Below are 111,290 nucleotides of genomic sequence, written 5' to 3' on the forward strand. Positions count from 1 at the left end.
CCCCTCATGGGACGCCGGGCCCTTCCGCGTCCCCAACTCCCCCTACTTACGGGGCGACCCGAGCTTGAACACGTTCAAAAACAGGTCTAGCATCCTTACTGTCAGAGAGTTTTGAACAGGTTCAACAACGCTCTTCCAGGGGTGGAACGCACCATGAACCTCACCGTCCTCGCCTACGTGATCTACCTGGCGGTCAGCGTCACGCTGACGGTCTGGGTGGCCCGGACCCTCAGCCACCACGGCCGGCTCTTCCTGTCCGACGTCCTGCACGGCGACGAGAAACTGGCCGACGCGGTCAACCACCTGCTGGTGGTGGGCTTCTATCTGGTCAACCTCGGCTTCGTCGCGCTGTATCTGAAGACCGGCGACGACATCGACAACGCCCGCGGGGTCTTCGAGGCGCTGTCGGTCAAGCTCGGCGTCGTCCTGCTGGTGCTCGGCGCGATGCACCTGGGCAACGTCTACGTCCTCAACCGCTTCCGGCGCCGCGGCCTGAGCGACCGGGAGCAGTTCCCGCCCGTCGACCCGGACGACACCACGCCGACCGCGTGGGCGCCCGAGCCCGCCGGTGCCTGAGATGGCCCCCCGCACCCCGGCCGGCCGCCTCCCGCTGCGCGCGCTGACCGTCCTGTACGACCCGGACTGCGCGCTGTGCGCCTTCGTCGCGGGCTGGCTCGCCCGGCAGCGGCAACTCGTCCCGATCTCGCTGGTGCCCACCGGCTCCGCCGAGGCCCGGCGCCGCTTCCCGGCACTGGACCACGCCGCCACGGCCCGGGAGGTCACCGCGGTCGGCGACCGGGGGCAGCTCTACCGGGGCGACAGCGCCTGGATCGTCTGCCTGTGGGCGCTGGCCGGGCAGCGGCGGCTCGCGCACACCCTGACCCGTCCCGCCGGGCGGCGGATGGCCCGGGCCGCGGTGCTCGGTGCCGCGAAGTACCGCGGCGCCGCCGTCCACTCCCGGGCCGCCCGCCCGCCGGCGCGGCCGAAGGCGACGTACGGGATGGCGCCCGGCTGGACGTACGACCGCGTCACCGGCTGGTCCCAGGCGCCGGTACCGACGCCGACGCTGCCGCCTGCGCCCCCGTCTACGCCTGCGCCTGCGCCGACCGCGGCACCGCCGCCGGCACCCGGCGGGCCCTGCGCGGACGGGTGCGGGCCCGGCCCCGGATAGGCTCACCCGGGTGGAGGACACGAACGACCGCACCACCGCGAAAGCCGCCGCCGCGGGCGAGGCGGAGCCGCTGCCCGGCGGCCGGGCCAGGCCGAAGACGGGCAAGAGCGAGCAGACCCGCGCGGCCATCCTCGACACGGCGATGCGGCTGTTCCAGGAGCGCGGCTACGACAAGACCACGATGCGGGCCATCGCCCAGGAGGCCGGGGTCTCGGTCGGCAACGCCTACTACTACTTCGAGTCGAAGGAATTCCTGATCCAGGGGTTCTACGACCTGATGACGCGCGAGCACGCGCGCGACGCGGCATCCCGCATGGAGGGGGAGCGGGATTTCGCCCGGCGCCTGGAGACCGCACTGGCCTCCTGGCTGGACTGCGCGGCGGACTACCACGAGTTCGCCGCGCAGTTCTTCCGGACCGCCGCCGACCCCGACAGCTCGCTCAGCCCGTTCTCCAGCGAGTCGCACCCGGCCCGTGAGACCGCCGTCGCCCTCTTCGGCGACGTCCTGGCCGGGTCCGACCTCGCACCCAAGCTCGACACCGAACTCGCCGGCCTCCTGCCCGAGCTGCTCTGGCTGCACCTCATGGTCGTCGTCCTCTACTGGGTCTTCGACCGCACCGAGCACACCGCCCGCACCCGGGAGTTCGTCCGCCGCTCCACCCCCCTGGTGGCGCGCCTGATCTCCCTGTCCCGCTACCGCGTCTTCCGCCCCCTGGTCCGCGACGCCACCGCCCTCATCCAGGACTTCGTCCTCCCCACCCTCGGCAAGTCCCCTCTCCCCCGCAAACCGCGCTGACCGCGCCGACCGTTCGGCGTTCGGCGTTCGGCTGAGCACCGCGCGTCTCCCCGGCTACGACCGGCTACGGAAACGGTCGCCGCGGGTACTTGAGGTAGCTTGAGTCGTGTGACTTCCCAGGTGACCGCCCGGAGTATCGAAGAGGTGCGGCTGACCGCGTTCAAGAGCTTCCGCGACCAGGTCCTCCCGCTCGCACCGCTGACCACACTCATCGGCCGCAACAGCAGCGGGAAGTCCAATGCGCTCGACGGCCTCGAAGTGCTGTCCCGGCTCGCCCGTGGCGAGGACATCACCGAGGCGCTGGAGAGCCGCCGTGGTCCGGAGGGCGCCGTCCGCGGAGGGCTGACCGGATGCGCTCCGCACGGCTCCGACCATTTCTCGCTCGGATGCACTGTGCGGACGGAACGCGGACCGATCCGCCTCGACGTGACCGTCCAGGTCGAGCCCGAGGTGCAGATCATCGCGGAGCGCCTGTCCGGGCCGACCCCGAAAGGACACCAGCCCGTCCTGGTCAGCGGCGAGGCGAACCCTCAGGTCGGCGACCTGTGGGCGACCTGGCACAACGGCAAGAAGGGCCGCGATCCGAACGTGAGGTTCCGCGGCTCCCGGCTGCTGACCTCGCAACTGCCCCTGCGGGTGACGCCGGTGACGGTGGGCGGGAGGGACAGCGTGTGGTGCGCCGAGACGATGATCTCGACGCTCGAGGGCGTCTTCCACCTCGACCCCGTCCCCCACCTCATGCGCCAGTACGTCCCCTCCCGCGACAGCAACCTGCGCCGTACCGCCGAGAACCTGTCCGCCGCGGTGGGCAACATCGAGCGCACCGACCAGCGCCTCTTCCGGCGCTTGGTGGAACTGCTGCGCGGCCTCGCGGACCACGAGATCGAGACGCTCGCGGTGACCCGGTCCGACCTCGGCGACGTCATGATCGCCCTGAACGAGGGCACGCTCGGCCTCACGCCGGCCCGTGAGATGAGCGACGGGATGCTCCGCTTCCTGGCCATCACCACCTCGCTTCTCACCGGTGGAGGCGGCCTGGACCTGGGGCCTTCGACCACCGAAGAGGACGAACGCTCCCTGATGCTCGTGATCGAGGAACTGGAGAACGGCCTCCACCCGTCCCAGGCGTCGGAGGTACTCGAACTGGTCCGCCAGACCGGGGCGGCGAGCAGAGCTCAGGTGCTGATCACCACACACAGCCCGGCGCTGCTGTCCGCACTCGACGCCGAGGACCACGAGGGTGTCGTCGTCTGCTGGCGTGATCCTGACGAGGGGACCAGCCGCCTGACCCGGCTGACCGAACTGGAGGGTTACCCGGCGGCCATGGCGGCCGGCTCGCTCGGCGAGGTGGTGACGCGAGGGCGCCTCGAGACGCGCCCCCGCCGCGATCGCGACTACACCGAGTTCAACCGGCTGCTGGGAATCGGGTGACGCATGGCACGCCGGGTCGAGTTCGTCGACACCTCCATCCTCTGCAACCTGCTGAAGATCCCTGGAAAGTGCCAGGACCACGCGAAGGTGGTCGAGGAATACCAGGCCAAATGCCATGCGCGTGACTGCGACCTGCTGCTTCCGGTGACTGCGATCATCGAGACCGGCAACCACATAGCCCAACTCTCCGACGGCCGTCAGCGGCGTGCCTGTGCCCAGCTCTTCGCGGCGATGCTGCGCGCGGTCGTCGACGGAGAAGCTCCGTGGGCACTCAACGAGGTGGAGTGGAACGCCGCTCACTTGCAGTCGCTGATCAACGGCGGCCGCACCGGAAGCACCCTGATCGAGCACGCCTGCAACCAGCTCGGCTGCGGCGATCTGAACATCCTGATCGAGCGGGACCGCTACCTGGCCCGCACTTCCGGAGTGACCGCGACGGTCTGGACACTCGACGAGCTGCTTTCCTGCTACGCGTGAGCGCGGCCGGCGGTTTCGCGTCAGCGGGTGGTGGCCGGTTGCTGGGGCTCGTCCGCTGACGGGGTGGGCGGGGTGGGCTGGGGGGCGGCGGGGGTGCGGTGGAGGGTGCGCAGGGAGCGGATGCCGAGGACCCCGATCACGGTGCCCAGGACCGTGGAGGTGATCGCGAGGGCGAGGTGGATCCAGAAGTACGCGGTGGGGTGGGAGTGGTCACCGTGGTGGAAGGCGAGACCGCTGGTGTCCTTCCAGAGGTTCTTCACAAAGGTCGTCCAGACGATCCAGGACCACACCCCGAAGGCGACCAGGAACCAGGAGACGCGGCGGCTGAGCTTCATACGCACCAGTATGGGCGGAGTCCGGACGTCGACGGCGGCCGGGGGGAGGGGGTTGCGGGCGGCGGGCGTGCGAAGGGTCACGTGGCGCTCCCGGCACCCGGGGGCGCGGGCGGACGGCCGGGCCGGGTACGTTCTGCGGGTGGCCACCACAGTCTCCTCAGCCCTGAAAGCGTCCGCGGCGTCCCTGACCGCCCTCCTGCTCGGCGGGAGCGTGCTGGCCGGCACCGCGCAGGCCGCCCCCGCGACGGCGAAGACGCCCAGTCCGCCGTCGGTGATGTCGAAGGTCGGCGGCGACCGGCTGAGCCTGCCGGGCACCCAGGTCAACGCCGCCACCGGCGTGCCCGCGCTCCCCAAGGGCATCACCGCGCGCTCCTGGATCGTCACCGACGCCGAGACCGGCGAGATCCTGGCCGAGCACAACGCCCACTGGAAGCTCGCCCCGGCCAGCACCCTGAAGATGCTGCTCGCCGACATGCTGATACCCAAACTGCCGGCGTCGACCGTGCACAAGGTGGTGCCGTCGGACCTGAAGGGCATGGGCGAGGGCAGCAGCCTGGTCGGGGTCAAGGAGAACCTGACCTACACCGTCAAGGACCTGTGGCTCGGGGTCTTCCTGCGCTCGGGCAACGACGCGGTGCACGTGCTGTCCGCGATGAACGGCGGCGTCCCGGCCACCGTCGCCGACATGAACGCCGAGGCCCGCGAACTCCAGGCCGACGACACCCACGTGGTCTCCCCGGACGGCTACGACATGCCCGGCCAGGCCAGCAGCGCCTACGACCTGACGCTGTTCGCGCGCGCCGGGCTCCAGATCCCCGAGTTCCGCGAGTACTGCTCGACGCTCACCGCGCAGTTCCCCGGCGACTACAAGAAGGTCAAGAACCCCAAGAAGGGCCAGCCGAGCAAGGTCCGGGAGTCCTTCCAGATCCAGAACACCGACCGCCTGCTCAGCGGTGACTACGACCTGAAGCCGTACCAGGGCATCGCCGGGGTGAAGAACGGCGACACCACGAACGCCGGCGCCACCTACACCGGGGTCGCCCAGCGCGACGGCCGCAAGCTGCTGGTCACCGTGATGCACCCGGACCCGAAGTCGGGGCACAACGCGGTCTACCGCGAGGCGGCCTCGCTGCTGGACTGGGGCTTCAAGGCGGCGCCCACGGTCCAGCCGGTCGGCACCCTGGTGCCGCCGCTGAGCCAGGTCGCCGCGAGCAAGGCGAGCGCGCAGCCGTCCTCCGCCACGCCCCGGTCCACCGCGGCAGCGGCCCCGGTGGCCGCCTCCTCGTCCTCGCGCGGGCTGTGGACCGCGGCCGGGATCACCGCCGCGACGCTGGTGCTGCTCGCCGCGGTGATCATCGTCGTACGCCGCCGCCGTCCGCTTCCGTCCGCGGTGGCCGCCAGCGGTGCGAGCCCGACCCCGGTGTCGGCGCCGGCTCAGCGCCGGGCTCCCGATCAGGAACAGGGCCAGGAGCAGCGTCAGGAGCAGAGCCAGGAGCAGGGCCCGCGTCAGGGCCAGGCGCGGGCGAAGCGCCCTCGCGGTCTCCGGAAGCACTGACCCCGGACGGGCCCGCCCCGCCCGGCGGCCTCACCTCGCCGTACTGCGTCGCGGTCCACGCGGCGCAGTACAGCAGCAGCTTCGCCATGAAGTTGAACCACAGCAGCAGCGCGATGGGCGTGCCGAACGCACCGTAGACGTTCCGGCCCGCGACGCCCCGCAGGTAGCCGCTGAGCGCGATCTTGAGCACCTCGAAGCCGACCGCCCCGATCAGCGCCGCCACCGCGACGGCGCGGCGGGGCGGGTCGACGCCGGGCAGCAGCGTCAGCACGTACAGCAGGATCAGGAAGTCCGCGACGACCGCCAGGACGTAGCCGACGACGGCGAGCAGCACCCGGCCCGGGCCGTGGTGGTCCAGGCCGATCCGGTCGGCGGTCCAGTTGACGGCGGCGGTGGCGAACCCGGAGGCGGCGAGCGAGACCAGTACCGCGCCGCCCAGGCCCAGCAGGACGCCGCCGTCGGAGAGTTTGGCCGTGACCGGGTTGCGTTCCTCGTCGTCCTTGAGCCACACCGCCCGCAGGCAGCCGCGCAGCGAGCCGACCCAGCTGATGCCGGTGAAGAGCAGGGCGGCGGAGGCCGCGATGCCGATGGTGCCGGCGTTGGCGACCAGGCTGTTGATGTCGAGCTTGTCGGCGATCCCAGGGATCTGCTCGGTGATCCGGTGCTCCAGCTTGTCGAGCCGCCGCTGCGACAGGGTCGCGGCGCCGACCGCGGCGACCACCGCGAGCAGCGGGAAGAGCGCGAGGAAGCTGGTGAAGGTCATCGCGGCCGCCAGCCGCGTCCAGTGCACCGTCTGGAGGTGCGCGAACGCCCGCCACGCGTGGGTGCGCATCGCCCGCGCGATCCGCGGGCCGATCCACGGCAGCCGGGTCAGCCAGTCCATGTCGGGCGGTTACCCTCCCCCGCCGCCCGCACGCCCGCACGGTCCGCCGCTCCCCCGTCCGGGTGAGGCGCGGAGCCGAACACCAGCGTCCGCGTCCCCCAGAACCGCACCGCGGTCGCCAGCGCCATCCCGACCCCGGCCCCGGCGACAACGTCGGCCCGCGCGGAGGTGCAGCCGAGGACGTAGTGGGAGAAGCCGAGGCACGCCAGCTGCACCAGCGCCCCCGCGAGGTTCACCGCGAAGAAGGCGCCGAACCTGCGGGCCCGGCCGCCCCGGGCCCGGCCGCGGTAGGCGCCCAGCGCGTTGCCGGCGTACGCCACCGAGCAGCCGGCCAGGAACGACAGCGCCTTGGCGGTCAGCGGCCCCGCCCCGCCCGGCCCGCGCAGCCACACGAACAGCCCGAGGTCCACCGCGTACGCGGCGCCGCCGGCCAGCGCGAAGCCCAGCAGCTCCGGGCCGACGCCGCCTCGTACGCCGCCCCGTACCCCGACCCGTGCACCGCCCCGTACGCCGGCCCCCGCCGGGTCCCGCCTCACGAATTGACCACCGCGAGCACGTACAGCGCGCTCCACGCCACCGCGATCACCAGCAGCGGGCGGTCGCGCAGCACCACGTCCTCGGGTTCACCGGCCGCGCCGGCGTCCGCGAAGACCGCGTAGCGCAGCACCGACAGGGTGAAGGGCACCATCGACAACTGCCGCCACGGCAGCAGCCCGTGCTCGCCGCCGCTGCTCTCCAGCGCCCACAGGCAGTACGCGAGCACCGCCACGCCCGCCGCCAGCTGCCACACGAACCTCAGGTAGCCGATGGTGTACTCGCCCAGCAGCGCACGGGTGGCGGTCAGGTCGCCGTCGCGCTCAGAGACCAGGACCAGTTCGGAGTACCGCTTGGCGGCGACCATGAACAGCGCGCCGAAACCGGAGGTGATCAGGAACCAGCGCGACAGCGCGATGTCCAGCGCGAGCCCGCCGGCCATGGCGCGCATCAGGAAGCCGGTGGTGACGATCACCAGGTCGACCACGAGCATGTGCTTCAGCCGCAGGCAGTAGGCGAGTTGCATGGCCACGTAGGCGGCCAGCAGCGCCGCGGTGTGGCCGTTGCAGGCCGGCACGGCGAGGGCGGGGGCGAGGACCGCCAGCAGCGCGCCGGCGGTGTAGGCGGCCGGGACCGGGACCTGGCCGCTGGCGACCGGGCGGCGGCACTTCACCGGGTGCGCCCGGTCCGCCTCCGCGTCGCGGGCGTCGTTGATCAGGTAGACCGCGGCCGAGCAGGCGACGAAGAGCGCCAGCGCGGCCGCCAGCCGTATCGCCTCGTCCAGGCCGAGCGGCCGGGCGGCGGCGAAGGGCGCGGCGAGCACCAGCCCGTTCTTCATCCACTGCCGGGGGCGGGCGGCCCGCAGCAGGCCGGTGGCGAGCGTCCAGCCGGTGCCGGGCGCGGCGAGCACCGGCGGCGCGGGCTGCTCGATGACGACGGCGGGTTCACTCATCGCACACCCCTGTGGGTCCAGTCCCGCCCCAGGCGGGCGGTGGTCGCGCCGAGCAGCGCGCCGAAGACGACGTCGGTCGGGTAGTGGACGCCCGCGACCAGCCGGGACACGCAGACCGCGGCGGCGAGCGGGCGCAGCGGCGCGGCGGGGACGAGCGTGCCGAAGGCGAGCGCGGCCGCGGCGGAGGAGGCGGCGTGCGAGCTGGGGAAGCTGTGCCGGCCGGCGGTGCGCACCAGCGGCGCGGCGCCGGGCGGCAGTTGGGGGCGGGGGCGGCGCACCACGCGCTTGACGGCCATGCTCGCCGCGTGCGCGGCGGCGACCAGGGCGGTGGCGCGCAGCCACGCGCCGCGGCGGGCCGGGTCGGCGGCGGCGCCGGTCAGCCCGGCGGCGAGCCAGACCGCGCCGTGCTCGCCGGCCAGGGACAGGCCGCGGGCCGCGGCGGCGGCGCCGGGCCGGCGGCCGCAGCCGCGCAGCACGGCCAACAGGTCGTGGTCCGGGCGGAACACGTGATCCGGGCGGAGCACCGGCCGCACCTCCTCGTTTCCTCCGTCGGGTTTCCCGCCCCCACGCCGTCCGTGCCGCACCCTCCTCGTCGCGTCCCCTCCGGTCGGAGCGCGGCCGGAGCGCGGCCGGACCGCAGGCACGCCCCGTACGGCCCCACACGGCGCGCGAGTCATACGATTCGGCCATCGGACTGTGAATCCCTACCGTGCGGCCACCGCCCTTATCCCTACCGATCGCCCGTTACGGTGAGAAAAGCCGCATTTCCCACCGAACCTCACCCAAGAGGGCACTCCTTCGGGTTGCCCGGCGGTACGTTCACCGGCATGCCCGTACCGCTCGCGCCGGCCACCACCTCCGTCACCGGCTGGGGACGCACCGCCCCGACCGCCGCCCGGCTGCTGCGCCCGGGTACGTACGAGGAGGCCGTCGAGGCGGTACGGGCCTGCGACGACCGCGGCGCCATCGCCCGGGGCCTGGGCCGGGCGTACGGCGACGCGGCCCAGAACGCCGGCGGCGCCGTCCTGGACATGACCGCGCTGGACCGCATCCACGAGATCGACGCCGTGGGCGGCGTGGTCACCTGCGACGCGGGCGTCTCGCTGCACCGGCTGATGGAGGTGCTGCTGCCGCTCGGCTGGTTCGTGCCGGTCACCCCCGGGACCCGGTACGTCACCGTCGGCGGCGCGATCGGCGCCGACATCCACGGCAAGAACCACCACGTCTCCGGCTCCTTCAGCCGCCACGTACGGGCCTTCGAGCTGCTGACCGGCGACGGCGAGACCCGGCTGGTGACCCCCGAGGCCGAGCCCGAGCTGTTCTGGGCGACCGCCGGCGGCATGGGCCTGACCGGGGTGGTGCTGGCCGCCACCCTCCAACTGCTGCCGGTCGAGACGTCGTTGATGACCGTGGACACCGAGCGGGCCACCGACCTGGACGACCTGATGGCCCGGCTGACCGCCACCGACCACCGCTACCGCTACTCGGTGGCCTGGATCGACCTGCTCGCCCGCGGCGCCCGGACCGGCCGGGCGGTCCTCACCCGCGGCGACCACGCACCGCTGGCGGCGCTGCCGGAAAGGGCCCGCCGCGACCCGCTCGCCTTCCGCCCGCGCCGGCTGCCGGCCGCCCCGCGCCCCGCCCCCGACGGGCTGCTTGGCCGCACCAGCGTCGGGCTCTTCAACGAGCTGTGGTACCGCAAGGCGCCCCGCGAGCGCCGCGGCCAGTTGCAGAAGCTCGCCTCGTTCTTCCACCCGCTGGACGGCCTGCCCGACTGGAACCTCGTCTACGGCCGGTCCGGCTTCGTCCAGTACCAGTTCGTGGTCGGGCACGGCCAGGAGGAGACGCTGCGCTCGGTGGTGAGGCGGCTGAGCACCCGCGGCTGCCCGTCGTTCCTCGCGGTGCTCAAGCGGTTCGGGGCCGGCGATCCGGGCTGGCTCTCCTTCCCGATGGCCGGGTGGACGCTCGCGCTGGACCTCCCCGCCCGGCTGCCGGGCCTCGGCACCCTGCTGGACGAGCTGGACGAGGAGGTCGCGGCCGCCGGCGGCCGGGTCTACCTCGCCAAGGACTCCCGGCTGCGCCCGGAGACGCTCACCCGGATGTACCCGCGGCTGGACGACTTCCGTTCCCTGCGCGCCCGCTACGACCCGCGCGGCGCCATCACCTCGGACCTGGCGCGGCGGCTCGCGCTGTGACGTTGGGAGTGCGCTCATGAAGGACGCGTTCGGGGCTCCCCAGTCCCTGCTGGTGCTCGGCGGCGGCTCGGAGATCGGGCTGGCCACCGCGCGGCGGCTGATCGCCCGCAGGACCCGCCGGGTGCACCTGGCCGGGCGGCCCTCCCCCGTGCTGGACGCCGCCGCGGCCGAGCTGTCGGCGCTCGGCGCCGACGTGCACGTCACCGCCTTCGACGCGCTCGACCCGGGCAGCCACGAGGAGGTCCTCGGGAAGGTCTTCGCCGAGGGCGACATCGACATGGTGCTGGTCGCCTTCGGCGTGCTCGGCGACCAGGCGCGCGACGAGCAGGAGCCGCTGTCCGCGGTGCGGGTCGCCTCGACCAACTACACCGGGGCGGTCTCGGCGTCGCTGGTCTGCGGCGCCGCGCTCCAGCGGCAGGGGCACGGCTCGCTCGTGGTGCTCTCCTCCGTGGCCGGCGAGCGGGCCCGGCGGGAGAACTTCATCTACGGCAGCAGCAAGGCCGGGCTCGACGCGTTCACGCAAGGGCTCGGGGACGCGCTCCACCCCTGCGGGGTGCATGTGATGGCCGTACGGCCCGGATTCGTCCGGGGACGGATGACCGCGCACCTGCCCGCGGCGCCGTTCGCGACCACCCCCGAGGCCGTGGCCGAGGCCATCGAGGCGGGCCTGCGCCGCCGCTCCGAAATCATCTGGGTGCCGGGCCGCCTCCGCCCGGTCATGTCCGCCCTGCGCCACCTCCCCCGCCCCCTCTTCCGCCTCATCACCACCCCCCGCTGACCCGCTGTGCCGGGAGGTGGCGGGGCTGCTCTGGTGAGGGGGGCGGGGTCTGGTCAGGTAAGGGCCTCGCGGAGGCGGGACAGGGACCAGGTGAGGTCGTCCTCGGTGATGGTCAGCGGGGGAGCGAGGCGGATGGTGGAGCCGTGGGTGTCCTTGGCCAGGACGCCGCGCTCGAGGAGCCGCTCGGTGAGGGCGCGGCCGGTGCCGAGGGAGGGGTCCACGTCGAGCCCGGCCCACAGCCCGCGGCCGCGTACCGCGGTGAGCAGGCCGTCGGACCGCAGGGCCGCCAGCTCGCGGTGGAGCAGGTCGCCGAGTTCCGCGGCCCGCTGCTGGTACTCCCCGGTGCGGAGCATCGCCACGACCTCGATGCCGACCGCACACGCCAGCGGGTTGCCGCCGAAGGTGGAACCGTGCTCGCCCGGGTGGAAGACGCCGAGCACGTCGCGGGAGGCGACCACCGCGGAGACCGGTACGACCCCGCCGCCCAGCGCCTTCCCGAGGACGTACATGTCCGGCACCACGTCCTCGTGCTCGCACGCGAAGGTGCGGCCGGTACGGCCCAGCCCGGACTGGATCTCGTCCGCGACGAAGAGCACCCCGCGCTCGGCGGTGAGCTGCCGCACCCCGGCGAGGTAGCCCGGCGGGGGCACCAGCACCCCCGCCTCGCCCTGGATCGGCTCGATCAGCACCGCCACGGTGTCGTCGTCGACCGCGGCCCGCATCGCGTCGAGGTCGCCGTACGGGACGACCGTGAACCCCGGGGTGTACGGGCCGAAGTCCGCGCGGGCCTCGGGGTCGGTGGAGAAGCTGACGATGGTGGTGGTGCGGCCGTGGAAGTTCCCCTCGGCGACGACGATCTTCGCCCGGCCGTCCGGCACGCCCTTGACCTGGTACCCCCACTTGCGGGCGGTCTTGACCGCGGTCTCCACCGCCTCCGCCCCGGTGTTCATCGGCAGCACCATGTCCTTGCCGCACAGCTCGGCCAGCCCGCGGCAGAACTCGGCGAAGCGGTCGTGGTGGAAGGCCCTGGAGGTGAGCGTCACCCGGTCCAGCTGGGCCTTGGCGGCGGCGATCAGCCGCGGGTTGCCGTGGCCGAAGTTGAGCGCCGAGTACCCGGCGAGCATGTCGACGTACCGGCGGCCCTCGACGTCGGTCACCCACGCGCCCTCCGCGGCGGAGATGACGACGGGCAGCGGGTGGTAGTTGTGGGCGCTGCACTCCTCGACGACCGCGATCTCGCGGTCGGTCGCCGCGTGGTCGGCGGTGCCGGTCTGCTCGCCTGCGGCCGGTTCGCTGCCCGGGGCCGGGCGGGCGGGGGCGTCGTTCGTCACGTGCGTACTCCGTTCGTCGTGCGTCAGGAGCCAGGGCCAGCCTGGGAGCGGGCGGGGGTGGTGCCCTGCTTCCATGGTCGCGCACGGCGGTCCCGGTGGAAACTCCCCCGACCGCGCCCCCGGGCCGGCCCGCGCGGCGCGCCCCGGCGGGCGGCGCTCAGGGGTGTGGGAGCAGGTCCGCGGCCTGAGAGAATGGGGGTATGGCCAACCTGCGACCTCGTGCCCTGTCCGGCATCCAGCCCACTGCCAGCTCCTTCCACCTCGGCAACTACCTGGGTGCGATCCGGCAGTACGTCTCGATGCAGGAGACCCACGACGCCTTCTACATGGTCGTGGACCTGCACGCGATCACCGTGCCGCAGGACCCGGCGACGCTGCGCGCCAACACCCGGCTGGCCGCCGCGCAGCTGCTGGCCGCGGGCCTGGACCCGGACCGCTGCACGCTCTTCGTGCAGAGCCACGTGCCCGAGCACGCGCAGCTCGGCTGGCTGATGAACTGCATCACCGGCTTCGGCGAGGCGTCCCGGATGACGCAGTTCAAGGACAAGTCCGCCCGGCAGGGCGCCGACAGCACCACCGTCGGCCTCTTCACGTACCCGATCCTCCAGGTCGCCGACATCCTGCTCTACCAGGCCGACGCGGTGCCGGTCGGCGAGGACCAGCGGCAGCACATCGAGCTGACCCGCGACCTGGCCGAGCGGTTCAACGGGCGGTACGGCGAGACCTTCAACCTGCCCGCGGCGCACATCGTGCGCGAGGTGGCGAAGATCTACGACCTCCAGGACCCGGCGGCGAAGATGAGCAAGTCCGCGGCCTCGGCCAAGGGTCTGGTCAACCTGCTCGACGAGCCGAAGGCGTCGGCGAAGAAGTTCCGCAGCGCGGTCACCGACACCGACACGGTCATCCGGTACGACGAAACGGAGAAGCCGGGCATCAGCAACCTGCTCAGGATTCACTCCGCCCTCACTGGCACCGGAATCGCCGAACTGGAGGAGCAATACGCGGGCAAGGGCTACGGTGCGCTCAAGACCGACCTCGCGGAGATCTTCGTGGCGTGGGTCACACCGTTCCGTGAGCGCACGCAGGAGTACCTGGGGGACCCCGAGACGTTGGACTCCGTTCTGGCCAAGGGAGCCGAGAAGGCCCGGACCGTCGCCGCCGAGACGCTGGCGCTGGCGTACGACCGGATCGGCTTCCTCCCGGCGAAGCACTGACGCCGCGGCCGTCCCGCGGCTGTGACAGTAGTCGGATCGGGCTGTGACGTACGTCGCGGTCCGGTTCGTCCGCGTGCGCGCGACACTGAGCAGGACGACCGAGCAGGGCACAAGCAGCACACAGCAGGAGCACGCGGGCGGCCGGCCGCGGGGCCCTGCGGCGGAGCGGCGACCCGGGGAGAGGTGAACGCAGTGGGTACCACCACCATCGGCGTGTCCATCGCGGTCCCGGAGCCGTACGGACGGCTGTTGCAGGACCTGCGGGCCGGGTTCGGCGACCCCGCGGCCCACGCGATCCCCACGCATGTGACGCTCCTGCCGCCCACCGAGCTCGCCCGCGAGGAGCTGCCCCGCTTCGGCCGGCACCTCGCCCGGGTCGCCGCGGACGGGCGGCCGTTCACCATGCGGCTCGACGGCACCGCGACCTTCCGGCCCGTCTCGCCCGTGGTGTACCTGCGCATCGCCGAGGGCGGTACGGACTGCGGCGCCCTCCAGGAGCAGGTCCGCTCCGGCCCCGTCGCCCGCGAGCTCCAGTTCCCGTACCACCCGCACGTCACCGTGGCCCACGGCATCTCCGACGACGCCATGGACCGCGCCCAGGCCGCCCTCGCGGACTTCACCGCCGACTGGACCGCCTCCGGCTTCGCCCTCTACGAACAGGGCCGCGACGACGTCTGGCGCCAACTGCGCGTCTACCCCTTCGGCACCGAGCCCCTCCCCCCGCTCCCCCACCAGCACACCTCCGCGGCCACCCAACCCTCCCGCATCCCCCGCCCCGTCGCCTGAGGCCCGCACGTATCCAGGGGCGCGGGGAACGGCGCGACCAGCCCCCACCGGCAGGTGGTCCCGGAGCCGACAGAACCGGGCAACCCGGGGGGTCAGGGGCGCCCCCGATAACATCGGCAGATGCTGACCGGACTGCTGGCGGCGCTCGGCGCCGCGTTGTGTTTCGGCGCGGCCACCACCCTCCAGGCGAAGGCCGCGCGGTCAGCGCGGGGCGGCGGCGCGGCGGGCCTCCTCGTGGCGGCGCTCCGCCAGGCCCCGTACCTCGCGGGCCTGGCCCTGGACGGCGCCGGCTTCGTGCTGGAAGTCGTCGCGCTGCGCGCGCTGCCGGTCTACACGGTGGGCGCGGCGCTGGCCGCGAGCCTGGCGGTCACCGCGGTACTCGCCGCCCCGCTGCTGGGCGCGCGGCTCGCCCGCGGGGAGTGGGCCGGGGTGGCCACCGTGTGCGGCGGGCTCGCCCTGCTGGCGCTGGCCTCGGGCGGGGAGGGCCCCGGCCACGGCGGGGGCGCGCTGCGCTGGGGCACTCTGGCGGCGGCGCTGGCCGTACTGGCGCTGGGCACGGTGCCCGCGGCACGGCTGCCGCGGCGGGCGCGGGCCGCGCTGCTCGGCCTGGGCGCGGGCCTGGGCTTCGGAGTCGTCGAGGTCGCGGTCAGGCTGCTGGACCCGGTCACGCCGAAGGCGCTGGCGGCGAACCCGGCGTCGTACGCCCTGCTGGTCGGCGGCGGGGCCGCATTCCTGCTGCTGACCTCGGCGCTGCACCAGGGCTCGGTCACCGCGGCCACCGCGGGGATGGTGCTGGGCGAGACGGTCGGCCCCGCGCTGGTCGGGGTGCTGGCACTGCACGACCGCACCCGGGACGGCTGGGCGCCCGCGGCCGCGGCCGGTTTCGTACTGGCGGTGGCCGGCGCGCTGGCGCTGGCCCGCTACGGGGAGGGCGGCCCGCCGGCGGAGGCCGCCGGCAGCACCCGCCCGGAAGGGGTCACGCTCGGGTCCGGGGGCTGAGCCGGCAGGTGACGCCGATCCGGTTCCAGGCGTTCATCGTCACGCACAGGGCGATCAGCCGGGGCAGTTCGGTGCCGTCGAAGAGCGCGGCGGCGCTGTCGTAGGCGGCGTCGGCGACGCCGTGCGGGCCGAGCGCGGTGACGGCCTCGGCCAGTTCGAGGGCGGCGCGTTCGCGGGCGGTGAAGAACGGGGTCTCCCGCCACACCGTCAGCCCGGTGAGCTTCTGCTCGGTGATGCCGAGCGCGCGGGCGGCGGCGCTGTGCTCGTCCACGCAGTACGCGCAGCCGTTGAGCTGCGAGACGCGTACCCGCACCAGTTCGCGGACGACCGGGTCGAGCCCGGCGGTCGCGGCCTTGTCCAGGCTGATCATGGCCCGGTAGAAGTCGGGCGCGGCGGCGTTCAGGTCGATCCGGCGCGGCGGGGCGGGCACGGTGGCGTCACCGGCGGGGGCCGGGTGGCCGGTCGGGGTGCCGGTCGGGTTGTCGGTCGGGGCAGAGGCGGTCGGCTCGGAAGTGCTCATGCCTTCAACGTAGCCGCGAAGTGGCCCCGTCCCGTGGTCCACTTGACCTGTGAACGCAAGGGCCACTTCGGGCGAGCCGGGCCGGGCCGGCGGCTACGACCTGCTGATCGACCTCGCCGCCCAGCGGCAGCGGGGCGCGGGCGCCCGGGCGGGCCTGGAGGCGGCGCTGCGGGAGGCGGTGCGGGACGGGCGGCTCGGCGCGGGCACCCGGCTGCCGTCGAGCCGGGCCCTCGCCCGGGACCTGGGCCTGGCCCGGAACACGGTCGCGGAGGCGTACAGCCAGCTCGTGGCGGAGGGCTGGCTGACCGCGCGGCAGGGCTCGGGCACGGCGGTCGCGGCGCGCCAGACCGCGGCGGAGCAGGCGCAGCGGACAGGACAGACTGAGCGGACGGCGGCGCGTACGGCGACAGGGCCGGCCGGCAGGCCCGCCGCGGTGCCGGACGCGGTGCGGCTGCCGTACTCGCTGTGGCCCGGCTCCCCCGACGTCTCCGCCTTCCCCCGGGCCGCGTGGGGCGCCGCCGCCCGCCGGGCGCTCACCGCGGCGCCGAGCGAGGCGTTCGGCTACTCCGACCCGCGCGGGCGGCCCGAGCTGCGGGCGGCGCTGGCGGCGTATCTCGCCCGGGTGCGCGGGGTGCGGGCCGATCCGGAGCTGCTGGTGGTCTGCACCGGCTTCGTCCAGGCGGTCGGCCTGCTCGCCCGGGTGCTGCGGGACCGCGGCGGGCGCCGGATCGCCGTGGAGGAGCTGGGCTTCCCCGACACCCGTACGCTGCTGCGGGCAGGCGGCCTGGCGACGGTGCCGCTGCCGCTGGACGGCGACGGCGCCCGGGTGGAAGGGCTCGACGGCACGGCGGACGCGGTGCTGCTCACCCCGGCGCACCAGTTCCCGACCGGCGTACCGCTCTCCCCCGCGCGCCGCACCGCGGTGGTGGACTGGGCCCGCGCCACCGGCGGAGTGGTCCTGGAGGACGACTACGACGGCGAGTTCCGGTACGACCGCCAACCCGTCGGCGCCCTACAGGGGTTGGCGCCCGAGCACGTCGTGTACGCGGGGACCGCGAGCAAGAGCCTGGCGCCGGGGCTGCGGCTGGCGTGGATCGCGGTGCCGCCGGACCTGCTGGACGCGGTGGTGCGGGAGAAGCGGCTCGCCGACCACCACTCGCCGGTGCTCGACCAGTTGACGCTGGCGGAGTTCATCGGCTCCGGCGCCCACGACCGCCACGTGCGGCGGATGCGGCTGCGCTACCGGGACCGCCGGGACCGGCTGGTGGCCGCGCTCGCCGAGCGGGTGCCTTCGGTACGGGTCTCGGGTATCGCCGCCGGGCTGCACGCCGTCGTCGAACTGCCGCCGGGCGCCGCCCCGTCGGCCGTGCTGACCGAGCGGGCCCGGCAACGGGGGCTGGCACTGGGCGGGTTGGACCTGCTGGGCGCCCGCGCCGACCGCCCGGCCTTGGTGATCGGGTACGCCACCCCGCCCGACCACGCCTTCGCCGGGGCGCTGGAGCGGCTGTGCGCGGTGCTGGCGGAGTCCTGCGGCTGACCCCGGGACCGGAGCCCGTAGGCGCGAACGGCCCCGTACGCGGACGGCCCCGCCGCTCACCGGGGTGAGGGCGGGGCCGTCCGGAGCGGCAGGGCTCAGATCAGGCCGAGGGCGCGGACCGCGTCGCGCTCCTCCGTCAGCTCCTGCACCGACGCGTCGATGCGCGGGCGGGAGAAGTCGTTGATGTCCAGGCCCTGGACGATCTCGTACGTGCCGTTCTTCGTGGTGACCGGGAAGGAGGAGATCAGCCCGGCCGGGACGCCGTAGGAGCCGTCGGAGACGATGCCCATGGAGGTCCAGTCGCCCTCGGCGGTGCCGTTGACCCAGGTGTGGACGTGGTCCAGGGCGGCCGAGGCGGCCGAGGCGGCGGAGGAGGCGCCGCGGGCCTCGATGATGGCCGCGCCGCGCTTGGCGACGGTCGGGATGAAGGTGTCGGCGAGCCACTGCTCGTCACCGATCACCTCGGCGGCGTTCTTGCCGGCGATCTCCGCGTGGAAGACGTCCGGGTACTGGGTGGCGGAGTGGTTGCCCCAGATGGTGACGCGCTTGATGTCGGCGACGGCGGCACCGGTCTTCTTCGCCAGCTGGCCGACCGCCCGGTTGTGGTCCAGCCGGGTCATCGCGGTGAAGCGGTCGGCGGGGACGTCGGGGGCCGCGGACTTCGCGATCAGCGCGTTGGTGTTGGCCGGGTTGCCCACGACCAGGACCTTGATGTCGTCGGCGGCGTGGTCGTTGATCGCCTTGCCCTGCGGCTTGAAGATGCCGCCGTTGGCCTCCAGCAGGTCGCCGCGCTCCATGCCCTTGGTGCGGGGGCGGGCGCCGACCAGCAGCGCCACGTTGGCGCCGTCGAAAGCCACGTTCGGGTCGTCGGTGATGTCGATGCCGCGCAGCAGCGGGAAGGCCGCGTCGTCCAGCTCCATGGCGGTGCCCTCGGCCGCCTTGAGGCCCTGCGGGATCTCCAGCAGCCGGAGCCTCACCGGCACGTCCGCGCCGAGCAGGTGGCCCGAGGCGATACGGAAGAGGAGCGCGTAGCCGATCTGGCCGGCCGCTCCGGTGACGGTGACGTTGACGGGAGTGCGAGTCATTGCCTTCTCCTGGCCTTCTGCTTCGGGTGGTGCTGCGGGTGGTACTGGCGGGTACTCGGTCGCCCCGGCAGCGGCCCGAGCGGCCCCGAACGTGGATCTCTCGGCGTCAAGAGAGCCAGTCGCCAGGCTATCGCGCGCCGCCCGCGCCCATCACGCGGCCTCCTGTGGCACCAGTCACCCGATCCGGTGACAGGCGCGGCCGGGGGCCGCGCGGCGGCGCGGGCGGGGCGTACCGCCGGCGCCAAGTCCGCGTCAGGTCCGTGTCCCGTCAGCGTCCCGTCCGCGTCCCGTCAGCGTCTTCGTCAGCGGACGGAGAAGTGAATGATGTCCTCCAGGAACGGGATGCGGATCAGGGGGTCCGGCTGGGCCATGAGCCCGAGCAGGATGATCGCCGCGCCGAGTATCCCGTAGGTGATCACGTCGGTGAACCGGCTGCGCACCGCGAGCATGCCCACGGCGGTGACCGCCCAGCGCAGCCCGGCGCCGAGCAGCAGCGCCGCGCCGATCAGGATGGTGCCCGCCCGGAACTGCCCGGCCGCGGTGACGATGAGACCGATGGCCGCCCCGGCGATCACCGCGATGATCGGCCACTGCCGGACCGGCGCGGGCGCGTCCCCGCCGGCCGCCCGGCCGCCGCCCTCGGGCCGGGCGACGCCCCGGGTGCCCTCGGGCCGCCCGCCCGGGTCCTGGGACGCGGCGCGCACGGTGCCGTCGGGGATGTCCGCGGGTCCGCCCGCCGCCTCAACCGACATGGCCCGCCACCGTCCGCTCGGCCGCCTCCACGACGTTCTGAAGCAGCAGCGCGCGGGTCATCGGCCCGACGCCGCCCGGGTTCGGCGACAGCCACGCCGCGACCTCGGCCACCCCAGGATGGACGTCGCCGACGATCTTGCCGTGCTCGTCCCGGCTGACACCGACGTCGAGCACCGCCGCACCCGGCTTGACGTCCTCCGGCTTGATGATGTGCGGCACGCCCGCCGCGGCCACCACGATGTCCGCCTGCCGCAGGTGCGCCGCCAGGTCCCGGGTGCCGGTGTGGCACAGCGTCACCGTGGCGTTCTCCGACTTGCGGGTCAGCAGCAGCCCGATCGACCGGCCGACGGTGATGCCGCGGCCGACCACCACCACGTCCGCGCCGTCGATCCCGACCCCGTGCCGCCGCAGCAGCTCCACGATGCCGTGGGGCGTGCAGGGCAGCGGCCCCGGGACGCCGAGCACCAGCCGGCCCAGGCTCGTCGGGTGCAGCCCGTCCGCGTCCTTGTCCGGGTCCACCAGCTCCAGCACCCGGTTGGCGTCGATGCCCTCGGGCAACGGCAACTGCACGATGTAGCCGGTGCAGGCGGGGTCCTCGTTCAGCTCGCGGACGACCGCCTCGATCTCCTCCTGCGTGGCGGTGTCCGGCAGTTCGCGCTGGATGGAGCCGATGCCCACCTGCGCGCAGTCGCGGTGCTTGCCCGCGACGTACCACTTGCTGCCCGGGTCGTCGCCGACCAGCAGGGTGCCGAGGCCGGGCTCGACACCGCGCTCCCTGAGCGCTTGGACCCGGGAGGTCAACTCCGACTTGATCGCGGCGGCCGTGGCCTTGCCATCGAGAATCTGGGCGGTCATGGCTCCATACTCGCGGATCTGCCCGGCAGCGGACCAATCCGCGCGCGAACCGGCCCCGTACCGGTCCCGTACCGCCCCGGGCCGCGGCTTCCCCGTCAGCTCGCGTCGCGGATGGTGACCGTGCGGACCATCTTGTCGGCCCAGGTCTGGTGCAGTTCGTCCCACAGCGGCCACAGGAAGCCGAGGAAGCACGGGAGGGCGTCCACCGCGTGCAGGACGCGGCGCCCCACGGCCCGGCCGAAGCCGAGCGCCGAGCCGTCCGCCAACCGCAGCAGCCGGATGCCCACGATCCGCTTGCCCGGGGTCTGCCCGGTCTTCCCCTCGCGGTAGGCCAGGAACAGGAAAGCCGCCAGCGACAGCACGGCGCCGACGAGGATCAGCAGCCCCGAACTCGTCGGCACCGACGGCGTGGGGCACTGCGACCGCTCGATGCCCCGGTCGTCGCACGCGTTCCACGCGTCGGCCACCTTCGCCGCGAACCGCCCGTACCCCGCCAGGAACAGGCCCGTCGGTATCAGGTTGAACATCAGCCCGTCGAGCACCATCGCGCCCAGCCGCGCGCCCCACCCCGCCGGCGGCGGCATGCCCAGTGGCCGGTTCCCCACCGCCGGATACGCGTACCCGGGCGGAAGCGGATCACCATACGGGCCGGCGGACCCAGGAAACTGACTCACGGGCGGATTCCTTGCGGCAGCAGGGGACGATGCGTGCGCGCACATCGTCAGGCCCCCACCCCCGCCAGTGCAAGAGCCATCCCCCCGCAACCCCCGAGGACGCACCCGAGCGAACCCGGGGGCGCGAGGAACTGCGCGACGAGCCCCCCACCGGCAGGTGGTCCCGGAACCGGCAGGACCACCCACCCCGGGGGGTCAGGGGCACCGCCCCCGCGAGGTCAGTGGAAGAAGTGCCGCGTCCCCGTGAAGTACATGGTGACCCCGGCCTTCGCCGCAGCCTCCACCACGGCCTCGTCCCGGATCGACCCACCGGGCTGCACCACGGCCTTGACGCCCGCGGCCGTCAGCACCTCCAGCCCGTCCGCGAAAGGAAAGAACGCGTCGGACGCCGCGTACGACCCCGCCGCGCGCTCCGCCCCGGCCCGCTCCACCGCCAGCCGCGCGGAATCCACCCGGTTGACCTGCCCCATCCCGACCCCGACGGTCGCCCCGTCCTTCGCCAGCAGGATCGCGTTGGACTTGACCGCGCGGCAGGCCCGCCACGCGAACGCCAGGTCCGCCAGCTCGTCCGCGCCCAGCGCCTCGCCGGTCGCCAGCGTCCAGGTCGCCGGGTCGTCGCCCTCCGCCTGGAGCCGGTCCTTGACCTGGACCAGCACGCCGCCCTCGATCGGGCGGTACTCCGTGACGGCCGCCGGCGCGTCGGCGCAGCGCAGCACGCGGATGTTCTTCTTGCGGGCCAGCACCTCCACCGCGCCCTCGTCGTACGCCGGGGCCACGATCACCTCGGTGAAGATCTCCGCGACCTGCTCGGCCATCGCCACGGACACCGGGCGGTTGACCGCGATGACGCCGCCGTACGCGGAGACCGGGTCGCAGGCGTGGGCCCTGCGGTGCGCCTCGGCGACGTCCGCGCCGACCGCGATCCCGCACGGGTTGGCGTGCTTGATGATCGCCACGCAGACGCCGTCGTGGTCATAGGCGGCGCGGCGGGCCGCCTCGGTGTCGACGTAGTTGTTGTACGACATCGCCTTGCCGTGCAGCTGCTCCGCGCCGGCCAGACCGGTGCCGGAGCCGTCGGTGTAGATCGCCGCGCCCTGGTGCGGGTTCTCGCCGTAGCGCAGGGTGTCCAGCCGGGTGTACGTGGCGCCGGTGAACGCGGGGAACTCCTCGTCGGCGCTGTAGCCGTCGAGGAACCAGGACGCCACGGCCACGTCGTACGCGGCGGTGTGCTGGAACGCCTCGGCGGCGAGCTGCTTGCGGGTGGCGAGGTCGAAACCGCCGTCGGCGACCGCGGCGAGCACCTCGTCGTACCGGGCCGGGCTGGTGACGACCGCGACCGAGGGGTGGTTCTTGGCGGCGGCGCGGACCATGGACGGGCCGCCGATGTCGATCTGCTCGACGCACTCGTCCGCGCTCGCGCCCGACGCGACGGTCTCGCGGAAGGGGTAGAGGTTCACCACGACCAGCTCGAACGGCTTGACGCCCAACTCGTCGAGCTGCCGGCGGTGGTCCTCGAGCCGCAGGTCGGCGAGGATGCCGGCGTGCACCCGCGGGTGCAGGGTCTTCACCCGGCCGTCAAGGCACTCGGGGAAGCCGGTCAGCTCCTCGACCTTGGTGACGGGCACGCCGGCCGCGGCGATCCGCCCCGCCGTCGAGCCGGTCGACACCAGTTCGACCCCGGCCGCGTGCAGGCCCCGGGCCAGCTCCTCCAGGCCGGTCTTGTCGTAGACGCTGATCAGCGCGCGGCGCACCGGCCGCTGCGTTCCGTTCGCCCGGGGGCTGTCCTGCGCGGTGTCCTGGGGAGTGGCGCTCATGCCGGAATCAAAACCTTTCGTCCCTCGATGCGGTACCCGTCGCGCGACAGACGTCCCACCACGTCGACGAGCAGACGTCGCTCGACTTCCTTGATGCGCTCGTGGAGCGCGTCCTCCGTGTCGTCCGGCCGGACCTCGACCACGCCCTGGGCGATGACCGGGCCGGTGTCGACGCCGTCGTCGACGAAGTGGACGGTGCACCCGGTGACCTTGGCGCCGTACGCCAGGGCGTCGCGCACGCCGTGCGCCCCGGGGAAACTGGGCAGCAGCGCCGGGTGCGTGTTGACGATCCGGCCGCCGAACCGGGCCAGGAACCGCGCGCCGACGATCTTCATGAAGCCGGCCGAGACCACCAGGTCCGGGTCGTGGGCGGCCGTCGCCTCGGTGAGCGCGGCGTCCCAGCCGTCCCGGTCGGCGTGGTCCCGCAGCCGCACCGTGAAGGTGGGCAGCCCGGCCCGCTCGGCCCGCTCGAGTCCGACGGTGCCGTCGCGGTCCGCGCCCACGGCGACGATCCGGGCGCCGTAGCCGGGGTCGGCCTCGATGGCGTCGAGCAGGGCCTGGAGGTTGGTGCCGGAACCGGAGACGAGGACGACGAGACGGGCGGGAGTGCGGGCGGCCACGGACGGGGCCTCTCTCGGGCGTGCGGGAATCCCGCGAACGGGGACCTGGGCGGCTGTGTTTCGGGCGGCTTGGATGTTTCTATGAGACCGGGGCCGCTCGTTTTGGGGCGACCCTACGAGCGCGCCGGTCGTCAGCAACGATACCGGCACTCCGGGCGGCCCCCACGGGACGGGGGAGCGTCCGGGCGGTAGCGTCTGGGGGAGAACACGTACGCGACAGGAGTCGAGCCCAAGGGGATGGCGCATCACATCATGAGCAGCGGCCGCATTGAACTCGCGCTGCGCGCGCCTGGTGGCGATCAGCGGGACAACCCGTTCGCGCCGCCGCCCGAGGGTGCGCCGGACCGCCCGTGGCAGCCGCGGCAGCCTGGCCGTCCGGCCGGCAGCAGCGGGCGGCAGGAGGGCGGCACCGGCTCGGGTGAGGGCGCGGGTTCCGGCGCGGGTTCCGGCTCCGGCAGCGGGAGTTCGGGGGGCGACGGCTCCAACGGGGCCGATGGCAACGGTTCCGGTTCCGGTTCCGGCGACGGGCCGCAGGGCACCCCGCCGCCCCCGCACGGCGCACCCCAGGCGTGGGGCCACCAGTGGAGCAGCCGCCAGCCGCAGTCCGGTCGGCCGGACCCGTTCGCCCGGCGCCCCGAGCAGCCCGGGCCGACCGGCCCCCAGGGCCAGGGCCCGCGCTTCGACCCGACCGACCCGGCGCAGCGCCGCTCGCGGTACGCCCTGGTCTGCGGCGGCTGGGGCCTGATCTTCTCGCTGCTCGGCTGGACCCCGCTGGGCCTGCTGCTCGGCGCGCTCGCCCTCTACTGGGGCGTCAGCGCGCTGCGGATGTCGCCCGAGGACCGCGCCAAGGCCCGCGCGCAGGCCGCCTCCGCGCTCGCCGACGCCACCCAGAGCCCGCGCCCGGCGCCCCCCGCGCCCGGCCCGGACGCCCAGCGCTCCTTCCTCACCGCGGCCTGGACCGGCATCATCACCAGCGCGCTCGCCCTCGCGATCGTCGGCACCACGTACGGGTTCCAGATCGCCTACCGCGACTACTACGACTGCAAGGCCGACGCCCTCACCGCGCCTGCCTCGCACTCCTGCCAGAAGCTTCTCCCCTCCCCCCTCCGCAGCCTCCCCGCCCTCCGCGACTGACCTCCCCGAGGCCCCGCCGGGGGCGACAACCGCGGGCCTTGCGGAACCTCGCCCTCGACCGCGCCCAGCCGGGCGGCGGCCGTGGGTACGGCGGGACCTTCCCCGACCGATCGGCCCGGCCCCGCTGGCGACTGCGGTCCGTAGGTCGGGCAGCGGCGGCGGGTAGGCGGCGGGGCCGTTGCGCGGTCAGTCGCTGGGCGATTCCGGGGGTGGCGGGGGTGCGGTGGGGGGTAGGTCGGGCAGTGGGGGCGGGAACATCGGCAGGGGGGCCGGGGCGAGCCCGGGGAGCGGCGGGGGGAAGGCGGCCGGAGCGGTCGGCTCGGCGGAAGCCGGTTTCGGCAGCGGCACGGGCGGGGGTGGCGCGGCGGCGGGGTCGCCGTTCGCCGCCGTGGTGCTGCCCGACCTGCGCAGCCGCGCCCAGGCCACCTCGGGCATCCGCGGCCGGGGCACCCGCAGCTTGGGCAGGCGCAGCCCGCCGACCAACGACCGCCACGGGTGCGGCGGGTGGGCGACGTGGTAGCGCAGCAGCAGCGCACCCGGCAGCGCGATCACCAGCGTCCATCCGGCTGCCGCGGCCCCCGCCAGCCACCAGCGCGGCCCGAAGTCCGCGAGCCGGTGCGGCCCGAGCGGACCGCCCGACCAGGCGGCGAGCACCGCGAACCCGGCGCCCAGCGCCAGCGCGGCTCCGAAGGTGACGCGGACCGTACTCCACACCGGCCAGGCGTCGTTGCCGACGAACCAGGCCACTCCGAGTGCGGCCAGCACGGGCAGCGCGAGGGTGCTCCAGCCGGCCCAGGACGTACCGGTGTGCGGCAGCGCGGCCAGCAGCGGGAAACCGGGCAGCAGGACGTAGCCGGAGGCGCCCGCCGGGGCGACCGCGCTGCCCGCGCCGACCGCGAAGCCGGTGCCGAGCGCGTAGGAGGCGGCCCAGACCGCGAGGTTGGGCACCAGGCCGACGGCGAGGAGCAGCACCGAGACCCGCCCCACCAGCGAGGCGCTGAGCTGCTGGTAGGTCTGCCCGACCGCACCCATGTGGCAGATCAGCGCGGCCGCGCCGATGAGGGCGCCGCCGCCCACCAGCAGCGCGACCGCGCCGGCCGCGGCCCGCACCGCCGCGCCGGCCTCCTCGGCGTGGCCGCGGTGCAGCCGGTACGTGCCGCGCCCGGCGCGGAAGCGGTCGAGCGGCAGCAGTTCGGGCCCCGGCCGCCCGCAGCCGGACCACGCCCCGCAGCTCGCCGCGGCGCCGGCGAAGAGCAGGACGTAGGGCGTGGTCAGCGGGGCGACGTGCACGGAGCCGCCGGTGGCGTAGACGGCCGCGACCGCGGCGAGGGTGAGGTACCCGGCGAGCACCCACCCGGTCACCGCGGCGGCGGCCCGCACCCGGGCCCGGCCGGTCAGGCGGTCCGCGGGGTCGGAGGCGCCGGCGGACCGGTCGGCGTGGTCGGCCTGGTCAGCGTGGTCGGGGTGGCTGGCGTCGGCGGCATCGTCGGCGTCCTTGCCGTCGACGGCGGCGGCCACCGCCGAGGCCGTACCGCGGAAGAGCAGCCACGCGGGCACCGCGCTGAGCAGCAGCGGCGCCACGGCGACGGGTGACGGGTCGCCGGAGAGCGTGGCGGTGCGCACCAGGCCCGCGCCCTGCGCGAGCAGCCAGAGGTCGGCGCTCACATGCAGCGCGCCGCCGAGGCTGGTGTCGGGGAACGGCGAGCCGATCCACAGCAGCAGCACGACGGCGGCGATCCCGCCGAGCCCTAGCCCGGCGGCGGACGCGCCCGCGGCCAGCGCGGACACCCGCAGCGCGGCCCACCGCGGGGGCAGGGCGGATACGGAAGCGGAAGCGGTCAGCGGCTCGCTCGTCTGCGTCACGGCCACCCATGGTGGCAGGAACACCCGTTTCGCCCGGGGAGAAGGCGAAAAGTCGACGTGTCGGCGAGGATGAGTGCTATGTGTCATTTTTTCGGACTGTCATGTCAGCGGACGAACGCCAGCATTACGGTAGGTACCGCCCGCCGAGGGGCGGTCCGATGACGTCACGGCGCAAGGCCCGCAAGCAGGCGGCGGCCCAGAAGCGGAATGGCATCCAGGGCACCACCGCGGTCGGCGGCGGCGATTCGGCTGCGGGGCGCGGCGGTTCGGCGGCGGGGCGCGGCGGTTCGGCGGCGGGGCGCGGCGGTTCTGCCGCGGGCCGTGGCGGGGCGGCGGCCGGCCGCGGCTCGGCCCGGCGGACGCACCGGAAGGGAGCGGCGGGCGGCAGCGACCGCCCCGCCCGCCCGGCGAACGGCGCCACCCGCCCGCGCGCCGGCGCCGAAACGGCCGCGCGCCCGCCCCTGGAGGCGCTGGTCCTGGTGGCGGCCACGGCGCCGACCGCCATCGGCGCGCCGACCGCGACCGCCGCCCCCGCACCCGAGGCAGCGCCCGCGCCCGTCACCTTGGCCCCAGCCACCCGCGGGCTCGGCACCGGCGGACCCGACATCGTCGCCCCCGCCCCCGTACCTGACGCACCGTCGGAACCGCACCCCGCCGAGCCGGCCGCCTACCCGCTCGGCGGCACCGATCCCGACGACGACCCGCCCGACATCTTCTCCCTCGCGCCCCACCCGCCGGCCCCGGCCGCCACCTGCGACCTCGGGCTTTCCGGTGACGCCTCGCCCGCGGACGCGTTCGACGCCCTCTACCGGCACGCCGCGGGCGCCCTGGCGCGCCAGGCGGAACTGCTCACCGGCGACCCGGACCAGGCGCGGAAGTCGGTGGCGTACGCGTACGAACTGGCCTGGCAGCGATGGCCGGAGGTCGCGCGGGACAGCGACCCGGTGGGCTGGCTGCGCGCGGCCGTGTACGAGCACGCGCTCGCGCCCTGGCAGCGGTGGGTGCCGGAGTGGGCGGGCGGGCACCGGCCGCAGCCGTGTACCCCCGACGACGCGCTGGCCGCGGCCCTGCTCGCGCTTCCGCCGCGGCAGCGCACGGCGGTGCTGCTCCACGACGGCCTCGGGCTCGCACTGCCGGCGGCGGCAGCGGAGGCGGAGGCGAGCGAGACGGCGGCCGCGGCGCGGATCGTCGCGGCGCGCGCGGCGCTGACGGAGGCGGTGCCGGACCTCGCCGAGGAGGTGCTGCCGGAGCGGCTGGGGGCGCTGCTCGACGAGCGCCCCCGAACTGAGACCACGTCAGATGATCGCACCGGCGCGGATGGCGCCCCCGGGGTCGCCTCCCCCGAACCGCCGGTGCCGGCCGGACGGCCGGCCGGTGTGCGGGCCGCGAGCGAGCGCGCGACCCGGCACCGTACCGTCGGCGCGTACGCGCTGACCGCGGTGATCGCCGCAGTCACCACGGTCGCGGTGATCGTCACCCCGGACCACCAGGCGCCGCGCCCGGCCGGGCGGTCGGGGCCGACGGCGACCGCGACCGCACCCGCCCCGAGCACCGATCTGGCAACCACCGCGCCCGGCGCCGTACAGCACAGCGGCGCGGGCCCGCTCCCTTCCGGGGAGCGGACCCGCGCCGCCACCGGCCGCTGAGCCGGGTCGTGCGGTCGGGCGGGGTCAGCCCGCCAGGATCGCCCGGGCCAGCCGCGCGGTCTCGGACGGCGTCTTGCCGACCTTGACGCCCGCGGCCTCCAGGGCCTCCTTCTTCGCCTGCGCGGTGCCGGAGGAGCCGGAGACGATGGCGCCGGCGTGGCCCATGGTCTTGCCCTCGGGCGCGGTGAAGCCCGCGACGTAGCCGACGACCGGCTTGGTCACGTTCTTCTCGATGAAGGCCGCGGCCCGCTCCTCGGCGTCGCCGCCGATCTCGCCGATCATGACGATCAGGTCGGTGTCGGGGTCGGCCTCGAAGGCGGCGAGCGCGTCGATGTGCGTGGTGCCGATGATCGGGTCGCCGCCGATGCCGACCGCGGACGAGAAACCGATGTCGCGCAGCTCGTACATCATCTGGTAGGTCAGCGTGCCCGACTTGGAGACCAGGCCGATCCGGCCCGGCTTGGTGATGTCGCCGGGGATGATGCCCGCGTTCGACTGGCCGGGGGTGATCAGGCCGGGGCAGTTCGGGCCGATGATCCGGGTCTTGTTGCCCTTGGCCTGGGCGAGCGCCCAGAACGAGGCGGTGTCGTGGACGGCCACGCCCTCGGTGATCACGACCGCGAGCGGGATCTCGGCCTCGATCGCCTCGACGACCGCGCTCTTGGTGAACTTCTCCGGTACGAAGATCACGGTGACGTCCGCGCCGGTGGCCTCCATGGCCTCCTTGACGGAGCCGAAGACCGGGACGTCACCCTGCTCGAAGGTGACGGTGGTGCCGGCCTTGCGCGGGTTGACGCCGCCGACGATGTTGGTGCCGTCGCCCAGCATCAGGGTGGTGTGCTTCATGCCGGTCGCGCCGGTCATGCCCTGGACGATGACCTTGCTGTCCTTGGTCAGGAAGATAGCCATGGTGTCTTGAGTCCTCTTCCCTTACTTCGCAGCCAGCTCGGCGGCCTTGGCGGCCGCACCGTCCATCGTGTCGACGCGCTGCACCAGCGGGTGGTCGGCGTCCGAGAGGATCTTGCGACCCAGCTCCGCGTTGTTGCCGTCCAGGCGGACCACCAGCGGCTTGGTGACCTCCTCGCCCTTGGAGGCGAGCAGTTCCAGGGCCTGCACGATGCCGTTGGCGACCTCGTCGCAGGCGGTGATGCCACCGAAGACGTTGACGAAGACGGACTTGACGTCCGGGTCGCCGAGGATGATCTCCAGGCCGTTCGCCATCACCTCGGCGGAGGCGCCGCCGCCGATGTCGAGGAAGTTGGCGGGCTTCACACCGCCGAACTCCTCGCCGGCGTACGCGACGACGTCCAGGGTGGACATGACCAGGCCCGCGCCGTTGCCGATGATGCCGACCTGGCCGTCGAGCTTGACGTAGTTCAGGCCCTTGGCCTTGGCGGCGGCCTCCAGCGGGTTGGCGGCGGCCTTGTCCTCCAGCGCCTCGTGCTCGGGCTGCCGGAAGGCGGCGTTCTCGTCGAGCGAGACCTTGCCGTCGAGCGCGACGATCCTGCCCTCGCCGGTCTTCACCAGCGGGTTGACCTCGACCAGCAGGGCGTCTTCCTTGACGAAGACGGTCCACAGCTGCTGGAGCACGTCCGCGACCTGGTCGGCGATGTCGGCGGGGAACTTCGCGGCGGCCACGATCTCGGCGGCCTTCTCCGGGGTCACGCCCTCCAGCGCGTCCACCGCGACCTTCGCCAGCGCGTCGGGGTTCTCCTCGGCGACGACCTCGATCTCGACACCGCCCTCGACGGACGCCATGGCGAGGAAGGTGCGGTTGGTGCGGTCGAGCAGGAAGGAGACGTAGTACTCCTCCTTGATGTCCGCGGTCTGGGCGAGCATGACCTTGTGGACCGTGTGGCCCTTGATGTCCATGCCGAGGATCGCTTCGGCCTTCGCCACCGCGTCGGCCGGGTCGGCGGCGAGCTTCACACCGCCGGCCTTGCCGCGGCCGCCGACCTTGACTTGTGCCTTGACGACCGCCCGGCCGCCCAGCCGCTCCGCCACCTCGCGCGCCGCCTCAGGCGTGTCGATGACTTCACCGGCCAGCACCGGTACACCGTGCTTGGCGAAGAGGTCCCTCGCCTGGTACTCGAACAGGTCCACGCGCGTCCGTCTCCCTTTTGGTCTTCTGGATTCCTCGGGCATCGCCCGGAATTCAGCGTCTCGCAGGCGGCTGCCGCCAAAAGTGCAGCGCCGCCTGATCGGCTGGGCGTGCCGCAACGGGCAGGGCGACTGTGCGCAGTCACAAGGGAAGCGCACACGGTGACCGAGTACGCGGCATGTCCGTCTTGCAGGTTATCGCCGCGGGCCGTGGCGTCCTAAATCGTGCCTCACATGGACGCGGTGAGAACGGTCACAACTTTCCGCGGACCGGGCGGGCCCGGGCAGCCCGGGACGAGCGGGCCGAACGGTCGGGCGGGGCATGCCCGGAGCTGACCGTTCCGGGCACGTCCGGGCCCGCCCGGGCACGGTCCGGGCACCGGCGCGTACGGACGCGTACGGGCGCGCACCGACGGGCGCCGGCGGGCACAGGCGGGCCGCCGGTCAGGGCTCGGGTATGGGCAACGGGCGCTTCTCTATCGCGGCGGCCATGATCTCCGGGAACAGGTCGGGGGTACAGGCGAACGCAGGTGCGCCCAGGGCGGCGAGCGCCGCGGCGTGCTCGCGGTCGTAGGCCGGCGCACCCTCGTCGGACAGCGCGAGCAGCGCCACGAACTGCACACCGGACGCCTTCATCGCGGCCACCCGGCGCAGCATCTCGTCGCGGATGCCGCCCTCGTACAGGTCGCTGATCAGCACCACGACGGTTTCGGCCGGACGGGTGATCAACGACTGGCAGTACGCCAGGGCGCGGTTGATGTCGGTGCCGCCGCCGAGCTGGGTGCCGAAGAGCACGTCCACGGGGTCGTCGAGCGCGTCGGTGAGGTCGACGACGGCGGTGTCGAAGACCACCAGCCGGGTGGCGATGGAGCGCATCGACGCCAGGACGGCGCCGAACACGGAGGCGAACACCACGGACGCGGCCATCGAGCCGGACTGGTCGATGCACAGCACGACGTCCTTCTTCACCGCCTGGTCCGCGCGGCCGTGGCCGACCAGCCGTTCGGGCACCACGGTGCCGTGTTCGGGCAGGTAGTGCCGGAGGTTGGCGCGGATGGTGCGGTCCCAGTCGATGTCGCGGTGGCGCGGCCGGCACGTCTTCGCCGAGCGGTCCAGCGCGCCGGTCAGGGTGGCCCGGGTCCGGCTCGCGAGCCGCTTCTCCAGGTCGGCGACCACCTTGCGGACCACCGCGCGGGCGGTCTCCTTGGTGGTCTCCGGCATCGCCCGGTTCAGGGAGAGCAGGGTGCCGACCAGGTGGACGTCCGCCTCGACGGCCTCCAGCATCTCCGGCTCCAGCAGCAGCGCCGACAGGCCGAGCCGGTCGATCGCGTCGCGCTGCATCACCGAGACCACCGAACTCGGGAAGTACGTGCGGATGTCGCCCAGCCAGCGGGCCACCCGGGGCGCCGAACCGCCGAGCCCGGCGGAGCGCTCGGCTCCCCCGCTCTCGCCCTGGCCGGGCCGGCCGCTCCCGTAGAGCGCGCCGAGGGTGCGGTCCATCGCGGCGTCGCGGCCGCTGAGCTCGCAGCCGGTGCCCTCGGCCGGGCCGCCGCCGAGGACGAGCCGCCAACGGCGCAGCCGCTCCTCGGCGTCGGCGGTGCCGGCGGTGCCGGTGGGGGCCGCGGTGGCGGGCGCGGCGACGGGCGCGGTCGTGTCGGTCATGCGGGTGCTCCCTGTCGGGTGGCCGGCTGCGCCGGCGCCTGCGCGTCGCCTGTTCCGTCCGGTGCTTCGAGTTCATCGGGTTCATCGGGTTCATCGAGTTCGGCCGGGCCGGTGGTGCCGCCGCGGCCGAGCAGCAGCCGTACGGTCCTGGCCGCCCTGTTCGCGCGGGCCCGGTCCAACTCCGCGCCGAAGCCGGGCAGGCCCGCCTCCCCGGTGGAGCCCGCCGCCCGCGGCCGGTGCGCGGCAGCCGGTCCGCGCCGCACCAGTTCGCCCACCGAGCGGCGCACGCCCGGTTCGAACTCCGCGAACGTCCGCCGCAGCAGCGGCAGCACGTCCGTGAACGCCTCCTGCGGTACCCCGGCGAGCCAGCCGTCCACCAGCCCGAGCAGCCGTTCGTCGTGCAGCAGGAGCATGCCGCCGCCGGCGAGGAACCCCTCGACCCAGCCGGCCGCCTCGGCCGGTGCGGTGCCCGGCGACAGCGCCAGCCCCATCAGCCGCGCCGCCTCCCCTTCCTCCAGCCGGCCCTCGTCGAGCAGCAGCCGCGCCGCGGCGCCCCGCAGCAGCCCCGGCACCGACTCGTCCCGTTCGGCGAGGGTCCGGAGCATCCCGGCCCAGCGCTCCCGCAGTCCGGCGACGTCGGGGGCCGCGTCGGCGGGCACGGTGTCCGGCTCGGCGCCGCGGGACTCGGCGTCGGGGGACTCGGTGTCGGGCGCGGGGAGGAGGGCGACAGCGCGGTGCGCCTCGTCCAGGTGGGCGCGCAGCGCGGTGGCGGCGTCGCGGTCGAGGTTGGCGCAGGCCGGCGGGAAGCCGATGCGGACGCGTTCGGCGAGGCCGGCCGCGACGCGGGTGAGGGCGGCGGAGTCGGTGCCGCGGACGTCTCCGTACCGGACCGCGCGGACGAGTGCGGGCAGGGCCGCGGCGAGGTGGGCGACATCGGCGTCGAGGGCCGCGCGGTCGGCGAGTACGCGCATGACCGTGGGCAGGGCGCCGGACAGCCCCGCCAGCAGGCACCGCTCGGCGGTGGAGGTGACATCGGCGAGGGTCGCCCCGGCGACCGCTGCTTCCTGGGCGCGGGTGCCGGCCGCGGCCTCGACGGTGGTCCCCCAGATCCCCGCCTCGGCGACGCGGATCGCCAACTCCGGCTCCCAGCGCAGCTTCCAGCTCTCGCGGAAGGTGCCCTTGCCGCCGCGCGCGCCGCCCGGCTCACCCCAGTCGATGCCGAGCAGGCGCAGCCGGTGCAGCAGGCGGCTGCGGCCGGCGTCGGTCTCCTTGCGCAGGTCGAGGTCGAGTTCGCGTTCCAGCGCCTCGGGCTTGAGCCGCAGCCGGCGCTGCTCGCGGGCGAGGTCGCGGGCGAGCGGCACCGCGGGCGCGTCCGGCGGGACCTCGCCGAGCGCGTCGCCGACCACGAGGCGGTCGTGGATGAGGGCGAGCGGCACCTCGGAGCCGTCGCACATCACCGCGCGCACCGCGTCGACCGTCTCACCGAGGCCGGCCAGCGGGCGGCCGCGCATCGCGGCGAGCGTGTCGGCCAGCCGCACCGACTCGATGACGTGGGCGGAGGAGACCGGCAGGTCCTCCTCGCGCAGCAGGCCGGCGATCCTGGTCATCCACCGGGTGACGGGCCGGTCGGGCGCGGTGAACAGGTGCTGGTACCAGCCGGGGGAGTCGATGCCCGCACCGTAACCGCCGGCCCGGGCGAGCCTGCGGTGGGTCCACGGCACCCAGGTGGTCTCGACCTTCGCCTTCGGCAGGCCCTTGAGCAGTTGCCGGTCGGCAGCGGCGGTGGCGGGCCCGGCGAGCGCGGGGACGTGCCAGGCGCCGCACACCACGGCGGTGCGCGCGTAGGTCCGGCGGGCCTCGCGCAGCCGCAGCCGCATGTGCGCCTCGCGCAACGGGTCGCGGTCGTCCCCGCCGTCCCCGTACGTGGCGCGGATCGCGGTCATCGCCTCGGCGACCGCGGCGAACGGCGCCAGCGGGTCGGCGCCGTCCGCGCTGTCCCGGTGCTCCACCGCGTCCTCCCACCAGCGCTCCGGGTCGTCGTACCCGGCGGTCTCGGCGAGCACGGCGAGCGGGTCGACCCGTACGGCGGCGGGCGGCTCGGCGGCGGACAGCGTGTCCGCGCCGGTGTCCGTGCTGCCGTCGGGTGCCGCGTCCGTGCCGGTGTCCGCGCTGCCGTGCGGAGCTGCGCCCTGGCCCGGGCCGGGATCTTCGCCGGGGCCCGGGTCCTTGGGCGGCTCGGGGGCGCGCATCGCGAGGGTGTGCGCGGCCGGCAGGTCGATGAACCGCACGGCCGCGCCCGCCTCGGCCGCCCACCGCATCGCCACCCACTCGGGGGAGAACTCGGCGAACGGCCAGAACGCGGCGCGCGCCGGGTCGTCGGTCACATGGGCCAGCAACGCGACCGGCGGCCGCATCGCCGGGTCGGCGGCCAGCGCGGTCAACGCGTCGGCCTCCGGGGGCCCTTCGATCAGCACGGCCTCCGGGCGGTAGGCGTCCAGCGCGGCCCGCACCGCGCGGGCCGAACCGGGGCCGTGGTGCCGTACCCCGAGCAGCAGCACGTCGTCGGCGGTGCGGGCGGACCGGCCGCGACGGGGCGCCGGCCCTGCCGCGGGCGAGGGATCGGGCGAGGCGCCGGGCGGCTTCGCGTCCGTCCCGATCGCCGCGCCGGCCGGGGCCGTCACGCCGACACCTCGCGGCAGGCCCGGTAGAAGTCCTTCCAGCCGTCCCGCCCGCGGACGACCGTCTCCAGGTATTCCTGCCAGACCTGGCGGTCCGCGGCCGGGTCGCGGACCACCGCCCCGAGGATGCCGGCGGCGACGTCGCCCGCGCGCAGCACCCCGTCGCCGAAGTGGGCGGCGAGCGCGAGCCCGCCGGTGACCACGGAGATCGCCTCGGCCGTGGAGAGCGTGCCGGAGGGCGACTTGACCTTGGTGCGGCCGTCCTCGGTGACGCCGCCGCGCAGTTCGCGGAAGACGGTGACCACGCGGCGGATCTCGTCGGCGCCGCGCGGGGCGGCGGGCAGGTCCAGCCCCCGGCCGAGCTGCTCGACGCGGCGGGAGACGATGTCCACCTCCTCCTCCGCGGTGGCCGGCAGCGGCAGCACCACGGTGTTGAACCTGCGGCGCAGCGCGCTGGAGAGCTCATTGACCCCGCGGTCGCGGTCGTTGGCGGTCGCGATCATGTTGAAGCCGCGCACGGCCTGGGTCTCGGTGCCCAACTCCGGTATGGGCAGCGTCTTCTCGGAGAGGATCGTGATGAGGGTGTCCTGCACGTCGGCCGGGATGCGGGTCAGCTCCTCGATCCGGGCGATGCGGCCCTCGGCCATGGCGCGCATCACCGGGCTGTGCACGAGGGCGGCGGGCGTGGGGCCGTGGGTGAGCAGCTGTGCGTAGTTCCACCCGTAGCGGATCGCCTCCTCGGGGGTGCCCGCGGTGCCCTGGACCAGCAGGGTGGAGTCTCCGCTGATCGCGGCGGCGAGGTGTTCGGAGACCCAGGTCTTGGCGGTTCCGGGCACGCCGAGCAGGAGCAGCGCGCGGTCGGTGGCGAGGGTGGTGACGGCGACCTCGACGACACGGCGCGGGCCGACGTACTTCGGGGTGATCACGGTGCCGTCGGGGAGGGTGCCGCCGAGCAGGTAGGTGGCGACGGCCCACGGGGACAGCTTCCACCGGGCCGGGCGGGTGCGGTCGTCGGCGGCGGCGAGCGCGGCCAGCTCGTCCGCGAACGAGTCCTCCGCGTGCGGCCGCAGGGCCTGCTCGGTGCCGGGCGCGGCGCCGCCGGTGGTGCTGCTGGTGGTGCTGCTGGTTTCGGACAAGAGCGACACGGTTCTCCCCCACTCGCTTGCACGGCGGCCTGCCCGCCGCGTGCTCGTTCGGTGTGCTTCCCACTGTGCACCCGACCTCTGACAATCGGTCACCCAGCGCTATTTCCGCAGGTCATGGCGATTGTCAGAGGGGGGATCTACGGTCTGTGACATGGAGACGGAAACGCGGTGGACGGTGGATCAGGTGCTCGCGCTGGCGCCTGACGCCGCATCACGGAAGGCCGGCGCGAAGCTCGCGTCGCCTGCGCCGTGGTCCGGCACGGGGGCGGCGGGCACAGCTGTGTGGGGCCTGTGCAGGGGCAGCGGCAGCAAGCCGTACCAGACGGCGGTGGACACCCGCGGTCCGGCGTACCGCTGCACCTGCCCGAGCCGGAAGTTCCCGTGCAAGCACGCGCTGGCGCTGCTGATCCTGTGGGCCGGCGGTGCGGAGGGGCCGATAGCCGCGGCCGGCGCGGCGGGCACCGAGCCGGAGTGGGTGGAGCAGTGGGTGTCCGCGCGGCGCAAGAAGGAGGAGGCCGCGGCGGCGGGGGCCGGCGCGGCCCGTGCCGCCGGGCCCGCGGACCTGGAGGCGGCCCGGCGGCGGGCCGACCGGCGGGCGGTGCGGGTCGAGGGCGGCGCCGCGGAGCTGGAACAGCGGCTCGCCGACCTGCTGCGCGGCGGGCTCGCGGGGGCGGACCGCGCCGGGCACCGCGCGTTCGAGGAGACGGCGGCCCGCATGGTGGATGCCCAGGCGCCCGGACTGGCCTCTCGGGTGCGGGAGTTGGGCACCATACCGGCGTCGGGCGGCGACTGGCCGTCGCGGATGCTGGAGGAGACCGCGCTGCTGCACCTGCTCGCGCGCGGGTTCCTCGGCCGCGAGGGGCTGCCGGGGCCGCTGGTGGACACCCTGCGGGCGCGGGTCGGGTTCACCGTCGACAGCGCGGAGCTGCTCGCCGGTCCGACCGTGCCCGGCCGGTGGCTGGTCCTCGCGCAGTACGACACGACCGACGACCTGACGACCCGCCGGATCTGGCTGCGGGACGGTGCCTCGGGGCGGTTCGCCCTGGTGCTGTCCTTCGGCGCGGCCGGCCGCTCACCCCAACTCGCCTTCCCGGTCGGTGTCGTGCTGGAGGCGGAGCTCGCCTACCACCCGTCGGCGGTGCCGCTGCGCGCCGCCCTCGGCCCGCACCGCACCACCACCGCTCCCCCGGCGGCCGTCCCGGCCGGCACCGCGATCGGCCCGGCGCTCGACGCGTACGGCGCCGCGCTCGCCGGCGACCCCTGGATGGACGCCTGGCCGGTCCTGCTCTCCGGCGTCGTGCCCATACCCGGGCCCGACCGCTGGCAGCTCGCCGACGCGGCGGGCACCGACGCCGTACCGCTGGCCGGCCCCGCGCCCTGGCGCCTGGCGGCGCTGTCCGGCGGCCACCCGCTCACCGTCTTCGCCGAGCTGACGCCCGCCGGGGCGAAGCCGCTCACGGCGTGGTCGGCCGACACGCCGGCGCCGACCCCCGTGCTGCCCTGACCACCCGCGCACATCCGGACCGCGCACGACCGCACCGCACACGTCCGGACCGCACCGCACCGCACCAGCCGGCCCGACCGGACCCGGCCGTACCCGGCCGCACCGGCCGACCGACGAGACACGACCGACCGGACCAGACCAGGCCAGACCGACCAGATCCGACCGACCAGACCCGACAGGCCGCGGCGCCGCCCCTTCGAAACGCGGGCGGGCACCCGGCAGATCGGCAGCAGAGGAAGCGGAAAGAAGGGGGACCCGATGGGTGGGACGTGGGAGGACCTGGTGGGCAGCGCGCTGCTCGGCACCGAGCGGCGGCGGCCCGCGGGCGTGGTGGGGGACGCGCAGGAGGCAGCCGTCGGCCTATTGGACGCCGCCGCGGTGGGCGTGGTGCGGCGCCGGGCCGGGCTGCGGCCGGGCACCGCGGGGCCGCGGCCGAAGGCCGTGGCGGCCGACCCGCGCCCGCGCCTGCCCGACGCCGCCCGGCGCCGGCTGGAGTCGATGCTGACCGGCGGCGGCCGCAGCCGGCAGAACGCGGCGCCCAATCTGCTGGAGCTGCTGCCGCAGTGGCTCGCGGCGGCCCGCGCCCGCGGCTACGCGGCGCCGCCCGCCCTGCTGCCCGCGCTCCTGGACATCGCCCGGGCGCGTACGGACCTGCGGGCGGACGCCCTGGCCTTCGCCGGGCCGCGCGCGCTGTGGCTGGCCGAGCTGAACCCCGAGTGGAAGTTCGCGCTGCGGGCCGGCGGCGGCGCGGTGGGTGCCGGCACCGCCGTCGCCGACTCCGCCGCCCGCGCACAGCTGTGGGAGGAGGGCCTGTTCGCCGAGCGGGTGGCCCTGCTCACCCGGCTGCGCCAGGCGGACCCGGCCGGGGCGCTGGCGCTGCTCGCCGCCACCTGGCGGGGTGAACGCGCCGAGGACCGGCTGATGTTCATGGACGCGCTGCGGACCGGGCTGTCCGCGGCCGACGAACCGTTCCTGGAAGCGGCGTTGACCGACCGCAGCCGCAACGTACGGGCCACGGCCGCCGAGTTGCTCTCCGCGCTGCCGGCCTCCGCGCTGGCCGGGCGGATGGCGGAGCGCTCCCGCAGTTGCGTGTCGCTCGCCCCCGAGGGCATCACCGTCGAGGCACCGTACGCGTGCGACGCGGCCATGGAGCGGGACGGGGTGACCGCGAAGCCGCCCAACGGCAGGGGCGAACGCGCCTGGTGGCTCGGCCAGTTGGTGGAGGCCGCACCGCTGGCGACCTGGCCCGAGCGGTTCGGCGGGCGCACCCCCGAGCAGATCGTCGCCCTCCCGGTGCTCGACGACTGGCAGCCCGACCTGCACGCGGCGTGGTGCCGGGCGACGGTCCGCCAGCGCGACACCGCCTGGGCGCGGGCCCTGCTCGGCGCCCCCTCCGCCCGGGGCGGCCCGGTCGCGGCGATCGGCGATCCCGCGAAGCTGCTCGCGATCCTCCCGGCGGACGAACGGGCGGCCTGGGTGGCGCGGTTCGTCGCCGCGCACGGCCTGTCCGAGGCGTTCCAGATGCTCGGGGTGTGCGCGGTGCCGTGGAGCGCACCGCTCGGCCGCGCGGTCGTCGACGCGCTCGACATCGCCCGCGACGGCGGCAGCTACCCGTGGAGCTTCAGCGGCGTGATGGGCCTGGCCGAGCGCTGCCTCGACCCCGGCTGCGCGGAACAGGTCGCCCTGCTCAGCGCCGCCGCCGAGGAGTCCCCCAACGGCTCCCCCGGCGCCGGCGCCTACTGGTCCGAAGCCTTCCAGCGCCTCACCGCCACCCTCCGCCTGCGCGCCCTGATGGCCGAGGAGCTGGCGGCCGCCTGACCGCTACCGGCGCGCCCGGCGCTACCGGCGTGCCCGGCCCCAGGTCAGGCGGGTTGGCCGATGTTGGCGCGGACCCAGTCGACGACCTCGCCCGTGGAGGTGCCGGGGGTGAAGATCGCGGCCACGCCGAGTTCGGTGAGCGGCGGGATGTCGGCGTCGGGGATGATGCCGCCGCCGAAGACCTTGATGTCGGCCGCGTCGCGCTCGCGCAGCAGCTCGACCACCTTGGCGAAGAGCGTCATGTGGGCGCCGGAGAGGATGGAGAGCCCGATCGCGTCGGCGTCCTCCTGGATCGCGGTGTCCACCACCTGCTCGGGCGTCTGGTGCAGCCCGGTGTAGATGACCTCCATGCCCGCGTCGCGCAGGGCACGCGCGATCACCTTGGCGCCGCGGTCATGCCCGTCGAGCCCGGGCTTGGCGACCACCACGCGGATCTGTCCGGACACTCCCATTCGCTGCCTCCCTCACCATGGGACGCGGGCCGTACCGCGTAAACGAACGTTAGCGCCCGCGCGCCGCGCCCGACAGTTTTACGGGAGGCGGCGAGGGGGAAATCACACAGTGGGACACATTCACGACCAGGGCCGGGGCTGCCCGCGGTGGCCGGCGAGGGACACGCCGGAAGCCGGGGGGACGCCCGGCTCGTCCTTCGAGAGCCGCAGCCAGGGTGTCGTGCCGCCGCGTGTCGAGCCGCAGGGCGCGGCGGCACGGCGCCCGCTCCGGCTCCCGCTGAGGGCACCCGGTTCGACGACGACCCGGGCGCCGCGACGGGAGGTGGGCCATGGCCGCCCAGTCCTCGGAAAGCGAGCCGGACCCGGGGCCGACACCCCGCGACACCCCGGACGACGGCCGGCGGGACCGTATCCCCGGCCACGCGCTGTGGGGACGGCACGGCGCCGAGCTGGCCAAGGTCGCCGCCATCGACCTCGCCCTGTTCGCCGGGCACCTGCTGCTCTATCCCACCGGGATGCTCCCCGAGCGCGCCGCGCAGGGCGCCCCGCCCGCGGAGCGCGAGGGGCACGGGCAGCCCCCGGTCCTGCTGCTGCACGGCTTCGTGGACAACCGCTCGGCCTTCGCCCTGCTGCGCCGCTCGCTGCTGCGGCACGGCTGGACCCGGGTCCAGGCGCTCAACTACTCCCCGCTGACCGGCGACATCCGCACCGCGGCCGCGATGCTCGGCCCGCACATCGAGCGGGTCTGCGCGGAGTCCGGGCACGAGCGGGTGGACATCGTGGGCCACAGCCTGGGCGGCCTGGTCGCCCGCTACTACATCCAGCGGCTGGGCGGCGACGCCCGGGTGCGGACCCTGGTCACCATGGGCACCCCGCACTCCGGCACCCGCGCGGTGCCCGCCCTGGCGCCCCACCCGCTGGCCCGCCAGATGCGGCCCGGCTCGCCCGTGCTGGCCGAGCTGGCGGCCCCCGCGCCGGGCTGCCGGACCCGCTTCGCGGCGTTCTGGAGCGACCTCGACGAGTTCATGATCCCCGTCGAGTCGGCGCGCCTCGAACACCCGGACCTGTCCGTGGACAACATCCAGGTCCGCGGGATCGGCCATCTGGCCCTGCCGGTGCACGGCTCGGTGGCCGCGGAGGTCAGGCGGGCCCTGTCCGGACCGGGCCCGCTGCCCGCCGCCATCGACGCCGCATAACGGACACATAACGGTCGAATACCAACCGAACACCGGGCAAGGCGGGCGCCAGGTCGGGCCGGAAGATTGTCCGCGGCCGGTGCGGAGGGCTACAGTCGCCGCTAATTCTCCTGCTGCCTAGGCGAAAGAGAAGCTGGCGGTGAACCCACGTCCTCCGTCGGAGTACGACTCCGGCCACGACGCCCACGCGTACGACGCCTACTCCTCGGGTTCCTACCCGACTGTCGGCACCACATACGCGGATGACACGACCGGCAGCTACAGCTACGCCCCCATCCCGCAGCAGGCCGCGCCGTACGACCAGCAGTACGCCTACGGCTACGACCCGGACGCGGCGCAGCAGGCCCCCTCCGGCGGCTACGACCCGTACGCGTACGGCCACCGCAGCCACAACGGCCACAACGGCCACAACGGCTACGAACCGAACGGGTACGACACCGGGACCTACGCCGTCGGCGGCTACGACACCGGCGCCCACCCGGTCTACGACCCATACGCCGCCCCGGCCACCGGCACCGCCTACTACGACACGGGCAGCTACGACACCACCGCCTGGCAGACCGCCCAGCAGCCGGCCTACCCGCAGCAGCAGGAGTGGGACTCCGGGGCCTACCCGGTCCACGACGGCTTCGGCTACGGCTACGACAGCGGCGGCGACACCGGGATCTACGAGCAGGTGACCGCGCCCTTCGCGGCTCCCGAGGCGTACGAGGCGTACGAGGCGCCCGCCGGCCCCACCGCCGGCGGCTACGGCACCGGCTTCGACGCGCCTGCCGCCGCGCCCGGTTCGGCCGCCGCCACCGCGGCCGTGGGCGCGACCACCACCATGACGGCTACCCGCGGCACCCCGACGGTCAGCAGCGCTGCCCCGGTCCCCGACGACACCGAGCTGCTCGGCGCGGACCTCGCGTTCGACCTGCCCGCCGACGAGGCGCCGGTACGGCACGACTTCACCGCCGACGAGGTGCCCACCGCCCGCAGCCGCCGCCGCAAGCCGGCCCGCCGCTCGGCGCTGCTGACCGTCGGGGTGCCGTCGGTGGCCGTGATGGGCGTCGCGGCGGTCGGCGCGGCGGCGTACGGCGGGGTCGGCGTGGGCCACGACGCGTCGAAGACGACCGCCGACGCGGCCACCGGCAAGGCGCCGACCACCCAGCTGGACCGGCAGTTGAGCGGGGTGAGCCGGGACGCCGACGACTTCGCCACCCGCGCCAGCCGCTCCCAGGAGCGGGTGGACCTCGCGGACCGGCAGGCGGCGGCGAAGAAGGCCGCGGAGGAGGCGGCCGCCCGCAAGGAGGCGCTGCGGCCGAAGTACGTGCTGCCGGTCAAGCAGAAGGGCCTGAGCGCCTACTTCGGGCAGTCCGGCGAGCACTGGATGGCGCTGCACACCGGCATCGACTTCCCGGTGCAGGTCGGCACGCCGGTGATGGCCGTGACCGACGGCACCGTGCGCACCCAGTGGAACAGCTCCTACGGCAACATGGCGATCGTCACCGCGCCGGACGGCACCGAGACCTGGTACTGCCACCTGAGCAGCACGAAGATCCGGTCCGGCAAGGTCAAGGCCGGGACGGTGATCGCCTACTCGGGCAACACCGGCAACACCACCGGGCCGCACCTCCACCTGGAGGTCCGGCCGGGCGGCGGGTCCCCGATCGACCCGCTGCCCTGGCTGCTCTCCCACGGCCTCGACCCGCGGTAGCCGCGCGCCCCCGGCCCCCGGCCTGGTCCGCCGGGGCGACCCGCTACAGCTTCTCGACCGGGGCGTAGCGCAGCAGGAGCTGCTTGGGCCGCTCGTCGCCGAAGTCGATGGTGGCCTTCTCGTCGCCGGGGCGCCCTGTCACGGCGATGACGGTGCCGAGCCCGAACTGGTCGTGGGTGACGCGGTCGCCGACCGACAGGGAGATCACCGGGCGGTCGCCGGCGGAGCGGCGCGTGGCGAAGCCGCCGGTGCCCGAGCGCCCGCGGGCGGTGACGGAGGACGCGGCGGACGCCGCCGCCCTGGAGCCGCTGCCGCCGCCCGAGCCGGCGGACTGGGGCCGCCCGGTGCGCTTCCACTCTATGAGCGCGTCGGGGATCTCCTCCAGGAAGCGGGAGGGCGGGTTGTAGGAGGGCTGCCCCCAGGCGCTGCGCATCATCGACCGGGTGACGTAGAGCCGGTTGCGGGCGCGGGTGATGCCGACGTAGGCCAGCCGCCGCTCCTCCTCCAGCTCCTTGACCTGCCCGAGGGCGCGCATGTGCGGGAAGACCCCGTCCTCCATGCCGGTCAGGAACACCACCGGGAACTCCAGGCCCTTGGCGGTGTGCAGCGTCATCAGGGTGATCACGCCGCCGGTGTCCTCCTCGCCGTCGGGCGAGTCGGGGATCTGGTCGGAGTCGGCGACGAGCGCGACGCGCTCCAGGAACTCGGCGAGCGACCCGCTCTCCTCGCCCTCCCGCTCCTGCTCGAACTCCAGGGCGACGGCGGCGAGCTCCTGGAGGTTCTCCACCCGGGTCTCGTCCTGCGGGTCGGTGGACGCCTGCAACTCGGCGAGGTAGCCGGTGCGTTCCAGCACCGCTTCCAGGACGACGGCCGGGCCCGCGCCGGACTCCACGACGGTGCGCAGCTCGTCCATGAGCGTGTTGAACCGCTTGACCGCGTTGGCCGAGCGCGCGGCCATGCCGTACGCCTCGTCGACGCGCCGCAGCGCCTGCGGGAAGGAGATGCCCTCGCGCCGGCCGAGCGCGTCGATCATCGCCTCGGCGCGCTCGCCGATGCCGCGCTTGGGCACGTTGAGGATGCGGCGCAGCGGCACGGCGTCCTCGGGGTTGGCGAGCACCCGCAGGTAGGCCAGCACGTCGCGGACCTCGCGGCGCTCGTAGAAGCGGACGCCGCCGACGACCTTGTAGGGCAGGCCGACCCGGATGAAGACCTCTTCGAAGACCCGGGACTGGGCGTTGGTGCGGTAGAAGACGGCGACGTCGCCGGGGCGGGCGTCGCCGGCGTCGGTGAGCCGGTCGATCTCCTCGGCGACGTACTGCGCCTCGTCGTGCTCCTGGTCGGCGACGTAGCCGGTGATGACGGGGCCCTCGCCGGACTGCGTCCACAGGTTCTTCGCGCGGCGCCCGGCGTTGCGCTCGATGACGGCGTTGGCCGCGCTGAGGATGTTCTGGGTGGAGCGGTAGTTCTGCTCCAGCAGGATGGTGCGGGCCTGCGGGTAGTCCTCCTCGAACTGGAGGATGTTGCGGATCGTGGCGCCGCGGAAGGCGTAGATCGACTGGTCGGCGTCGCCGACGACGCACAGCTCGGCCATGGGCGTGGCGGGGGCGCCGTCCGCGGGCTCGGCGCCGGTGCCGACGAGTTCGCGGACCAGGGTGTACTGGGCGTGGTTGGTGTCCTGGTACTCGTCGACGAGGACGTGCCGGAAGCGCCGCCGGTAGTGCTCGGCGACGTCGGGGAACGCCTGGAGCAGGTTGACGGTGGTCATGATGATGTCGTCGAAGTCCAGCGCGTTCGCGTCGCGCAGCCGGGCCTGGTACATCGCGTACGCCTCGGCGAGCTTGCGCTCGAACGGATTCTCCGCCCGGGCGGCGAACGTCTCGTGGTCGACCAGTTCGTTCTTCAGGTTGGAGACCTGGGCGCTGAACGACTTCGGCGGGAACTGCTTGGGGTCGAGGTCCAGGTCCCGGCAGACCAGGGCCATCAGCCGGCGCGCGTCGGTGGCGTCGTAGATCGAGAACGACGAGGTGAAGCCGAGGGTCTTGGACTCGCGGCGCAGGATGCGCACGCAGGCGCTGTGGAAGGTCGAGACCCACATCGCGTTTGCGCGCGGCCCGACCAGCTCCTCGACCCGCTCCTTCATCTCGCCCGCGGCCTTGTTGGTGAAGGTGATGGCGAGGATGGAGCCGGGGTGCACGTCGCGGGCGGCGAGCAGGTGGGCGATGCGGTGGGTGAGCACGCGGGTCTTGCCGGAGCCGGCGCCGGCGACGATGAGCAGCGGCCCGCCGTGGTGCTCCACGGCCGCGCGCTGCTGTTCGTTGAGCCCCGCGACGAGCTGCGCGGGGTCGAGCACGGGGCGCGGCGCGCCGTTGCGGTAGTGCGCGTCGTGTGCCGGCGGGTCGTCGTACCGCCCCTGGAACAGGTCGTGCGGGACCTCCTCGCCGCCGGGGCCGTCGTCCGGTGGCGGGGGCTGCTCGCTGTCGGCGGGCCCGTGGGCCGCGTCCAGACCGTCCAGGAAGCTGTCGTCAAAGAGGCTGCTCATCGCCTCCCGAGTCTAGGGCCGACCGCCGACAGCTCAGGCCGGTCCGCGGAAGTCGCCGCGCGGACTCCCCCGGCTCAGCCTCAGCGCGGCCCCGGCTCCGCCCCACCACACCGCAGGCGCACAGCGAATGCAGGCCGTACGCACAGGAAACTCCTTGCCCGGGTAGCCCGCTCGCCACGCTGGGTGACGCCGGCGAGGCTTCGGCAAAAGATTACGAAAAGGTATCGACCCTTATCGGACATCGCCCTTCCCAGCCGTGCCGGGCTTTGGCTAGCGTGCCGCACCAGCCGGAACCGGCAGCGTCCGAGAGGAGTCCGTCCGCCATGGCGACGCACCGTAAGGCCCGTACCGCGCTCCTGAGCACCCCCGGCCCGCGCGCGGCCGTGGGGATCACCACCGCCGCGCTGGCCACCGTCACGCTGCTCAGCGAGAGCGCGAGCGCCACCCCCGCGCCCGCGAAGCCCGCGCAGCCGTCGATCAGCGAGGTCAAGAAGCAGGTCGACGCCCTCAACCAGCAGGCGGAGGCGGCGACCCAGAAGTACGACCAGGCGCAGGAGCAGACCACCTCGCAGAACGCGAAGGTCAACAAGCTGCTCGCGCAGGTCGCCCAGAAGACGCAGAAGCTCAACGACTCGCGGCGCGTGCTGGGCGAGTTCGCGGCGGCGCAGTACCGCAGCGGCGGCGACATGAGCACCAGCCGCTACCTGCTGTCGGACAACCCGCAGGACCTCGCCGCCGAGATCCACCTCACGGACGTGATGGGCAAGCGCGAGCGGGCCGCGGTCGTCTCTTACCAGACCCAGCAGGTCGCTGTCACCCAGCAGCGGGTCGAGGCGGCCAAGAGCCTGGCCACGCTGACGGCCAAGCAGAGCGAGCTGAAGTCCGCCAAGCAGGAGGTGCAGACGAAGCTCGGCGCGGCGCAGAAGCTGCTCAACAGCCTCACCGCGCAGGAGAAGAAGCGGCTGGCGGAGCTCCAGGCGAAGCAGGAGGCCGAGGCGAAGAAGAAGGCGGAGCAGATCGCCGCCCAGGAGAAGGCGAAGCAGGCGCAGGCCGCGAAGGCCGCGGCCACCACGTCCACGTCCACGTCCTCCTCGACGGCCGCCGAGCAGGCCATCGCCTTCGCCCGCAAGCAGCTCGGCAAGCCGTACGTGTGGGGCGCCACCGGCCCGGACTCGTACGACTGCTCGGGGCTGACCCAGGCCGCCTACAAGGCCGCGGGCGTCACGCTGCCGCGCACCACCTACGACCAGGTGAACGTGGGCACCCGGGTCTCGGAGTCCGACCTCCAACCCGGCGACCTGGTCTTCTTCGACGACGACGAGCACGTCGGGCTCTACATCGGCGGCGGCGAGATGATCCACGCCCCGCACACCGGCACCGTGGTGAAGATCGCGCCCATCACCGAGATGACCTTCTATGCGGCCGTCCGCCCGTAATAGGGGCGCGTCGGCCGTCTCGTCCGGGTCGCCACCGCATGACCCGGATGTCCGATCAGCAAGTCCGCAAAACCCAAGGTCACAGAGCGATTTCGGTCACATTGCGATCCAAACTCCCCGAGATCCGCTGAAGTTGACTACGGTAACCCGCTAGGTGGTCCGCCTCCCGTCGGCGAAGGTCCGGCAGCGCATCACCTCCGCCTAATCCGGCCGGCGCCGGAACCGGGGACCCAGAGGCACTTTGGGGTGAATCGGGGCAGACGCGACCCGCGTCCGCACCGTAGGGCGACCTTCCCCGCCCGAACCCGTCAGCTAACCCGGTCGGCGGTCCACGGAAGGAGTCGCCTCCTTGGCGTCGCACCGCAAGCCGCGTACCCCGCTCCTCGCGTCGACCGGCACCCGGGCCGCCGTCGGTCTCACCACCGCGGCCATCGCATCGGTCACCCTCCTGAGCGAGACGGCGAGCGCGGCCCCCGCGAAGCCCTCGCAGCCGTCGATCAGCCAGGTCAAGAAGCAGGTCGACACGCTCAACCAGCAGGCCGAGGTCGCCACGCAGAAGTACGACCAGGCCAAGGAGCAGACGGCGACCCAGCGCGCCAAGACCAACCAACTGCTGGCCCAGGTCGCCGACAAGACCGAGCAGATGAACGAGTCCCGGCGCGTGCTGGGGCAGTTCGCCGCCGAGCAGTACCGCACCGGCGGCTTCGGTGCCACCACGCAGCTGCTCTTCTCCGACGACCCGGAGAGCTTCCTGTCGCAGAACCACCTGCTGGACCGGCTGACCGCCACGCAGGAGCAGGCGCTCCAGAAGTTCAAGATCCAGCAGGAGCAGGCGTCGGTCCAGCGCGCCCAGGCCACCGCGAGCCTGAAGAAGCTGACGTCCTCGCAGACCACGCTCGCCACGCAGAAGAAGAGCGTGCAGACGAAGCTGGCCGCCGCGCAGAAGCTGCTCAACAGCCTCACCGCGGAGCAGAAGAAGAAGCTCGCCGCGCTCCAGCAGCCGAAGACGACGACTTCCTCCTCGTCGACCTCGTCGTCGTCCTCGTCCTCCAGCACCACCCCCACGTACACCGGCACCGCGACCGGCCGCGCCGCCACCGCGATCCAGTTCGCGCTGGCGCAGCAGGGCAAGCCGTACGTCTACGGAGCCACCGGCCCCGGTTCGTACGACTGCTCGGGCCTGACCCAGGCCGCCTACAAGGCCGCCGGGATCAGCCTCGGGCGCACCACCTGGGACCAGGCCAAGCAGGGCACCGCGGTCTCCGAGGCCGATCTGCGCCCGGGCGACCTGGTGTTCTTCTACTCCGGCCTCAGCCACGTCGGGATCTACATCGGCAACGGCAACATCGTGCACGCCCCGCACACGGGCGCCACGGTCGAGGTCGCCCCGCTGAGCTGGATGCCGTTCGCCACGGCCCGCCGCATCGTCTGACGCGCCCGGAGCCCGTTCACCCCGTCTTCGTCGCGGTGCTCAGGTCCAGAGCACCGCGATGAAGATGTTGACGACGGTCAGGCCGCCGACCGCGCCGAACAGGGCCGTCTCCACCTTCTCGTCGTCGCGCTTGACGTAGACCAGCGCGAGGATCACCAGCAGCACGGCCAGCTTGACGCCGATCTTGACGTTGCTGATGTGCCGGTCGTCGGCGTGCGCCAGACCGACCAGGGCGACGCCGGTCACCAGCATCGTGCACGCGCCGTAGAGCATGCCGGGCACGAAGCGCGGCTCGGCGCGGCCGGGGCCCAGCGCCTTGAGTTGGGTGAGGAAGCCGCCCAGCAGCGCCGCGATGCCGATGATGTGCAGCCCGACGAAGACATTGATGAGGGTGTCCATGCGCCGGACCCTACGGCGCGCATAGCAGCCGGCGGCGGGCGGGGTGCCCGATGGCGGGGTTCGGTCGCCGGGCGCCGGGATGCGGGCAGCGCGCCCGTCGCAACCGTGCCGCATCCGGTCGGCCGCGACGAATTGCGGGCAGTCCCGGACAGCGGGGCGGGGCGGGGCCGGGTGAAGGCTTAGCGTCGTCGGCAGGTGGTCGGTTCCCATCGCCGTCGGTCCGCCCGCGGCGCGGCCACCTCCGCCGAGCCCGGCGGCGCCGCGTCCCCCCGTGCGCGGTGCTGCCGGGCCTCCTCGACGAAGGAGCGGCGGCGCCCGGCCCGGCCGACGCAGGGGGTGGTCCGGCTCAGCGCAGGGTGACCCGGCTGGGGCCGTTGAAGGGGGCCAGGGACAGCACGGTCGCCGGGGTACGCAGGCCGTCGTGGTCGGCGAAGAGCGCGCGGACCTCGGCGAAGGACACCTCGCCGCTGGTGACGCGGGCCGCGATGTCGTACAGGTCGCGGAGCCCGGCGGGCAGTCCGGTGCCGGCGGCGCACTCCGGGTCGGCCTCGGAGCCGGGGCCCCACACGTCCCACAGCAGGGTCTCCACCTTGTTGAGGGCGGCCAGGTCGAGCCGGATGTCGCCCGCCACGAACCGCTCCCCCACCATCGGCCCCTGCGGCAGGGGGAGCCCGAAGGACAGCGGGTCCACGGTCCCGGCGCGGATCTGCCGCCACGCCTCGCCCGCGACGAGGAAGCGGTCCCGCGGCACGTCGGTCGCCTCGAACGGCATCGGGTACCACGCGGGGTCGGCGATCTGCGCGTCGGCCAGCAGCCAGCCGCGCTCGTCGTCCCAGTACTCGGTGACGACGTGGTCGAAGTGGAAGCCGTCGGTGCCGAAGTAGTCGGCGAACCCGGAGCGCAGCCGCGCCGGGATGCCGACGTGGCGCAGCAGCGACACGTGCAGCAGCGTGAAGTCCCGGCAGATCCCCACGAACCGGTCGGCCAGGTCGCGCCCCTTGCGCAGCGGCGCCCCGTCCCGGCTGACCACCAGCCGCAGGATGTCGTCCACGTAGCGGGTCTCCGCGTCGTCCCGCATCCGGTCCTCGGCGATCGGCACCCCGAACTGCCCGCCCTCCACGCGGTGGACCATCACCTCCCGCACCACCCGGGCGAGTTCGCCGACGTCCCGGGGCAGGTCGGCGTACCAGCCGACGAGTTCGCCCGGGTCGGAGAAGACGCTCTGCGCGGTGTAGAAGGCGGCTTCCGCCGGCGCGATCCGGTGTGCGGTCATGACGAAGCCCCCTGCTTGACCTTGCCCTTGGGACAGCCCCCATTGTGGTCGCACCGGCCCCACCGGGCCACCCCCGCCGACCCGCGACCCTGTCCCCGGCCCGGTCCCGCCCCGCGCGGTGACTGGAAGGAGAACCGTATGACCACGAGCGGAGCGCCGCTGCTGACCATCGGGGCGTTCGCCGCGGCGGCCCGGCTGTCGGCGAAGGCCCTGCGGCTGTACGACGACCTCGGGCTGCTCACCCCGGCCCGGGTGGACCCCGCCACCGGATACCGGTTCTACGCGCCCGAGCAGCTCGAACGGGCCCGGCTGGTGGCGTGGTTGCGGCGGATCGGCATGCCGCTGGCCCGCATCCGGCGGGTCTGCGCGTGCGCCACGAACGCGGCGGCCGCGCAGGAGGTGCGCGGGTACTGGGCGCAGGTGGAGGCGGAGACGGCCGCGCGGCGCGACCTCACCGCGTTCGTGCTCGCGCACCTGAACCGCGCACCCGGGGGGCCGGGGAGCACCGCAGGTCCCACCACGTCAGGAGAGGAACCACCCATGTCCCACGGCACACTCACCCTCCGCTACGCCGCCCGCTCGGACGCGGGCCTGGTCCGGCCGGGAAACCAGGACGCGGTCCACGCCGGCGACCGGCTGCTCGCGGTCGCCGACGGCTTCGGGCCGGCCGGCGCCCCGGCCAGCGCCGCCGCGATCGAGGCGCTCACCGGCCTCGAGACGGCCGGGGCGCTCCCGCCGGGCAACCTGCTCAACGTCCTCCAGGACGCGGTGGAGGCCGCGGCCCGCGCGGTCGACGCCAGCACCGGGGGCGGCACCAGCACCAGCACCGGCCCGCGCGAGGAGGGCGCGATCCCCGACGGCACCACCCTGACCGCCATGCTGTGGACCGGCACCCACCTCGCCCTGGTGCACATCGGCGACAGCCGGGCGTACCTGCTGCGCGACGGCGAGCTGTTCCTGATCACCCACGACCACACGCTCGTGCAGTCCATGGTCGACGACGGCCGCCTCACCGAGGCCGAGGCCGCCTCCCACCCCGACCGCGCCCTGCTGCTGCGCGCCCTGCTGTCCGGCAGCCCGGCGCCCTCCGCCGACCTGAAGCTGCACGAGCCGCAACCCGGCGACCGCTACCTGCTGTGCTCCGACGGGCTGCCCGCGGCCGCCTCCGCGGAGGAGATCCGCCGGGTGCTCACCGCCGAGGCCGCACCCGATGCCGCCACGGCCGCACTGATCGCGCTGGCCAACGCCGCGGGCGGCCCGGACAACGTCAGCTGCGTGGTCGCCGACGTGGTCTCCGCCGCGGCCACCCCGGCATAACGGGACCGACCGCCGCATCGGGCGCCCGGAAAAGGTCACGGTTCGGGCATTCAGGCCGGCGCCGCGGCCCACCGGCGTAGTGTCTACGTTCGCCCGATGAGCCGACCCGACGGGAGAACCACCGATGCAAGCCCTGGAGGCGAGTTGGGGCGACTGGATGGCGGCCTTCCGGCAGCGCTACGACCGGCTGCCCGCGGCGGCCCCCGACATGCCCTGCCCCAACTGCGCCGCGCCCGAGCTGAACCTGACCTTCTGCGGCCTGCCGGCCGACCGCGTCGGCTACGCGTCCTTCTGGTGCGGGCGCTGCCTGACCGGTGTCCACCTCAGCCGCTGCGCGGTGCCCGACGACGTCCCCATGGACTCCCTGCACACCCCCGTGGAACAGCGCACCGCCCCCACCCCCGACTACACCCTGGTCTGGCCCGCCGACGAGGAGGACGGCTGACGGTGCGGCGCCCGGCGGCGGATCACACCAGCCGCCGCGCGGTCGCCCACCGCGTCAGCTCGTGCCGGTTGGACAGCTGCAGCTTCCGCAGCACCGCGGAGACGTGCGACTCCACCGTCTTCACCGAGATGAACAGCTGCTTCGCGATCTCCTTGTAGGCGTAGCCGCGCGCGATCAGCCGCAGCACCTCCCGCTCGCGCTGGGTGAGCCGGTCGAGGTCCTCGTCCACCGGCGGCGCGTCGGTGGACGCGAACGCGTCGAGCACGAAGCCGGCCAGCCGCGGCGAGAACACCGCGTCGCCGTCGCGCACCCGGAAGATCGAGTCGACCAGGTCAGGCCCGGTGATGGTCTTGGTGACATAGCCGCGCGCACCGCCGCGGATGACCCCGATCACGTCCTCGGCCGCGTCGGACACCGACAGCGCCAGGAACCGCACCGGCCGCTCCGGGTCGGCGCTGAGCGCCGCGCACCGCCGCAGCACCTCCACCCCGCCGCCGCCGGGCAGGTGGACGTCGAGCAGCACCACCTCGGGCCGGGTCGCGGTCACCACGCTGACCGCCTGGTCCACGTCGGCGGCCTCGCCGACCACCTCGACCCCGGTCTCCGCGGTGACCCCGATCTCCGCCTGGACCCCGGTGCGGAACATGCGGTGGTCGTCGACGAGCACCACCCGGACCCGTCGCTCGTCTCCCGTGGGCGTAGTCATGCCGCCGCCACCCTCTCCATCTCCAGTTCGACTTCCGTGCCGCCGCCGGGCGCCGCCCGCAGCCGGGCCTCACCGCCGTTGCGCCGCATCCGTCCGATGATCGATTCTCTTACGCCCATGCGGTCGCCGGGAACCTGGTCGAGGTCGAAACCGGGGCCGTGGTCGCGCACCGAGACGAACACCTTCGCCTCCTCGACCTCCGCGTAGACCTGGACCGCGCCGCCGCCACCGTACTTCGCACCGTTGACCATGGCCTCGCGCGCGGCCTGCATCTGCGCCACCAGCCGCTCGTCCAGCGGGCTGTCGCCGACGCACACCACCTCCACCGGCACGCCGTGCGCGTCCTCCACCTCCGCGGCGGCGGCCCGTACGGCCTCGGCCAGCGTGGTCGGCTCGTCGTCGCGGCCGGTGCCCTCCGGGCGGTACAGCCACGCGCGCAGCTCCCGCTCCTGCGCCCGGGCCAGCCGGGCCACCTCGCGCGGCTCGTCCGCGTGCCGCTGGATCAGCGTGAGCGTGTGCAGCACCGAGTCGTGCACATGGGCGGCGACCTCGGCCCGCTCCTGGGCGCGGATGCGCATCAGCCGCTCCGCGGACAGGTCCTGCGTCATCCGCACCAGGTACGGGCCGGCGATCAGCGCCACCCCGACCAGCACGGCGAGCGCGGCCTGGAGGATGCCGCCGAGGTGCCCGCCCGAGCCGCGCACCACGATGAAGCCGGTCACCCCGGCGATCACCAGCACGATGCCGCCCGCGGCGCGCACCAGCGGCCAGAACCGCTTGCCGTGGCTCATCTCGACCCAGTGCGCCTTGCGGGCGTTGTCGGCCTGCCGCCACACCAGCGCCACGCCGACACCGATCACCAGCAGCGGCCACACCGCGCGGTTGGCCGCGCCGAGGTTGAGGTTGCCCACGAGGATGCCGGTGCCGATCGCCAGCGCGATCAGCGCCAGCACCTGGCCCTTGTCGGGCCGCTTGCCCGCGAGCCAGGAGCGCGCGTCGCGCGGCTCCTTCGCCTCGGCGACCCCGCCGACGCCGAGCGGCACGAAGAACCAGAACACCGCGTAGAGCAGGATGCCGATGCCGTTGAAGACGGCGAGCAGCACGAACAGGGCCCGCAGCCACAGCACCGGCAGCCCGAGGTGGCCGGCCAGCCCGCGCGCCACGCCGCCGACCATCCGGCCCTCGGAGCTGCGGTAGAGCTTGCGCACCCCGCCGGCGCCGGGTTCCGGGGGCGCGAGGAAGGACGCGCCGGAGACGCCGCCGGGCGCTGCGGGCGGCGGCGGGGGGCTGGCTGACATACCCCGATCGTCACACAGGCACGCCCCGCGGGGCATCAGGGTGAACCCCCGTTGATGCGGGAACGGGACCCCCAGGGGACGTCCGGGGCGGGATCAGGGTCGGACCAGGGTCGGGGCGGGTGCCGGCGGGGCGCCGGACGGGCGACCATGGTGTCCATGACCGACCAGCCCGCCGACGACGCGGCCACCGCCACCGGCGGCCCGGCCGGCACCGAAGCCACCGGGGCCGACGCCGCTGCCGCCGACGCCGACGCTGCCGCCACCGCCGTCCCGGCTGCTGGCGCCACCGCTGCCGACGGCCGTCCGACCCTGCGGCGCGGCCATGGCGACAACAAGGTGATCGCCGGTGTCTGCCACGGCGCGGGCCGCTACTTCGACGTCGACCCGGTCATCATCCGGATCGTCCTCGCGGTGCTCGCCCTGACCGGCGGCATCGGCCTGATCATCTACGGGCTGGGCTGGCTGGTCGTGCCGCAGGAGGACGAGCAGGAGAGCGAGGCGCACCGGCTGCTGTCCGGCCGGATCGAGGGCGCGCCGCTGGTCGCCGTGCTGATGGCACTGGTCGGCTGCGGGCTGTACGCCTCGCTGCTGGGCAACGCCGCCAACCAGGCGTTCTCGCTGATCCTGCTGGGTTCCACCGTCGCCGCGCTGTACTGGTCGCAGCAGCGGTCCCGGCTGCGGGCGGCCGGTGAGGGCCCGCTCACGGCGGCGGGTTCCGTCGCGGACGCGCCGCCCGCCGCCCAGGCGCCGCCCGGGCCGGGCAGCGCCCCCTCCTGGTGGCGCGACCCGCTGACGAAGGCGCCGCCCTACCTGTGGGGCCCGGACGACGGGCCCTACGAGGGGCCGGACCAGCAGCCGTGGCGGGAGCGGCGCAGGGCGGAGCGCAAGGAGCGGAACTGGCCGTTCGGGCTGGCGGCGTTCCTGCTGGCGGCCACCGCCGCGGTGGTGGGCACCTCGGTGTCGCTGCCGCGGACGTCGGTGGGCAGCAGCCTCGAGATCGGGCTGCTGTCGGCGCTGTTCGTGTTCGGCGCCGCCTATCTCGTGGCGTCCTTCGCGGGCCGGCCGCGCGGGCTGACCGCGTTCTGGACGCTGCTGACCGTGGCCGGGCTGGTCGGCGCGGCCTGGCTGCCGAAGGACCAGCCGGGGTGGGGCACCACCTGGGCGCCGGCGAGTGCGGCCGCGGTCCGGCCCGGGTACGAACGCGGGGTCGGCCACGGCGTGCTGGACCTGACGAACGCCGCCGCGCACGGCCGTACCGTCACCACGCGGCTGAAGGTGCGGGCCGGCGAGGCGCTGGTGCGGCTCCCGAAGGACGCCACCGTGGTGCTCAGCTACCACATCGGCGCCGGTGAGGTGCTGCTGCCCGGAGAGGACCACAGCGGAGTGGACATCAAGACCGGAGCCCATGACACGAAGGTGTACGCGGCCAGGCCGGGTACGGCGTCGGCCGGGACCGTGGAGGTGCGGGTCGACGTCGCCGTCGGGGACGTGCGGGTGGTCCGGTGAGGCGGCACCGCTTCGAGCCGGCGGCCCTGGTGACGGGCCTGGTCCTGGTCACGCTGGCGGTGTTCTTCCTGCTCGACGTGCTCGGCGTGTGGGACCTGTCGGACCCGCGCCTCACGAGTGCGCTCGCGGGGGCGGGTCTCGGCCTGGTCGTCGCGACGTCGGTCGTCACGCAGGGGGTGCGGACCGTACTGGCCCTGCGGCGGCGGCGCTCGCCTCAGCGGTAACCGGACCGGTGCCGCCTTCCGCGCCGCCGCCCGTCCCGGTGCGCCACTTCCTGATCAGCAGGTCGAGCGACAGGTACGGGGTGCCGGCGAGCAGCAGCGGCAGCCAGGCCATCAGGTAGATCAGGTCGTTGCCGTAGTAGTAGGGCGTGGTGGCCCAGCTGACCGTCAGCCACAGGCTCAGCGAGATCAGCGCGCCGCCGAGCGCGGCGACCCGGCCGAGCAGCCCGAAGAGCACACCGAGGCCGACCGCCAGTTCGCCGAGCGCGATCGCGTAGCCGAAACCGTGCGGGGCCTTGAGCGCGAGGTCGACCAGGCCCGGGATCGCCGCGGAGTCCCGCACGCCGTGCAGGGTCTGGAGCAGCGAGCCGTTCGCCGAGTCGGTGAAGAAGGTGTCGCTGGTCAGCTTGTCGAGCCCGGCGTAGGCGAAGGTCACTCCGAGGAAGATCCGCAAGGGCAGCAGCGCGTACCGGCGCGCGGTCTCCCGCCACATCTCCAGCATCTTCTTCCGCCTCTCCCGCCGCAGTTGGTGGGGTGGAAGTCGTCTTCCGTTGCAGCGGCGTCAGGAGGTGATACGTAGACCGGGGCGCCGCGACTCAACAGGCCGCGACTTTTCCCGGACCGGGCTTCGTGATGTCCCGGACCGGGCTCCGTGCCGGGCGGCCCGGCACGGCACGAAAAGCCCGCTCACTGCCGCCCGCTCACTCCCACTCGATGGTGCCCGGCGGCTTGCTGGTGACGTCGAGCACGACCCGGTTGACGTCGGCGACCTCGTTGGTGATCCGGGTGGAGATCCGGGCCAGCACCTCGTACGGCAGCCGGGACCAGTCGGCGGTCATCGCGTCCTCGGAGGAGACCGGGCGCAGCACGATCGGGTGGCCGTAGGTGCGGCCGTCGCCCTGGACGCCGACCGAGCGGACGTCGGCGAGCAGCACCACCGGGCACTGCCAGATGTCGCGGTCCAGACCGGCCGCGGTCAGCTCCTCGCGGGCGATGGCGTCGGCCTCGCGCAGCAGGTCCAGGCGCTCCCGGGTGACCTCGCCGACGATGCGGATGCCCAGGCCCGGGCCGGGGAACGGCTGCCGCTGGACGATCTCCTCGGGCAGGCCGAGCTCCTGCCCGACCATCCGCACCTCGTCCTTGAAGAGCTTGCGCAGCGGCTCGACGAGGGCGAACTCCAGGTCCTCGGGCAGTCCGCCGACGTTGTGGTGCGACTTGATGTTGGCGGTGCCGGTGCCGCCGCCGGACTCCACCACGTCCGGGTAGAGGGTGCCCTGCACCAGGAACTCCACCGGCTGGTCGTCCGGCGCCTCGGCGACGATCTCGGCCTGCGCCTGCTCGAAGACCCGGATGAACTCCCGGCCGATGATCTTGCGCTTCTGCTCCGGGTCGGCGACCCCGGCCAGCGCGTCGAGGAACCGCTGGGAGGCGTCGACGATCTTCAGCCGCACCCCGGTCGCGGCCACGAAGTCCTTCTCGACCTGCTCGGTCTCGCCCTTGCGCATCAGGCCGTGGTCGACGTAGACGCAGGTCAGCCGGTCGCCGATGGCGCGCTGCACCAGGGCCGCGGCGACCGCGGAGTCCACGCCGCCGGACAGCCCGCAGATCGCCCGCCGGTCGCCGACCTGGGCGCGGATCGCGGCGACCTGCTCCTCGACGACATTGGTGGTGGTCCACTCCGGGGTGATGCCGGCGCCGCGGTAGAGGAAGTGCTCCAGGATCTGCTGGCCGTGCGTGGAGTGCATCACCTCGGGGTGGTACTGCACGCCGTACAGCCGCTTCTCGTCGTTCTCGAAGGCGGCGACCGGCACCACGTCAGTGCTGGCGGTGACGGTGAAGCCTGCGGGCGCGGCCGAGCAGGCGTCGCCGTGCGACATCCACACCGACTGCTGGTCCGGGGTGCCCTCGAAGAGGGTGGAGCCGGGCTTGGCGACCTCCAGGGCGGTACGGCCGTACTCCCGGGCGCCGGTGTTGTCGACGGTGCCGCCGAGCACCGTGGCCATCAGCTGGAAGCCGTAGCACATGCCGAAGACCGGGACCCCGGCGTCGAACAGCTCGCGGTCCAGGCGGGGCGCGCCCGGCTCGTAGACCGAGGAGGGGCCGCCGGACAGGATGATCGCCCGCGGCCGCTTGGCCAGCATCTCGGCGACCGGCATCGACGAGGGCACGATCTCGCTGTAGACCCGCGCCTCGCGCACCCGGCGCGCGATGAGCTGGGCGTACTGCGCGCCGAAGTCCACGACCAGGACGGTGTCGGTGGTGGTGTCGGTGGCGGCGGCGCCGTCGGGAGCGGGGTCGGCTGGGGTCGCTGAGGACACGGGCGGCCTTCCGGCGAGAGTACGGGAGAGTGGCACCCAGTCTACCCAGCGCCGGAGCGCTCCCCGGACGGCGCCTGCCGCCCCCTGCCGGGCACCCCGCCGGGCCCGCCGGCCGGACGCGCACGCCGGACCCGCCTTGCGCCGGACCGGGGGCCGTGGTCCATACTGGCGCCATGCTCACGTACACCTTCGCGTTTACCTATGGCACCGGCCGGTCCGGCTGCCATGGTCGCGTCGCGTGAGCTGACAACCAAGCGACCTCCAGGCGCCCCGGGCCACTCGGCCCGGGGCGCCTGTCGCTTCCCCGGACCGCGGCCCGGGTCGTGACGAAGACGCCCACGACCCGAGGAGCAGACCGTGACCGACACCCTTCCCCCCGACGCCGAGCAGACCATCACCGAGGCCCGGCAGCGCATCGACGATCTCGACCTGCGGATCATCGAGCTGGTCCGGCAGCGCGTCGGGGTCTCGCAGGAGGTGCAGGCGGCCCGGATGGGCGCCGGCGGCCGCCGGCTGCACCTGGCCCGCGAGATGGAGGTGCTGCGGGTGTACGGCGACGCGCTCGGCCGCCCCGGCACCGCGCTGGCGATGACCCTGCTGGAACTGGGCCGCGGCAAGGTATGACCATATGACCGCGACCCGCGCCGTTCCCCTTTCGAGGGGGATCACCCGAACGGCACGTGACCGGCCGACGGCCCCTTCGTTGGAGGTGGTGTCCGTGCCAGCCAGGGGCGGTAACCCAACACCACGCGTGGATATGGACACCGCCCAGACGCAGCTGGGCGGGGTGTGAGCCGGTGCGATGAGGCGGCTGCGGCAACGCGGCCGCCGTGGGACCTCGCATCGGTCGAAGTGACCGGACGGCAGGGGACAGCAGCCCGGTCGCGACTGGAAAAGAGGCGGTCGGTTCTCGGGGACGCCCGGGGCCGACCGCTCTGCGACCACCACATTACAGCGTGTTCAGGGCGTTTTGGGCAGCCGCGGCGCTTCTTCCGCCCGCGGCACCCGGGGCACCGGCAGCAGCGGCAGCCGCAGCGCGCCGAAAGCGTCCGCCGGCACGGCCGGGGCGAGCGGTTCCACCGCGGCGATCCTGCGGTACGGCTCGCCCTGGGCGGGCCGCGGGTCCGGCATGCCCTTGTTCGGCCACAGCGACATCGCCCGCTCAGCCTGCGCGGTGATGGTCAGCGACGGGTTCACCCCGAGGTTCGCCGAGACCGCGGCGCCGTCGACCACATGGATGCCCGGGTGCCCGAACAGCCGGTGGTAGGGGTCGATGACGCCCTGCTCGGCGTCCGCGCCGATCGGGCAGCCGCCCAGGAAGTGCGCGGTCATCGGCCGGTCGGTGGCCTCGCCGACGTTGCTGCCGGCGAAGCCGTTGATCTCCTCGGCGATCAGCTCGGCCGCCCGCGCGCCCTCGGGGATGTGCACCGGGTTGGGGGCGCCGTGGCCCTGACGGGCGGTCAGCAGTCCCTTCCCCAGGCCCTTGTCCTTGCGGTAGGTGGTCAGCGAGTTGTCGCTGGTCTGCATCACCAGCCCGATGATCGTCCGCTCCGACCACCGGAAGTTCGACAGCGAGCGGAAGGCGACCGCCGGGTGCCGCAGGTAGTTCACCGCGAACTCCGCCCAGCGCGGCAGCTTCCCGCGGTAGGGCGCCGCCATGATCGACAGGTTGCCCATCGCGTTGGAGCCGCGGCCGTAGCGGACCGGCTCGATGTGGGTGTGGTCGTTCGGGTGCACCGAGGAGGTGATGGCCACGCCCCGGGTGAAGTCCAGCGGCCGGTCCGGGTAGCGCTTGCGGTAGCGCCCCGCGGAGGTCTGCGCGCCCACCAGCGCCTCGGAGTTGGTCCGGGTCAGCTCGCCCAGCCGCGCGGAGATCCGCGGCAGCCGCCCGCTGTCCCGCATGGCGTGCAGCAGCGTCTGGGTGCCGTAGGTGCCGGCCGCGACCACCACCTGCCGAGCCCGCAGCACCTGCCGGGCGCCCTTCCGGCGCCGGTCGGTCGGCACCGTGGTGACCAGGTAGCCGCCGGCCGGGTCCTCGGCCAGCTCCACGACCGTCGTCATCGCCCGGATCTGGGCGCCGGCCCGCTCCGCGAGGTGCAGGTAGTTCTCGTTCAGGGTGTTCTTCGCGCCGTGCCGGCAGCCGGTCATGCACTCGCCGCACTCGGTGCAGGCCCGCCGCCGCGGCCCGGCGCCGCCGAAGTACGGGTCCGCGACCTCCTCGCCGGGCGCCGCGCTCGGCCCGCCGGCGCCCTCGCCCTCACCGCAGGCGTCCCGCCCGTCGCCGAAGAACACCCCGACCGGCGCCAGGTGGAAGGTGTCCCCCACGCCCATCTTCTCGGCGGCGTCCCTGAGGTGGACGTCGGACGGCGTCATCGTCGGGTTCAGCCGCACCCCGAGCATCCGCCGGGCCTGGTCGTAGTACGGCGCCAGCTCCTGCTGCCAGTCGGTGATCGCGCCCCACTGCCGGTCCTGGAAGAAGGCGGCGGGCGGCACGTAGAGGGTGTTGGCGTAGTTCAGCGAGCCGCCGCCGACGCCCGCGCCGGCCAGCACCAGCACCTTGCCCAGTACGTGGATGCGCTGGATGCCGTACAGGCCCAGGGCGGGCGCCCACAGGTAGTTGCGCACGTCCCAGGAGTTCTTCGGCAGCTCGTCGCGGGCGAAGCGGCGGCCGGCCTCCAGCACGCCGACCCGGTAGCCCTTCTCGGTCAGCCGCAGCGCGGAGACCGCGCCGCCGAAACCCGACCCGACCACGATGACGTCGAAGTCGTAGCCGTCGCCGTTGCCGTCTTCCTGTGCCACCTGGTCCTCCGGAGGGGTCGGTCGGTCGCGCCGCGGCCGGCAGGCGCCTTTGCCGGCGGGGCGCGGCGCGGGCGTACGAGGTGCGGCGGGTGCGGACGTTCAGTTCAGCGCAGGCGCAGCGCCTTCATCAGCCGCAGCGAGACGTTCAGCAGCGCCGCGTACTTCTCGTCGTCCATGCCGAACGCCGGGCCCATCGGCATCAGCCGCTGCACGGCCACGGTCTGCGCCTCGGTGTACTTCACGATGCCCTCCGAGCCGTGCCGGCGGCCCAGCCCGGAGTCCTTCATGCCGCCCATCGGCGCCCGCACGCTGCCGTAGGCCGCCGCGTACGCCTCGTTGACGTTGACCGTGCCGGAGCGCAGCCGGGCGGCGAGCGCGGTGCCGCGGCGGATGTCACGGGTCCACACGCTGGAGTTGAGGCCGTACTCGCTGGCGTTGACCCGCGCGACCGCCTCGTCCTCGTCGCGGAAGCGGTAGACGGAGACCACCGGGCCGAAGGTCTCCTCCGCGCACACCGCCATCGGCGCCTCGACGTCGGCGAGCACCGTCGGCTCGTAGACGTACGGGCCGATGTCGGGGCGCGGGCGGCCGCCGGTGAGCACCCTGGCGCCCTTCTCCCGGGCCTCGTCCACGTGCCGGCTGACCACGTCGAGCTGCCGCTGCCCGACCAGCGAGCCCATGCCCGCGCCGTAGGCCAGCGCGGTGCCGAGCTTCAGCGACCGGGTCAGCTCGACGAACTTCGCGGTGAAGGCGTCGGCGACCGACTCGTGCACGAACAACCGCTCGATGGAGATGCACAGTTGGCCGGCGGAGGCGAAGCAGGCGCGGACCGCGCCCGCGGCGGCCCGGTCCAGGTCGGCGTCGCGCAGCACCAGCAGGGCGTTCTTGCCGCCGAGTTCCAGCGAGGCGCCGACCAGCCGGGCCGCGGCGCGCTGGGCGACCTCGCGGCCGGTGCGGGTGGAGCCGGTGAAGGAGACGTAGTCGGCGTGCTCCACGACCGCGGGGCCGACCACCGGTCCGTCCCCGATGACGATCTGCCACACGTCCTCGGGCAGCCCGGCCTCGATGAGCTGCCGGCGGGCCCACAGCGCGGTCAGCGCGGTCTCGGTGTCGGGCTTCATCACCACCGCGTTGCCGGCCGCGAAGGCGGGCAGCGCGTCGCCGACGGACAGCTCCAGCGGGTAGTTCCAGGGCGAGATCTGGCCCACCACCCCGCGCGGCTGGCGCAGTTCGAGCGCCTTGGTGAGCGTGGGCACGGCGCCGGTGTGCCGCCTGGGCCGCAGGTAGGCGGGCGCTTTGAAGCCGTAGTGCCGGGCGGACATCGCGACCACCTGGACCTCTTCGTGGGCGTGCAGCCGCGCCTTGCCGGTCTCCAGCTGGATCAGGTCCAGCACCTCGGCCTGCCGGGCGAGCACCAGGTCGTGGAAGCGCAGCAGTACCCGGGCCCGCTCGCGGACCGGGGTCGCCGCCCAGGCGGCCTGGGCGGCGCGGGCCCGGCGGTAGGCCTCGGCGACGTCGTCCGGGGTGGCCTCGGGCAGTTCGGCGAGCTGCTCGCCGGTCAGCGGGGTGTGGCCGGCGGTCCGGCCCGAGCCGAGCACGCCCGCGGTCAGCCGGGCGACCAGGTCGGGGGTGACGACGTCCCGCGGGCCGCGCGCGACGGCGGGCCGGGGCGCGACGGGGTTGTCGGCGCTGCCGTCGGTGCTGCCGAAGTCGGGGGATGCAGTGCGGGCCACGCTTTCCGGCGAATCCGTCATGCCGGTGAGGGTACGGCGGCCGGGACGCCCTGGGTACCCATCAGTAGCTTTTTTCTCCGCGACTTCCACAACCACGCCAGTATGTGATGGCATCGTAATGATCTTCGCAGCTCAGAAGGGCCGCGCGGGGCCGGGGCAGGGCCGGTGGGGAGGGGAGCCGCGACGCGCCGGGCTCAGTGCGCGGTGTACGTCTCGACGGCCTTGTCGAACGCCTGCTGGACCGCCGCGCGCTGGCTGTCGAGCCCGGTCACCAGCACCACGTGGTACTTGCCGTCGATCAGCAGGGCGAGGTTGCGCGCGTACACGCCCTGGCCGCTGGAGTTGCGGTAGGTGTACTCGCCCTCCGCGGCCGGGTGTCCGTCCAGCGTCAGGGACTGCAGGCCCGAGGCAGAGGACCAGGAGGAGGCGCGGAAGTCGGCCAGCTCCGGTTCGTTGAGCTGGTAGGCGACCGGGTCGGTGCCGCGCGCGGAGGAGCTGTCGCGGCCGGGCACCACCGTCAGCTGGAGGTCGTTGCCGGCGTAGGTGACCTCGTCCTGGCCGTTGGGGCCCGAGCGCTGCCAGCCGGTGTGCACCGCGACGGAGAAGCCCGCGCTGTCGTGCCGCAGCGCGTAGTCCGGGCCGAGCGCGGGTCCGGAGGGCGAGGCCGGCGCCGAGGTGGTGGCCTTCGCCGGGGGCGTGGTGGCGGGCGCCGACGTGGCCGGGGCGGTGGTGGCGCCGCCCTTGCCGTCGCTCTTGCCGCTGCCGGGCTTCGGCATCCCGGCCTGGACGGTGCGGTCGGCCTTCGCCCCGTCGCCGGAGCCGTCGCCGCGGTGCGGCATGAGCAGCAGCGCGTAGGCGACCGCGGCCGCGAGGATCACCAGCACCGCGATCAGCAGCCGCATCCCGAGCCGGCGCGGCGCGTCGTCGCTGCCGTCGGGACGCCGGTAGACGACGTCCTCCTCATGGATGGGCGGGCGGGCCGTGACGTGCGGGCCGCCGCGGGCCGCGGCCGGGCGGGCCGGGGCGGACGGGCGCGGCTGCCGGGGCGGCGCGGCCGGGCGGGCTGCCTCCATCGGCGCGGTGGCGGCGGGGCCGGCCGGTCCCAGGCCGGACATGCCCAGCGCGCTGGCCGGCCCGGCGGCCTTGCCGGGCTTGGGCAGCTTCGGGGGCCGGCCGGTCCTGGCCTGCTTGCCGCGCGCGTGCCGCCGGTGCTGGGTGCCGGCCGCGGCCTCGGCGGCCGCCTTCTTCCGGCGCCGCCGCACCAGTTCGCCGCGGCGCCGCTTGACCGGCAGCTTCGCCGGGTCGGTGGGCACCTGCACGGCGCTCACCCCGATGTCGGGCTCGGGCGCGGACCGGATCAGCGAGCGCAGCCAGCCGCCCAGCTCCTCGGCCTCCGGCCGCTCCTCGGGGTCCTGGCGCAGCAGCGACTCCACGACCGGCCGCAGCGGGCCGCACTCCTCGGCGAAGGCCGGCGGCTCCGCGCAGACCAGCTGGACGAGTTCGGCGGCGCTCTCCTCGGGGAAGGGCGGGTGGCCCTGGACGCTGCGGAACAGCAGCGAGCCGAGCGCCCACAGGTCGGCGGCCGGGCCGACCGGCGGCGACAGCCGCCAGTTCTCGTGCACGGCGTGCGCCTGCTCCGGCGCCCAGCGCTCGGTGACGGCGCCGACCACGGTGATCCGGTTCTGCCGGGCCCGCTCCTGTTCGAGCGCGGAGCGCGGGCCGTGCCAGTCGCCGGCCTCCTCGTCCTCGCCGCCGCCGGCGAGCACCTGCTCGGGCACCGGATCGTAGCCGCACAGCGCTTCCTGGGCGGCGCCCGCGGCCAGCCCGGCGAGCATGGCCCGGCCGTCGTCGCAGACCAGGACGGTGCTCGCGGTGACATTGCGGTGGGTCCAGCCGGTGGCGTGCAGCGCGCGCAGCGCGGTCAGCACGTCGGAGGCGACCTCGGCGGCGCGGTAGGCGTCGAGCGGGCGCTCGGCGAGCAGGGCGGCCAGCGGGCGGGCGGACACCAGTTCGCTCGCGATCCACAGGCTGCCGCCCTCGACGAAGATGTCGAAGACCTGGACCAGCCGCGGATGGTCGGGGATGGCGGCCGCGCTGCGGGCCGCCGCCAGGGCGCGCCGGGAGCTCTCGTCCAGCCCGTCGCCGTCGGGCCCGTCGGGGCCGTCGTCGACGCCGACCACCTCGGGCAGCAGCACCTGGTGGACCAGGACCTCCTGGCCGCTGTAGGTGTCGAAGGCGCGGCTCTCGACAAGTTCGAACCCGTCGGCGGGTGGCCGGGGCAGCCGGTAGCGTTCAGCGAGCACCCGGCCTGCGTACTCCTCCACGGCGCCCCCCTTCCGGTCCGCCCGTCCGCTCATCCGCCCGCCCGCTCAGGCCGAACCCCCGTAGCGGTCAGGCCTGTTCAGGTCCGGGCGCCTCTGACGGCGAGTCGGTCGGTTTCCGGCTGCGGACAGTCCACACGTATTCACCTTACGTGCTTCGGCCCGCTTACTTCGCCGGTTTGAAGGTACTGAAGAAGGTCTGGAGCCGCTCCTTGTTCACGGCGCTGCCCCACGCCCCGCTGGGCGTGGTGAACATCAGGGCGTAGCCGTGCTTGCTGTCCGTCACCATGCCGCGGTTCAGGACATGTACGGCCTTACCCTGCTGCTGCCGGGTGTATTCCCAGTCGGCCGCGTCGTAGTCGCGGTAGTCCACCGAGACGACCTTGATCTTGTGGTAGTCCTTCATCGTGCTCTGGGCGGCGGCCGACGAGGTCTGCCAGTCGCCCAGCGCGCTCTTGCCGGGCTTGTGGGTCCAGTCCACGAGCAGGTTCTCGCCGCCGCTGCCCTTGAAGCGCGAGCCGGCGCCGTACCCGTCGTCGCCGACCCGCTTCCACCCGGCGGGCAGGGCGATGGAGAAGCCCTCGGAGTCCTTGAAGACGTGCCAGCCCTTGGGCAAATCCGAGGAGGTGCCGGACGCGGTGGTCGAGGCGGTGGTCGCGGGGGTGGTGGCCGCGGTCGTGGGCTGCCCGGTGCTGCCGTCGGGGTCCTGGGCCTGGCCGGACTGGTCGGCGGCGTTCTTCCCGCTCCCCTGGGCGGCGGTGCTGGGGGTGGCGCCGGGCGTCTTCGAGCCGCTCTTGCCGTCGCCGCCGCCGGAGTTGGCTATCGCGACGCCGATCACGGTGCCCAGCAGCGCCAGCACCACCAACGCGACCACGATCACCATGGTGCGGCGCGGCACCACGTCGCTCAGCGGCGCGCGGGCCGGGCCGGCCGGCACCGCCGGGCCGGGCCCGGCCGGCACCTTGCGGTCGGCGGCCTTGCGCAGCGAGCGCAGCGCCTCGCGCGCCCTGGCCTGGTCGAGCGCGGCCTTGCGGGCGGCGGGCGGCGCGTCGGTGGGCACCGGCTGCGGGTCGGTGGCGCCGCCGGGCGGGGCGGCGGGGGCGGCCGGCAGGGCCATGGTGCGGGTGGCCTCGGCGGGCGGCACGGCCGGCTCGTCGGGGGCGTTGATCACCGCGTTGAGCAGCCGGCGCGCGCCCGCGTCGTCCAGCCGCCGGTCCGGGTCCTTCACCAGCAGCCCGGAGATCACCTCGGCGAGCGGCCCGGCGTTGCGCATCGGCCCGACCGGTTCGGTCATCACCGCGGTGAGGGTGGCGATCGCGGAGCCCTTGTCGTACGGCGGGTGGCCCTCGACGGTGGCGTACAGCAGCGCGCCGAGCGACCACAGGTCGGCGGGCGGGCCGGGCTTCTGGCCGCGGGCCCGCTCGGGCGAGATGTAGGAGGGCGCGCCGACCAGCATGCCGGTGGACGTCACCGAGGGGTCGCCGTCGATCAGGGCGATGCCGAAGTCGCCGAGCACCACCCGTCCGGCGCCCGAGGCGCGGCCTTCCTCGTCGTCGCCGGTCTCCGCGAGCAGCACGTTGGACGGCTTCACGTCGCGGTGCAGGATGCCCTCGGCGTGCGCCGCCTTGAGCACGTCGAGCAGCACCAGTCCGATCTCGGCGGTGCGCCGGGGGCTGAGCGGCCCGTCCTCGCGGATCGCGTCGGCGAGCGAGCGGCCCTCGACCAGCTCCATGACGATCCACGGCCGGTCGTCCTCCTTGACGACGTCGAAGACCGTGATGGCGCCGGTGTTGCGGATGCGCGCGGTGGCCTTCGCCTCGCGCAGGGTGCGGGTGACCAGCCGGCGCTTCTCGTCGTCGTCCACGTTGCCGGGGAAGCGCAGCTCCTTCACCGCGACGCTGCGGCCGAGCGTCTCGTCGACCGCGCGCCACACGGTGCCCATGCCGCCCCTGCCGAGCACGCCGCCGAGACGGTACCGGTCGGCGAGCACGCGTCCGTCGGTGACTTCGTCCTCGCTCATGGCTTCCCTCTGTCGTGTCGTACCGGTGCGGTGGCCCCCTGCGCCGCGGCTCCGGGCGGGTGCCGGGCCGGGGCGGGCGGCGCCCGCCGGGTCCGGCTGCGCGCGCGGTGCGGCGGGGCAGCCGCCAACTGCGGCACCGGCGGCGGTTGTCGGGCGGTTCGGCTCCCCATCATCCCCGAACGGGCGCGGTGGTTGCGAACCCGGCAGGTCAGTCGGCGGCCCGGAATCCGGCGACGGCGTTGTTGAAGACCGGCAGCCACTGCTGCCACTGGGCGTCCGGGGCCGACAGGTAGATGGCGTACTCGGTGGCGCCGGGCTGCCCGAAGCCGAGGTCGATGGCGTGCCAGTCGCGGACCTTGCCCTTGAAGGTGAACTCCCACAGCGCGGCCTTCTGGCCGAGGTGCACGGTGCGGTCCATCCGCTCGCGGTGATAGGTGTCACCCACCGCCTGCTCGGTCTGCGGCTCGATCTGCTGGAAGTGCTCCAGCGGGTCGGTGCTGGCGAACGGCAGCGCGTCGATCTTCAGCCCGACCAGCCCGTCGGGAGTGACCCAGTCGACCTCGTCGGTGCCGTTGGGGGTGGTGCGCTTCCAGCCCTCGGGCACCGGCACCGTGTAGTGGTAGCCGTCGTGGTCCTCGTCGGCGAGGCGGTAGCCGGCCGGGAGCGGCGGCGCCGGCGTGGTCTGCGCCGCCGTCGGGTCGGCGCCCGCCAGGTCGGTGGTGGCCGGGCCGGTCGGGCTCGCCGAGCCGCCGCTCTTCGCACGGCCGCCGGCGGAGGGGTGCTGGGAGCGGTGGACGGCGTACAGCGCGCCGCCGACCACCACGGCGGCCGCGACGACGGCGGCGATCCACGGCAGGGCGCGGCGGCGGCGCCGCGTCACGGGGGACGGGTCCGGCGCCGGGGACGAGGCCGGGACCGGGGCCGGGACCGGAGCTGGGACCGGGGACGGGACCGGCGGCGGGGGCGGCCCGAACGCGCCGGGGGCGGCGGCCTGCGGCGCCTGCCCCGGCTGCGGTGAGGAAGGCGGCACCGGGACGGCGGCGGACGGGGCGTAGGGGGACATCCGGGTGGTGGTGGTCTGGCCGGGCGGCGACTCGAAGCGGAGCCGGTCCACCTGCGCGGTGTCCGACTCGGCGGCCGGTACCCGCAGCATCTGCTCGGCCGCTTCGGCCGACAGCCGCTTGTCGGGTTCCTTGGCGAGCAGCCCGGTGATGACCTCGGTGAGGACCCCGGCCTTCGCCGGCTGCCGTACCGGCTCCTCGGCGATGGCGTACGCGGTCTCGATCGCGGTGGGGCGGTGGAAGGGCGAGTCGCCCTCGACCGCCTGGTACAGGGTCGCGCCCAGCGCCCACAGGTCCGACTCCGGCCCGGGCAGGGCGCCGCGTATCCGTTCCGGGCTCAGGAAGTCGATGGAGCCGATGAGTTCACCGGTGCGGGTCAGGGTGGAGGTGCCGGACGCCTGGGCGATACCGAAGTCGGTCAGGACGATCCTGGAGTCCTCGCCGAGCAGCACGTTGCCGGGTTTGACGTCGCGGTGCAGCACCCCCGCGCGGTGGGCGGCGCGCAGCGCGGCGACCATTCCGCGGCCGACCCGGGCGGCCTCGGCCGGCGCCAACGGGCCCTGCTCCTTGAGGCGTTCGCCCAGGGTGACGGAGGGGACGTACTCCATCACGATCGACGGCAGGCCCGCGTCGTCGACCACGTCGTGGACCACCACCACGTTGGGGTGGCTGATCCGCGCGGCGGCGCGGGCCTCCCGCCGGGTGCGCTCGAAGAGCGTCGCCAACTCCTCGTCGTCCATGTGCGGCTGAGGCGGGTGCAGTTTCTTCACCGCGACCCGGCGGCCGAGGAGTTCGTCCTCGGCCAGCCACACCGTGCCCATCCCGCCCCGGCCGACGCGTTCGAGCAGCCGGTAGCGGCCCGCGACGAGCCGCCCCTCGTCGCCGTGTCCGGACCCATTCATGTCGTGCCCTCCCCGCGGGCGCTCCCGGCTCGCGCCCAGGCGAACTCCGCGCCTAGAGGGGCACGATATCGGGCGCGCCCAGCCGCGCGGCGTCCGCGGTCTGGTCGTCGGGCTGGAGTTGGGACTCCCGCTCGGCCTCGACCCGCTTCTCGTAGTACGCCACTTCCTTGTCGATCTGCGCCTGGTCCCAGCCCAGGACGGGCGCGATCAACTCCGCGGCGGGGCGGGCGCTGCCGGTGCCGCGGTCGAAGGTCTCGATGGAGATACGCGTTCTGCGGGTCAGCACGTCCTCCAGGTGGCGGGCGCCCTCGCTGCGGGCGGCGTAGACGATCTCGGCGCGCAGGTAGTCGTCGGCGGCGGGCAGCGGTTCGCCCAGTGACGGGTCGTCGGCGATCAGCGCCAGCACCTCGTCGGTGAGGGTGCCGTAGCGGTTGAGCAGGTGCTCGACCCGGGCGACGTGCAGCCCGGTGCGGGCGGCCGTGCGGGCCCGGCTGTTCCATCCGGCCCGGTAGCCTTCGGCACCGAGCAGCGGCACGTCCTCGGTGCAGCAGCCGGCGACCTTGCGGTCCAGGCCGTGCACCGCCTCGTCCACCGCGTCCTTGGCCATCACCCGGTAGGTGGTGTACTTGCCGCCGGCCACCACCACCAGGCCCGGCAGGGGATGGGCGACGGTGTGCTCGCGGGACAGCTTGCTGGTGGCGTCGGACTCGCCGGCCAGCAGCGGCCGCAGCCCGGCGTAGACACCCTGGACGTCGTCCCTGGTCAGCGGGGTGGAGAGCACCGAGTTGACGTGTTCGAGCAGGTAGTCGATGTCGGCGCTGGAGGCCGCCGGGTGCGACTTGTCCAGGTCCCAGTCGGTGTCGGTGGTGCCCACGATCCAGTGCCGGCCCCAGGGGATGACGAACAGCACGCTCTTCTCGGTGCGCAGGATCAGCCCGGTGGTGGAGTGGATGCGGTCCTTGGGCACCACCAGGTGGATGCCCTTGGAGGCGCGGACGTGGAACTGGCCGCGCTCGCCGATCAGAGCCTGCGTGTCGTCGGTGAACACCCCGGTGGCGTTGACCACCTGACGGGCCCTGACCTCGTAGGTGCCGCCCGCCTCCAGGTCCTCCACCCGGGCGCCGACCACCCGCTCGCCCTCGCGCAGGAAGCCCACCACCCGGGCCTGGTTGGCCACCACCGCGCCGTAGGAGGCCGCGGTGCGCACCAGCGTCACCACCAGGCGGGCGTCGTCGACCTGCGCGTCGTAGTACTGCAAGGCGCCGACCAGGGCGTCCTTGCGCAGCGCGGGCGCCACCCGCAGGGCGTGGCGGCGGCTGAGGTGGCGGTGGACGGGCAGGCCGCGGCCGTGTCCTGAGGAGATCGACATCGCGTCGTAGAGCGCCACGCCCGAGCCGGCGTAGAGCCGCTCCCACCCCTTGTGCTGGAGCGGGTAGAGGAAGGGCACCGGCCGGACCAGGTGCGGGGCCAGCCGCTCCAGCAGCAGCCCGCGCTCCTTCAGCGCCTCCCTGACCAGGGCGAAGTCCAGCATCTCCAGATAGCGCAGCCCGCCGTGGATGAGCTTGCTCGACCGGCTCGACGTGCCGGACGCCCAGTCGCGCGCCTCGACCAGGCCCACCGACAGGCCGCGCGTGGCGGCGTCCAGCGCCGTGCCCGCGCCGACCACGCCGCCGCCCACGACCAGGATGTCCAGTTCGTGTTCGGCCATCCGGGCGAGAGCCTGGGCCCGTTCCGCCGGGCCGAGTGATGTCGTACGCATCCGTGCCTCCGTGACTGCGTCGCTGCGGTGCCGCTCGGTGAGTCGCCGTACCGCTCGGTGAGCCGTGTACCGCTCGGTGAGCCGCCCTCGTCCGGGCCGGTGACGGCCGTGGGGTACCTACCCGCTCCTTCGATAGTGACCGCCACCGCGCTGCCCGGCCAGCGCTGCCGGGCGCCGCACCGGTGCCGCCCCGGCGCGCCGCGTGGTCATATCAGTCATTTGTCTGGTTAGCCTGCTTTAGAGTCCTTTGTGAGTCCGTTCGTGCGTCTCGCCAGAGGGCGGCTCCAGGGAGAGGACCGGAAACCATGCCCGCAGACCTCGCCGTACTCGGACTGGGCCACACCGGTCTCCCCCTCGCGCAGGCGGCCGCCGCGGCCGGCATCGGCACCATCGGGTACGACCCCGATCCGGCCGTGGCCGCCGACGTCAACGCCGGCCGGGTGCCGCCGGGCACCCTGGCCGCGGCCGAACTGCGCCGGATGCTGGCCGGCGGCTTCCGCGCCACCAGCGACCCCGCCGCGCTGGGCCGGGTGCGGACCGCCGTGATCTGCGCGCCCACCCCGCTCGGCGAGGACCACGCCCCGGACCTGACCGCGCTCACCGCGGCCGCCCGCGCGCTCGCCGGCCACCTGCGCCCGCACACCACGGTGGTGCTGGAGTCCGCGGTGCACCCCGGCACCACCGAGCAGTACCTGCGGCCGCTGATCGAGGCCGGCGGGCTGCGGGCCGGCCGCGACTTCCACCTCGCCTACTCCCCCAGCCGGCTCGACCCGGGCAACCGCGCCTTCCCGCTCACCCACATCCCCAAGGTGGTCGGCGGCCTCACCCCCGCCTGCACCGAGGCCGCCGCCGCGTTCTACAGCCGGCTCAGCGAGCGGGTGGTGCGCGCCCGCGGCCCGCGCGAGGCCGAGGCGGTCAAGCTCCTGGAGACCAACTACCGGCACGTCAACATCGCCTTCGCCAACGAGATGGCCGTCTACTGCCACGACATCGGCGTCGACCTGTGGGACGTGATCCGCTGCGCGGAGACCAAGCCGTTCGGCTTCCAGGCATTCCGCCCCGGCCCCGGCGTCGGCGGCCACGCCGCCCCCCTCGACCCCAACGCCGCGCCCCACTTCGCCACCGGCGCCGGCCGCCCGCGCACCCCCGGCCACCCCCTGCGCATGGTCGAACTCGCCCAGGAGGTCAACGGGCGCATGCCGCGCTACGTCGTCCAGCGCGCCGCGGCCCTGCTCAACGAGCACGGCAAGTCCCTGCGCGGCGCCCGGGTACTGCTGCTCGGCGTCACCTACAAGGCCGACCTCGCCGACCAGCAGGGCGCCCCGGCCCGGGAGATCGGCACCCGGCTGATGGAGCTGGGCGCGCAGCTGTGCTACCACGACCCGTACGTGCCGCAGTGGCGCGTTCTCGACCATCCGGTGCCGCGCGCGGACTCGCTGTGGGAGGCCGCGGCCGACGCCGACCTGACGCTGCTGCTCCAGCACCACCGCACGTACGACCTCCAGGGGCTGGCGGTCAAGGCCCAACTGCTGCTCGACACCAGGGGCGCGACCCCGGCGGGCGCCGCGGCCCGCCTCTAGGCGGCGCCTGCCGCGTCTGGCCTGCCTGACCTGCCTGACGTGGGACAACAGCGCTTCGTGGGGCGGAGGTTGTGCGGGCTTGTCGTGGTCCTGTAACGACCGGATGAATCGTCTTGTCCGATTGTCTGCGCCCACTGCTAGATTTCGGCATCACTGTTTCGCACGGGGGCGCAACCCTGTGCGCTACCCGCTTCCGTCCCCGGGGGAACCTTTCGTGAGCGCCAACTACCCGCCTCCACAGCAGCCTTCCGGCCAGAACCCGTACGCGGCCGGCCCGCAGGGGGGCAACCCCTACGGCCCGCCGCCGGCCGGCAGCCCGTACGGCGCGCCGCAGGCCGCGCCCGCCTTCAACCCGAACGCGTACCCGCCGCCGGTCGCGGCCCGGCAGAACGACAACACCGGCCTCGGCATCGCGGTCGGCGTCGTGGTCGCCATCGTCGCGGCGCTCGCCTACGGCGGCCTGCTGCGCGCCCTGGCCAAGAGCGACGGCACCACCGTCGAGTTCCGGTACGCCGCGCTCGCGGTCGGCGCGCTGATCGGCGTCGCCATGGGCAAGCTCGGCGGCCGCAACATCGCCCTGCCGATCCTGGGCGCCCTGCTCGCGATCGCCGCCGTGATCTTCGGTGAGATCTTCGGCGGCGCGCTGATCATCAGCCACTACGCCAGCGAGCACGGCGGCAGCATCTCCGTGTCCACCCTGCTCTTCCACCACTTCGGCGACCTGTTCAAGGCGTGGAAGTCGGACTTCGGCGCGATGCGCGCCTTCTTCCTGATCTTCGCCGGGGTCGCGGCCGCGGGCCTGGCCAAGCGGATGGGCGAGAACTGAGCCACCCCGCCGCCGCGCCGGCGGCATGACGGGAGGGCCCGCACCGCGCAGCCGCGGTGCGGGCCCTCCCGTCGGTGCGGCACAGACCGCGGACGCCGGTGCCGGCGGGCTCAGCGGTGGTGCGTGGGCGAGACCGTGACCTCCACCCGCTGGAACTCCTTCAGGTCCGAGTAGCCGGTGGTGGCCATCGAGCGGCGCAGCGCGCCGAAGAAGTTCATCGAGCCGTCGGGGGCGTGCGAGGGGCCGAGCAGGATCTCCTGGGTGTTCCCCGCGGTGCCGAGGTTCATCCGCTTGCCGCGCGGCAGTTCGGTGTTGACCGCCTCCATGCCCCAGTGGAAGCCGCGGCCGGGCGCGTCGGTGGCGCGGGCCAGCGGGGAGCCCATCATCACCGCGTCCGCGCCGCACGCGATCGCCTTCGGCAGGTCGCCGCTGGCGCCGAAGCCGCCGTCCGCGATGACGTGGACGTACCGGCCGCCGGACTCGTCCATGTAGTCGCGGCGGGCGGCCGCGACGTCCGCGACGGCGGTGGCCATCGGCACCTGGATGCCCAGCACGTTCCGCGTGGTGTGCGCGGCGCCGCCGCCGAAGCCGACCAGCACGCCCGCCGCACCGGTGCGCATCAGGTGCAGCGCCGCGGTGTACGTGGCGCAGCCGCCGACGATCACCGGCACGTCCAGCTCGTAGATGAACTGCTTGAGGTTCAGCGGCTCGTGCGACCCGCTGACGTGCTCGGCCGAGACCGTGGTGCCGCGGATCACGAACAGGTCGACGCCCGCGTCCACCACGGCCTTGGAGAACTGCGCGGTGCGCTGCGGGGAGAGGGCGGCCGCCGTGGTCACCCCGGCGTCCCGCACCTCCTTGATCCGCTGCCCGATCAGCTCCTCGCGGATCGGGGCGGCGTAGATCTCCTGGAGGCGCGCGGTGGCCCGCGAGTCGTCCAGCTCGGCGATCTCCGCGAGCAGCGGCTCCGGGTCCTCGTACCGCGTCCAGAGCCCTTCGAGGTTCAGCACCCCCAGGCCGCCGAGGTTGCCGATCCGGATCGCGGACTCCGGGGAGACCACCGAGTCCATCGGCGCGGCCAGGAACGGCAGCTCGAAGCGGTACGCGTCGATCTGCCACGCGATCGAGACCTCCTTGGGGTCCCGGGTCCGCCGGCTGGGCACCACGGCGATGTCATCGAACGCGTATGCCCTGCGGCCCCGCTTGCCCCGCCCGATCTCGATCTCAGTCACGTCCTACGCCTCTCTGTCCGTCCTGCGGTCCCCAGTATGGCGGGTCCCCCCGAAGCGGGCGCTTCCGCCCGTCCGAGGACCACCTGCCCGTGGACGGCCGCTCGCGCCGCGGACCGCGAGGCCATGGCGCCACAGGACGGGGCGGCCCGGGGGGACCGCCCCCGGATCAGCCGTGGTAGTTGGGGGCCTCGACGGTCATCTGGATGTCGTGCGGGTGGGACTCCTTGAGCCCGGCGGCGGTGATCCGCACGAAGCGCCCCTTGGACTCCATCTCCGCGATGCCCGCCGCGCCGACGTACCCCATGGTCTGGCGCAGTCCGCCGACCAGTTGGTGCAGCACCGCCGAGAGCGGGCCGCGGTAGGGCACCTGCCCCTCGACGCCCTCGGGGACGAGCTTGTCGTCGGAGGAGACCTCGGCCTGGAAGTAGCGGTCCTTGGAGTACGAGCGGCCCTGCCCGCGCGACTGCATCGCGCCGAGCGAGCCCATCCCGCGGTAGGACTTGAACTGCTTGCCGTTGATGAACAGCAGTTCCCCGGGCGACTCCTCGCACCCGGCGAGCAGGCTGCCGAGCATGACGCTGCTCGCGCCCGCCGCCAGCGCCTTGCCGATGTCGCCGCTGTACTGGAGGCCGCCGTCGCCGATCACCGGCACCCCGGCGTCGAGGCAGACCTGCGCCGCCTCGTAGATCGCCGTGACCTGGGGGACGCCGATGCCGGCGACCACCCGGGTGGTGCAGATGGAGCCGGGCCCGACGCCGACCTTGACGCCGTCGACGCCCGCGTCCAGCAGCGCCTTGGCGCCGTCGCGGGTGGCGATGTTGCCGCCGACCACGTCGACCTGGACGCTGGACTTGATCTTGGCCATCCAGTCCAGCGCGTTGCTGTTGTGGCCGTGGGAGGTGTCGACCACCAGGAAGTCCACGCCCGCGCCGGCCAGCGCCTGGGCCCGGTCCAGCGCCTCGGGGCTGGCGCCCACGGCCGCGCCGACCAGCAGCCGGCCGTCGGCGTCCTTGGCCGCGCTCGGGTACTGCTCGGCCTTGACGAAGTCCTTGACGGTGATCAGGCCCTTGAGCAGGCCCTCTTCGTCCACCAGCGGCAGCTTCTCGATCTTGTGGCGGCGCAGCAGCTCCATCGCGTCGGCGCCGGAGATGCCGACCTTGCCGGTGACCAGCGGCATCGGGGTCATGACCTCGCGCACCTGGCGGGAGCGGTCGGACTCGAAGGCCATGTCGCGGTTGGTGACGATGCCGAGCAGCCGGCCCGCCTCGTCGGTGACCGGCACACCGCTGATCCGGAACCGGGCGCACAGCGCGTCGGCCTCGCCGAGGGTGGCATCCGGCCGGACCGTGATCGGGTCGCTGACCATGCCGGCCTCGGAGCGCTTGACCAGGTCGACCTGGCTGACCTGGTCCTCGATCGAGAGGTTGCGGTGCAGCACGCCGACGCCGCCCTGGCGGGCCATCGCGATCGCCATCCGCGCCTCGGTGACCTTGTCCATGGCGGCGGAGAGCAGCGGGATGTTCACCCGGACGTTCCGCGAGATGAGCGAGGAGGTGTCCACCTCGTTGGGCAGCACCGAGGAGGCCCCCGGGAGCAGCAGCACATCGTCGTAGGTGAGTCCGAGCGTGGCGAACTTCTCGGCTACTCCGTCGGCGTTCAGCGACATGACACCTTCCCGAATGGTCTTGCCCGGCGAGTTGTTCAATGGTAGTGGCTGCGCCGCTATTCCCCTGACCGCCCGGAGCCGTCCGGTCTGTCGGGTTCGCCACCTTCGGCGACACCTTCAGCGCGCGCCTCCACGGCCCGCCTCCACCGCCCGCCCCGGGCCGCCGGAACCGCGGCCCGCCGGTCCCGCCGCTCCCGGCTACGCGCTCAGTCCGGGCGCGTCCGGTTCGGCCGCCGACACCGCGCCGGACTCCTCCGCGATGGCCCGCAGCCGGCTGAGCGCGCGGTGCTGGGCGACCCGGACCGCGCCGGGCGACATGCCCAGCACCTGACCGGTCTCCTCCGCGCTCAGGCCCACCGCGACCCGCAGCAGCACCAGCTCGCGCAGGTGGTCGGGGAGGCGGGCGAGCAGCGTACGGGCCCAGGCGGCGTCGCTGTTGAGCAGCGCGCGCTCCTCGGGCCCGAGCGAGTCGTCCGGCTTCTCCGGCATCTCGTCGGCGGGCACCGGCGCACCGGGACCGCGCATCGCGGCCCGTTGCAGGTCGGCGATCTTGTGCGAGGCGATCGACACCACGAACGCCTCGAACGGCCGGCCCAGGTCGCGGTAGCGGGGCAGCGCGCACAGCACCGCCAGGCACACCTCCTGGGCGAGGTCGTCCACGAAGTGCCGCGCGTCGCCCGGCAGACGGGACAACCGGGTGCGGCAGTACCGCTCGGCGAGGGGGTGGACGGCGGCGAGCAGGTCGTGCGTGGCCCGCTGGTCCCCGTCGACAGCGCGACGAACGAGGGCACCGATGGCCGGGGGGTCGTCGTCACGCATCCACCCATGGTGCCTCGCCGCCGGACGATTCGCCGCATCGCGTCCGGACTTCTGCACCGAAGCGTTATGCGGTCCGTCCGCCGGGGCGCCCGCCGCGGCCGCGGGAGCGGTGCCGTCGACACTGCCCGAAGCGGTGTCGGGCGCGGTGCCCGCCGCGGCATCGGCCCTGCTGCCGGGCCCTGTTGGCGCCTGGGCCGGGACGGACCCGGCCCGCGCGCCGCGCGCGCTCTCCCGCCCGCCGTTCACATCGGCCGCGAGCACGGACGACTGCGCCCGCGGGCCCGCCGCAGTCATCTCCGCCATACCCGGCCCCCGCCGATCCCCGAGGAAGTCCATACGTCAAGCATGCGTCCTCCGCCGGGAAACCGGGGACCCGCCGGTGGGCACCCGGCGTTCCCGCGGCTGTGCCACGGGAGTTCGCCGAGGTCGCCGGGGGTCCGGCCGGGTGCGTACGACTGCCGGCCCGCGGCGTGCCGCCGGCCGGCGGGCGGTCAGCGGACCAGGCCCCAGCGGAAGCCGAGCGCCACCGCGTGCGCGCGGTCGGAGGCGCCGAGCTTCTTGAACAGCCGCCGGGCGTGCGTCTTGACGGTGTCCTCGGACAGGAACAGCTCACGGCCGATCTCCGCGTTGGAGCGGCCGTGGCTCATCCCTTCGAGCACCTGGATCTCGCGGGCGGTCAGGGTGGGCGCGGCGCCCATCTCGGCCGAGCGCAGCCGGCGCGGGGCCAGCCGCCAGGTCGGGTCGGCGAGCGCCTGCGTGACGGTGGCCCGCAGTTCGGCGCGCGAGGCGTCCTTGTGCAGGTAGCCGCGCGCACCGGCGGCGACGGCGAGCGCCACCCCGTCGAGGTCCTCGGCGACGGTGAGCATGATGATGCGGGCGCCGGGGTCGGCGGACAGCAGCCGCCGCACCGTCTCCACGCCGCCGAGGCCGGGCATGCGGACATCCATCAGGATGAGGTCCGAGCGGTCGGCACCCCAGCGGCGGAGGACCTCCTCGCCGTTGGCCGCGGTGGTCACGCGCTCGACGCCGGGCACGGTGGCCACCGCGCGGCGCAGGGCCTCTCGGGCGAGCGGGGAGTCGTCGCAGACGAGGACGGAAGTCATGACCGCCCCCCGCAGCTGAACCGCGTCACTTGTGCCTCCAGGCTGTACGAAGTACGAATCTTCACCGTTGGGGCTGACGGCTCGGGCATCTGCCCGAATCACGTGATTCCGCCAACCGCTTCCGCCACACTCAACGACCCTCACCCGAAAGAGTTACGACGTCGGATCGCAGTCGTGTGCACTCTACGTGATCATGCGTGTACGGATCGACCATGTCGCAGGTCAGATGGGCGAGGCGGCCGTGTTTTCCGAGGCGGCGGGCGGTCCGATTCATCCGCGCGAGGGGTACCGCGCCACTCGCGCGGCGCATCACGCGCGGTCGCGAATTATGCCAAACGGGTCTTAGGACGGATTTTGCACTGTTTGGCGGCTCTTTCCTGGTGCGTGGGGTAATCGTCGCTAGATTGGCGAAGAGTCATATTTACATCTACTACGACAGTAGATGTACGGTCGGACGTGCGGCTGAGCGAAGCCGAGCTCCCAGGCCGTCACCCACGTTTCGAGGGGATGAGCAATGGCAGACTTCTCCCGCCTTCCCGGCCCCAACGCGGACCTATGGGACTGGCAGCTGGTCGCCGCCTGCCGCGGCGTCGACAGCTCGCTGTTCTTCCACCCCGAAGGTGAGCGCGGCGCCGCCCGCAGCGCGCGGGAGGCCGCCGCCAAGGAGGTGTGCATGCGCTGCCCGGTCCGCGCGGAGTGCGCCACCCACGCCCTGGCGGTACGCGAGCCGTACGGCGTGTGGGGCGGCCTGACCGAGGACGAGCGCGAGGCCATGATGGGCCGCTCCCGCCACCGCGCCACCCCCGACCGGGACGACGACGAGCGGGAGCGCGAACGCGAGCGCAAGCGGTACGACCGCTACGCCGACACGGACCTCGACGACGCCGACGCCGCCGACGAGGCGGACGCGGCCGCGACGGACGACGACGGCCCGCACGGCCGACACGACGACTACGACCCGTACGACGGGGACGGCGACCTGGACCTGGAGCCGGACCGGGACGGCCAACCGCTGCGCATCTACTGAGGTCCGGCGCCCCGCGACCGGCACCGAAGAATCGATTCTGCACACCCGGCGCACCCGGCACGGCCGCGGGCGGCTGCTCTACGGCCGCACCGCCGCCCGGCTCAGCCAGGTGAGCATCATGTCCACCGCGGGTACGCGGGCGAGGTCGGGGAGGGTGAGCGCCACGACCTCGCGCTCCACCGCGGGGGCCAGCTCCAGCACCGCCACCCCGTCGGTCCGCACCGCCGCCAGGGCGAGTTCGGGCAGTACCGCCACGCCCAGACCGGCCGCGACCAGGCCCACCACCGCCGGCGAGTCGTCGGTGGCGAAGTCGATCCGGGGGGTGAACCCGGACCGCTCACACACCTCGACCAGGTGCCGGCGGCAGCGCGGGCACCCGGCGATCCACTGCTCGGCGGCCAGCTCCTCGTACGGCACGGGCGGCGCCGTCTCGGGTGAGCGCCGCGGGCCCGCGGCGGCGAGCCGGTGCTGCTGCGGGACGAGCCCCACCAGCCGGTCGGTGAGCAGCGGGCGCACCACCAGGTCCGACCAGGACTCCTCGGACGGGGTCGGCAGGTCCACGTAGCGGAACGCGAGCGTGATGTCGCAGTCGCCCGCGCGCAGCATCTCCACCGAGGCGGGCGGCTCCGACTCGACCAGCGAGACCCGGGTGTCCGGATGGCGGGCGCGCAGCGCGGCCACCGCGGCCGGCACCAGGGTGGAGCTGCCCGAGGGGAAGGAGGCGAGCCGGACCCGTCCGGCGCGCAGGCCCGCGATCGCCGCGACCTCCTCCTCGGCGGCGGTCAGCCCGGCGAGGACTCCCGCGGCGTGGCGCACCAGCGCGTCGCCGGCCTCGGTCAGCCGCATCTCGCGGGCGCCGCGGACCAGCAGCGGGGTGCCGACGGCGTTCTCCAGGGCCTTCATCTGCTGGCTCACCGCGGGCTGGGTGCAGCCGAGGTCGCGGGCGGCGGCGGAGAAGGAGCCCGTGCGCGCCACCGCGCGCAGGACCCGGAGATGGCGTGGCTCGAGCACAGGCCGATTTTATGGCCTGCACGGCCCGGCCGGGTGCTCCGGGGCGAGCCCCCGCCCCGGGGGTAAATGGGAGGTGGCTGCTCAGGGCGCGGTCTAGGGTGCCCGGATGGACATCACGGTGGTGCGGGAGACGTTCGACGCGCAGGTCAGGCGGGGCGCGGGAGTGGTCACGCCGGAGGGGGTGGTGCGGCTGGTGGAAGGCGAGGGGGCGGCCGGGTGGGCCGGGGTGGTGTGGTCGGGGTTCGCGGCGCACGACGGTGCGCGGGCGGACGCGGCGATCGCGGCGGAGCGGGCGTGGCTGGGGTCCGCGGAGGGGGCCGGGCGGGAGTACGAGTGGAAGCTGTACTCGTACGACCTGCCGGCGGACCTGCCGCAGCGGCTCACCGCGGCCGGGTTCACCGCGGAGCCGCCGGAGACGCTGATGGTCGCGGAGGTCGCGGAGCTGGCGCAGGACACGCCGGTGCCCGAGGGCGTCCGCTTCGCGGAGGTGCGGGACGCGGCCGGGGTGGACCTGATGGCGAAGGTGCACGACGAGGCGTTCGGCACGGACTCCGGGCGGCTGCGGGACCGGCTGCTCGACCAGCTCGGGGACCCGGACGTCGGCATGACGCTGGCGACAGCCGGCGGCCGGCCGGTGTGCGGTGCCCGCGTGGAGTTCCACCCGGGCACCCAGTTCGCGAGCCTGTGGGGCGGGGGCACCGTCCCGGAGTGGCGCGGGCGCGGCATCTACCGGGCCCTGGTCGCACACCGCGCCCGCACGGCCGCCGCCCGCGGCTGCCGCTACCTCCAGGTGGACGCCTCGGACCAGAGCCGCCCCATCCTCGAACGCCTCGGCTTCGCCCCACTGGCCGTCACCACGCCCTACGTCCTGCCGTCAGCCGACCAGTGAACATACAGTCCGTCAACATCGGCCGCCCGCGCCGCTGAGCGGCGCGGCCTGCGGGACGGGGCCGCCGCCGCTGTCGCACCGTGTCGCGGGGGGTCGGTGCGCTTCTAGGGTGGCGGTATGACGACTTCTGTAGTGACCGGGGCGACCGCGGGGCTGGGGGCGGCGTTCGCGCGGCGGCTCGCCGCTGACGGGCACGGGCTGGTGCTGGTGGCGCGCGACGCCGAGCGGCTGGAGCGGTCCGCGGCGGACCTGCGCGAGCGGTATGGCGTCGAGGTGGAGGTGCTTGCCGCGGACCTCGCGACGGACGCCGGGATCGCGGCGGTCGAGGAGCGGCTGAGCGCGCCCGGCCGGCCGGTGGACGTGCTGGTGAACAACGCCGGGTTCGGCAACCGCGGGGCCTTCCTCGACGCGCCGGTCGAGGACGAGCTGCGGATGCTGAAAGTGCACTGCGAGGCGGTGCTGCGGCTGACCACGGCCGCGGTGCCGGGCATGCGCGAGCGGCGCCGCGGCTTCGTGGTGAACGTCGCCTCGGTCGCCGCCTACCTGCCGCGCGGCACCTATGCGGCGAGCAAGGCGTGGGCGGTGCGGTTCACCGAGGGCGTGGCGAGCGAACTGCGCGGCTCGGGTGTGCGGTTCCTCGCCCTGTGCCCGGGGTTCGTGCGGACCGAGTTCCACGCGCGGGCCGGTATGGACTCCTCCGGGCTGCCGCCGTGGGCGTGGCTCGACGCGGACGAGGTGGTGGCGGCCGCGCTGCGCGACCTGGCCCGGGGCCGCACGGTCAGTGTCCCCTCGGCCCGCTACAAGGTGGCGGTCTCGCTCGCCCGCCATGTGCCCCCGGCCCTGTTCGGCGCCGCCGCGGGCCGGGCCGGCCGGTTCGACCCGAAGCTGCGCGGCACCCGGGGCTGAGCCGGAGCGGCGGGCGGAAAACGACCGGGCCCGCCACCCCGTGACCGAGGTGGCGGGCCCGCAAGGCCGCGGAGGGGCCTGCGACGCGGTGACGCGTCAGTGGCTGTGCCCGTGACCGCCGGCGGCGGCCTCCGGCTCCTCTTCCTTCTTCTCGACGACCAGGGTCTCGGTCGTGAGCAGCAGGGAGGCGATGGACGCCGCGTTCTCCAGCGCGGAGCGGGTGACCTTCACCGGGTCGATGACGCCGGCCTTGACCAGGTCGCCGTACTCGCCGGTGGCGGCGTTGAAGCCGTGGCCCTTGTCGAGCTCGGCGACCTTGGAGGTGATGACGTAGCCCTCCAGGCCGGCGTTCTCGGCGATCCAGCGCAGCGGCTCGACGGCGGCGCGGCGCACGACGGCGACACCGGTCGCCTCGTCACCGGACTTGCCGAGGTTGTCGCCGAGCACCTTGACCGCGTGCACGAGCGCGGAGCCACCGCCGGAGACGATGCCCTCCTCGACGGCCGCGCGGGTCGCGGAGATCGCGTCCTCCAGACGGTGCTTCTTCTCCTTCAGCTCGACCTCGGTGGCCGCACCGACCTTGATCACGCAGACACCGCCGGCCAGCTTCGCCAGGCGCTCCTGGAGCTTCTCGCGGTCCCAGTCGGAGTCCGTGGTGGCGATCTCGGCCTTGATCTGGCCGACCCGGCCCTCGATCTCGGCCTTGTCGCCGGCACCGTCGACGATGGTGGTCTCGTCCTTGGTGACGGTGACCCGGCGGGCGGAGCCCAGCAGGTCCAGACCGGCCTGGTCGAGCTTGAGGCCGACCTCCTCGGCGATGACGGTGGCGCCGGTCAGCGTGGCGATGTCGCCCAGCATGGCCTTGCGGCGGTCACCGAAGCCCGGCGCCTTGACCGCGACCGCGTTGAAGGTGCCGCGGATCTTGTTGACCACCAGGGTCGACAGGGCCTCGCCCTCGACGTCCTCGGCGATGATCAGCAGCGGCTTGCTGGAGTTGGCCTGGATGACCTTCTCCAGCAGCGGCAGCAGGTCCTGGATCGAGGAGATCTTGCCCTGGTGGATGAGGATGTACGGGTCGTCGAGGACGGCCTCCATCCGCTCCTGGTCGGTGACGAAGTACGGCGACAGGTAGCCCTTGTCGAACGCCATGCCCTCGGTGAAGTCCAGCTCCAGACCGAAGGTGTTGGACTCCTCGACGGTGATGACGCCGTCCTTGCCGACCTTGTCCATCGCCTCGGCGATCAGGTCGCCGACCTGCTTGTCCTGCGCGGACAGCGCGGCGACGGCGGCGATGTCCTCCTTGCCCTCGATCGCGCGGGCGGTGGCGATCAGGTCGTCCGAGACCGCCTTGACGGCCGCGTCGATGCCCTTCTTCAGGGCGGCGGGGGAGGCGCCGGCGGCGACATTGCGCAGGCCCTCGCGGACCAGCGCCTGCGCGAGCACGGTCGCGGTGGTGGTGCCGTCACCCGCGATGTCGTTGGTCTTGGTCGCCACCTCCTTGACGAGCTGGGCGCCCAGGTTCTCGTACGGGTCCTCGATCTCCACCTCGCGGGCGATGGTCACGCCGTCGTTGGTGATGGTCGGGGCGCCGAACTTCTTGTCGATGACGACGTTGCGGCCCTTGGGGCCGATGGTCACCTTCACGGTGTCGGCGAGCTTGTTGACGCCGCGCTCAAGGGCGCGACGGGCGTCCTCGTCGAACTTCAGGATCTTGGCCATGCCTGCGAACTACCTCATCTACTCGTATGTCGTCGTCAGTCAGTGAGGACGGTCAACGAAACCGCCCCGGCCCCGGCCGGAAGAGGGCGCGGAGTCCCGGGGCGGGATCACGGCTGTGGTGGGCCGGAAGACTACTTCTCGATGATCGCGAGAACGTCGCGCGCCGAGAGGACGAGGTACTCCTCGCCGTTGTACTTCACCTCGGTGCCGCCGTACTTGCTGTAGAGCACGACGTCGCCGACGGCGACGTCGAGCGGCAGGCGGTTGCCGTCCTCGAAGCGGCCCGGGCCCACGGCCAGGACGACGCCCTCCTGGGGCTTCTCCTTGGCGGTGTCCGGGATGACCAGGCCCGAGGCCGTGGTCTGCTCGGCATCGAGCGGCTGGACCACGATGCGGTCCTCGAGCGGCTTGATGGCAACCTTGGTGCTGGCGGTCGTCACGATCCGACCTCCCCCTTCAAAGGGCTCACGGGAGTGTCTGTCTGGGTCGGCGACCTGGTAGGCCCGTCGTCGCGGGTGCCGGACCTGCCCGTCGCTGAGTTCTGGCACTCAGCGGTGCCGAGTGCCAGAACCGAGACTAGGACGCACTTAGCACTCGGTCAAGCGGAGTGCCAACGGATGCCCCGAAGGGGGTCGGCGACCGGCGGCGCCCGCGCGCCGGGGCCGCCGCGGCAGCGCGCACAATGGGGCGGGTGACACCCGAGGACCTCGATGCCCTGCTCGCACCCGAAGGGCAGGAACTGCTGCGCGAGTTGCGCGACCACGACCCGGCCGACGAGCTGGCCGCGGCCACCCGGCTGCGGCGCACCCACCCGCCGGAGCTGGTCTCCGCGGCGCTCGGACAGGCCCGGCTGCGGCAGCGCGCCGCCGCGAAGTTCGCCGCCGATGACGCCGCGCGGATGTACTTCACGCCCAACGGCGTCGAGCAGGCCACCCGCGCCGCCGTCGCCGCCCACCGGGCCGCCCGCTTCCGCGCGTTGGGCGTGCGGCGGCTGGCCGACCTGTGCGGCGGCATCGGCGGCGACGCGGTCGCGCTGGCCCGCGCGGGCATCGAGGTGCTCGCGGTCGACCGGGACCCGCTCACCTGCGCGGTCGCCCGGGCCAACGCGCGGGCGCTGGGCCTGGCCGACCGGATCGAGGTGCGCTGCGCGGACGTGGCGGACGCGGACACCGCCGGCTGCGACGCGGTGTTCGTGGACCCGGCGCGCCGTTCGGGGCGGGGCCGCACCTTCGACCCGGAGGCGTACTCCCCGCCGCTGTCCTGGGCGCTGGCCGCGGCCCGCACGGTGCCGTACGCGGCGGTGAAGGTGGCGCCCGGGGTGCCGCACGAGGCGGTGCCCGCCGACGCGGAGGCGGAGTGGGTCTCGGACCGGGGCGAGGTGAAGGAGGCGGCGCTGTGGTTCGGCACCGGGCCCGGCACCGTACGCGCCACGCTGCTGCCGGGCGGGGCGGAGCTGACCGCGCCCGGCCCGCCGCCGGCCCCGCCGGTGCGGCCGGTGGGGCGGTACCTGTACGAGCCGGACGGCGCGGTCATCCGCGCGCACCTGGTCGCCCTGGTGGCGAGCGAGGTGGGCGGCGGGCTGATCGACCCGACCATCGCCTACGTCACCGGCGACGACCCGCACCCGACGCCGTACGCGGCCGCGTACGAGATCCGGGACGCGCTGCCCTTCGGCCTCAAGCGGCTCAAGGCGCTGCTGCGCGAACGCGAGGTGGGGCGGCTGACGGTGAAGAAGCGCGGGTTCGCCATGGAGCCGGAGGAGGTACGGCGCCGGGTGCGGCCGCAGGGGCCGCACGAGGCGACGGTGTTCCTGACCCGGGTGGCGGGCGAGCCGGCGATGCTGATCGGCGCGCCGGCGGCGTGGGACGGGCGGCTCAGGGCCTGACCGCGACCGACACGAACCGCCAGCGGTGCACCTGGCGGCGGACCAGTTCCGGCGGCGGGTCCGGCAGTTCGGGCAGCTCGGCGCCGTAAGGCGCGTCCCACCAGCTGATGACGAGCACCCGGTCGCCGGGCGCGGTCAGGTACTCCACCCGCTGGGGCTGCCCGGCCAGCTCCTGCTGCCGTGCCCAGTCAAGGAGTTCGGCGCCGCGCTCGTCGGCCGCGGCCGCCTCCCACATCAGCGTGACGGTCATCCGTACAGGTTGTCCTTGCTCAACTCGTGCACATGGTCGTGGTCATGGGCGTGGCTGTGGGTGTGGCCGTGCTCGGGGCCGTGATCGGGGCCGTGGGTGTGGCCGGGCACCGAGATCTCGGTGACCGGCAGCGAGGAGTCCGCGGGCAGGTCGAGCGTGGAGGCCGAGCGGCCGCGGGCGACCATCTCGGCGCCGAGCGCGGCGACCATCGCGCCGTTGTCCGTGCACAGCCCGGGGCGGGGCACCCGCAGCCGGATGCCCGCGTCCTCGCAGCGCTGCTGGGCGAGCGCGCGCAGCCGGGAGTTGGCCGCCACTCCCCCGCCGATCATCAGGTGGTCGACGCCGTTGTCCTTGCAGGCGCGGACGGCCTTGCGGGTCAGCACGTCGACCACGGCCTCCTGGAAGGACGCCGCCACGTCGGCGACCGGCACGTCCTGGCCGTCCCGGCGGCGGGCCTCGACCCAGCGGGCGACGGCGGTCTTCAGGCCGGAGAAGGAGAAGTCGTAGCGCGGGTCGCGGCCGCCGGTCAGGCCGCGCGGGAAGGCGATCGCCCGCGGGTCGCCGTCGCGGGCGTAGCGGTCGATCACCGGGCCGCCGGGGAAGCCGAGCCCGAGCACCCGGGCGACCTTGTCGAACGCCTCACCGGCCGCGTCGTCGATGGTCGCGCCGAGCGGGCGGACGTCGCTGGTGATGTCGGGGGCCAGCAGCAGCGAGGAGTGGCCGCCGGAGACCAGCAGCGCCATCGTCGGCTCGGGCAGCGCGCCGTGTTCGAGCTGGTCGACGCAGATGTGCGAGGCGAGGTGGTTGACGCCGTACAGCGGCTTGCCGAGCGCGTACGCGTACGCCTTGGCGGCCGAGACGCCGACCAGCAGCGCACCGGCCAGGCCCGGGCCCGCGGTGACGGCGATGCCGTCCAGGTCGCGGGCGCTGACCCCGGCCTCCTTCAGGGCGCGCTGGACGGTCGGGACCATCGCCTCCAGGTGCGCGCGGCTGGCTACTTCGGGCACCACGCCGCCGTACCGGGCGTGCTCGTCGACGCTGGAGGCGACGGCGTCGGCGAGCAGGGTGTGACCGCGGACGACGCCGACGCCGGTCTCGTCGCAGGAGGTCTCGATCCCCAGGACCAGGGGTTCGTCTGCCATTACTTCCTCAGATCCTCGGTTCCTCAAGGTCAACGGCGAAGGTGCGCGCCGGGTCGGACAGCCGCATCACGAGCGCGTCCACGTTGCCGGGCTGGTAGTAGCCGCGGCGCACGCCGATGGGCTCGAAGCCGAAGCGCTGGTAGAGGCGCTGGGCGCGGGGGTTGTCCACCCGCACCTCCAGCAGGACCTCGTGGCACTCGGCGGCGGTCGCCGCGCGCAGCAGTTCGGTCAGCAGGCGGCCGCCGAGGCCGCTGCCCCACTGGTCGCGGGCGGTGGCGATGGTCTGCACGTCGCCGGTGCCGGCCACGGCCGCGAAGCCGGCGTAGCCGACGATCCGCGGGGCGGGCCCGTCCTGCTGCTCGGCGACGAGGTAGGTGCGGGTGGCGGCCGGGTGCCGGGCGTCGGCGAGTTCGGACCAGAACATGCCGCGCGACCAGGCGTCCTCGGGGAAGAGGTCCTGTTCGAGGGCGGTCACGGCGTCCAGGTCCCACCAGCGCATGGCCCGCAGGGTGGCGCCGCCCGCGGGGGCCGCGCCGGTGTGCTCGGTCACTTCGGCAGGACCGCCTTGTAGCCGGCCGGCACCTGGGCGTCGGGGCGGCGCAGGTACAGCGGCCGGGCGGGCCCGAACTCCTCGCCCGCGGCCAGCCGGTGGGCGGCGAGCGCGGCGAGCGCGCCGGCCGACTGGTGCGCCGGGTCGGGGCGGTGGTCGGTGAAGACCTCCGGGTAGAGCGCGGCGCCCGCGCCGACCGCGGGCAGGCCGGCGACTGCGGCGGCGATGTCGGCCGGGCGGTCCACGGCGGGCTCGCCGGCGCGGTGCAGCGGGCCGTCGTAGCGCGCCCAGTAGACCTCCTTGCGGCGGGCGTCGGTGGCCACCGCGAACGGGCCGTCGAGCCCGGCCTCGCCGGCCGCCCAGGCCAGCCCGTCGAGCGTGCAGACGCCGTGCACGGGCACGCCGAGCGCGTCGCCGAAGGACGCGGCGGTGACCAGGCCCACCCGCAGCCCGGTGTACGGGCCGGGGCCGGTGCCGACCACGACGCCGGTGACGTCGGCGAGGGCGCGGCCGGCGGCGGCCAGCACCCGGTCGACGGCGGGCACCAGCAGTTCGCCGTGCCGGCGCGCGTCGATCACGGTGGACTCGGCGAGCACCTGCTCCCCGTCGTGCAGGGCGGCGGTCACGGCGGGTGTGGCGGTGTCGAAGGCAAGCAGCAGCACGCCCCAAGCCTACGGCGCGCGGGCGGCGCGGCGGGGCGCCAGGGGCGCAGCCGGCCTGACTGCTACGTTCAATTCAGACAAAAGCCTTATTCGGTATATATGACAGCCGGTGCGGCGGTGGGCCGACCCGGCGGGAGGACGGCGGCCGTGGTGCGGATCGGTTCGGGGGTCGCGGTGGCCGGGTTCCTCGCGACGGCGATCGCGGTGGTGGGGGTGCTCACGGCGGCCGCGGTGGACGCGCCGCCCCGCCACCCCGCGGGCGGCGCGCACGGGGGCGCGAGCGGCACGCCCGCCCCGCCGGCCACGGCGTCCGGCTCCCCCGCGTCCGCCGCGCCGACCGCGCTCCCCTCCGCCGGCGGGCACGGCGCCCGGGTCGTCTACAGCCTCGGCCGGCACCGGGTGTGGCTGGTCGACGCGCGGGGCGGGGTGCTGCGTACCTACGAAGTGCGCGCGGGCCGGATCGCCCCGGCGCGCGGCACGCACCGCGTCTTCGCCCGCGAGCGCGGGCAGGTCGTGCTCTTCGCATCCACCGATGGAGTGAACGTCGGATTCGCGCCCGCCGCGGGCGCGGGGGCCTCCGGCGCCGTGATCCGCGAGGCGCCCGACGACGCGGCCGCGCTCTGGCAGCACGCGCCCACGGGCTCCCTCGTGGCCGTGGTGCCGTAATCCCCGGCCGCAGGGAGGGCGGCCCTTACGCCGTACGGTGCTCCGGGTGCTCCGGGGCCGTGCGCCGCTCCTCGTCGCCGGAGGGCGGGGTGGAGACCGTACGGGCGGCCGCGCAGGCCACGAGGAGGTCCCGCACCGAGGGCACCGCGCAGGCGGGCTCGGGGCCGGCCCCGGCGGCACCGGGTTCCACCGGCCCGGCGGGCGCGTCGGCTGTGTCGGGCGCTGCGGGTGTTTCGGGCGCCATGGGCGTTTCGGGTCCTGCGGGCACCACGGGCTCCGCGGGCGCCGTCGGTGCCGGAGCCTGTGCGGCGGCGTCGCCGTGGGACGTCATGCGCGCCTCCCCGGGGAGAGAAGTTAGGCAACCCTAAGAGGGTGGCCGCTACCAGCACACCACGGCCACCCGCTCCCGCGCAACATCTTCCCGACAGAGTGTCGGCGCGAACCTCCGGCCCGCGCGGGCCGCTCAGAGGACCAGCGGCGCCAGGTCCTGACCGGCCCAGCGCGGCCCGATCCCGATCACGGTCACCTCACGCGTGTCGTCGCCCTCCGCCGGCTCCGCTCCGGCCGCGGCTCCCTCCGTACCGTGTGCGCCGCCCTTCGCGTGGCCGCGCTCCTCGCCGAGCGTGCGGCCGATCACCACCTGGAGCCGCGCGTCGGACAGGTCCTCGACCTTGCCCTCGCCCCACTCCACCACCACCACGGACTCCGGCAGCGAGACGTCGAGGTCCAGGTCCTCCATCTCGTCCAGCCCGCCGCCCAGCCGGTAGGCGTCCACGTGGACCAGCGCGGGACCGCCGGTGAGCGAGGGGTGCACCCGGGCGATGACGAACGTCGGCGAGGTCACCGCCCCGCGCACGCCGAGCGCCTCGCCCAGTCCCCGGGTGAGCGTGGTCTTGCCCGCGCCCAGCTCGCCGGTGAGCAGCACCAGGTCGCCGGGAAGCAGCAGCGCGGCGAGCCGTCTGCCCAGCTCACGCATGTCTTCCGCGGTGTGTACGGTGATCCGGACCGCGTGCGCGTCCTCGGCGGTGCCCGCGCCCGCGGGATAAGGGTCGTGCGGATTGCCCATGGTGGCGAATGCTACGCGTCGAGCGCGGCCGTCAGCTCGCGCAGCCGCGGCGGTACGGGCACGCGCGCGCCCTCCGCGGCCCGGGCGACCAGTGCCGCCAGCGCCGGCCCGACCAGCTCGGGCCGCTCGAACAGCACCAGGTGGCCGGCGCCGGGCACCACCACCAGCTCGGCGGCCGGCAGCTGCGCCGCCATCTCCGCGCTGTGCGCGCTCGGCAGCAGCAGGTCCGCGCTCCCGGCCAGCACCAGCGCGGGCAGGCCGTCGAACGCGGCCAGCGCCTCGCTCTTCTCGTGTGCGGTGAACGCCGGGTAGAACTCGGCCACCACATCGATCGGGGTGGCCTCGATCAGCCGCTCGGCGAACCGGGCCACGGCCGGGTCGACGTCCTTCGAACCGAAGCTGTAGCGCTTGATGACGCCCCCGAACAGCTCGGCGGTGGCCCGCCGGCCGCGCTCCACCAGCTCCGCCTGCCGGCCCATCACCCGCAGCAGCCCGGGCGCGACCGCGCGGAACGCCCGCGCCCCGACCGCGGGCAGCCCGAGCGTGTCCGCGGCGAGCTTGCCCGACGCGGTGGAGATCAGCGCGACCCCGGCGACGCGCTCGCGGACGTACCGCGGGTACTGGTCGGCGAAGGCCATCACCGTCATGCCGCCCATGGAGTGCCCGACCAGCACCACCGGGCCCTCCGGCGCCACCGCGTCCAGCACCGCCTTCAGGTCGCGGCCCAACTGGTCGATGGTGGCGGGCTCCCCCGCGAGCTGGTCCCGGCCGCGCTCGCTGCGGCCGTGGCTGCGCTGGTCCCAGTAGACCGAGCGCACCACGCCGCGCAGCAGCGCCCGCTGGAAGTGCCAGGAGTCCTGGCTGAGGCAGTAGCCGTGGGAGAAGACCACGGTGAGCGGCGGCCGCGGCCCGGCCGCACCGGCGCCCTTGCCCGCCTCCGGCCCCGGGTCCGCGCCGCGCCCGCGCAGCCAGCCGCGCCTGGCGGCCCGCGGCGGGCGCACCGGCTCCGGCTCGGTCTCGGACCGCGGCGCGGGCGCCGCCTCGTCGACCTCGTAGTACAGCTCGGTGCCGTCCTCGGCGACGGCGATGCCGGGGGTGCCGCGCAGGCTGCCGTACGGGCCGGCGGCGTCGAGGGCGAGCTGTGCGCGGCGGCGCACCCCGCGGCCCACGGTGGCCCGCTCGATCGCCACGCCCGCGGCCGCGCCCGCCGCCACCACGCCGATCGCGGCACCGACCAGCCCGGCCCGCTCCCACTTCATCCCCGCTCCCTCCGCCATCGGTCAGCCGCTCCGGCCGTACGGTCCCCGCGGGCGGCCGCGCACCGGCGCGGCAGGGACGAGGACACAGGCGCGGGCGCGGACGGGGGCGCAGGTGCTCATGCCGACTCGCCGACGTACAGCCGCGGCACCCGGGCGCCGATCCGGGTGACGATCTCGTAGGCGATGGTGCCGCAGGCGCGCGCCCAGTCCTCGGCGGTCGGCTCGCCCGCGTCGCCCGGGCCGAAGAGCACCGCCTCGTCGCCCGGCGCCGCGCTGTCACCGCCGAGGTCCACCACGAACTGGTCCATCGCCACCCGTCCCGCCACCGTGCGCCATTTGCCGGCCACCAGCACCGGGCCGGTGCCCGACGCGTGTCGCGGCACACCGTCTGCATACCCCAGGGGCACCAGCGCAAGCGTGGTCTCACCCGGGGTGACGTAGCGATGGCCGTAGCTGACGCCGTGCCCGCCGGGGACGCGCTTGACCGAGGCGAGCCGGGCGGCCAGCGTCATCACCGGGCGCAGCCCGAAGTCCGCGGGGGCGCCGAGCTGGGGCACCGGGGAGATGCCGTACATCGCGACGCCGGGCCGCACCAGATCGAAGTGGGCCTCGGGGAGGGTGAGGGTGCCGGGCGAGTTCGCCAGGTGCCGCACCTCCGGGTCGAGCCCGGCGTCCGCGGCCTGGGCCAGCGCGGTGCGGAACGCGGCGAGTTCGCGGGCGATCGAGGGGTGGTCGGGTTCGTCGGCGCAGGAGAAGTGCGACCACACCCCGGTGACGCGGATGGTGCCCTCGCGCTCCGCGGCGCGGGCGGCGCGGGTCAGGTCCGGCCAGTCCGCGGGTTGCGCGCCGTTGCGGCCCAGCCCGGTGTCGATCTTCAGCTGGACGCGGGCGGTGCGCTGGGCCGCGCGGGCCGCGGCGACCACCTCGTCCAGGGCCCAACGGGCGCTGACCGTCACGTCGATGTCGGCCTCGACGCACTCCTGCCAGGGCCCGCCGGGGGTCCACAGCCAGCACAGGACGCGGCCGGTGAGGCCGGCCGCGCGCAGGGCCAGCGCTTCCTGCGGGGTGGCCGCGCCCAGCCACTGCGCGCCCGCCTGCTGTGCGGCGCGCGCGCACGCCACCATGCCGTGGCCGTACGCGTCGGCCTTCACCACCGCCATGAACGCGGCGGTGGGCGCGTGCGCGCGCAAGGTCGCGACGTTCGAGCGGAGCGCGGCGAGGTCGATCAGGGCGGTGGCGCGCAGCGCGGGGGGGAGGGGCGAGGGGGTGGGCATGGTGGCAGGTCCTTGCGGGTCCTTGCAGGGGGCTTTTTGCGGGGGCGGGTTCGGGTCGGTTCGGTTTCGTCTGTAAGTGTCGCAGGCTGCGGGCTCGGGGGCCTGGACCTGGTCGGTGCGAGGGTTTGTGGCTGGCCGGGGGGCGGCGACCCGCCGGTACGGTTCCGCGTTCGTCGCCGGCTGCCCGACGTCTGTGGAGTACGGCAACCCGCCGCTACGGTTCCGCGATCGTCGCCGGCTGCCCGACGTCTGTGGAGTACGGCAACCCGCCGCTACGGCTGCGCGTTCGTCGCCGACAGCTCGCCGCTGGGCGGCTGGGCGCGCAGTTCCCCGCGCCCCCGAAGGGCACCCTCCGCCCCGCCAGGGCGGCAACCCGCCGCTACGGTTCCGCGTTCGTCGCCGACAGCTCGCCGCTGGCCGGCTGAGCGCGCAGTTCCCCGCGCCCCCGAACGGCACCCTCCGCCCGCCAGGGCGGCAACCCGCCGCTACGGCTGCGCGTTCGTCGCCGACAGCTCGCCGGTGGCCGGCTGGGCGCGCAGTTCCCCGCGCCCCCGAAGGGCACCCTCCGCCGCTACGGTTCGCCGGAGGTCGCCGCGACCCCGAAGGGCACCCTCTGGGCAGTTTGCCGTGATGTTCAGGGGAGGAGGTTGTGCCAGGCGGAGGGGAGGGAGTCGGCGAGGTCGAGGGCGGTGAGGGGGGTGGGGGTGAGGCGGGCGGAGAGGCCGTGGAGGTAGGCACCGAGGGAGGCGGCGTCCTGGGGGGCGAGGCCGGCGGCGAGAAGGGAGCCGGTGAGGCCGGAGAGGACGTCGCCGCTGCCGGCGGTGGCGAGCCAGGCGGTGCCGGTGGGGTTGACGCGGACCGGGCGGACCGGGTCGGGGTCGGCGACGAGGGTCGTGGAGCCCTTGAGGAGCACGGTCGCCCCGAAGCGCGCGGCCAACTCCCGTACGGCGTGCAGCCGGCGCCCCTCGACGTCCTCGCGGGCCCATCCGAGCAGCGCGGCCGCCTCACCGGCGTGCGGGGTCAGCACGGTGGCCGCCGTACGCCGCTTGACCGCCTCGGGGGTGAGCAGGCGCAGCCCGTCGGCGTCCACGAGGATCGGCACGTCCGAGGCCAGCGCGTCGTCCACCGCGGTGCGCGCGTCCGAGGTGTCGCCGAGCCCGGGCCCGACCACCCACGCCTGCACCCGCCCCGCGGAGCGCGGCGAACCGGGTGAGACCAGCGTCTCGGGGTGCCGGGCCAGCACCGCGGTGCCGCCGGGCCCGGCGTACCGCACCGCGCCCGCGCCGCCGCGCAGCGCCCCGGACACCGCGAGCACCGCCGCGCCCGGGTACCGCTCGGAGCCGGCGGCCACTCCGACGACGCCCCGCCGGTACTTGTCGCTCTCCCCGGTCGGCCGCGGCAGCAGCGCCGCGGCGTCGGCGTGCTGGAGCGCTTCGAGTTCGGGCGCCCCGAGGTCGCCGCCGAGGCCGATGTCCACCAGCCGCAGCGCCCCCGCGTACTGCGCCGCCGGGTCGATCAGCAGCGCGGGCTTGTACGTGCCGAACGTGACGGTCGCGTCCGCGCGGACCGCCGGGCCGTGCACCTCGCCGGTGTCGGCGTCCACCCCGCTGGGCAGGTCCACGGCGAGCACCGCGGCCGGACCGTCCGCCGCGGCCGCCGCCAGTTCGGCCGCCTGCGGGCGCAGACCGCCCCGGCCGCCGATGCCGGTGACGCCGTCCAGCACCAGGTCCGCGCGCGCGACGACCCGCGCGCCCTCCTCCGCGGCGGCCACCCGGCCGCCGGCCGACCGGAACGCCGACAGGCCCTCGGCGTACGCCCGTTCCGGGGTCAGCAGCACCGCCGTCGCCGCCGCGCCCCGGCGCAGCAGCCGGGCCGCCGCGAAGAGCGCGTCCCCGCCGTTGGCGCCGCTGCCGACCAGCACCGCCAGCCGCGCGCCGTACACCCGCCCGAGCAGGTCCGCGCCCGCGCCGGCCAGCCCGGCTGCCGCCCGCTGCATCAGCGCGCCCTCCGGCACCCGCGCCATCAGCGCCGCCTCGGCCCGCCGCACGCTCTCCACACTGTGCCCGTACCTCATCAGCAACCTTCCCCTCGGCGCCCCACCCGAGCCTACGGACCCGTCCAACTCCTCGCCACGCCACCCCGGGCCGCGCGTGTTGTACAATTTTCCGTACAAGAAGGAGGTGCCATGAAGACTATGACGTACTCCGAGTCTCGTGCCCGGTACGCCGAGGTGCTGGACTCGGTGAACAGCGACCGCGAAGAGGTCGTCATCACTCGCGCCGGCCACGACCCGGTGGTGATCATCTCGCTGGACGAGTACGAATCACTTCGCGAGACCGCGTACCTGCTCCGCAGCCCGGCCAATGCGCGCCGACTCCTCGCGTCGATCGACCGGCTGGAGAGCGGCGCCGGCGCCCCCCGTGAACTGGTCGACGACGAGTGAAGATCGTCTTCGACGATGCGCCCTGGGACGACTACGTCTGGTGGCAGACCCAGGACCGCAAAGTGCTCAAGCGCATCAACGCCTTGATCAAGGACATCGAGCGCAACGGCAATGAGGGCATCGGCAAGCCGGAGCCGCTGAAGCACGGCTTCCAGGGCTACTGGTCCCGCCGCATCACCGACGAACACCGCCTCGTCTACAAGGTGGTCGAGGACGAGATCCGGATCGCCGCCTGCCGTTACCACTACGAGGGTTGACCTCAGCTCTCGGCGATGACCACCGCGGAGGCGATGCCGGCGTCGTGGGAGAGGGAGACGTGCCAGCTGCGGACGCCGAGGGCCGCGGCGCGGGCGGCGACGGTGCCCTGGACGGCGAGGTGGGGCTGTCCGGTGGGCGACGTGGTGATCTCGGCGTCGAGCCACTGGAGGCCGGCGGGAGCGCCGAGCGCCTTGGCCAGGGCCTCCTTCGCCGCGAAGCGGGCCGCCAGGGAGGCGGAGCCGCGGGGCGCGCCGGAGGGCAGCAGCAGCTCGGCGGGGGTGAACAGGCGCGCGGCCATCGACGGGGTGCGCGCGAGGGCCGCCTCGAAGCGCTCGATCTCGGCGACGTCGATGCCGACCCCGACGATCATGCCGCGCCCGCCGTCGCAGCGGTGTGCTCGTCCTGCGGTGGGTGGGCGTCCATGGGGGTCAGCTTAGAGGCGCCCGGCGCGCGCTGGACAATGTTCCGGTGCCGACCACGCCGCCGCCCGCCGCCGCCACGAGTCCCTACGTCGACCTGACCCGCGCCCAGTGGAGCGCCCTGCGCGACCGCACCCCGCTGCCGCTCACCGCCGAGGAGGTGGAGCGGCTGCGCGGGCTCGGCGACGTCGTCGACCTGGAGGAGGTCGAGGACGTCTACCTGCCGCTGTCCCGCCTGCTGAACCTGTACATCGCCGCGCACAGCGGGCTGCGCGGCGCGCTCAACACCTTCCTCGGGTCGGCCGCGGGCCGGGCCGGCGCCCAGCCCGGCACGCCGTTCGTGATCGGCGTCGCCGGCAGCGTCGCGGTCGGCAAGTCCACCACCGCCCGGGTGCTGCGCGAACTGCTCGCCCGCTGGCCGGAGCACCCGAAGGTCGAACTGGTCACCACCGACGGGTTCCTGCTGCCCAACGCCGAGTTGGAGCGGCGCGGGCTGATGGCCCGCAAGGGCTTCCCCGAGTCCTACGACCGCCGTGCGCTGGTCCGCTTCGTCGCCGACGTGAAGTCCGGCCGCCCCGAGGTGACCGCGCCGGTCTACTCGCACCTCAGCTACGACATCGTGCCCGGCGAGCGGCTGACCGTGCGCCGCCCGGACATCCTGATCGTCGAGGGGCTCAACGTCCTCCAGCCCGCCCTGCCCGGCACGGACGGCCGCACCCGGATCGGCCTCGCCGACCACTTCGACTTCAGCGTGTACGTCGACGCGCGCACCGAGGACATCGAGCAGTGGTACCTCGGCCGGTTCCGCAAGCTGCGCGACACCGCCTTCCAGGACCCGGACTCCTACTTCCGCAAGTACACCCAGGTGCCCGAGGACGAGGCGCTGGCCTACGCCCGCATGGTCTGGCGGACGGTCAACCTGCCCAACCTGGAGGAGAACGTGCTGCCCACCCGCGGCCGAGCCACGCTGGTGCTGCGCAAGGGCGCCGGGCACAAGGTGCAGCGGCTGCGGCTGCGCAAGCTCTGAGGGCCGGCCGCCCGGTACGAAGGCGCCGGGCGCGGCGCGGGGCCCGTACGGCCGCCGCGCCGCGCCCGCCGTCCTCAGCCCAGCGTCGCCTTGACCAGGTCGGCCAGCCGCCCGGCCACCGTGCGCGCGTGGTCGATGTCGGCGGCCTCGACCATCACTCTCACCAGCGGCTCGGTGCCCGAGGGGCGCAGCAGCACCCGGCCGGTGGCGCCGAGTTCGGCCTCGGCCTGGCTGACGGCCACCGCCAGTTCGGGGGTGCGCGGCATCCGCTCCTTGTCCACGTCGGGCACGTTGACCAGCACCTGCGGCAGCCGCCGCATGACGCCGGCCAGGTCCGCGAGCGGCCGGCCGGTGGCCGCGACCCGGGCGGCCAGCAGCAGCCCGGTCAGGGTGCCGTCCCCGGTGGTGGCGTGGTCCAGCACGATGACATGCCCGGACTGCTCGCCGCCGAGCGCGTAGCCGTGCTCCTTCATCGACTCCAGGACGTAGCGGTCGCCGACCGCGGTCTGCACCAGGTTGATGCCCTCGCGCTCCATCGCCAGCTTGAAGCCGAGGTTGGACATGACCGTGGCGACGACGGTGTTCTCCCGCAGCGCGCCCTGCTCGCGCAGCGCCAGCGCCAGCACCGCGAGGATCTGGTCGCCGTCGATCTCCTCGCCGGAGGCGTCCACGGCCAGGCAGCGGTCGGCGTCGCCGTCGTGCGCGATGCCCAGGTCCGCGCCGTGCTCGACCACGGCGGCCTTGAGCAGGTCCAGGTGGGTGGAGCCGCAGCCGTCGTTGATGTTGAGGCCGTCGGGCTGGGCGCCGATGGTGACGACCTCGGCGCCGGCCCGGGAGAACGCCTCGGGCGACACCCGGGAGGCGGCGCCGTGCGCCTCGTCGAGGACGATCTTCAGGCCGTCCAGCCGGTTGGGCAGCACCGCGACGAGGTGGGCGACGTACCGGTCGAAGCCCTCGTCGTAGTCCCGGACCCGGCCGACGCCGGCGCCGGTCGGGCGCACCCAGGGGGCGCCGGTGCGGTGCTCCTCGTAGACCGCCTCGATCCGGTCCTCCAGCTCGTCGTCGAGCTTGTGGCCGCCGCGGGCGAGGAACTTGACGCCGTTGTCCGGCATCGCGTTGTGGCTGGCGGAGAGCATCACGCCGAGGTCGGCGCCCAGCGCGCCGGTGAGATACGCCACCGCGGGAGTGGGCAGCACACCGACGCGCAGGACGTCCACGCCCGCGCTGGCCAGGCCCGCCACCACGGCGGCCTCCAAAAACTCGCCCGAGGCCCGTGGATCGCGCCCGACCACGGCCACCGGCCGGTGCCCGGCGAAGCTGCCCGCCTCGGCCAGTACGTGTGCCGCCGCGACCGACAGGCCGAGCGCCAGCTCCGCGGTCAGGTCGACGTTGGCGATGCCCCGCACCCCGTCGGTGCCGAAGAGTCGTCCCACAGTGTTTCCTCCGATGCGATGCGGCGGCTCTGCTTGCGTGTGCCACGAACCTGCCGGGTCGTACAAGCACACATATACGCCCCTAGCTCATCATGCGAACGCCCCGGAGGCACCGATGTGCCTCCGGGGCGTTGCGTCGCGCGTCGAGCGGGGGTGGGGGCGGACCGCCCGGCTCCCCCGCCGGGACGACTAGCGCTTGCTGAACTGCGGCGCCTTGCGCGCCTTCTTCAGACCGGCCTTCTTCCGCTCGACCGCGCGGTCGTCACGGGTGAGGAAGCCGGCCTTCTTGAGCGGGCCGCGGTTGTTGTCGACGTCCGCCTCGTTGAGCGCACGGGCGACACCCAGGCGCAGCGCACCGGCCTGGCCGGAGATGCCGCCGCCGGAGATACGGGCGACGACGTCGTAACGACCGTCGAGCTCCAGCACCTTGAACGGCTCGTTGACTTCCTGCTGGTGCACCTTGTTGGGGAAGTAGCCCTCGAGGGTGCGGCCGTTGATCTTCCACTTGCCGCTGCCGGGGATGATCCGGACGCGGGCGATGGAGCGCTTGCGGCGGCCGGTGCCGGCGGCCGGCTGCGGGTCGCCGAAGCGGGAGGCCAGGGACTCGGAGGTGTACTCACCCTCGACGGCCTCGGACTCGAAGGTCGTGATCTCGTCGTAGGACTCTTCGCCCTCGACGGGGGTCTCGGCGGTGGTCTCAGCCACGATTCTCCTCAGGTTCTTTCTGGTAGCAGGTGGCCGGGACTACTGCGCGACCTGGGTGATCTCGAACGGCACCGGCTGCTGCGCAGCGTGCGGGTGCTGGTCGCCCGAGTAGACCTTCAGCTTGGTGAGCATCTGGCGGCCCAGGGTGTTCTTGGGGAGCATGCCCTTGACGGCCTTCTCGACGGCCTTCTCCGGGCTCTTGGCCAGCAGCTCGTCGTAGCGCACGGAGCGCAGACCGCCGGGGTACCCGGAGTGGCGGTAGGCCATCTTCTGGGTCTTCTTGTTCCCGGACAGGTGCACCTTGTCGGCGTTGATGATGATGACGAAGTCACCGGTGTCGACGTGGGGCGCGTAGATGGGCTTGTGCTTGCCCCGCAGGAGGGTCGCGGCCTGGGTGGCCAGGCGACCCAGGACGACGTCCTGCGCGTCGATGACATGCCACTGGCGCTGAACGTCGCCGGGCTTGGGGCTGTACGTACGCACGGTCGTTAGCCTTCGCTATCTTCGGTGAGTTGGTCCTGACAAGGCCACCCGGCGATCACGACAGCCCTGGTGGCACAAGGGGACGCAACCCATGGGCCTACCGCTGGTCATCGGCCCGGTGGACCGGCGTAAGGGCCTCTCACGTGAGATAGAGCAAGCCAATACGCATAACGACATCGCAGAATACCCGGGTGGTCCCTGCCGGGTCAAAACGCGTCCCTCCGGGGGTGCGGACGGACCCTCCGGGGCCGGCCGTCCCGCCGGTTGCGGGACCTTGCGGCCCGCGCCGGCCGACGGTCAGCGGGGCCTTTCGACACGGCGCTCGTCCCACACGGGGGCCGGGGTCTCGCGGACCAGGCCGTCGGAGCCGAAGACGAGGTAGCGGTCGAAGCTGCGGGCGAACCAGCGGTCGTGGGTGACCGCGAGGACCGTGCCGTCGTAGGCCTCCAGACCGTCCTGGAGGGCCTCCGCGCTCTCCAGGTCGAGGTTGTCCGTCGGCTCGTCCAGCAGCAGCGCGGTGGTGCCCTGGAGTTCCATCAGCAGGATCTGGAAGCGGGCCTGCTGCCCGCCGGAGAGCTTGTCGAAGGTCTGGTCGCCCTGCCGCTCCAGTTCGTACCGCCGCAGCACCGACATCGCCCGGCCGCGGTCGCGGGAGTGCTCGGCCCACAGGATGTCCACCAGGGTGCGGCCGGCCAGCTCGGGGTGGGCGTGGGTCTGCGCGAAGTGCCCGGGCACCACCCGGGCGCCCAGCTTGTACGTCCCGCTGTGCGCGACCGAGGAGTCCCCAGCCAGCAGCCGCAGGAAGTGCGACTTGCCCGAACCGTTGGACCCCAGCACCGCGACCCGCTCGCCGTAGAACACCTCCAGGTCGAACGGCCGCATCAGGCCGGTCAGTTCGAGCTGCTCGCAGGTGACCGCCCGCACCCCGGTCCGGCCGCCCTGCAACCGCATCCGGATGTCCTGCTCGCGCGGCGGCTCCTGGGGCGCCCCCGCCTCCTCGAACCGCCGCAGCCGGGTCTGCGCCGCGTGGTAGCGCGAGGCCATGTCCGGGCTGTTGGCCGCCTGCTGCCGCAGCCGCAGCACCATCGCCCTGAGCTTGGCGTGCTCCTCGTCCCAGCGGCGGCGCAGCTCCTCGAACCGCGCGAAGCGCTCCTTGCGGGCCTCGTGGAAGGTGTCGAACCCGCCGCCGTGCACCCACGCGGTGGACCCGGCAGGACCGGTCTCCACACTGACGATCTTCTCCGCGGTGCGCGACAGCAGCTCGCGGTCGTGGCTGACGAACAGCACCGTCTTGCGGGTCAGCGCGATCTGCTCCTCCAGCCAGCGCTTGCCCGGCACGTCCAGGTAGTTGTCCGGCTCGTCCAGCAGCAGCACCTCGTCCGGGCCGCGCAGCAGCGCCTCCAGCACCAGCCGCTTCTGCTCGCCGCCCGAGAGCGTCTTCACCTCGCGCCACTGCGCCCGGTCGTACGGCACCCCGAGCGCGGCCATGGTGCACATGTCCCACAGCGTCTCCGCCTCATAGCCGCGCGCCTCGGCCCACTCGCTCAGCGCCGTGGCGTACGCCATCTGCGCCGGCTCGTCGTCCTGCGCCATGATCGCCAGCTCGGCGGCGTCGACGGCCTTGGCCGCGGCCTGGATACGGGGGTGCGCCACCGACACCAGCAGGTCGCGCACGGTGCGGTCGTCGCGGACGCTGCCCACGAACTGGCGCATCACGCCGAGGCCGCCGCTGACGGTGACACCGCCGCCGTGCGGTTTCAGCTCGCCGGAGATCAGCCGCAGCAGTGTGGTCTTGCCCGCTCCGTTCGGCCCCACCAGGGCCACCGCGGCGCCCTCCCCGACCCGGAACGAGACGTCGCCGAGCAGCGCCCGTCCGTCCGGGAGGTAGTACTCGATGTGCGCGGCTTCGACGTGACCCATGGTCCGGATTCTCCCTGTCCCTGTGGACCCGCCCCAAGTCCTTTTCCGCGGCCGCTGCGGCCATATGATGCGCCACATGAGTGAAGGGCCGGGGCAGCAGCCCCCGCAGGAACCCCGTAACCAAGCCTCCGACGGCCCCCGCGAGGTCCTGGAGGGACGCGTCATTCCCTCCCGCACGTCAGACCCCCGGCGCGGCTTCGCCGGGCCGCCGCAGCAGGAGCGGTCCCCGCAGGAGCAGGGCGCGCAGGGCGCGCAGCCACCCGCGGCCGGGGGCGGCGCCCCCGAGAGCCCGTACAGCTTCCGGCCGGGTGCGCCCGGTGCGGCCGGTGCGGCCGGTGCGGCTGGTGCGCCCGGCTCCGGGGGCCAGACCGGCCCGGGGGGCCAAGGCGGCCAGGGCTTCCAGGGAGCCGGGCCAGCCGGGCCTGCCGCGCCCGCCGCGTCCCAGGGCGGACCGGCCGCGCCGGGGCCGCAAGGAGGCGGCTACGGCTTCCCCCAGCAGCATCCCGCGCAGCCGCAGCCGCAGGCGCCCGCGGCCGGCCAGGGCCCTGCCGCCCCCGGCACCCCGCAGCAGGGCGGCTACGGCTTCCCGCAACAGCAGCCGCCCGGCGCCGCTCCCGGCGCCGCCCAGGGCGGCTACGGCTTCCCCCGGCCGCAGCAGACCGGCGGCCCGGGCGCGGGCCCCGCGGCTCCCCCGGCGAACGGGCCGGCGGCGGGCGCCGACGCACCCGGGACCCCCGACTGGAGCGCGCTCGCCGAGGAGCAGGCCAGCGGCGCCCAGCGCCGCCGCAAGGTGATGATGCTGGTCGGCGGGGCCGTGGCCGTCGCGGTGATAGCGGGCGGCGTGGCCACGGCCGTGGTGGTGTCCGGCCACCACTCCGACCACCCGATCGCCGACCCGAGCGGGTCGACGGGCAGCACCGGCCGGCAGTCGCTGCCGCCCGAGCCGTCCTTCTCCTCCGTCGCCCCGCCCTCGCCGGAGAACCCGCTGGACTTCATCTCCTCCGCGGCGAAGGACAAGGCGCCCCTCAGTGCGGCGTCGCTCTTCCCGGGCAAGACGTTCGTGCTGGCCGGGCGCACCTACACCAAGACCAACATCGCCAGCACCTCCTCGTGCGCGGCGGCCGCCGGCGGCCAGCTCTCCGGCTCGCTCGCCGCCAACGGCTGCACCAAGATGCTGCGCGCCACCTACACCAACGGCGCCATCGCCGTCACCGTCGGCGTCGCGGTCTTCGCCGACAAGGCGCACGCCACCAAGGTGCACAGCGTCGCCCAGTACGTCCGGCCGCTCAACGGCGGCGGCATCGCCGACTTCTGCCACGCCGTGGCCTGCCAGATGACGTCGAACTCAGTCGGCCGCTACGCCTACTTCGCGATCTCCGGCTTCAAGAACGGCAAGACCCTCACCGCGTCCAACACCACCGGCGCCCAGGCCGCCAACGACGCCTCGGACTTCGCCTTCCAGCGCATCGTCCAGCGCGGCCGGGACGCGGCCCAGGCCCAGGCGAACAGCCAGTAAGGCGGCGGGTAAGGGCCGCCCTCCCAGGAGAGCGGCCCTTACCGGCAGCCGGGCAGCGTCCGCATGTTGCGGGCCTCCCGGCTGCGCGCGGCCAGCAGTTCGTCCGCCGGGTAGCCGACCTCCTCCAGCGTCAGCCCGTGCGGCCGCACCACGTTGACCGCCGAGTGCCGCTCCCGCCCGGCCAGCACCTCCGCGGGGAAGCCGACCGGCCGGTGCCCGTCGCCGACCAGGATCATCGCGCCGACCAGCGCCCGCACCATGTTGTGGCAGAACGCGTCGGCCCGTACGGTCGCCACCGCCAGCCCGTCGGCGCTGCGCTCCCACGACAGGTCCAGCAGGGTGCGGATGGTCGTCGCGCCCTCCCGCTTCTTGCAGTAGGCGGCGAAGTCGTGCTCCCCGAGCATCAGGCGCGCGGCCTCGTTCATCAGCTCCACGTCCACCGGCCGGTCGTGCCACAGCACATGGCCGCGCAGCAGCGGGTCCACCCCGCCCGGGTGGTCGCCGATCCGGTAGGCGTACCGGCGCCACACCGCCGAGAACCGGGCGTCGAAACCGGGCGGCGCCTGCGCCACCCCCCACACCCGTACGTCCCACGGCAGCCGCCCGGCCAGCCGGCGCCGCAGCTTCCCGCTCTCCCGCTCCCACACCTCCGCGGGCAGGTCCACGTGCGCCACCTGCCCCCGCGCGTGCACCCCCGCGTCGGTCCGCCCCGCCACCGTCAGCTCGACCGGCTCCGGCAGCCGCAGCACCGTCGCGATCGCGGACTCCAACTCCCCCTGCACCGTCCGCCGGCTGCGCTGCTTCGCCCACCCGGAGAAGTCCACCCCGTCGTACCCCAGGTCCAACCGCACCCGCACCAGCCCATCCGCCGGCTGCTCGCTCACCCGTCGCTCCTCCGCGCCTCGAACCACCACGCCGCACCGCCATACGGCCAGCGGGCCCGCACCCCGGAGGGGGCGGGCCCGCTGGCTGTGTTCCGGAACCGTCAGGACGCTCAGGCGTCCTTGGACTCCTCGTCCGCCGGAGCGGCGTCCTCGGGCTCGGCGTCCGCCGGAGCGGCGTCCTCGACCGGGGCGTCGTCCTTCTTGGCCTCGGCCAGGGCCTCGTCACCGGCGCGGTCCTTCGCGGAGCGCTTGGTGGCGGCCTCGGCCTCGCCGACCGCGTTCTGCTGCACGGTCAGGGCCTCGACCAGCTCGATGACCGCCATCGGGGCGTTGTCGCCGCGACGGGGACCGACCTTGGTGATGCGGGTGTAGCCACCCGGGCGGTTCTCGTACCGCGGCGCGATCTCCGTGAAGAGCGTGTGCACGACGCCCTTGTCGGTGATCTGCTGCAGCACCTGGCGACGGTTGTGGATGTCGCCCTTCTTCGCCTTCGTGATCAGCCGCTCCGCGACCGGGCGCAGCCGGCGCGCCTTGGCCTCGGTGGTGGTGATCCGGCCGTGCTCGAAGAGCGACTTCGCGAGGTTCGCGAGCAGCAGCTTCTCGTGCGCGGCGCTCCCGCCCAGACGGGCTCCCTTAGCGGGCTGGGGCATGGTCCTTCTCCTTCTACGCTGCACCGGCCGTGTCAGGTACCGATGTCAGTGCGAACCGGCGGCTGCCGGCTCGTGTGTCCCGGGGCCGAGCCCCGGAATTCCCGGGGCTGGGCCCCGGGAGGTTCCGTTCTGCCCCGAGGGGCAACCACCAGGGGCGCGTGCCCCGCAGGGGCTAGTACTGCTCGGTCTCCACGAAGCCGGCGTCCACGTCGTCGTCGGCGCCGAAGGCGTCGGCGGCGGCGGTCGGGTCGAATCCGGGCGGGCTGTCCTTGAGGGCCAGGCCCATCCCGGCGAGCTTCGCCTTGACCTCGTCGATCGACTTCGCACCGAAGTTGCGGATGTCGAGCAGGTCCGCCTCGGAGCGGGCCACCAGCTCGCCCACCGAGTGGATGCCCTCGCGCTTGAGGCAGTTGTAAGAGCGGACGGTGAGTTCCAGCTCCTCGATCGGCAGCGCCAGGTCCGCGGCCAGGGCGGCGTCCGTCGGGGACGGGCCCATGTCGATGCCCTCGGCGTCGACGTTCAGCTCGCGGGCCAGGCCGAAGAGCTCGACCAGGGTCTTGCCGGCCGACGCCATGGCGTCACGCGGCCGCATGGCCTGCTTGGTCTCGACGTCGACGATCAGCTTGTCGAAGTCGGTGCGCTGCTCGACACGGGTCGCCTCGACCTTGTAGGTGACCTTGAGCACCGGGCTGTAGATGGAGTCGACCGGGATGCGGCCGATCTCCTGGCCCTGCTGCTTGTTCTGGACCGCGGAGACGTAGCCGCGACCGCGCTCGACGGTCAGCTCCATCTCCAGCTTGCCCTTGGCGTTGAGCGTGGCCAGCACCAGGTCGGGGTTGTGCACCTCGACACCGGCCGGCGGCGCGATGTCGGCGGCGGTGACCACACCCGGGCCCTGCTTGCGCAGGTACATCACGACCGGCTCGTCGTGCTCCGAGGAGACGACGAGCTGCTTGATGTTGAGGATGAGGTCGATGACGTCTTCCTTGACGCCCGGCACGGTGGCGAACTCGTGCAGGACCCCGTCGATCCGGATCGAGGTGACAGCCGCACCCGGGATCGACGACAGGAGCGTACGGCGCAGGGAGTTGCCGAGGGTGTAGCCGAAGCCCGGCTCCAGCGGCTCGATCACGAACCGGGAGCGGAACTCGTCGACGACCTCTTCGGTCAACGAGGGACGCTGAGCGATCAGCATGTGTTCGGTCCTTCAGTCGTGGGCGCCCGCTATTTGACGCCCCCTGTACTACGAGGGTACGGGCGGCGCGGCGAAACCGTCGTACGACGGCGGCCGCACCGCCCGTGACCTGCGAACTCCTACCCGACTACTACTTCGAGTAGAGCTCGACGATGAGCTGCTCCTGCACCTGGGTGTCGATCACCTGGCGCTCGGGCAGGCTGTGCACCAGAATCCGCAGCTTGCCGGCGTTCGCCTCCAGCCACGCGGGCACCGTCCGGTCGCCGGCCTCGCCCTGCGCCACCGCGAACGGGGTCAGGTTACGGGACCGCTCGCGGACCTCGACGATGTCGTTGACGGACACGCGGGCCGACGGGATGTCGGTCTTGCGGCCGTTGACGGTGATGTGCCCGTGCCGGACCAGCTGACGGGCGTGGTCGCGGGACTTGGCGAAGCCGGCCCGGTACACCACGTTGTCGAGGCGGGTCTCGAGGATGCGCAGAAGGTTCTCACCGGTCTTGCCGGTCTTCTGGTTCGCTTCCTTGTAATAGTTCACGAACTGCTTCTCGAGGACACCGTAGATACGCGCGCACTTCTGCTTCTCACGAAGCTGGAGGAGGTACTCGCTGTCCTTGGTGCGCCCGCGTCCGTGCTCACCCGGGGGGTAAGGACGGATCTCGATCGGGCACTTCGCGCTCTCGCACTTAGCTCCCTTGAGGAAGAGCTTCTGCTTCTCCCGACGGCAACGCTTGCAGTCGGCCCCGGTGTAACGCGCCATTGTCTAGTTCTCCTGTTTCAGCTGGTCAGACGCGGCGGCGCTTCGGCGGGCGGCAGCCGTTGTGCGGGGTCGGGGTGACGTCCTGGATCGAACCCACCTCCAGGCCGGTGGCCTGGAGCGAGCGGATCGCGGTCTCACGGCCGGAGCCGGGACCCTTGACGAAGACGTCCACCTTGCGCATGCCGTGCTCCTGCGCGCGGCGGGCGGCCGACTCGGCGGCCATCTGCGCGGCGAAGGGGGTGGACTTGCGCGAGCCCTTGAAGCCGACGTGACCGGCGGAGGCCCAGGAGATCACGTTCCCGGCGGGGTCGGTGATCGAGACGATGGTGTTGTTGAACGTGCTCTTGATGTGGGCGTGCCCGTGAGCGACGTTCTTCTTTTCCTTGCGGCGCACCTTCTTGGCTGCGCCCTGACGGCCCTTAGGAGGCATGTGTCAATACTCCCGGTGGAGGTGATCGGTCCTACAGCGAAGACCGCTGATGGGGTCTGGCTGTCGGACTACTTCTTGCCCGGCTTCTTCTTACCGGCGATGGCGCGACGCGGACCCTTGCGGGTACGGGCGTTGGTGTGAGTGCGCTGGCCGTGGACCGGGAGGCCGCGACGGTGGCGCAGACCCTGGTAGCAGCCGATCTCGACCTTGCGGCGGATGTCGGCCTGGATCTCACGGCGGAGGTCGCCCTCGGTCGTGTAGTTGTCGTCGACCCACTTGCCGATCTTGACGAGGTCTTCCTCGGCAAGGTCGCGGACGCGGGTGTCGGGGTTCACACCGGTGCTCTTCAGGATCTCCTGGGCGCGCGAGCGCCCGATGCCGAAGACGTAGGTGAGGGCGATCTCGACGCGCTTCTCACGCGGGAGGTCAACGCCTGAAAGGCGTGCCATGTGCTTGGCTCCTGGTGTTCTCGGAGGTCTTCCGCAGTTCCGGTTCCTGTCCGCCGTACCAGGTACGAACAGGTCCCCGGCCTCCTCCGGGGGTGTCATCCCCGTCCGGGACGGGGATGGGAACTGCGTATGTACGCGTGCTGCGTCGCGCGAAGTTCTGCTGGTGCAGGGGTGGTCGGCTGGGCGTCAGCCCTGGCGCTGCTTGTGGCGCAGGTTGTCGCAGATGACCATGACCCGGCCGTGGCGGCGGATCACCTTGCACTTGTCGCAGATCTTCTTGACGCTCGGCTTGACCTTCATGGGACTGAGGTTCTCCGGGTCGTGTGCTGAGATCTACAAGCGGGTTACTTGTATCGGTAGACGATCCGTCCGCGCGTCAGGTCGTAGGGAGACAACTCCACCACGACCCGGTCATCCGGGAGGATACGGATGTAGTGCATCCGCATCTTGCCGCTGATGTGCGCGAGGACCTTGTGACCGTTCTGGAGCTCCACCTTGAACATCGCGTTCGGCAGAGACTCGATCACGGTGCCCTCGATCTCGATGGCGCCTTGCTTTTTGGCCATGTCCTGCTTTCGGGATCGGCTACCGGGGTCGGCTCCGGACATGCCGGAAGACACGCGGGGCCGACATATGAGTCTACGGCAACGGCCGACGAAAGACGAATCCAGAAGTATGCCCACGCAGCGTGATCGTTACGCCGGTGGGCCGGCGGCTCCGCCGCGGCAGCGGCTCGCGGCCCCGCCGGGCGCTACGCGAGCGGGTCGGGGGCGGCCGTCACGCCGTACTCGGCGAGCTTCGCCCGGCCGCCGTCAGGGGCGGTGAGCACCAGCGGGCCCTGCTCGGTCAGCGCGATGCTGTGCTCCCAGTGCGCCGACCAGGAACCGTCGTCGGACTTGACGGTCCACTCGTCCTCCAGCACATGGGTGTGCGGGGTGCCGAGCGTCACCATCGGCTCGATCGCCAGGCACAGCCCCGGCACCAGCCGCATGCCGCGGCCGCGCTTCTTGGTGACGTAGTTGAGCACGTGCGGGTCCATGTGCATCTGGCTGCCGATGCCGTGCCCGCCGTACCCCTCCACGATGCCGTACTTGCCCGACGAAGGCCGCGGCTGACGGCGGATGTACGACTCGACCGCCTGCGAGATGTCGTCCAGCCGGTTGCCCTTGCGGAAGGCCGCGATGCCCGCCCACATGGACTCCTCGGTGACCCGGCTCAGCTCGGCCAGCTCCGGGGCGTGCCCGGTGCCCACCAGGCAGGTGAAGGCCGCGTCGCCGTGCCAGCCGTCCACGATCGCGCCCGCGTCCACCGCGAGGATGTCGCCGTCCTTGAGCACCGTCACCGCGTCGGGGATGCCGTGCACCACGACGTCGTTCACCGACGTGCAGATGTTGCCCGGAAAGCCGCCGTAGCCGAGGAAGTTGGGCTTAGCCCCGTGGTCGGCGAGCACCTTCGCGGCGACCTCGTCCAGGTCCTTGGTGGTGGCGCCGGGCACCGCCGCCGCCCGGGTCGCCTCGTGGATCGCCGCGACGACCAGACCGGCCTCCCGCATCTTCGCGATCTGCTCCGCGGTCTTCAGCTCCACCATCGCGGCCGACGCCTTCCTTGCTGCCTTGGGTCCGTACTGCCTTGCATCACTGCTGTGCACCACTGCCGTGCACCGCTGCCGTGCGCCCGCCGATCCCGGGTCGGGCCCGGGCGCGGGCCACCCACAACCATACGGCCGTGGCGCCCCTGGGGGCACCACGGCCGTGGCATGCACATGCACCGGCAGGGCCGGCGCGGGGCGGGCTACCGGGCTACGCGGTCGGCTCGCCGGCCTCCGCGCCGAGCGCCGTCATGGCGCGCGCGGTCACCTCGGACACCGCGCCGAGCGCCGAGATGGTGACCACCAGACCCTGCTTCTTGTAGTAGTCGATGATCGGCTCGGTCTCGCGGTGGTAGATCTCCAGCCGGTTGCGCACCTTGTCCGGGGCGTCGTCGTCACGCCGGTACAGCTCGCCGCCGCACTCGTCGCAGACCCCCTCGGCCTTCGGCTGCTTGTACTCGACGTGGAAGACGTGCGCGCCGTTGTTGCGGCAGATCCGGCGGCCGGCGATCCGCTTGACCACCTCGTCCTCCGGGACCTCCAGGTCCAGCACACCGTCCAGCGCGATCTCGTGCCGCGCCAGGTAGGCGTCGAGCGCCCGCGCCTGCTGCTCGTTGCGCGGGAAGCCGTCCAGCAGGAACCCGCCGGTCGCGTCCGGCTGCTCCAGCCGGTCCTCGGCCATGCCGATCGTGACCTCGTCGGGCACCAGGTCGCCGGCGTCCATGTACGCCTTCGCCTGCTTGCCCAGGTCGGTGCCCTGACTGATGTTGGCGCGGAACAGGTCGCCCGTGGAGATGTGCGGGATCGAGAGGTTCTTGGCGAGGAACGCGGCCTGCGTCCCCTTGCCTGCGCCGGGGGGCCCGACCAGGACGATACGCATCAGCGGAGGAACCCTTCGTAGTTACGCTGCTGGAGCTGGCTTTCGATCTGCTTCACGGTCTCCAGACCCACACCGACGATGATGAGGATGCTGGTGCCACCCAGAGGGAAGTTGCCGTTGCTCCCGTTGAAGATCGCGATGGCGACCGTCGGAACGAGGGCGATCAGACCCAGGTACAGCGAGCCGGGCCACGTGATGCGGTTGAGCACGTAACTCAGGTATTCAGCGGTGGGGCGACCGGCCCGGATACCCGGGATGAACCCACCATACTTCTTCATATTGTCGGCCACTTCTTCGGGGTTGAAGGAGATGGCGACGTAGAAGAAGGCGAAGAAGACGATCAGCAGGAAGTACGCGGCCATGTACGCCGGGTGGTCGCCCTTGGTGAAGTTGCGGCTGATCCACTGCGCCCAGCCGGCCGTCGACCCGGAGAACTGCACCACCAGCGCCGGGATGTAGAGCAGCGACGAGGCGAAGATGACCGGGATCACACCGGCCTGGTTCACCTTGAGCGGGATGTACGTGGAGGTGCCGCCGTAGGACCGGCGGCCGATCATGCGCTTGGCGTACTGCACCGGGATGCGGCGCTGCGCCTGCTCGACGAAGACCACCAGGCCGACCATGACCAGGCCGATCAGGATCACCGAGATGAACTCGACCCAGCCGCCGGCGATGGTGCCGGAGACCTTGATGCCCCACAGCGAGCCGGGGAAGCCGGCCGCGATCGAGACGAACATCAGGATCGACATGCCGTTGCCGATACCGCGGTCGGTGATCAGCTCGCCCAGCCACATGATCATCACGGTGCCCGCGGTCATGCACGTGACCATGGTGACGGTGGTGAAGATCGACTGGTTCGGGACGATGTCGTTGCCCTGGGTGCAGGTCGAGAAGAGGTTGCCGGAGCGGGCGGTCGCCACCAGGCCGGTGCCCTGGAGGATCGCGAGCGCGACCGTCAGGTACCGGGTGTACTGGGTGATCTTGGTGGTTCCGGCCTGCCCCTCCTTCTTCAGGGCTTCCAGCCGCGGGATCACCACGGTCAGCAGCTGCAGGATGATGCTCGCCGTGATGTACGGCATGATCCCCAGCGCGAAGATGGTGAGCTGGAGCAGCGCTCCGCCACTGAACATGTTGACCAGGCCGAAGAGGCTGTTGTTGCCCTTCGTCTGCTTCACGCAGTCGTTGACCACGCCGAAGTCGATCCCCGGCACCGGCACATGGGCGCCCAGCCGGTACACCACGATGATGGCGAGCGTGAAGAGCAGCTTCTTGCGCAGGTCGGGCGTCCTGAACGCCCGGGCGAACGCGGTGAGCACGGTGCCTCCTGCACCCCCCGCGCCACGGCGGAAGGACGGTCTCTGGTGAGATTTCTGACGGATAGGGGCTCGGCCACCTTACCGGCGACGTGCCCCCGGTAGGAATGACCCATCGGCCAGGGAAAATTCACAGAAATGAACGACCGGGGACGCCCTGAGGTACTGGGCGTCCCCGGTCGGGTTGCACATCCGGCTCAGACGAGCTCGGTGACGGTGCCGCCGGCGGCGGTGATCTTCTCCTTGGCGGAGCCGGAGACCGCGTCCACGGTCACCTGCAGGGCCACGGAGACGTCGCCGGTGCCGAGCACCTTGACGAGCTGGTTCTTCCGCACCGCACCCTTGGCGACCAGGTCGGCAACGGTGACCTCGCCACCCTCGGGGTAGAGGGCCGCGAGCTTGTCCAGGTTGACCACCTGGTACTCGGTACGGAACGGGTTCTTGAAGCCCTTGAGCTTCGGGAGCCGCATGTGGAGGGGCATCTGCCCGCCCTCGAAGCGCTCCGGAACCTGGTAGCGGGCCTTGGTGCCCTTGGTGCCGCGACCGGCCGTCTTGCCCTTGGACGCCTCACCACGACCCACGCGGGTCTTGGCGGTCTTGGCGCCCGGAGCCGGACGGAGGTTGTGCACCTTGATCGGGTTGTCACCCATGATCAGTCGACCTCCTCGACCGTGACGAGGTGGCGGACGGTGTGGACCATGCCGCGGATCTCCGGGCGGTCCTCCTTGACCACGACGTCGTGCAGGCGCTTGAGCCCGAGCGAACGCAGGGTGTCACGGTGGTTCTGCTTGCTGCCGATGTAGGACTTGGTCTGCGTGACCTTCAGGCGCGCCATCACACACCAACCCCGGCCCGGGCGCGCAGCAGCGCGGCCGGCGCGACGTCCTCGATCGGCAGACCGCGGCGGGCGGCGATCTCCTCGGGCCGCTGAAGGCCCTGGAGCGCGGCCACCGTGGCGTGCACGATGTTGATCGCGTTGTCCGAGCCGAGGCTCTTGGACAGCACGTCGTGGATGCCCGCGCACTCCAGCACGGCACGCACCGGGCCACCGGCGATCACACCGGTACCGGGGGAAGCCGGCTTGAGCAGGACGACGCCCGCGGCCTTCTCACCCTGGATCGGGTGCGGGATGGTGCCCTGGATACGGGGGACCTTGAAGAAGTGCTTCTTGGCCTCCTCCACACCCTTGGCGATGGCGGCCGGCACCTCCTTGGCCTTGCCGTAGCCGACACCGACGGTGCCGTCACCGTCGCCCACCACGACCAGCGCGGTGAAGCTGAAGCGACGACCACCCTTCACAACCTTGGCGACGCGGTTGATCGCGACGACCCGCTCGACATAGGCGGTCTTCTCGGCCTGCTGGCCGCCGTCCCGCCGGTCCTTACGGTCCCGTCGCTCGCCGCCACCGGCACCGCTTCCGCGGCGCTGGGGTCCAGCCATTGGAATTACCTCTCGATCCTTTTAGCGTTTCTCCGCTAGCTAACGGAACCGGGCTCAGAACTTCAGGCCGGCTTCGCGGGCGGCGTCCGCCAGGGCGGCGATCCGCCCAGCGTACTGGTTGCCGCCACGGTCGAAGACGACAGCTTCGACGCCCTTGGCCTTCGCACGCTCGGCCACGAGCTGGCCGACCTGCTTCGCCTTGGCGCTCTTGTCGCCTTCGCCGCCGCGGATGGACGCGTCCAGGGTCGACGCCGACGCGAGCGTGTGGCCCGCGAGGTCGTCGATGACCTG

At 73.8% G+C, this 111,290-nt stretch carries 104 protein-coding genes, 2 pseudogenes and 1 riboswitch (1 of these 107 running past the window's edge); of the genes and pseudogenes, 37 read left to right on the forward strand and 69 right to left on the reverse strand.

The window, feature by feature from the left end:
- Nucleotides 1–153 precede the first annotated feature (153 nt).
- The 5 genes from WA788_RS16740 (at nt 154) to WA788_RS16760 (ending at nt 3,875) form a co-directional block, all read left to right on the forward strand.
- A complete protein-coding gene (locus tag WA788_RS16740) occupies nt 154–576 on the forward strand; it encodes a hypothetical protein (protein ID WP_335978100.1) in 423 nt (140 codons plus the stop codon).
- A 1-nt stretch (nt 577) separates the two neighbouring features.
- Nucleotides 578–1,171 carry a thiol-disulfide oxidoreductase DCC family protein gene (locus tag WA788_RS16745; protein ID WP_335978102.1) on the forward strand — a complete coding sequence of 198 codons (594 nt, stop codon included), beginning with the start codon at nt 578–580 and terminating at the stop codon, nt 1,169–1,171.
- 10 nt (nt 1,172–1,181) lie between these two features.
- Nucleotides 1,182–1,967, forward strand: coding sequence for a TetR/AcrR family transcriptional regulator (locus tag WA788_RS16750; protein ID WP_443034049.1), 786 nt, complete (start codon nt 1,182–1,184; stop codon nt 1,965–1,967).
- Nucleotides 1,968–2,075: 108 nt separating this feature from the next.
- On the forward strand, nt 2,076–3,398 hold the full coding sequence (locus WA788_RS16755) for an AAA family ATPase (RefSeq protein ID WP_335978104.1): 1,323 nt from the start codon (nt 2,076–2,078) through the stop codon (nt 3,396–3,398).
- 3 nt (nt 3,399–3,401) lie between these two features.
- On the forward strand, nt 3,402–3,875 hold the full coding sequence (locus tag WA788_RS16760; protein WP_335978106.1) for a hypothetical protein: 474 nt from the start codon (nt 3,402–3,404) through the stop codon (nt 3,873–3,875).
- A 20-nt stretch (nt 3,876–3,895) separates the two neighbouring features.
- Here WA788_RS16760 and WA788_RS16765 read toward each other — a convergent pair whose 3' ends face one another.
- Nucleotides 3,896–4,210: an SCO4848 family membrane protein gene (locus WA788_RS16765; RefSeq protein ID WP_335978108.1), complete on the reverse strand. Its 315-nt coding sequence runs from the start codon at nt 4,208–4,210 to the stop codon at nt 3,896–3,898.
- A 139-nt stretch (nt 4,211–4,349) separates the two neighbouring features.
- Here WA788_RS16765 and WA788_RS16770 point away from each other — a divergent pair, with 139 nt between their 5' ends.
- Complete coding sequence (locus tag WA788_RS16770) at nt 4,350–5,765, forward strand: D-alanyl-D-alanine carboxypeptidase family protein (RefSeq protein ID WP_335978110.1); 1,416 nt, start codon at nt 4,350–4,352, stop codon at nt 5,763–5,765.
- Here WA788_RS16770 and WA788_RS16775 read toward each other — a convergent pair.
- The 4 genes and pseudogenes from WA788_RS16775 to WA788_RS16790 form a co-directional block, all read right to left on the reverse strand.
- Nucleotides 5,674–6,648: pseudogene (locus WA788_RS16775) on the reverse strand (YihY/virulence factor BrkB family protein); the annotation flags it as partial. The gene WA788_RS16770 and the pseudogene WA788_RS16775 overlap by 92 nt on opposite strands.
- Nucleotides 6,636–7,097, reverse strand: coding sequence for a GtrA family protein (locus WA788_RS16780; RefSeq protein ID WP_335978516.1), 462 nt, complete (start codon nt 7,095–7,097; stop codon nt 6,636–6,638). The pseudogene WA788_RS16775 and the gene WA788_RS16780, both read right to left, overlap by 13 nt.
- A gap of 83 nt (nt 7,098–7,180) precedes the next feature.
- Nucleotides 7,181–8,134: a decaprenyl-phosphate phosphoribosyltransferase gene (locus WA788_RS16785; protein ID WP_335978112.1), complete on the reverse strand. Its 954-nt coding sequence runs from the start codon at nt 8,132–8,134 to the stop codon at nt 7,181–7,183.
- Entirely contained in the window at nt 8,131–8,658 is a 528-nt protein-coding gene (locus WA788_RS16790; protein WP_335978113.1) for a phosphatase PAP2 family protein, read from the reverse strand. The genes WA788_RS16785 and WA788_RS16790 overlap by 4 nt, the downstream gene beginning before the upstream one ends.
- Before the next feature lie 303 nt (nt 8,659–8,961).
- Between WA788_RS16790 and WA788_RS16795 the strand changes: the two genes are divergently transcribed.
- Entirely contained in the window at nt 8,962–10,329 is a 1,368-nt protein-coding gene (locus WA788_RS16795) for an FAD-binding oxidoreductase (protein WP_335978114.1), read from the forward strand.
- 16 nt (nt 10,330–10,345) lie between these two features.
- Nucleotides 10,346–11,107 (forward strand): decaprenylphospho-beta-D-erythro-pentofuranosid-2-ulose 2-reductase, encoded by a 762-nt coding sequence (locus WA788_RS16800; RefSeq protein ID WP_335978115.1) that lies wholly within the window; start codon nt 10,346–10,348, stop codon nt 11,105–11,107.
- A gap of 53 nt (nt 11,108–11,160) precedes the next feature.
- Here WA788_RS16800 and rocD read toward each other — a convergent pair whose 3' ends face one another.
- A complete protein-coding gene (gene rocD, locus WA788_RS16805; protein WP_335978517.1) occupies nt 11,161–12,342 on the reverse strand; it encodes an ornithine--oxo-acid transaminase in 1,182 nt (393 codons plus the stop codon).
- A 296-nt stretch (nt 12,343–12,638) separates the two neighbouring features.
- On the opposite strand from rocD, the gene trpS reads away from it, so the two are divergent.
- From trpS to WA788_RS16820, 3 genes are all read left to right on the forward strand, one after another.
- Nucleotides 12,639–13,652 (forward strand): tryptophan--tRNA ligase, encoded by a 1,014-nt coding sequence (trpS, locus tag WA788_RS16810; protein ID WP_335978116.1) that lies wholly within the window; start codon nt 12,639–12,641, stop codon nt 13,650–13,652.
- Between the two features lie 192 nt (nt 13,653–13,844).
- The gene (locus WA788_RS16815) at nt 13,845–14,438 is read left to right on the forward strand and encodes a 2'-5' RNA ligase family protein (RefSeq protein ID WP_335978118.1); all 594 of its coding nucleotides are present in this window, start codon (nt 13,845–13,847) and stop codon (nt 14,436–14,438) included.
- Between the two features lie 120 nt (nt 14,439–14,558).
- Nucleotides 14,559–15,437: a hypothetical protein gene (locus WA788_RS16820; protein ID WP_335978120.1), complete on the forward strand. Its 879-nt coding sequence runs from the start codon at nt 14,559–14,561 to the stop codon at nt 15,435–15,437.
- Here the strand turns inward: WA788_RS16820 and WA788_RS16825 are convergent.
- Nucleotides 15,415–15,957, reverse strand: a complete 543-nt coding sequence (locus WA788_RS16825; protein WP_335978122.1) for a carboxymuconolactone decarboxylase family protein — start codon at nt 15,955–15,957, stop codon at nt 15,415–15,417. The two genes, WA788_RS16820 and WA788_RS16825, sit on opposite strands and share 23 nt — an antisense overlap.
- A 49-nt stretch (nt 15,958–16,006) precedes the next feature.
- On the opposite strand from WA788_RS16825, the gene pdxR reads away from it, so the two are divergent.
- Entirely contained in the window at nt 16,007–17,494 is a 1,488-nt protein-coding gene (gene pdxR / locus WA788_RS16830; RefSeq protein ID WP_443034050.1) for a MocR-like pyridoxine biosynthesis transcription factor PdxR, read from the forward strand.
- 95 nt (nt 17,495–17,589) lie between these two features.
- Here the strand turns inward: pdxR and WA788_RS16835 are convergent, their stop codons facing one another.
- From WA788_RS16835 to purN, 6 genes are all read right to left on the reverse strand, one after another.
- Nucleotides 17,590–18,579, reverse strand: a complete 990-nt coding sequence (locus WA788_RS16835; protein ID WP_335978124.1) for a malate dehydrogenase — start codon at nt 18,577–18,579, stop codon at nt 17,590–17,592.
- Between the two features lie 302 nt (nt 18,580–18,881).
- The gene (locus WA788_RS16840) at nt 18,882–19,331 is read right to left on the reverse strand and encodes a DUF3017 domain-containing protein (RefSeq protein WP_335978126.1); all 450 of its coding nucleotides are present in this window, start codon (nt 19,329–19,331) and stop codon (nt 18,882–18,884) included.
- Nucleotides 19,321–20,187 carry a bifunctional methylenetetrahydrofolate dehydrogenase/methenyltetrahydrofolate cyclohydrolase gene (locus WA788_RS16845; RefSeq protein WP_335978128.1) on the reverse strand — a complete coding sequence of 289 codons (867 nt, stop codon included), beginning with the start codon at nt 20,185–20,187 and terminating at the stop codon, nt 19,321–19,323. Before WA788_RS16845 ends, WA788_RS16840 begins: the two co-directional genes overlap by 11 nt.
- Nucleotides 20,188–20,282: 95 nt before the next feature.
- Nucleotides 20,283–20,792 (reverse strand): RDD family protein, encoded by a 510-nt coding sequence (locus WA788_RS16850; protein WP_335978130.1) that lies wholly within the window; start codon nt 20,790–20,792, stop codon nt 20,283–20,285.
- 287 nt (nt 20,793–21,079) lie between these two features.
- Nucleotides 21,080–22,675: a bifunctional phosphoribosylaminoimidazolecarboxamide formyltransferase/IMP cyclohydrolase gene (gene purH, locus WA788_RS16855; protein WP_335978132.1), complete on the reverse strand. Its 1,596-nt coding sequence runs from the start codon at nt 22,673–22,675 to the stop codon at nt 21,080–21,082.
- A complete protein-coding gene (gene purN / locus WA788_RS16860; protein ID WP_335978522.1) occupies nt 22,672–23,325 on the reverse strand; it encodes a phosphoribosylglycinamide formyltransferase in 654 nt (217 codons plus the stop codon). The genes purH and purN overlap by 4 nt, the downstream gene beginning before the upstream one ends.
- Nucleotides 23,326–23,532: 207 nt before the next feature.
- Here purN and WA788_RS16865 point away from each other — a divergent pair, with 207 nt between their 5' ends.
- Entirely contained in the window at nt 23,533–24,429 is an 897-nt protein-coding gene (locus WA788_RS16865; protein ID WP_335978134.1) for a hypothetical protein, read from the forward strand.
- Between the two features lie 186 nt (nt 24,430–24,615).
- Here the strand turns inward: WA788_RS16865 and WA788_RS16870 are convergent, their stop codons facing one another.
- Nucleotides 24,616–26,292, reverse strand: coding sequence for a cell division protein PerM (locus WA788_RS16870; protein ID WP_335978136.1), 1,677 nt, complete (start codon nt 26,290–26,292; stop codon nt 24,616–24,618).
- Between the two features lie 158 nt (nt 26,293–26,450).
- Between WA788_RS16870 and WA788_RS16875 the strand changes: the two genes are divergently transcribed.
- Nucleotides 26,451–27,938 carry a sigma factor-like helix-turn-helix DNA-binding protein gene (locus WA788_RS16875; RefSeq protein ID WP_335978138.1) on the forward strand — a complete coding sequence of 496 codons (1,488 nt, stop codon included), beginning with the start codon at nt 26,451–26,453 and terminating at the stop codon, nt 27,936–27,938.
- A gap of 24 nt (nt 27,939–27,962) precedes the next feature.
- On the opposite strand, the gene sucD is transcribed toward WA788_RS16875, so the two are convergent.
- The 5 genes from sucD to WA788_RS16900 all read right to left on the reverse strand — a co-directional run bounded on the left by sucD (nt 27,963) and on the right by WA788_RS16900 (nt 35,514).
- Entirely contained in the window at nt 27,963–28,847 is an 885-nt protein-coding gene (sucD, locus tag WA788_RS16880; RefSeq protein ID WP_335978139.1) for a succinate--CoA ligase subunit alpha, read from the reverse strand.
- Between the two features lie 21 nt (nt 28,848–28,868).
- A complete protein-coding gene (gene sucC, locus WA788_RS16885; RefSeq protein ID WP_335978141.1) occupies nt 28,869–30,041 on the reverse strand; it encodes an ADP-forming succinate--CoA ligase subunit beta in 1,173 nt (390 codons plus the stop codon).
- 441 nt (nt 30,042–30,482) lie between these two features.
- Nucleotides 30,483–31,700 (reverse strand): VWA domain-containing protein, encoded by a 1,218-nt coding sequence (locus WA788_RS16890; protein ID WP_335978143.1) that lies wholly within the window; start codon nt 31,698–31,700, stop codon nt 30,483–30,485.
- The gene (locus tag WA788_RS16895; protein WP_335978524.1) at nt 31,697–34,255 is read right to left on the reverse strand and encodes a DUF5682 family protein; all 2,559 of its coding nucleotides are present in this window, start codon (nt 34,253–34,255) and stop codon (nt 31,697–31,699) included. The genes WA788_RS16890 and WA788_RS16895 overlap by 4 nt, the downstream gene beginning before the upstream one ends.
- Nucleotides 34,256–34,377: 122 nt before the next feature.
- Nucleotides 34,378–35,514: an ATP-binding protein gene (locus WA788_RS16900; RefSeq protein ID WP_335978144.1), complete on the reverse strand. Its 1,137-nt coding sequence runs from the start codon at nt 35,512–35,514 to the stop codon at nt 34,378–34,380.
- 160 nt (nt 35,515–35,674) lie between these two features.
- On the opposite strand from WA788_RS16900, the gene WA788_RS16905 reads away from it, so the two are divergent.
- On the forward strand, nt 35,675–37,027 hold the full coding sequence (locus WA788_RS16905) for an SWIM zinc finger family protein (RefSeq protein WP_335978147.1): 1,353 nt from the start codon (nt 35,675–35,677) through the stop codon (nt 37,025–37,027).
- Between the two features lie 258 nt (nt 37,028–37,285).
- A complete protein-coding gene (locus WA788_RS16910; RefSeq protein WP_335978149.1) occupies nt 37,286–38,845 on the forward strand; it encodes a DUF5691 domain-containing protein in 1,560 nt (519 codons plus the stop codon).
- 44 nt (nt 38,846–38,889) lie between these two features.
- On the opposite strand, the gene WA788_RS16915 is transcribed toward WA788_RS16910, so the two are convergent.
- On the reverse strand, nt 38,890–39,297 hold the full coding sequence (locus WA788_RS16915; protein WP_335978150.1) for a cobalamin B12-binding domain-containing protein: 408 nt from the start codon (nt 39,295–39,297) through the stop codon (nt 38,890–38,892).
- A gap of 329 nt (nt 39,298–39,626) precedes the next feature.
- On the opposite strand from WA788_RS16915, the gene WA788_RS16920 reads away from it, so the two are divergent.
- Together WA788_RS16920 and WA788_RS16925 are read left to right on the forward strand one after the other, a co-directional pair.
- Nucleotides 39,627–40,493, forward strand: coding sequence for an esterase/lipase family protein (locus WA788_RS16920; protein WP_335978151.1), 867 nt, complete (start codon nt 39,627–39,629; stop codon nt 40,491–40,493).
- 139 nt (nt 40,494–40,632) lie between these two features.
- Complete coding sequence (locus tag WA788_RS16925) at nt 40,633–42,192, forward strand: M23 family metallopeptidase (protein ID WP_335978152.1); 1,560 nt, start codon at nt 40,633–40,635, stop codon at nt 42,190–42,192.
- 43 nt (nt 42,193–42,235) lie between these two features.
- Here the strand turns inward: WA788_RS16925 and pcrA are convergent, their stop codons facing one another.
- Nucleotides 42,236–44,731: a DNA helicase PcrA gene (pcrA, locus tag WA788_RS16930; RefSeq protein WP_335978153.1), complete on the reverse strand. Its 2,496-nt coding sequence runs from the start codon at nt 44,729–44,731 to the stop codon at nt 42,236–42,238.
- A 323-nt stretch (nt 44,732–45,054) separates the two neighbouring features.
- Between pcrA and WA788_RS16935 the strand changes: the two genes are divergently transcribed.
- Together WA788_RS16935 and WA788_RS16940 are read left to right on the forward strand one after the other, a co-directional pair.
- Nucleotides 45,055–46,167: a C40 family peptidase gene (locus WA788_RS16935; protein WP_335978154.1), complete on the forward strand. Its 1,113-nt coding sequence runs from the start codon at nt 45,055–45,057 to the stop codon at nt 46,165–46,167.
- 188 nt (nt 46,168–46,355) lie between these two features.
- Nucleotides 46,356–46,509: riboswitch (cyclic di-AMP (ydaO/yuaA leader) on the forward strand.
- Between the two features lie 7 nt (nt 46,510–46,516).
- A complete protein-coding gene (locus tag WA788_RS16940; RefSeq protein ID WP_335978155.1) occupies nt 46,517–47,599 on the forward strand; it encodes a C40 family peptidase in 1,083 nt (360 codons plus the stop codon).
- A 39-nt stretch (nt 47,600–47,638) separates the two neighbouring features.
- Here WA788_RS16940 and WA788_RS16945 read toward each other — a convergent pair whose 3' ends face one another.
- Both WA788_RS16945 and WA788_RS16950 read right to left on the reverse strand, forming a co-directional pair.
- Nucleotides 47,639–47,998, reverse strand: coding sequence for a hypothetical protein (locus WA788_RS16945; RefSeq protein ID WP_335978156.1), 360 nt, complete (start codon nt 47,996–47,998; stop codon nt 47,639–47,641).
- 346 nt (nt 47,999–48,344) lie between these two features.
- Complete coding sequence (locus tag WA788_RS16950; RefSeq protein WP_335978157.1) at nt 48,345–49,271, reverse strand: transglutaminase-like domain-containing protein; 927 nt, start codon at nt 49,269–49,271, stop codon at nt 48,345–48,347.
- 138 nt (nt 49,272–49,409) lie between these two features.
- Here WA788_RS16950 and WA788_RS16955 point away from each other — a divergent pair, with 138 nt between their 5' ends.
- Both WA788_RS16955 and WA788_RS16960 read left to right on the forward strand, forming a co-directional pair.
- Complete coding sequence (locus WA788_RS16955) at nt 49,410–50,588, forward strand: MerR family transcriptional regulator (protein ID WP_335978158.1); 1,179 nt, start codon at nt 49,410–49,412, stop codon at nt 50,586–50,588.
- 124 nt (nt 50,589–50,712) lie between these two features.
- Complete coding sequence (locus WA788_RS16960; protein WP_335978159.1) at nt 50,713–51,033, forward strand: hypothetical protein; 321 nt, start codon at nt 50,713–50,715, stop codon at nt 51,031–51,033.
- Nucleotides 51,034–51,055: 22 nt separating this feature from the next.
- Here WA788_RS16960 and WA788_RS16965 read toward each other — a convergent pair whose 3' ends face one another.
- Both WA788_RS16965 and WA788_RS16970 read right to left on the reverse strand, forming a co-directional pair.
- Nucleotides 51,056–51,739 carry a response regulator transcription factor gene (locus tag WA788_RS16965; protein ID WP_335978160.1) on the reverse strand — a complete coding sequence of 228 codons (684 nt, stop codon included), beginning with the start codon at nt 51,737–51,739 and terminating at the stop codon, nt 51,056–51,058.
- Nucleotides 51,736–53,037 carry an ATP-binding protein gene (locus WA788_RS16970; RefSeq protein WP_335978161.1) on the reverse strand — a complete coding sequence of 434 codons (1,302 nt, stop codon included), beginning with the start codon at nt 53,035–53,037 and terminating at the stop codon, nt 51,736–51,738. The genes WA788_RS16965 and WA788_RS16970 overlap by 4 nt, the downstream gene beginning before the upstream one ends.
- Nucleotides 53,038–53,193: 156 nt before the next feature.
- Between WA788_RS16970 and WA788_RS16975 the strand changes: the two genes are divergently transcribed.
- Together WA788_RS16975 and WA788_RS16980 are read left to right on the forward strand one after the other, a co-directional pair.
- The gene (locus WA788_RS16975; RefSeq protein ID WP_335978162.1) at nt 53,194–54,543 is read left to right on the forward strand and encodes a PspC domain-containing protein; all 1,350 of its coding nucleotides are present in this window, start codon (nt 53,194–53,196) and stop codon (nt 54,541–54,543) included.
- Nucleotides 54,540–54,767, forward strand: coding sequence for a hypothetical protein (locus WA788_RS16980; protein ID WP_335978163.1), 228 nt, complete (start codon nt 54,540–54,542; stop codon nt 54,765–54,767). Before WA788_RS16975 ends, WA788_RS16980 begins: the two co-directional genes overlap by 4 nt.
- Here the strand turns inward: WA788_RS16980 and WA788_RS16985 are convergent.
- Nucleotides 54,709–55,266, reverse strand: a complete 558-nt coding sequence (locus tag WA788_RS16985; protein WP_335978164.1) for a DoxX family membrane protein — start codon at nt 55,264–55,266, stop codon at nt 54,709–54,711. The genes WA788_RS16980 and WA788_RS16985 overlap by 59 nt on opposite strands.
- Before the next feature lie 199 nt (nt 55,267–55,465).
- Entirely contained in the window at nt 55,466–57,082 is a 1,617-nt protein-coding gene (gene guaA / locus WA788_RS16990) for a glutamine-hydrolyzing GMP synthase (RefSeq protein ID WP_435125048.1), read from the reverse strand.
- 357 nt (nt 57,083–57,439) lie between these two features.
- On the opposite strand from guaA, the gene WA788_RS16995 reads away from it, so the two are divergent.
- Entirely contained in the window at nt 57,440–57,706 is a 267-nt protein-coding gene (locus WA788_RS16995) for a chorismate mutase (RefSeq protein WP_335978165.1), read from the forward strand.
- Between the two features lie 336 nt (nt 57,707–58,042).
- On the opposite strand, the gene WA788_RS17000 is transcribed toward WA788_RS16995, so the two are convergent.
- The 6 genes from WA788_RS17000 to WA788_RS17025 form a co-directional block, all read right to left on the reverse strand.
- Complete coding sequence (locus tag WA788_RS17000; RefSeq protein WP_335978166.1) at nt 58,043–59,881, reverse strand: GMC family oxidoreductase; 1,839 nt, start codon at nt 59,879–59,881, stop codon at nt 58,043–58,045.
- A 104-nt stretch (nt 59,882–59,985) separates the two neighbouring features.
- Entirely contained in the window at nt 59,986–61,635 is a 1,650-nt protein-coding gene (locus WA788_RS17005) for a succinic semialdehyde dehydrogenase (protein WP_335978167.1), read from the reverse strand.
- A 173-nt stretch (nt 61,636–61,808) separates the two neighbouring features.
- Nucleotides 61,809–63,938: a hypothetical protein gene (locus WA788_RS17010; RefSeq protein WP_335978168.1), complete on the reverse strand. Its 2,130-nt coding sequence runs from the start codon at nt 63,936–63,938 to the stop codon at nt 61,809–61,811.
- Between the two features lie 163 nt (nt 63,939–64,101).
- A complete protein-coding gene (locus tag WA788_RS17015; RefSeq protein ID WP_335978169.1) occupies nt 64,102–65,955 on the reverse strand; it encodes a serine/threonine-protein kinase in 1,854 nt (617 codons plus the stop codon).
- A 208-nt stretch (nt 65,956–66,163) separates the two neighbouring features.
- The gene (locus WA788_RS17020; RefSeq protein WP_335978170.1) at nt 66,164–67,918 is read right to left on the reverse strand and encodes a serine/threonine-protein kinase; all 1,755 of its coding nucleotides are present in this window, start codon (nt 67,916–67,918) and stop codon (nt 66,164–66,166) included.
- A 52-nt stretch (nt 67,919–67,970) separates the two neighbouring features.
- A complete protein-coding gene (locus WA788_RS17025) occupies nt 67,971–69,677 on the reverse strand; it encodes a glycerol-3-phosphate dehydrogenase/oxidase (protein ID WP_335978171.1) in 1,707 nt (568 codons plus the stop codon).
- 305 nt (nt 69,678–69,982) lie between these two features.
- Here WA788_RS17025 and WA788_RS17030 point away from each other — a divergent pair, with 305 nt between their 5' ends.
- A complete protein-coding gene (locus WA788_RS17030; protein WP_335978172.1) occupies nt 69,983–71,257 on the forward strand; it encodes a nucleotide sugar dehydrogenase in 1,275 nt (424 codons plus the stop codon).
- A 214-nt stretch (nt 71,258–71,471) separates the two neighbouring features.
- Nucleotides 71,472–72,083, forward strand: coding sequence for a DUF3824 domain-containing protein (locus WA788_RS17035; protein WP_335978173.1), 612 nt, complete (start codon nt 71,472–71,474; stop codon nt 72,081–72,083).
- Between the two features lie 110 nt (nt 72,084–72,193).
- Here the strand turns inward: WA788_RS17035 and WA788_RS17040 are convergent, their stop codons facing one another.
- From WA788_RS17040 to WA788_RS17055, 4 genes are all read right to left on the reverse strand, one after another.
- Nucleotides 72,194–73,315 (reverse strand): GuaB3 family IMP dehydrogenase-related protein, encoded by a 1,122-nt coding sequence (locus tag WA788_RS17040; RefSeq protein WP_335978174.1) that lies wholly within the window; start codon nt 73,313–73,315, stop codon nt 72,194–72,196.
- Nucleotides 73,316–73,481: 166 nt separating this feature from the next.
- A complete protein-coding gene (guaB, locus tag WA788_RS17045; RefSeq protein WP_335978175.1) occupies nt 73,482–74,981 on the reverse strand; it encodes an IMP dehydrogenase in 1,500 nt (499 codons plus the stop codon).
- A 198-nt stretch (nt 74,982–75,179) separates the two neighbouring features.
- Complete coding sequence (shbA, locus tag WA788_RS17050; protein ID WP_335978176.1) at nt 75,180–75,800, reverse strand: RNA polymerase sigma factor ShbA; 621 nt, start codon at nt 75,798–75,800, stop codon at nt 75,180–75,182.
- Nucleotides 75,801–76,291: 491 nt separating this feature from the next.
- Complete coding sequence (locus WA788_RS17055; protein WP_003948568.1) at nt 76,292–76,903, reverse strand: response regulator transcription factor; 612 nt, start codon at nt 76,901–76,903, stop codon at nt 76,292–76,294.
- A 514-nt stretch (nt 76,904–77,417) separates the two neighbouring features.
- Between WA788_RS17055 and WA788_RS17060 the strand changes: the two are divergent.
- A pseudogene (locus tag WA788_RS17060) lies at nt 77,418–77,708 on the forward strand (WhiB family transcriptional regulator); the annotation flags it as partial.
- 300 nt (nt 77,709–78,008) lie between these two features.
- Here WA788_RS17060 and WA788_RS17065 read toward each other — a convergent pair.
- Nucleotides 78,009–78,941 carry a LysR family transcriptional regulator gene (locus WA788_RS17065; RefSeq protein ID WP_335978177.1) on the reverse strand — a complete coding sequence of 311 codons (933 nt, stop codon included), beginning with the start codon at nt 78,939–78,941 and terminating at the stop codon, nt 78,009–78,011.
- Between the two features lie 106 nt (nt 78,942–79,047).
- On the opposite strand from WA788_RS17065, the gene WA788_RS17070 reads away from it, so the two are divergent.
- Both WA788_RS17070 and WA788_RS17075 read left to right on the forward strand, forming a co-directional pair.
- Nucleotides 79,048–79,830 carry a GNAT family N-acetyltransferase gene (locus WA788_RS17070; protein ID WP_335978178.1) on the forward strand — a complete coding sequence of 261 codons (783 nt, stop codon included), beginning with the start codon at nt 79,048–79,050 and terminating at the stop codon, nt 79,828–79,830.
- 117 nt (nt 79,831–79,947) lie between these two features.
- Nucleotides 79,948–80,736, forward strand: a complete 789-nt coding sequence (locus WA788_RS17075; protein WP_335978179.1) for an SDR family NAD(P)-dependent oxidoreductase — start codon at nt 79,948–79,950, stop codon at nt 80,734–80,736.
- 96 nt (nt 80,737–80,832) lie between these two features.
- Here WA788_RS17075 and groL read toward each other — a convergent pair whose 3' ends face one another.
- Together groL and groES are read right to left on the reverse strand one after the other, a co-directional pair.
- Nucleotides 80,833–82,455, reverse strand: a complete 1,623-nt coding sequence (gene groL / locus WA788_RS17080) for a chaperonin GroEL (RefSeq protein WP_335978180.1) — start codon at nt 82,453–82,455, stop codon at nt 80,833–80,835.
- 131 nt (nt 82,456–82,586) lie between these two features.
- A complete protein-coding gene (gene groES, locus WA788_RS17085) occupies nt 82,587–82,895 on the reverse strand; it encodes a co-chaperone GroES (protein WP_033177833.1) in 309 nt (102 codons plus the stop codon).
- A 242-nt stretch (nt 82,896–83,137) separates the two neighbouring features.
- On the opposite strand from groES, the gene WA788_RS17090 reads away from it, so the two are divergent.
- The gene (locus WA788_RS17090; protein ID WP_335978183.1) at nt 83,138–84,340 is read left to right on the forward strand and encodes a class I SAM-dependent methyltransferase; all 1,203 of its coding nucleotides are present in this window, start codon (nt 83,138–83,140) and stop codon (nt 84,338–84,340) included.
- Here WA788_RS17090 and WA788_RS17095 read toward each other — a convergent pair.
- The 4 genes from WA788_RS17095 to tsaB are packed head-to-tail and all read right to left on the reverse strand — an operon-like array spanning nt 84,330 to nt 86,944.
- A complete protein-coding gene (locus WA788_RS17095) occupies nt 84,330–84,590 on the reverse strand; it encodes a hypothetical protein (RefSeq protein WP_335978185.1) in 261 nt (86 codons plus the stop codon). The genes WA788_RS17090 and WA788_RS17095 overlap by 11 nt on opposite strands.
- Nucleotides 84,587–85,732 carry a tRNA (adenosine(37)-N6)-threonylcarbamoyltransferase complex transferase subunit TsaD gene (tsaD, locus tag WA788_RS17100; protein ID WP_335978186.1) on the reverse strand — a complete coding sequence of 382 codons (1,146 nt, stop codon included), beginning with the start codon at nt 85,730–85,732 and terminating at the stop codon, nt 84,587–84,589. Before tsaD ends, WA788_RS17095 begins: the two co-directional genes overlap by 4 nt.
- 7 nt (nt 85,733–85,739) lie before the next feature.
- Nucleotides 85,740–86,231: a ribosomal protein S18-alanine N-acetyltransferase gene (rimI, locus tag WA788_RS17105; RefSeq protein WP_335978527.1), complete on the reverse strand. Its 492-nt coding sequence runs from the start codon at nt 86,229–86,231 to the stop codon at nt 85,740–85,742.
- Nucleotides 86,232–86,278: 47 nt separating this feature from the next.
- On the reverse strand, nt 86,279–86,944 hold the full coding sequence (tsaB, locus tag WA788_RS17110) for a tRNA (adenosine(37)-N6)-threonylcarbamoyltransferase complex dimerization subunit type 1 TsaB (RefSeq protein WP_335978187.1): 666 nt from the start codon (nt 86,942–86,944) through the stop codon (nt 86,279–86,281).
- Between the two features lie 99 nt (nt 86,945–87,043).
- Here tsaB and WA788_RS17115 point away from each other — a divergent pair, with 99 nt between their 5' ends.
- Nucleotides 87,044–87,610: a hypothetical protein gene (locus tag WA788_RS17115; protein WP_335978188.1), complete on the forward strand. Its 567-nt coding sequence runs from the start codon at nt 87,044–87,046 to the stop codon at nt 87,608–87,610.
- A gap of 25 nt (nt 87,611–87,635) precedes the next feature.
- On the opposite strand, the gene WA788_RS17120 is transcribed toward WA788_RS17115, so the two are convergent.
- The 4 genes from WA788_RS17120 to alr all read right to left on the reverse strand — a co-directional run bounded on the left by WA788_RS17120 (nt 87,636) and on the right by alr (nt 91,209).
- Nucleotides 87,636–87,854: a hypothetical protein gene (locus WA788_RS17120; protein WP_335978190.1), complete on the reverse strand. Its 219-nt coding sequence runs from the start codon at nt 87,852–87,854 to the stop codon at nt 87,636–87,638.
- A gap of 219 nt (nt 87,855–88,073) precedes the next feature.
- Nucleotides 88,074–88,676: a tRNA (adenosine(37)-N6)-threonylcarbamoyltransferase complex ATPase subunit type 1 TsaE gene (gene tsaE, locus WA788_RS17125; RefSeq protein WP_335978192.1), complete on the reverse strand. Its 603-nt coding sequence runs from the start codon at nt 88,674–88,676 to the stop codon at nt 88,074–88,076.
- A gap of 11 nt (nt 88,677–88,687) precedes the next feature.
- Nucleotides 88,688–89,935 (reverse strand): alpha/beta fold hydrolase, encoded by a 1,248-nt coding sequence (locus WA788_RS17130; protein ID WP_335978194.1) that lies wholly within the window; start codon nt 89,933–89,935, stop codon nt 88,688–88,690.
- Nucleotides 89,936–90,051: 116 nt separating this feature from the next.
- Complete coding sequence (gene alr / locus WA788_RS17135) at nt 90,052–91,209, reverse strand: alanine racemase (protein ID WP_335978196.1); 1,158 nt, start codon at nt 91,207–91,209, stop codon at nt 90,052–90,054.
- A gap of 251 nt (nt 91,210–91,460) precedes the next feature.
- Here alr and WA788_RS17140 point away from each other — a divergent pair, with 251 nt between their 5' ends.
- Nucleotides 91,461–91,634, forward strand: a complete 174-nt coding sequence (locus WA788_RS17140) for a hypothetical protein (protein ID WP_335978197.1) — start codon at nt 91,461–91,463, stop codon at nt 91,632–91,634.
- Nucleotides 91,635–91,843: 209 nt separating this feature from the next.
- Here WA788_RS17140 and WA788_RS17145 read toward each other — a convergent pair whose 3' ends face one another.
- On the reverse strand, nt 91,844–93,283 hold the full coding sequence (locus WA788_RS17145; protein ID WP_335978199.1) for an NAD(P)H-hydrate dehydratase: 1,440 nt from the start codon (nt 93,281–93,283) through the stop codon (nt 91,844–91,846).
- Between the two features lie 111 nt (nt 93,284–93,394).
- Between WA788_RS17145 and WA788_RS17150 the strand changes: the two genes are divergently transcribed.
- The gene (locus WA788_RS17150) at nt 93,395–93,652 is read left to right on the forward strand and encodes a type II toxin-antitoxin system Phd/YefM family antitoxin (RefSeq protein WP_335978201.1); all 258 of its coding nucleotides are present in this window, start codon (nt 93,395–93,397) and stop codon (nt 93,650–93,652) included.
- Nucleotides 93,649–93,909: a Txe/YoeB family addiction module toxin gene (locus WA788_RS17155; protein WP_335978203.1), complete on the forward strand. Its 261-nt coding sequence runs from the start codon at nt 93,649–93,651 to the stop codon at nt 93,907–93,909. Before WA788_RS17150 ends, WA788_RS17155 begins: the two co-directional genes overlap by 4 nt.
- Nucleotides 93,910–93,911: 2 nt before the next feature.
- On the opposite strand, the gene WA788_RS17160 is transcribed toward WA788_RS17155, so the two are convergent.
- Nucleotides 93,912–94,280: a holo-ACP synthase gene (locus WA788_RS17160; protein WP_335978206.1), complete on the reverse strand. Its 369-nt coding sequence runs from the start codon at nt 94,278–94,280 to the stop codon at nt 93,912–93,914.
- Between the two features lie 98 nt (nt 94,281–94,378).
- Between WA788_RS17160 and coaA the strand changes: the two genes are divergently transcribed.
- Nucleotides 94,379–95,356, forward strand: a complete 978-nt coding sequence (gene coaA, locus WA788_RS17165; protein ID WP_335978207.1) for a type I pantothenate kinase — start codon at nt 94,379–94,381, stop codon at nt 95,354–95,356.
- Nucleotides 95,357–95,430: 74 nt separating this feature from the next.
- Here coaA and glmM read toward each other — a convergent pair whose 3' ends face one another.
- The 4 genes from glmM to WA788_RS17185 form a co-directional block, all read right to left on the reverse strand.
- On the reverse strand, nt 95,431–96,789 hold the full coding sequence (glmM, locus tag WA788_RS17170) for a phosphoglucosamine mutase (RefSeq protein ID WP_335978208.1): 1,359 nt from the start codon (nt 96,787–96,789) through the stop codon (nt 95,431–95,433).
- Nucleotides 96,790–96,978: 189 nt separating this feature from the next.
- A complete protein-coding gene (gene rpsI / locus WA788_RS17175; RefSeq protein ID WP_202235538.1) occupies nt 96,979–97,494 on the reverse strand; it encodes a 30S ribosomal protein S9 in 516 nt (171 codons plus the stop codon).
- Between the two features lie 39 nt (nt 97,495–97,533).
- Nucleotides 97,534–97,977 (reverse strand): 50S ribosomal protein L13, encoded by a 444-nt coding sequence (gene rplM, locus WA788_RS17180; protein WP_103886886.1) that lies wholly within the window; start codon nt 97,975–97,977, stop codon nt 97,534–97,536.
- A 297-nt stretch (nt 97,978–98,274) separates the two neighbouring features.
- The gene (locus WA788_RS17185) at nt 98,275–99,897 is read right to left on the reverse strand and encodes an ABC-F family ATP-binding cassette domain-containing protein (protein WP_335978210.1); all 1,623 of its coding nucleotides are present in this window, start codon (nt 99,895–99,897) and stop codon (nt 98,275–98,277) included.
- 76 nt (nt 99,898–99,973) lie between these two features.
- Here WA788_RS17185 and WA788_RS17190 point away from each other — a divergent pair, with 76 nt between their 5' ends.
- Nucleotides 99,974–101,413, forward strand: coding sequence for a hypothetical protein (locus WA788_RS17190; RefSeq protein WP_335978211.1), 1,440 nt, complete (start codon nt 99,974–99,976; stop codon nt 101,411–101,413).
- 38 nt (nt 101,414–101,451) lie between these two features.
- On the opposite strand, the gene truA is transcribed toward WA788_RS17190, so the two are convergent.
- The 15 genes from truA to rplR all read right to left on the reverse strand — a co-directional run.
- Complete coding sequence (truA, locus tag WA788_RS17195; protein ID WP_335978212.1) at nt 101,452–102,297, reverse strand: tRNA pseudouridine(38-40) synthase TruA; 846 nt, start codon at nt 102,295–102,297, stop codon at nt 101,452–101,454.
- Nucleotides 102,298–102,407: 110 nt separating this feature from the next.
- Nucleotides 102,408–102,947, reverse strand: a complete 540-nt coding sequence (gene rplQ, locus WA788_RS17200; RefSeq protein ID WP_335978213.1) for a 50S ribosomal protein L17 — start codon at nt 102,945–102,947, stop codon at nt 102,408–102,410.
- Nucleotides 102,948–103,119: 172 nt separating this feature from the next.
- On the reverse strand, nt 103,120–104,142 hold the full coding sequence (locus WA788_RS17205) for a DNA-directed RNA polymerase subunit alpha (protein WP_335978215.1): 1,023 nt from the start codon (nt 104,140–104,142) through the stop codon (nt 103,120–103,122).
- 130 nt (nt 104,143–104,272) lie between these two features.
- Complete coding sequence (gene rpsD, locus WA788_RS17210; RefSeq protein WP_202235531.1) at nt 104,273–104,899, reverse strand: 30S ribosomal protein S4; 627 nt, start codon at nt 104,897–104,899, stop codon at nt 104,273–104,275.
- A 25-nt stretch (nt 104,900–104,924) separates the two neighbouring features.
- Nucleotides 104,925–105,329, reverse strand: a complete 405-nt coding sequence (gene rpsK / locus WA788_RS17215) for a 30S ribosomal protein S11 (protein WP_006376016.1) — start codon at nt 105,327–105,329, stop codon at nt 104,925–104,927.
- Nucleotides 105,330–105,397: 68 nt separating this feature from the next.
- A complete protein-coding gene (gene rpsM, locus WA788_RS17220) occupies nt 105,398–105,778 on the reverse strand; it encodes a 30S ribosomal protein S13 (protein WP_335978219.1) in 381 nt (126 codons plus the stop codon).
- A gap of 186 nt (nt 105,779–105,964) precedes the next feature.
- Nucleotides 105,965–106,078, reverse strand: a complete 114-nt coding sequence (gene rpmJ / locus WA788_RS17225; RefSeq protein WP_003956441.1) for a 50S ribosomal protein L36 — start codon at nt 106,076–106,078, stop codon at nt 105,965–105,967.
- 44 nt (nt 106,079–106,122) lie between these two features.
- Nucleotides 106,123–106,344: a translation initiation factor IF-1 gene (infA, locus tag WA788_RS17230; RefSeq protein ID WP_003956442.1), complete on the reverse strand. Its 222-nt coding sequence runs from the start codon at nt 106,342–106,344 to the stop codon at nt 106,123–106,125.
- A gap of 185 nt (nt 106,345–106,529) precedes the next feature.
- A complete protein-coding gene (gene map, locus WA788_RS17235) occupies nt 106,530–107,366 on the reverse strand; it encodes a type I methionyl aminopeptidase (protein ID WP_335978222.1) in 837 nt (278 codons plus the stop codon).
- Nucleotides 107,367–107,577: 211 nt separating this feature from the next.
- Entirely contained in the window at nt 107,578–108,246 is a 669-nt protein-coding gene (locus WA788_RS17240) for an adenylate kinase (RefSeq protein WP_335978224.1), read from the reverse strand.
- The gene (secY, locus tag WA788_RS17245) at nt 108,246–109,562 is read right to left on the reverse strand and encodes a preprotein translocase subunit SecY (protein WP_335978226.1); all 1,317 of its coding nucleotides are present in this window, start codon (nt 109,560–109,562) and stop codon (nt 108,246–108,248) included. Before secY ends, WA788_RS17240 begins: the two co-directional genes overlap by 1 nt.
- Before the next feature lie 194 nt (nt 109,563–109,756).
- A complete protein-coding gene (gene rplO, locus WA788_RS17250; protein WP_430393162.1) occupies nt 109,757–110,209 on the reverse strand; it encodes a 50S ribosomal protein L15 in 453 nt (150 codons plus the stop codon).
- A 2-nt stretch (nt 110,210–110,211) separates the two neighbouring features.
- Complete coding sequence (gene rpmD, locus WA788_RS17255) at nt 110,212–110,394, reverse strand: 50S ribosomal protein L30 (RefSeq protein WP_031524772.1); 183 nt, start codon at nt 110,392–110,394, stop codon at nt 110,212–110,214.
- Entirely contained in the window at nt 110,394–110,999 is a 606-nt protein-coding gene (rpsE, locus tag WA788_RS17260) for a 30S ribosomal protein S5 (RefSeq protein ID WP_031524774.1), read from the reverse strand. The genes rpmD and rpsE overlap by 1 nt, the downstream gene beginning before the upstream one ends.
- 54 nt (nt 111,000–111,053) lie before the next feature.
- Nucleotides 111,054–111,290, reverse strand: the 3' portion of a protein-coding gene (gene rplR, locus WA788_RS17265; protein ID WP_103886906.1) for a 50S ribosomal protein L18. 147 nt of this gene lie beyond the right edge of the window; the window shows 237 of its 384 coding nt (coding positions 148–384); its start codon lies off the right edge, out of view; it ends in the stop codon at nt 111,054–111,056.

Origin of the sequence: Streptomyces sp. CA2R106 (assembly GCF_037034245.1) — a bacterium.
Classification (GTDB): Bacteria; Actinomycetota; Actinomycetes; order Streptomycetales; family Streptomycetaceae; genus Actinacidiphila.

What these genes read in the sequence shown, in the direction of transcription:
- WA788_RS16740 (WP_335978100.1), top strand. Translation starts at nt 154, where the DNA reads ATGAACCTCACCGTCCTCGCCTACGTGATCTACCTGGCGGTCAGCGTC.
- WA788_RS16745 (WP_335978102.1), top strand. Translation starts at nt 578, where the DNA reads ATGGCCCCCCGCACCCCGGCCGGCCGCCTCCCGCTGCGCGCGCTGACC.
- WA788_RS16760 (WP_335978106.1), top strand. Translation starts at nt 3,402, where the DNA reads ATGGCACGCCGGGTCGAGTTCGTCGACACCTCCATCCTCTGCAACCTG.
- WA788_RS16765 (WP_335978108.1), bottom strand. Translation starts at nt 4,210, where the DNA reads ATGAAGCTCAGCCGCCGCGTCTCCTGGTTCCTGGTCGCCTTCGGGGTG.
- WA788_RS16785 (WP_335978112.1), bottom strand. Translation starts at nt 8,134, where the DNA reads ATGAGTGAACCCGCCGTCGTCATCGAGCAGCCCGCGCCGCCGGTGCTC.
- WA788_RS16795 (WP_335978114.1), top strand. Translation starts at nt 8,962, where the DNA reads ATGCCCGTACCGCTCGCGCCGGCCACCACCTCCGTCACCGGCTGGGGA.
- WA788_RS16800 (WP_335978115.1), top strand. Translation starts at nt 10,346, where the DNA reads ATGAAGGACGCGTTCGGGGCTCCCCAGTCCCTGCTGGTGCTCGGCGGC.
- trpS (WP_335978116.1), top strand. Translation starts at nt 12,639, where the DNA reads ATGGCCAACCTGCGACCTCGTGCCCTGTCCGGCATCCAGCCCACTGCC.
- WA788_RS16820 (WP_335978120.1), top strand. Translation starts at nt 14,559, where the DNA reads ATGCTGACCGGACTGCTGGCGGCGCTCGGCGCCGCGTTGTGTTTCGGC.
- WA788_RS16825 (WP_335978122.1), bottom strand. Translation starts at nt 15,957, where the DNA reads ATGAGCACTTCCGAGCCGACCGCCTCTGCCCCGACCGACAACCCGACC.
- WA788_RS16835 (WP_335978124.1), bottom strand. Translation starts at nt 18,579, where the DNA reads ATGACTCGCACTCCCGTCAACGTCACCGTCACCGGAGCGGCCGGCCAG.
- WA788_RS16840 (WP_335978126.1), bottom strand. Translation starts at nt 19,331, where the DNA reads ATGTCGGTTGAGGCGGCGGGCGGACCCGCGGACATCCCCGACGGCACC.
- WA788_RS16845 (WP_335978128.1), bottom strand. Translation starts at nt 20,187, where the DNA reads ATGACCGCCCAGATTCTCGATGGCAAGGCCACGGCCGCCGCGATCAAG.
- purH (WP_335978132.1), bottom strand. Translation starts at nt 22,675, where the DNA reads ATGAGCGCCACTCCCCAGGACACCGCGCAGGACAGCCCCCGGGCGAAC.
- WA788_RS16865 (WP_335978134.1), top strand. Translation starts at nt 23,533, where the DNA reads ATGGCGCATCACATCATGAGCAGCGGCCGCATTGAACTCGCGCTGCGC.
- WA788_RS16875 (WP_335978138.1), top strand. Translation starts at nt 26,451, where the DNA reads ATGACGTCACGGCGCAAGGCCCGCAAGCAGGCGGCGGCCCAGAAGCGG.
- sucD (WP_335978139.1), bottom strand. Translation starts at nt 28,847, where the DNA reads ATGGCTATCTTCCTGACCAAGGACAGCAAGGTCATCGTCCAGGGCATG.
- WA788_RS16890 (WP_335978143.1), bottom strand. Translation starts at nt 31,700, where the DNA reads ATGACCGACACGACCGCGCCCGTCGCCGCGCCCGCCACCGCGGCCCCC.
- WA788_RS16905 (WP_335978147.1), top strand. Translation starts at nt 35,675, where the DNA reads ATGGAGACGGAAACGCGGTGGACGGTGGATCAGGTGCTCGCGCTGGCG.
- WA788_RS16910 (WP_335978149.1), top strand. Translation starts at nt 37,286, where the DNA reads ATGGGTGGGACGTGGGAGGACCTGGTGGGCAGCGCGCTGCTCGGCACC.
- WA788_RS16915 (WP_335978150.1), bottom strand. Translation starts at nt 39,297, where the DNA reads ATGGGAGTGTCCGGACAGATCCGCGTGGTGGTCGCCAAGCCCGGGCTC.
- WA788_RS16920 (WP_335978151.1), top strand. Translation starts at nt 39,627, where the DNA reads ATGGCCGCCCAGTCCTCGGAAAGCGAGCCGGACCCGGGGCCGACACCC.
- pcrA (WP_335978153.1), bottom strand. Translation starts at nt 44,731, where the DNA reads ATGAGCAGCCTCTTTGACGACAGCTTCCTGGACGGTCTGGACGCGGCC.
- WA788_RS16935 (WP_335978154.1), top strand. Translation starts at nt 45,055, where the DNA reads ATGGCGACGCACCGTAAGGCCCGTACCGCGCTCCTGAGCACCCCCGGC.
- WA788_RS16945 (WP_335978156.1), bottom strand. Translation starts at nt 47,998, where the DNA reads ATGGACACCCTCATCAATGTCTTCGTCGGGCTGCACATCATCGGCATC.
- WA788_RS16950 (WP_335978157.1), bottom strand. Translation starts at nt 49,271, where the DNA reads ATGACCGCACACCGGATCGCGCCGGCGGAAGCCGCCTTCTACACCGCG.
- WA788_RS16955 (WP_335978158.1), top strand. Translation starts at nt 49,410, where the DNA reads ATGACCACGAGCGGAGCGCCGCTGCTGACCATCGGGGCGTTCGCCGCG.
- WA788_RS16960 (WP_335978159.1), top strand. Translation starts at nt 50,713, where the DNA reads ATGCAAGCCCTGGAGGCGAGTTGGGGCGACTGGATGGCGGCCTTCCGG.
- WA788_RS16965 (WP_335978160.1), bottom strand. Translation starts at nt 51,739, where the DNA reads ATGACTACGCCCACGGGAGACGAGCGACGGGTCCGGGTGGTGCTCGTC.
- WA788_RS16970 (WP_335978161.1), bottom strand. Translation starts at nt 53,037, where the DNA reads ATGTCAGCCAGCCCCCCGCCGCCGCCCGCAGCGCCCGGCGGCGTCTCC.
- WA788_RS16975 (WP_335978162.1), top strand. Translation starts at nt 53,194, where the DNA reads ATGACCGACCAGCCCGCCGACGACGCGGCCACCGCCACCGGCGGCCCG.
- WA788_RS16985 (WP_335978164.1), bottom strand. Translation starts at nt 55,266, where the DNA reads ATGCTGGAGATGTGGCGGGAGACCGCGCGCCGGTACGCGCTGCTGCCC.
- WA788_RS17005 (WP_335978167.1), bottom strand. Translation starts at nt 61,635, where the DNA reads ATGACGGATTCGCCGGAAAGCGTGGCCCGCACTGCATCCCCCGACTTC.
- WA788_RS17015 (WP_335978169.1), bottom strand. Translation starts at nt 65,955, where the DNA reads ATGAGCGAGGACGAAGTCACCGACGGACGCGTGCTCGCCGACCGGTAC.
- WA788_RS17020 (WP_335978170.1), bottom strand. Translation starts at nt 67,918, where the DNA reads ATGAATGGGTCCGGACACGGCGACGAGGGGCGGCTCGTCGCGGGCCGC.
- WA788_RS17025 (WP_335978171.1), bottom strand. Translation starts at nt 69,677, where the DNA reads ATGCGTACGACATCACTCGGCCCGGCGGAACGGGCCCAGGCTCTCGCC.
- WA788_RS17030 (WP_335978172.1), top strand. Translation starts at nt 69,983, where the DNA reads ATGCCCGCAGACCTCGCCGTACTCGGACTGGGCCACACCGGTCTCCCC.
- guaB (WP_335978175.1), bottom strand. Translation starts at nt 74,981, where the DNA reads ATGTCGCTGAACGCCGACGGAGTAGCCGAGAAGTTCGCCACGCTCGGA.
- shbA (WP_335978176.1), bottom strand. Translation starts at nt 75,800, where the DNA reads ATGCGTGACGACGACCCCCCGGCCATCGGTGCCCTCGTTCGTCGCGCT.
- WA788_RS17055 (WP_003948568.1), bottom strand. Translation starts at nt 76,903, where the DNA reads ATGACTTCCGTCCTCGTCTGCGACGACTCCCCGCTCGCCCGAGAGGCC.
- WA788_RS17070 (WP_335978178.1), top strand. Translation starts at nt 79,048, where the DNA reads ATGGACATCACGGTGGTGCGGGAGACGTTCGACGCGCAGGTCAGGCGG.
- WA788_RS17075 (WP_335978179.1), top strand. Translation starts at nt 79,948, where the DNA reads ATGACGACTTCTGTAGTGACCGGGGCGACCGCGGGGCTGGGGGCGGCG.
- groL (WP_335978180.1), bottom strand. Translation starts at nt 82,455, where the DNA reads ATGGCCAAGATCCTGAAGTTCGACGAGGACGCCCGTCGCGCCCTTGAG.
- WA788_RS17090 (WP_335978183.1), top strand. Translation starts at nt 83,138, where the DNA reads ATGGGGCGGGTGACACCCGAGGACCTCGATGCCCTGCTCGCACCCGAA.
- WA788_RS17095 (WP_335978185.1), bottom strand. Translation starts at nt 84,590, where the DNA reads ATGACCGTCACGCTGATGTGGGAGGCGGCCGCGGCCGACGAGCGCGGC.
- tsaD (WP_335978186.1), bottom strand. Translation starts at nt 85,732, where the DNA reads ATGGCAGACGAACCCCTGGTCCTGGGGATCGAGACCTCCTGCGACGAG.
- rimI (WP_335978527.1), bottom strand. Translation starts at nt 86,231, where the DNA reads ATGCGCTGGTGGGACCTGGACGCCGTGACCGCCCTCGAACAGGACCTC.
- WA788_RS17115 (WP_335978188.1), top strand. Translation starts at nt 87,044, where the DNA reads ATGACAGCCGGTGCGGCGGTGGGCCGACCCGGCGGGAGGACGGCGGCC.
- WA788_RS17120 (WP_335978190.1), bottom strand. Translation starts at nt 87,854, where the DNA reads ATGGCGCCCGAAACACCCGCAGCGCCCGACACAGCCGACGCGCCCGCC.
- tsaE (WP_335978192.1), bottom strand. Translation starts at nt 88,676, where the DNA reads ATGGGCAATCCGCACGACCCTTATCCCGCGGGCGCGGGCACCGCCGAG.
- WA788_RS17130 (WP_335978194.1), bottom strand. Translation starts at nt 89,935, where the DNA reads ATGAAGTGGGAGCGGGCCGGGCTGGTCGGTGCCGCGATCGGCGTGGTG.
- alr (WP_335978196.1), bottom strand. Translation starts at nt 91,209, where the DNA reads ATGCCCACCCCCTCGCCCCTCCCCCCCGCGCTGCGCGCCACCGCCCTG.
- WA788_RS17145 (WP_335978199.1), bottom strand. Translation starts at nt 93,283, where the DNA reads ATGAGGTACGGGCACAGTGTGGAGAGCGTGCGGCGGGCCGAGGCGGCG.
- WA788_RS17150 (WP_335978201.1), top strand. Translation starts at nt 93,395, where the DNA reads ATGAAGACTATGACGTACTCCGAGTCTCGTGCCCGGTACGCCGAGGTG.
- WA788_RS17160 (WP_335978206.1), bottom strand. Translation starts at nt 94,280, where the DNA reads ATGATCGTCGGGGTCGGCATCGACGTCGCCGAGATCGAGCGCTTCGAG.
- WA788_RS17185 (WP_335978210.1), bottom strand. Translation starts at nt 99,897, where the DNA reads ATGGGTCACGTCGAAGCCGCGCACATCGAGTACTACCTCCCGGACGGA.
- WA788_RS17190 (WP_335978211.1), top strand. Translation starts at nt 99,974, where the DNA reads ATGAGTGAAGGGCCGGGGCAGCAGCCCCCGCAGGAACCCCGTAACCAA.
- rplQ (WP_335978213.1), bottom strand. Translation starts at nt 102,947, where the DNA reads ATGCCCCAGCCCGCTAAGGGAGCCCGTCTGGGCGGGAGCGCCGCGCAC.
- WA788_RS17205 (WP_335978215.1), bottom strand. Translation starts at nt 104,142, where the DNA reads ATGCTGATCGCTCAGCGTCCCTCGTTGACCGAAGAGGTCGTCGACGAG.
- rpsD (WP_202235531.1), bottom strand. Translation starts at nt 104,899, where the DNA reads ATGGCGCGTTACACCGGGGCCGACTGCAAGCGTTGCCGTCGGGAGAAG.
- rpsK (WP_006376016.1), bottom strand. Translation starts at nt 105,329, where the DNA reads ATGCCTCCTAAGGGCCGTCAGGGCGCAGCCAAGAAGGTGCGCCGCAAG.
- rpsM (WP_335978219.1), bottom strand. Translation starts at nt 105,778, where the DNA reads ATGGCACGCCTTTCAGGCGTTGACCTCCCGCGTGAGAAGCGCGTCGAG.
- rpmJ (WP_003956441.1), bottom strand. Translation starts at nt 106,078, where the DNA reads ATGAAGGTCAAGCCGAGCGTCAAGAAGATCTGCGACAAGTGCAAGGTG.
- infA (WP_003956442.1), bottom strand. Translation starts at nt 106,344, where the DNA reads ATGGCCAAAAAGCAAGGCGCCATCGAGATCGAGGGCACCGTGATCGAG.
- map (WP_335978222.1), bottom strand. Translation starts at nt 107,366, where the DNA reads ATGGTGGAGCTGAAGACCGCGGAGCAGATCGCGAAGATGCGGGAGGCC.
- WA788_RS17240 (WP_335978224.1), bottom strand. Translation starts at nt 108,246, where the DNA reads ATGCGTATCGTCCTGGTCGGGCCCCCCGGCGCAGGCAAGGGGACGCAG.
- rplO (WP_430393162.1), bottom strand. Translation starts at nt 110,209, where the DNA reads ATGGGTGACAACCCGATCAAGGTGCACAACCTCCGTCCGGCTCCGGGC.
- rpmD (WP_031524772.1), bottom strand. Translation starts at nt 110,394, where the DNA reads ATGGCGCGCCTGAAGGTCACGCAGACCAAGTCCTACATCGGCAGCAAG.
- rpsE (WP_031524774.1), bottom strand. Translation starts at nt 110,999, where the DNA reads ATGGCTGGACCCCAGCGCCGCGGAAGCGGTGCCGGTGGCGGCGAGCGA.